Raw genomic sequence first — 114390 nt, forward strand, 5'->3', positions numbered from 1 at the left:
GCAGGCCGATGCTCCAGGGAATCTGCAAGGCTGCAAGCGGTGCTTCGAGGGCGCGGGCGGTGTCGGCCGCCAGGGCACGCATGGGCGTGATCCACAGCACCGTCAGCGGTTCAGCGGGTGGTTTACGTTTACCCACAACAGGCGGGCGAGTGATGGCAAAGCGATTGAGCGCCGCAAACCACAGCGCGTAGGTCTTGCCGGCGCCGGTGCTGGCATGCAGCAACCCCGACCGGCCGCCCTTGACCGCCGCCCACACCTCTTTCTGAAAAGCGAACGGCTTCCAGCCTTTGGCGGCAAACCACTGTTTGGCGAAGTCGATGGGTTTTGCCATGGGGCGGCGGAACTCTGGAAGGTCTATTTCACAGACCTTCCAGAGCGCGCAAAGGTTTACTTCAAATTGCCACTCAGGAACTGCTGCAAACGCTCGCTCTTCGGATTGCCCAGCACGTCCTCCGGCGCGCCTTGCTCTTCCACCAGGCCCATGTGCAGGAACAGCACCTGGCTCGACACCTTGCGCGCAAAGCTCATCTCGTGGGTCACCATGATCATGGTGCGACCTTCCTCGGCCAGGCCCTGGATCACCTTCAACACTTCGCCCACCAGCTCCGGGTCGAGGGCCGAGGTGGGCTCGTCGAACAGCATCACCTCCGGCTCCATCGCCAGGGCGCGGGCGATGGCGACGCGTTGCTGCTGGCCGCCGGACAGGAACGCCGGGTATTGATCGGCCACGCGTGCCGGCAGGCCGACCTTGTCGAGGTAGCGACGGGCACGGTCTTCGGCGTCCTTCTTGCTGCAACCCAGCACCCGGCGCGGAGCCATGGTGATGTTTTCCAGCACGCTCATGTGGCTCCACAGGTTGAAGTGCTGGAACACCATGGCCAGGCGCGTACGCAGGCGCTGCAATTCGGCGTCATCGGCCACGCGCATGCCGTGGCGGTCGCTGACCATGCGGATCGGCTGGCCGTCGAGGGTCATCGCGCCGTCGTTGGGGGTTTCCAGGAAGTTGATGCAGCGCAAAAAAGTGCTCTTGCCCGAGCCACTGGCGCCGATCAGGCTGATCACGTCACCGGTCCTGGCCTTGAGCGACACACCTTTGAGCACCTCATTGTCGCCATAGCTTTTATGCAGGCCTTCAACGGTCAATTTGTACATGGGGCGTGCATCCTCAAGGCGAAAGTAGGTAGCCGCTGCGGTAGGCCTCTAAGCCTGCGACATGGCCGATGACCATCCCGGCAGTGGCCATGCGGCGCAGCGAACGGGCGTAAAGCAGGCCGGCCTTCTGGCAGTGCACGGGCGTTACGCGGTCGGTAATGGGGTCGATGATTTCGGCGATCAGTTGCCCGGCTTCCAGGTATTCACCGGGCAGGGCGCTGAACACCAGCAGGCCGCCCACCGGCGTCGCCACTGGTTCAACGCCGGCCAGTGGCGTGGCGGGGTAGGGCAGGTCCGGCAGCGGTGCGACATCGCCAGCAATGGCACCGAAGTGAATCAGGTAATCGATGATCGCCTGGCAGTCGAGCGCCGCCAGGCCATGGTTGACGTCGCCTTGCCCGCGCAGCTCGACGGTCACCGAAAAGCTGCCCATGGGGATCGGGAAGCGCTCGCCGAAGCGTTGCTGTAACTGCCACCACACCAGGGTGAAGCACTCGTCGAAGGATTGCCCGCCGGAGTCGGTGGCGAGCAGATTCGCCTCCGAGCCGATATAGCGCGCCAAGGGTTCCACCTGCGGCCAGGCCTCGGGCGTGGTGTACAGGTGCGCCACGGCTTCGAAGTCGCAATGCAGGTCCAGCACCATATCGGCGTCGCAGGCCAGGCGTTGCAGTACCAGGCGCTGGGACTGCAGTTGGGTGTCGGCGCTTTGCTCTGCGAGGGCGGTGGACAGCGCGCTGCGGATCCGTTCGACGTTGTGCCGGGGATCATCCCCGAGTAACTCCTCGACCTGGTCACCCACCGCTTCACCGAGGTCGACAAACCGGCGATTGAAGTTCTGCCCGCTTTCCAGTTCGTAGCGGCCCAGCGGGATGTCCATCAACACCTGTTCCAGGCCGACCGGGTTGGCGATGGGCACCAGCACGATTTCACTGCGCAGGCGACCGGCGGCGGCCAATTTCGCCAACTGCACCTTGAGGTGCCAGGCCACCAGCATGCCCGGCAGTTCATCGGCATGCAGCGATGACTGGATGTAAATCTTGCCCTCGGCCTGCTCCGGGCCGAAGTGAAAACTGTGAATCTGCCGCGCCGTGCCGGGCACGGGCGCGATCAACTCATGAATCTGATGCCGCATGAACGCTCCTTAATGGCTCGGCCCGAGAAAGGCCAGCCAACGGCGCTCCGCCAGACGAAACAGACCGACCAGGGCAAAGGTCACGGTCAGGTAGATCAGCGCAGCGATACCGAATGATTGAAAGGTCATGAAGGTGGCCGAGTTGGCATCCCGCGCCACTTTGAGGATGTCTGGAATCGTTGCGGTGAAGGCCACCGTGGTCGAGTGCAGCATCAAAATCACTTCATTACTGTAGTAGGGCAGCGAGCGACGCAACGCCGACGGCATGATCACGTAGGCATAGAGCTTCCAGCCGCTGAGGCCGTAGGCTTTGGCCGCCTCGACTTCGCCATGGGCCATGCTGCGGATCGCCCCGGCGAAAATCTCCGTGGTGTAGGCGCAGGTGTTGAGGGCGAAGGCCAGGATGGTGCAGTTCATCGCGTCGCGAAAGAACGCATCCAGCAACGGTTGTTCGCGCACGGCGGCGAGGCTGTAGATGCCGGTGTAGCAGATCAGCAACTGGATATAGAGCGGCGTGCCCCGGAACAGGTAGGTATAGAACTGCACCGGCCAGCGAATCAGGCGCTTGCGCGACACGCGGGCAATGGACAGCGGGATTGACACCAGGAAGCCGATGACCAGGGCGGCGCTGAGCAACCACATCGTCATGGCCAGGCCGGTGATGTGCTGGCCGTCGCTATAAAGGAAAGGGCGCCAGTATTCCTGCAAGAGTTCGATCATCGCACGGCCTCCCGGGCGCCAGCGGAGTAGCGACGTTCAAGGCGGCGCAAGACGAAGTTGGACGCGCTGGTGATCAACAGGTAGATCAACGCGGCGAGGACCAGGAAGTAGAACAGTTGGTAGGTGCTCTTGCCGGCATCCTGGGCGGCCTTGACCAGGTCGGCCAGGCCGATGATCGACACCAGGGCCGTGGCCTTGAGCATCACCATCCAGTTATTGCCGATACCCGGCAGGGCAAAACGCATCATTTGCGGGAAGGTCACGTAGCGAAACCGCTGCCCGCGCTTGAGCCCATAGGCGGTAGCGGCTTCCAGCTGGCCACGGGGCACCGCGAGGATCGCGCCGCGAAAAGTCTCGGTGAAATACGCCCCGTAGATAAAGCCCAGGGTGATCACCCCGGCGCTGAACGGGTCGATCTCGATGTATTCCCATTCCATGAAGTCGGTCAGGCCGGTAAGCCAGGTTTGCAGGCTGTAGAAAATCAGCAGCATCAGCACCAGGTCGGGCACGCCGCGAATCAGGGTGGTGTAGAGCTGGGCGGGGATGCGCAGGAAGGGCAGGCTGGAAAGTTTGGCGCTGGCGCCGAGCAGGCCCAGCACCACGCTGACGGCCAGGGACAGCACCGACAACTTGATGGTCATCCAGGTGCCTTGCAGCAACAGCGGGCCGAAACCCTTCAGGCTGAGCGCGCTCAACCCGAGGGTTTGCAACAGTTCTTCGAACATAAATCAGGACCTATGGCGATAAAAAAGCGCCCCTCCCAGGGAAGGGCGCTCCAGGCATTATTTGCCGCTGTACAGGTTCAGATCGCCAAAGTGTTTCTTCTGGATGGTGGCGTAGGTGCCATCATCGTGTAACGCTTTGATACCTTTATCCAAAAGCGCCTTCAGTTCAGTGTTACCTTTTTTGATACCGATGGCGGTTTTCGACGGCAGCAAAGGGTCGTCGATGGCCGCGCTGACTTCGTAACCGGCACCGGCCGGCGACTTCAGGAAGCCCAGTTCGGCTTGCAGCATGTCCTGCACGGAGGCGTCGAGACGGCCGGAGGTCAGGTCGGCGTACACCTGGTCCTGGTTGGCGTAGGCCTTGGTGGTCACACCGGCTTTATCCAGCACGGCCTTGGCGTAGGCTTCCTGGATGGTGCCCTGCTCGTAGCCTACGGACTTGCCCTTGAGAGACTCAGGTGTCGAGTAGCCCGCGCCTTTCTTGAACACCAGCGAGGTCGGGCCAGAGAACAGTTCGCTGGAGAAGTCGATGGCCTTTTCACGCACCGGGGTCACGGTCATGGACGAAATCACGCCGTCGAACTTGTTGGCTTTCAGGCCTGGAATCATGCCGTCAAAATCGCTTTCGACCCACTTGCACTTCACTTTCAGCTCGGCGCAGATCGCATTGCCCAGGTCGATATCGAAGCCCACCAGGCTGCCGTCCGCTGCCTTGGATTCGAATGGCGCGTAGGACGGATCGACACCAAAACGCAGTTCCTTGTATTCCTTGGCCAAGGCGGAACCTGCGGCCATGCACAGAGCCAGTGCAGAAAGGGTCAGCAATGCTTTTTTCATTATGTAATCCCTGGAAACCAAGATAAGCGCTTGTGGCGCGTTTAGGACTGTTACTGAACGGTGTCAGACGGATCACAAGTAGCAATTTCTGCACCATAGTTCCGAATGAGCGTTTTAAAAGGTGGGACAAGGGAGATCTGAGTGTAGGAAATGCCCGAAAATGGGCGCAGAAAAATGAGCGCACCATTTCGAGTCATAAAGAAATTCAGATGTTGGAGGGGGCTTGCCCACTCCCACCTGTTGATCGGTGTCAGGTCAGCAGGTCTTGCAGGGTGGCAAGGCTGTCGGCCTCATCCACCGCCTTATCCTGCCGCCAGCGCAACATCCGCGGAAACCGCACCGCAATCCCGCTCTTGTGCCGCTTGGACAAGGCAATGCCCTCGAACCCCAGCTCAAACACCATACTGGGCGTGACACTGCTCACCGGGCCGAATTTCTCTACGGTGGTTTTGCGCACAATCGCGTCGACCTTGCGCATTTCTTCATCGGTCAGCCCGGAGTAGGCCTTGGCAAAGGGCACCAGCGTGCGTTCGCTGCCGGGCGGGCCGTCCCACACCGCGAAGGTGTAGTCGCTGTAGAGGCTGGCGCGCCGGCCGTGGCCGCGCTGGGCGTAGATCAACACCGCGTCGACGCTGAACGGGTCGACCTTCCACTTCCACCACACGCCCATGTCCTTGGTGCGGCCGACGCCGTACAGGCCATCGCGGGCCTTGAGCATCATGCCTTCCACGCCCAGGCTGCGCGAAGCTTCGCGTTGTTCGGCCAGCGCTTGCCAGGTGGTTGCGGTCAGCAACGGTGAGGCGAGCAATACCGGTTGGTTGCACTGGGTGACCACCTGCTCAAGCTGGGCGCGGCGTTCGGCCTGGGTATGGTTGCGCCAGTCGTCGCCCTGATGTTCCAGCAGGTCATAGGCCAGGACCGCCACCGGCGCATCCTCCAGCACTTTCTTGCTCAAAGTCTTGCGGCCGATCCGTTGTTGCAGCAGGGCGAAGGGTTGCACTGCGTCCTTCCACACCACGATCTCACCGTCGATCACCGTGCCGTCCGGTAACCCACTCACCAGGCTGTGAAGTTCGGGAAAACGTTCGGTGACCAGCTCTTCGCCACGGGACCAGACCCACAGGCGCCCGTCGCGCTTGACCAATTGTGCGCGGATGCCATCCCATTTCCATTCCACCTGCCAGTCGGTGGGGGCACCGAGCAGCGCGTCGAATTGCTCCACCGGTTGCGCCAAGCCATGAGCCAGGAAAAACGGATAAGGCTGGCCGCCCCGTTGTGCATGCTCGTCGGACGATTCGGCAGCGATCAGCTTGAGGTAGCCCTCAGCGGTCGGACGATTGGACAGGTCGGTGTAGCCCACCAACCGCTGCGCCACACGCTTGCTGTCGAGATCGGCCATGGCGGCGAGGGCACGGGTAACCAGCAACTTGGACACGCCGACGCGAAAGCTGCCGGTGATCAATTTGATGCACACCATCAAGCTGGGTTGATCCAGTTGCGCCCACAACGCCGGTAGGCGCTCAGCCAATTCCAGGGGAGGCAAGCCGCGCAATGGCAGGAGTTTTTCCTCCAGCCATACGGCCAGGCCGTCCTCCGAGGTGTAGGTAGATTCCGGCAGCAGCAGGGAAATGGTCTCCGCCAGGTCACCCACTGACTGGTAGCTTTCCTCGAACAGCCACGGCTCGATGCCGGACGCTTCTGTGGCCATGTCCCGCAGCAGGCGCGTCGGCACCAGTTGCCGTGGCCGTCCGCCGGACAGGAAATACACGGCCCAGGCGGCATCTTCTGGCGCGGCATCCCGGAAGTAGGCTTGCAACGCAGCCAGCTTGGCGTTGCTGGAAGTGGTGGCGTCGAGATTCGCGTACAGCTCGGCAAAGGCCTTCATGCGCCGGCCTCTTCTTCGTCATCGCCGTATTCGGTGGTGAAGCCCTGGGCATCCAGGCCTTTTTCCCGCAGATGGCGCACCAATACGCCGACAGAACCGTGGGTGACCATCACCCGCTCGGCGCCGGTCTGCTCGATGGCCCACAACAGGCCGGGCCAATCGGCGTGGTCCGAGAGCACAAAGCCCCGGTCTACCCCGCGCCGGCGGCGGGTGCCGCGCAGGCGCATCCAGCCACTGGCGAAGGCGTCGCTGTAGTCGCCGAAGCGCTTGATCCAACTGCTGCCGCCGGCGGAGGGCGGGGCGATGATCAAGGCTTGGTGCAGCAATGGGTCGGTCTTGTTGAAGTCGCCGGCGTAGAGGGTTTCAGGGATATGGATGCCGGCCTCGCGGTACACCCGGTTCAACGGTTCGACCGCGCCGTGGCTGAGGATGGGCCCGATGCTGGCGTCAATGCCATGCAGGATACGCTGGGCCTTGCCGAATGAATAACAGAACAACACGCTGGCCTTGCCGGCGGCGATGTTGGCCTGCCACCAGTCGTTGATCCCGGCGAAGATCTGCGCCTGGGGCTGCCAGCGGTAGATCGGCAGGCCGAAGGTGGATTCAGTGATAAAGGTGTGGCAGCGCACCGGCTCGAACGGCGCGCAAGTGCCGTCGGGCTCGACCTTGTAGTCGCCGGACGCGACCCAGACTTCGCCCTGGTATTCCAGGCGCACCTGAGCCGAGCCGAGCACATGCCCGGCCGGGTGGAAACTCAAGGTGACGCCGTGGTGCACCAGTGGCTCACCGTAGGCCAGGGTCTGCAGGTTGATGTCCTGGCCCAGCCTGGAGCGCAGGATGCCTTCGCCGGGGGCCGCCGCCAGATAGTGCTGGTTGCCGGTGCGGGCGTGGTCGCCATGGGCGTGGGTGATGACCGAGCGTTCCACCGGGCGCCAGGGGTCGATATAGAAATCTCCGGCGGGGCAGTAGAGGCCTTCGGGGCGGGCGATGACAAGGTCCATGGGGTGACCGGGGGAGGTGGGCTTGTTACTTATGAGGCGGGTGTGGGCTGGGAAGTTCTATCTGAATGCATGCAGTCCAAATGTGAGAGGGGGCAAGCCCCCTCTCACATTAGATCCAGGTTTTTCAGGAAAGCCGGGTTACTTGCCGGGTGTCAGGGTCAACCTGGCCTTCCCGTACACCTTCTCGAAGTTCTGCGGCTGCATCGGGAAGCTCAGGTATTGCGCCTTGAGCGACGGGTCGATGCCATTGGCATAGTTCGGGCTGGCCGGGTTGCCGGACTGGCCGATGCCACCCTGGCCCATCATCGGTTCCACCTGGCCGAAATCGACGATCAGGCGCAGCGCGGGCACCTGGGTGGTGGCGAAGTCCTGTCCCCAGTTGTAGGGCGCCGGGTTCAAGGTATTGTGATCGCCACCGGAGGCCAGTGGGCCACGAATCACCTGGCCATTGGCGTTTTTCCAGGTGGTGGTGTGCAGCTTGCCCCACTGCCAGGCCTTGTGGTCGGCGCCCAGCTGACTGTCGCCGGCGCTGATCGCGGCGGCCAGGCTGCGGGCGAGAATCGCCGGTTTGTCTTCTTTCTGCGGCGTACGCACGTCATCCCAGAACGGGCTGTCTTCGCGGCCCAGCAAATGATCGGCCTGGGCGGCATAGGACAGGCTGGCGTTGCTGACAAAGGCTTTCCAGCTGGCGCTGTTTTCCGGACCCAGCTCGTCGAGGAAGATCTGTTTGGTGCTTTCCTGCAGGAACAGTTCATAGAGCGCAGCGTCGGCGGAGGTCGACACCAGGCGACCGTCGAAGGCCATCAGGCGACCCAGCGCTTCACGCGCCTTGGCCTGTTCCGCCGCCGGCAGTGCGTCAATCGCCTGTTTCAGCGGCTGGGCCATGCCCGGCGCCTGGAACATGCTCTTGAGTTTGGCGGCGAAGGTGGTGGTCTGATCGTACTGCATGGCGATCAGGCTGCGGCTGTCATGCTTGCCGGCATTGGCCAGTTGCGCCAGGCGCTCGCTGCGCTCCGGGGCATCCCAGGAATTGGACAGTTGCATGCCATAGCCACGCGGCGCGGTGCGCTGGTTGGCGGTGCCGATCCAGCCTTGGGCCGGGTCCTGGTCATAGGGATGCAGCATGGCGTCGGCGTAGCCATCCCAGTCAAACCGCGTGTCCCAGCCCGGCGACGGCAGCAAACCTTCGCCTTCGCGGCGGTTGGGGAAACGGCCGGTGACTTGCCAGCCAATGCTGCCGGCGTCGGCGAAGATCATGTTCAACGCGATGGCACGGATTTCCCGGGTCGCGTCCGAGGCTTTGCCGATGGTTTGCGCGCGGGACAGGTCGAAGAACGCATCCAGGCTCTTGTCGTCCTTGAAGTCGGCGGTTTGCAGGGCCAGGCCCAGACCGGTTGTCAGCGCCTGGCTGCTGTTGAGCAGGGCGCCGTGACGGGTTTCGTACACCACTTCGCGGATCGAGCGCTGGCCTTTGACGAAGAAGGTTTCGTTACGCACGCCCGCCGGCAGCCATTTGCCGTTGTTCTCGTAATACAGCGCGCTGCCCTGGCGTCTGACTTTTTCAAGGAACAGGTCTTGGGTGTCGCCCTTGACCGTGCTCATGCTCCACGCGACTTTGCCGTTGAAGCCGGACAGCAGCGTCGGCAGGCCGGCAATCGAAGCGCCGGCGGCCTGGTATTTCGGTGCGCGGATCTGTACGTAGCTCCACGGCGACGGTGCCTGCGGCTGGGCGGCGAGGTCGCCCGCCAGCAGGCTTTTACCGCTGCGGCTGCGCTGTGGGCCGATCGCCCAGTTGCTTGAGGTGGTGACCGCCAGGGCGTTGAGGCTGCCCAGTTGCTGGCTGACCGCGTCCAGCCCGGCCAGGCCGGTGATCTGGCCCAGGTTCACGCCCTTGAGTTTTTCGGCCTCGGCCAGCGGGATCGCTTCATCCGGCGCGCTTGGGGTGAGCCAGGCGAGTTTGTCGACGCCGACTTTCTGCGCCAGCACCAGCGACGAAATCTCTTCCTGCAGGTTGGCCGACTCGCTGAAATTCAGCAGGCAGAACAGCAGCGCCGAATCTTCCGGCTTCCAGTACTCGGGCTTGTAGCCGGTCTGGGCCAGGTCCGGCGGCAGCTTGTCGCGGTAGCGGAACAGGTAGGCGTTGACGCCACGCGCATACACTTCAAAGAAGCGCTTGAGACGCGGGCTGGAGGCGTTGTACAGCTCGCCGGCGCTTTTTTTCAGGTTGACCGCGCGCATGAAGCGGTCGACATCCAGCACTTCAGGCCCGGACATTTCCGCCAGGCGGCCCTGGGCCAGCAGGCGCAGGGTGACCATCTGGGTGATGCGATCACTGGCATGCACGTAACCGAGGCTGAACAGCGCGTCATGGAAGGTGTTGCTTTCGATCAGCGGCATGCCCTGAGCATTGCGGCGTACCGATACATTCTGCGCGAGGCCTTTGATCGGCTGTACGCCGGCAACCGGCGGCAGGGTGTCCTGGGTGCTCTGGAGCTGGCAACCGGCCAGGCTTAACGCACTGGCCACTGCCGCGGCAACGCCGAACCGGGGAAGAAAATGTGAGAGGGCTGGCGAGGCCATGGCAAAGCTCCTGCGGGGGGTAGCGTCAGTAAAGGCGCTACGTTAGTGAGCGCGGCGAAACGACGCAAGCGGGAGCCATGCCTTATTTTCAGCAATTGCGTATCAAGACTTGGGCGGGTTGACTTTCTGCACCAGCTCATACGCCCGGACCGTCGCCGGCCGTTCCTTGATGCTGTTGAACCAGCGATGCAGGTGTGGGAAATCTTCCAGGCGCTGGCTTTGCCATTTGTGGGAAACAATCCAGGGGTAGATCGCCATGTCGGCAATGCTGTAGTCCTCGCCGGCCACGAACGCACGGTCCGCCAGGCGCCGGTCGAGCACCCCGTAGAGGCGTGCGGTTTCATCCACGTAGCGTTTGATCGCGTAGGGGATTTTCTCCGGGGCGAACTGGCTGAAGTGATGATTCTGCCCCGCCATCGGGCCCAAGCCGCCCATTTGCCAGAACAGCCATTGCAGCACTTCCTGGCGACCGCGCAGGTCTTTTGGAATGAACTGGCCGGTTTTTTCCGCGAGGTACAACAGGATCGCGCCGGACTCAAACAGGGAAATCGGTGCGCCGCCGTCGGTCGGGGTCTGGTCGACGATGGCCGGGATGCGGTTGTTGGGAGCGATCTTCAGGAAGTCAGGCTTGAACTGTTCACCCTGGCCGATGTTGATCGGGTGCACCTTGTAGGGCAGGCCGGCTTCTTCCAGGAACAACGATATTTTGTGGCCGTTGGGGGTGGTCCAGTAATACAGGTCGATCATGAAGCTCTCCAAAAGTGGTGATGCTTGAACGGATGCCTGTAGGTATAGGTAATGCTGGGTGTGCGAAAATTCAATGAAACATTTGCGCATACCCTTAGAAGCAAATCAAAAAGCGCCATCCACCAACACCTGCAGCGACTGCTCTGAACAGCGCTCGATGCGCGCCCGCACGCGATACACCTCGGCAAACAACAGCGGATTGAGCACCTCGTTTGCTGCGCCACTGGCGTACAAGCGACCTTGGCGCAGCACGGCAATATGGTCGGCAAAACGTGCGGCAAGGTTGATGTCGTGCAACACCACCACGGCGATCAGGTTGTGTTCGCGCACCAGCCCACGCACGCACTCCATGACTTTCAATTGGTAATTGAGGTCGAGGGCGCTGGTGGGTTCGTCCAGCAGCATCACTTGGGGGCGCCGTGCAATCAGTTGGGCGAGGCTGACCAGTTGGCGTTGACCGCCCGACAGCGTGTTTAACCACTGATCGGCCAAGTGCGTGATGCCAATGCGCTGCAATGCCTCGAAGGCTTCGCGCAGGCAAGCGTCGTTGGACAATGGAAGGCCGTCCACAGGGGTGACGCGCAACGCGGCAATCACGCTCTCCATTACGCTGAGGCTCAGGCCCGGTGGCAGGTTCTGCGGCATGTAGGTCACACGCCTGGCGCGCTCGGCCACGGACATGGCTGACAGGTCGAGGTCATCCAGTCGTACGACGCCGTGCATCTTTTCCAGCCCGGCCACGGCGCGCAGCAAGGTGGACTTGCCGGCGCCGTTGGGGCCGATCAGGGCGGTCAGGCTGCCGTGGGGCAAGGTCGGCAGGCTCAGGTCATGCACGATCTGCCGGCGGCCATAACTTACATTGGCGTTGTGCACGCTTAACCCTTCGCTCATAACTGCCTCCCGCGCTTGAACACCAGCATCACGAAAATCGGCACGCCCACCAACGCCGTGACGATGCCCACCGGCACGCTCATACCGGGCATGATCAGCTTGCTGGCAATCGACGACAGCGCCAGCAACAGCGCGCCGGTCAGGGCGCTGGCCGGCAGCAGGAAGCGCTGGTCTTCACCGACCAGGATCCGCGCGATATGCGGACCCACCAGGCCGATAAAGCCGATGGTGCCGACGAACGCCACGGCGGTAGCCGACAACAGGCTGATGCGCAGCAACGAGAAAAACCGCAGGCGCTTGACGTCCACGCCGAAGCTTTGCGCGCGGTCTTCGCCCATGCGCAGCAAGGTCAGGTGCGGTGCGGCGGCGAAGGAAAACGGCAACACCACCGCGACCACCAGGGCCAGGATACCGAGCTTGTCCCAGTTGGCCCGGGTCACGCTGCCCAGGGTCCAGAACACCAGTTGTTGCAGCACATCCTCGGTGGCCACCAGTTGCAACAAAGCCACCACCGCGTTGCAACTGAATACCAGGGCGATGCCGAACAGCACCAGGCTCTCTACGCCGGCGCCCCGCAGGCGCGACATGGCTTGCAGCAAAAACACCGAGGCGGCGGCGAAGATGAACGCCGAAATGGAAATCGCCGTATTGGCCGACACCCACAAGGTCGTCACCGGGAACACAATCACCAGGGATGCCCCCAGCGCCGCCGCCGACGACACGCCCAAGGTAAACGGGCTGGCCAGCGGGTTGTTCAAGATCGCCTGCATCTCCGCCCCGGCCAGCGACAACGCACAGCCCACCAGCACCGCCATCAACGCGTAGGGCAGGCGCACGTTCCAGATGATCACCTGGTCGGTGGCGCTGAGGTGGGACGGGTGCGCAATCCCGTCAAGCAAGGCCAGCAGGCCCATGCCGGACGGGCCGCTGGCCAGGTCCACCAGCAGGGCGCACACCAGCGCCATGCCCAGTAGCGCCAATAGCCAGGCACGCCGCGCCAGCAGGCGGCGATAGCCGTGGGTGGCTGAGGCGAGGTCGAGGGTTTGCGTGGTCATTTAGAGGTGTCGATCCAATAGGCACCCTGCAACGGCATCCCCAGGAATTGCTGGTTGATCTGTTCCATGGTCGCCTGCGGGTCCAGCTTGGCGAACAAGTGCGGATGCACCCACTTGGCCAGCGACTCAATCGCCAGCAGGTTGTACGGCGAGTTGTAGAAGTCATGCCACAGACCGTGGGCATTGCCTGCGCGGATGGCACGCAGGTTGGCGAACTCGGGGCGCGCCAATACGCGGTCAAAGGCTTCACGCGCCTCGTCATGGCTCACGCCGGCACCCAGGATCAGCCCCGGCTTGTGGTTACCGGTGGCGACATAAATATCCGGGTCCGCTTTCAAGGCGTATTCCACGCTGATATCCCCCAGTGCCCCCGGCACCACATCGGCGGCGATGTTGCGCCCGCCCACCAGCTTGATCACTTCCCCCATGCCACTCTTGCCCGTGGTGTGCCCCGGCGCTTGCCAGGCGCCGGCCAGCAGTTCGAGGAACACGCTCGGACGCGGGCCGGCCGGCAAGGTGGCGACCGCGTCGGTGATGACCTTGAGGTGCTGGTCATAGAAGTCCAGGAAGGCCTTGGCCTGGGCTTCGCGCCCCAGCGCCTGGCCCAGCGCGTTCATGCTGGTGTGGGTGCCTTGCACCGGGTTGATGCGAAAGTCGACGAACAGCACCGGGATGCCCGCCTTGGCCAGCACATCGGCGACCGGGCTGTGTTCGGTCGGGCCGTGGCCGGAAATGCTGAACACCGCCAGGTCGGGTTTGAGCGAGAGGATTTCCTCGGCGCTGACGCTTTGTTCCGACGCCTGGCCGATCAGCGGGATGTCTTTCACGCTGGGAAATTTCGCCACGTAGGCGTTATAGGTGTGCTGGTCCAGCAGCTTCAAATCGTTCTGCCAACCGACGATGCGCTGGAACGGCGCATCGCGGTCCAACAGGGCAAACGCCGAAATCAAGCGGCCTTCACCGAGGACCACGCGCTTGACGTTGTCCGCCACGTCGACCTTGCGCCCCAGCACATCGGTGACTTCATGGGCGGCAGCGGTTTCGGCATGGCCGAGGACCAGCGCGGCGAACAGCACGCACAGCTTGAGTACATTACGGGGTTTCAACATGGCAGGAACTCCAGGTGAAGGCGGCGCATCAGGCATTGCTACAGCGCCGCAAGGGGTTGTGAGGCAAGGCGGCCAGGCAGGTGTCGACTTCGCAGGCGTTGAGCAGTGCCGGGATCTCGACCAGCACGGTTCAGAACTCATAGTCGACGCTGGCAGTGAGGGTGCGCCCGGCGCCCGGAATGCCGTAGCGCTGGAAGCCATCGAGGGACGCGCCGACCTGGCTGTAATAGAACGTGTTGAACACGTTGTTGAGGTTGAGGTTGACCGTGGTGTCCTTGTTCACCTTGTATTGCGCGGCCAGGTTGCTCAGCCAGTAGCCGGGGGCTTTTTCGTGGTCGCGGGTGTAGATCGCGTAGACCCCGGACGGGCCGTTGGCGTAGCTGCTGTTGTTGTTCAACCCGCCGACGTATTTGTTGTCGGTGTAGCGGCGCCGGCCCACGTATTGCTCGCCGTAGCTGAGGCTCAGGGCGTCGGTGACGGCGTAGGTGGTCCACAGGTTGGCGGTCAGGTCCGGGACGTTCTTGGCTTCGGCGCCTTTGTTGATGCCTTTGGTCTGGGTGCTCTTGAGGGCCGAGAAACCGCTGTAGGCGGTCCAGCGCGGGGTGATATTGCCTTGCAAGCCCAACTCGATGCCGTCGACGCGCTTGGCGGGCAGGGCGCGTACCGGGGCGGATTCGCCGTCCTGGTATTCCCAGGCGTTGTCCAGTTCGGTGCGGAAGATCGCCGCCGTAACGTTGAGCATGTCATGGGCGATGTCCCACTTGGTGCCCAGTTCATAGGTCTTGGATTTGGCCGGGCTGTAACGACGGGTGCTGGCCGCGCCGTAGATCTGGTTGTTGGTGGACGCGCCCAGCGCCGAGGGCTGCGCCGCCTCGCTGTAGGACACATAGATGCTGCCGTTGGGCAACGGCTTGAACACGGCGCCAACCCGACCGCTGACGGCACCGTCGGTACTGCTGATCGTCGCCTGGCCGCGCTGGCGGGTTTCGGCGCGCCAGTTGTCGTAGCGCAACGAGCCGAGTACTTGCCACTGCTCGTTGAGGGTGAGGGTGTCGCCCAGGTAGAGACCGGCGTTGTCGATCACCGAGCGCGGGTCGCCTTCGCCTTTGGTCACGTAGGTGCTGGCGAAGCTGTGGCTGGGGTCGTGCATATCAAACAGCATGTTGCCTGCCGGCACTTCGGCGTTGCGTTTCAGGCCGCCGTAGGTCTCGTGATAGAACTCCAGGCCGCTGACCACCGCGTGCTGCAGGCTGCCGGTGGTGAGGTTGAAATTGAAGTCGGTCTGGTTGTCCAGGATGGTGTAGCGCTTGGACAAACCAAAGTCGCTGCCGCGCAGGATGCCGTAGGCGGTGTTGCTGTTGTTTACGTAGTCGGTGTAGGCATTCACCGTGCTGCCCGGCACTTGGCTGATCGGGCCTACGCCGGTGTAGCCCAAAGTCGCACAGCGGGTGCCGGTGCAGGTCTTCTGGCCGCTGGCGTTGGCGGCGAAGAAGCGCGCCGGCGAGAGCACGGCGAAGTTGTCGCTGCGTTCCCAGCGCGTCTGGTTGCGCAGGTTGGCGTCGTTCCAGGCGAAGTCATGCTCAAAGCGCGCCGTGAGCGAGGTGGTTTTGTTCTCTTGGGTGTAGAGGTGGGAGTCGCCGTACCAGTTGAAGCGTTTCACGCCCGGCATGCGGTCGCCGTTGGTGCCGCGCTGGATCGGCACACCGCCGTCCGGGGTGTTGGTGTCTTTCTGGTAGAAGGTGTCGATGAACAACCGCGTGTCGGTGCCCAGGCCGAAGCCGAACGAGGTGGCAATGCCCCAGCGGTCGTAGTCCACATCGTCGCGTTCGGCCACCTGGTTGTAGTGCTTCATCAGGTTGATGCGCACGGCGGTGGTGTCGTTCAGCTGTTTATTCAGGTCGGCAGTGAGGCGGCGGTAGCTGTCGGTGCCGATCCCGGCCGAGACTTTGTTGGCATCGCCCAGATGCGCTTCCTTGCTGACCAGGTTGACGCTGCCGCCCACGGCCGAGACCCCGGACTCGATGGAACCGGTGCCCTTGAACACTTCGGCCTGCTGCAAGTTGAAGGTGTCGGTGCGCGTGGACATGCCGGCATCGCGCACACCGTCGACGGTCAGGCTCTGCTCGGAAGAAAAACCGCGGATCGAAAACAGATCGCCCCAGCCCAGGTTGCCCTCGCCGGACATAAAGGTAATGCCCGGGACATTGCGCAACACTTCCTGCAAGGTCTGCGCGTTCTGCTCCTTGAGCACCTGTTGCGGCACGATGGTCACGCTTTGCGGTGTGTCCAGCAGCGGTTGGCTGATTTTGGCCGAGGTGACGCGGTCCACCTTGAAGGTGGAAGTGGCTTCGCCGTCGATCTTGATTTCCGGCAGGCTCAACACCGAATCGCTGGACGTGGCGGTTGGGGCGCCAGCCAGGGCCACCGGTGCGACGCTGCCGGCAGCCAGCAAACCGAACATCGGTGCCAGGGTGGTGTGCCGCGTGTGGCGGTGAGGCGTGGGCAATGATAGGGGCAATGACATGGTAGCGTCCGAGTCTAAATTACAATTACTCTCATTTAGGTTCGGTAGTCTAAAGAGCGATTCCTCCTGCCATACCCCAGGTTTGTATCGCTGATGCGTGATTAGGGTTTCCCACAACATTCCATTACATTTGCCTGCGCTGCCGGCTGAACTTTCGGCTATTTGCTGCGTTTCATCGTTTTTCGGATTGACTGCCCATGGCCAAGCAAGACCACCTGCTGATCGTTGACGACGACCCGCAAATCCGCCAACTGCTCTGCGACTACCTGAGCGACGCCGGCTTCCAGGTGTCCACCGCCGCCGACGGCAAGGAAATGCGCCGCCGCCTGGCGCTGAATGTGATCGACCTGATCGTGCTCGACCTGATGCTGCCCGGCGAAGACGGCCTGAGCCTTTGCCGCGAACTGCGGGTGAACTCCAACACGCCGGTGGTGATGCTCACCGCCAAGGGCTCGTTGATCGATCGTATCGTCGGCCTGGAAATCGGCGCCGACGATTACTTGCCCAAACCCTTCGACCCACGTGAGTTGCTGGTGCGGATAAAAGTGGTGCTGCGCCGGGTACAGAGCTTTCCTGACCGCGCCCGCCTGGATGAAGCGCCGAGCATTCGTTTCGCCGGCTGGCAACTCGACACGCGGGCGCGGCAATTACTGTCGCCGCAGGGCGTGGTGGTCAGCCTGGGCAACTCGGATTACCGCGTGTTGCGCCTGCTGTTGCAGCACCCCAACCGCCCGTTGAACCGCGACTTTCTGCTCAACCATGTGTTCGACAAGGACAGCACGCCGTTCGACCGCTCCATCGATGTGTGCGTCAGCCGCCTGCGCTCGCAATTGCCGGCAGGGTTGATCAAGACCGTGCGCAACGAGGGCTACATGCTCACCGCCGATGACGTGGTGTTGGAGTCGTGAGACTGCTGCCGCGTTCGCTGTTCGGCCGGCTGGTGCTGATCCTCGTCAGCGGCATGCTCGCCGCGCAGGCCCTGACCAGCAGCATCTGGTACGACCGACGCCATGGGCAGGTGCTGGAAATCCCGGCGCGGTTGATCGCCACGCGCCTGGCGGACGTGGTGCGCCTGGTGCACAGCGATCCGCAGCAAGCGGATGTGCTGATCAAGCTGCTCGACACGCCAAACTTCCGCCTGAGCCTCAGCGATCAAGCCAGCAACACCCCGAGCACCCTGCATGACAGTGACCGGCCCACCGAGCGATTGATCAAGAAGGTGCTGTCGGAAAAAACCGGTTACGCCCAGACCCTGATCCTGTTGCGCCTGTCGCTGGTCGATGGCGACGGGCAGACCGCCGGCCTGTCGACCTTGCTCGGTTCCCAACCGGTGGTGGGACAATTTTTGATCGACCTGCGCCTGCCCGACGGGCGCTGGTTGCAGGTGGATGCCAGTGAAGAGCAGGGCTGGACCAGTACCTCGCCGCTGGACCTGCTGTTCGATTACGTGATGCGCATCTACCTGTTGCGGGTGCTGGTGTTGGTGGTGATCGCGCTGGTCGCGGTACGCCTGGCGATTCGCCCGCTCAACACCCTGGCCAAGGCCGCCGAGGCATTGGGCCGGGATATCCAGCGCCCGCCGCTGTCGGTGGACGGTCCCACTGAGGTCCGCCGCGCCGCCCAGGCATTTAATGCGATGCAACAGCGGCTGATCGCCAACATCGCCGAACGCACGCGTTTCCTTGCGGCGATTTCCCACGATTTGCGTTCACCGATCACACGACTGCGCCTGCGCACCGAGATGCTTGAGGACAATCGCACCAAGGAGCGTTTTCGCAGCGATCTGGAAGAAATGGAGCACATGGTGTCCAGCACGCTGGATTTTGTCAGCAGCGGCGAAATCAACGAGACGCGGCAGAACATCGATATCAACGCCTTGCTGCAAAGCCTGCAGGCGGACTTGCAAGACGTTGGCGAGCAGGTGGTGATCGAAGGCCGGGCGAAGCAGCCATTGCCGGGGTATGCCCGCAGCCTTAAACGTTGCGTGCAGAATCTGCTGGAGAACGCTGTGCGTTATGGCCGTGATGTGGTGGTGCGGGTCGAGGACCAGGCGGACAGCTTGAAGATCGTCATCAGTGACCGTGGCCCCGGGATTCCCCAGGAACAGTTGGAGCGGGTAATGGAGCCGTTCTATCGCGTGGAAGGTTCACGCAATGCCGAGACCGGCGGGTATGGCCTGGGATTGAGCATTGCCCACAGCATCGCCAAGGCGCATGGCGGGCGTTTGGCGTTGCGCAACCGGGACGGCGGAGGGCTTGAGGTGGAACTGGTGTTTCAACGCAAATCCTGAATGTGGAACGCAACTGAATGTGGGAGGGGGCTTGCCCCCGATTGCTGGCTGTCAGGCACTGAATAGGAGACTGGTATACCGCTATCGGGGGCAAGCCCCCTCCCACATTTAAATCTTCAGCGTGGCTTTACGCCCCGTGGCACTTCTTGAATTTCTTCTCGCTGCCGCACGGGCAAGGATCGTTGCGGCCCACGTCCTTCAGGGCATTGCGCACCGGCTCCTGGTGAGCGTGGCCGCAGTTCGGGCCGTGGACATGGCCGTGGTCGTGATCATGGTGATCGTGATCATGGTTGCAGTCAGGACCATGGACATGGGGTTGCTGAGTCATCGATGTCGCTCCGGAATAAAATCGCCGGGGATTATCTCGCCATTGTGATTCACCTGCACGTCATAACCGATGAATAATCCGGTTTTCAGCTCGCCTTCGAGGCGATAGGGCACGGGGCGGTCGGGTTTTTTCAGCATCTGCACCACATCGCGGATCTGCGGCCAGAGGTTGGTGCGCACCGACACCTTGAAAAAGGCATGGCCGCGCGGCGGCACGGTAAGCCATTCGTTGGACTCGCCTTCGGCCAGCACAAAGTCATCCAGCGTCACTTTGTAGATCAGGCCGCGCACGGTCAGGTCGGCGTCGTCGCGATTGTCCACGCGAAAGTACAGCTTGAATTTCTGCTCCAGCAGCTTGGCTCGCACCACTTCGACCTTCACCAGGGAGATGTGGGGCGGCGGCGCGTCGTCCTCGAACCACGACGCGCAGCCGGTCAGGCCAAGGGTTAACGCCAGCATCAAGCTGTAGATTCGGAGCATGGCGTGAGTCCTGTGATGGCTAGAGATAGCTGGAACAACACTTCTTGAATTTTTGCCCGCTGCCGCACAGGCAGGCATCGTTACGTCCGGTCTTCACTTCCACGGTCGGGTCGATGAAGTACCAGCGCCCGTCATTCTGTACGAAAGAAGACTGCTCGCGGTGACTATGTTCGCCGGTGCTGTCATGCCAGCGCGCGGTGAAGGTCACGAACGCGTGTTCCGGCTGGCCGCCGAATACCTCGGAGCTTTCCACTTCAAGGCCGAGCCAGGTGCTCTGGGCGCTCCACGCGGCGATGGCGGCACGGTCCAGGCCGGGCTGTTGCGCGGGCAGCGTGGTGGCAACCAGATAGTCCACCAGGCCCAGTACGTAGGCGCTGTAGCGCGAGCGCATCAACGCGGTCGCGCAGGGCGCGGGGTGCCCGGCGTGATAATGGCCGCAGCAGGCATCCAGCAGGTTGCCACTGCCGCAGGGGCAAATGGATGTACTCATCGGGTTACCACCAATACTTTCCGAAGTTTTCCGGGTTGGCCCAGAAGCGGGCGTTGAGCCAGTCCGGTACCTGTTTATAGTCAAGCAGATCATAGGTAAACAGCGTCAGAACCTGTTCGTCACGCTGGAAACGCTCGCCGGCCTGCAGGGCCAGGGAGAAGAAGTCGGTGTCCTTCCAGTCGCAGGCCCCCAGGTCAACCAGCACCGCAATGCGGCTGGCGTTGAGGTTGCGGATACCGCCCAGCAGGGTCAGGCCTTGCGGTTTTGACAGGTGCTCCAGGCAATCCACCACCAGCGCCAGGTCAAAACGCTGCGCGGCCAGCTCCGCCGGCAGTGGGCCGGGTGGGGCAACAGCAACCTGGGTGCCGGGGTGTGCTGCTTGAAAAGCCTCCAGCGCCGGGAACTGGCTGGCGCCCAACAGCAACAGGCGTTTGGGCTGGTGCAGGTCGAGCAAGGCGGCCAGGGCCTGCTGGGGTGTACGGTCAGAAATACCGGCGGTCATCAGAGATCCTCACATCAGGACCGTAGAGACTAGCGCGGCTGAGCGTGCGGGCCTAGAGCGGGCGGTGGCTAAAAGTCCTACGAGGGCGACGATCCTCAATGAATACGGGGGCGCGGCGTAGTGGCGCAGATGAAAAGAGCCGTCTTTACTCCACTCATCGGCCCCCGCCGATCCCCTCAGGAGAAATCAGATGAGCATCATGCGGACAGCTCTACCCTTGGTTCTGCTAACCGGAGTATTGACAGGTTGCGCAGGTTTGCAAAAAACCGACTGGCCCACCTGCGCCGCCGTTGGCGGTGTGACCGGTGCGGCGATCGGTGCCACTGAAAGCTCGGCCTATGCAGGCTATGGCGCGTTGTTGATCGGCGGTATGGCCGGCGCTTATTGCTGGGTGCATGGCGACGGTGACGAAGATGGCGATGGCGTGCCGGACAGCCGCGACAAGTGCCCGGGCACGCCAAAAGGTGTGCAGGTGGATGCCAATGGTTGCCCGCCCGCACCGCCACCGGCCGTGGTTGAGGAAGTGGTCGTGGTCAAGGAGGAAACCATCGTGATCCGTGACGTGCACTTCCAGTTCGACTCGGCGAAGTTGACGGCGGCGGATACCGCCAAGCTCGACACCGTCGCCACCCGCCTGAAACAGGAAGCCCCAGGCGCCCAGTTGCGGGTCAGTGGCCACACCGACAGCGTCGGCAAAGAGGCCTACAATCAGAAACTCTCGGAAAAACGCGCGCATTCGGTGGTCGAGTACCTGATCAAGTCCGGCGTGCCGCGCAGCAGTTTTGTATCGGTGACCGGTGCAGGCGAGAGCCATCCGGTAGCCGACAACAAAACCGCTGAAGGCCGTGCCTTGAACCGTCGTACGGAAATCCAGATCAACCGCTGACGGCCCTTGCCCCTGTGGGATACACAGGGGCATTGCTGCCAATCCTCCCCCTTTATTAACTTTTTTGATCCTTCACTGGCAAAGCGCCTGCGGAAGTCGTTACTGTGCGTCCAAAGAAAAACTAGAAATATTTTTTGAAAAAATTCAGGGGAGCTCCATGATGCGTAAGGTTTTTCTGTTGGCCCTGTTGGTCAGCCCCGTTGCCCTGGCCCAGAGCGTCAGTGTTGAACCCAACTCGTTGATGCGCCTGCCCAACAGCACCAGCGTGTTGCAATTGGAGCGCCTGGAGGTGGCGGACTATGGCACCTTGCTGATTCCCGCCAACATCAGCCAGGTCTCCGTGGATGAGCTGCACCTGGGCCGCGACGCCCGTATCACCATTGTGCCCGGCAACACCGCTTTGCAATTGCAGGTGCGCCATGCGCAATTGGACCACGGTAGCCAGATCACCTCCCGCGGCGCTCCCGGCACCCACGAAAAACCGGCCAAGGCCGGGCGTGACCTGACCTTGCGTATCAACTCCCTGGCGGCAGAAGAACTCTCGGTGGACGCCCGTGGCGGTGCCGGCGCCCAGGGTTATGCCGGGCTGGATGGCGCCAACGGCGAAGACCCAGGGTGCACCTGGGGCTCGGCCGGTCGCGGTGCCAACGGGGATAACGGCGGTGATGGCTTGCCTGGCGCGTCGGGCGCGCAGGTGCGCGTCGAGTTGCCCCAGGACTTTCCGGCCGAGCATATAAAGGTCTGGGTCGATGGCGGTCCCGGTGGATTGGCTGGCACGGCGGGCAAGCCGGGCAAGGGCGGCCAGTCCAAAGGCTGCCTGGTGTACCGCGCCGATGGCGGCGAGAAAGGCCGTCCAGGCTTGGAAGGGCAGCCGGGGCCGGCTGGGCCTGCGGGGACTGTGACCATCCAGCGGCTTTGAATTGCCTGCTCTGACGCCATCGGGGCAAGCCCCCTCCCACAATTGGACTGCATTCCAACTGTGGGAGGGGGCTTGCCCCCGATAGCGGACTAAAGCCTGCCTCAGAACATCGGCCGAGCCGAAGCAATCGCCACCACCACCAACCCCACAATCAGGTTAATGCCCACCAATCGGCGAATCTGCCCCAGCACCGCCGCACCCGCCGGCCAATCCTCAGCCGCCACTGCCTTGCGCAACTCCGGGAACTTCAGCGCCTGGATGCGGATAAACAGCGCCGTCATCACCAGATACAAGCCCATCATCACCTGCACATAACGCGGTGCCGTCTCAAACCCGTTGAAGCGCAAGTGCAGCAGGCCAATGCCGCTGATCGGCAAAACCGCCACGGCGATCCACACCCATACGAAAAAACGTTGAAACACATTTGCCCATAATTTGAGCCGGGCAGGGCCTTCAAGTGCCGCCACAGCGGCGGGGCGCAGGATCATCCAGGCGAAAAACATACCGCCGACCCATACCAGGGCGGCCAATACATGCAGGGTGTAAGCGAGGCTAAACGCGGTCATTGTGGTACTCCGTTCTGCGCGGGATTCATTAGCGGGGTATGATAGCCGCCGATCCGAACCACTGAAAATTTATCCAGCGTTTTTTGCGCCCGACTATCCATGATCAGCACTGAACTCAAAACCACGATCCAGGGTGCCTATTCGCGTTTTCTCGAAGCCAAGAGCTTGAAACCGCGCTATGGCCAACGCCTGATGATCGCCGAAGTGGCCAAGGTCCTCGGGGATATCGACACCGACGACGAAGGCCGCCGCGAGGGTGAGCCCGCGGTCGTGGCCGTCGAGGCCGGCACCGGTACCGGCAAGACCGTGGCCTACAGCCTGGCCGCGATCCCGACCGCCAAGGCCGCCGGCAAGCGCCTGGTGATCGCCACCGCCACCGTCGCCCTGCAGGAGCAGATCGTCTACAAGGACCTGCCCGACCTGATGCGCAACAGTGGCCTGAGCTTCACCTTCGCCCTGGCCAAGGGCCGTGGCCGCTACATGTGCCTGTCCAAGCTCGATGTGCTGTTGCAGGAAGGTCACGCGCAAACCGCCACCGCCCAGCTGTTCGAAGAAGAAGGCTTCAAGATCGAAGTCGATGAGGCCAGCCAGAAGCTGTTTACCAGCATGATCGAGAAACTGGCCGGCAATAAATGGGACGGTGACCGCGACAGCTGGCCCACCGCCCTGGAGGATTCCGACTGGGCGCGCCTGACCACCGACCACAGCCAGTGCACCAACCGCCATTGCCCCAACTTCGGCCAGTGCGCCTTCTACAAGGCTCGCGAAGGCATGGGCAAGGTCGATGTGATCGTCACCAACCACGACATGGTGCTGGCCGACCTGGCCCTGGGCGGCGGTGCGGTGTTGCCGGACCCGCGCGACACCCTCTATGTGTTTGACGAAGGCCACCACCTGCCCGACAAGGCCATCGGCCATTTCGCCCATTACACGCGCCTGCGCTCCACCGCCGACTGGCTCGAAACCACCGCGAAGAACCTCACCAAACTGCTGGCCCAGCACCCGCTTCCGGGCGACCTGGGCAAGCTGATCGAACAGGTGCCGGAGCTGGCGCGCGAGATCAAGACCCAGCAGCAATTCATGTTCAGTGCCTGCGAGCAGGTGGCCGACTTCAAGCCCGGTGAAGATGTGGAGGGGCGTGAGCGTCCCCGCCATCGTTTTGTCGGTGGGCTGATCCCCGAGCACATGCGCGAAATGGGCATCGAGCTGAAGAAAGGCTTTTCACGCCTGACCGATCTGTTCACCCGTCTTACGGATTTGCTCAAGGAAGGCATGGACGGCGAGGTCAATATCGGCATCGCCAGCAACCAGGCCGAGGAATGGTACCCGCTGTTCGGCAGCCTGCTGTCCCGTTCCCAGGGCAACTGGGAGCTGTGGACCGCCTTCACCGTCGAAGACCCGGAAGACAACCCGCCTATGGCGCGCTGGCTGACCCTGTCGGAAAGCGGTGCGCTGTTCGATATCGAGGTCAACGCCAGCCCGATCCTGGCCGCCGAAATGCTGCGCCGCAACCTGTGGAACGTGGCCTATGGCTGCCTGGTGACCTCCGCCACGCTGACCGCGCTAGGCACCTTCGACCGCTTCCGCATGCGCGCCGGCCTGCCGAAAAAAGCCGTCACCGCCGTGGTGCCGAGCCCGTTCCATCACGCCGATGCGGGCGTGCTGCGGGTGCCGGACCTCAAGGCCGACCCACGGGACGCAGCGGCCCACACCGCCGCGATCATCCGCGACCTGCCGGAGCTGGTCGAAGGCTCGCGCGGAACGCTGGTGCTGTTCTCGTCACGCAAACAGATGCAGGACGTGTTCGACGGTCTCGACCGTGATTGGCGCAAGCAAGTGTTTATCCAGGGCAATCTGTCCAAGCAGGAGACCCTGAACAAACACAAGGCGCGTGTAGACGGCGGCGACTCCAGCGTGCTGTTCGGCCTGGCCAGCTTCGCCGAAGGGGTGGACTTGCCGGGTGCCTATTGCGAACACGTGGTGATTGCCAAGATCCCGTTCTCGGTGCCGGACGATCCGGTCGAGGCGGCTTTGGCCGAGTGGATCGAGGCGCGGGGCGGTAATCCGTTCATGGAGATCTCGGTGCCGGATGCTTCCTTGAAGCTGGTCCAGGCCTGCGGTCGCCTGCTGCGTACCGAAGAGGACCGGGGCACCATCACCTTGCTTGATCGGCGTCTGGTCACCCAACGCTATGGCAAGGCTATCCTGAATGCCTTGCCGCCTTTCAGGCGCGAAATTTCTTAAGCCACGGTGGGCGGTTTCGCCCACTTCGTGGTCTATCTCACTGTATTTCATCAGGCCATTCATCGGCCGTCTGGGAGAACCTTGTTCGTATGATTCGCACGCTGCCCGCTCTTTTTGCCTTGCTGCTCGCCGCGCCCTTGATGGCTGCCCCTGCGGGGCAACAGACTTTGTTCAACTTCGTCCGGCCTGCCGATGTGGTCAAGGTGGCGACCCAGGACGCCAGCCTGCCGCAATACAACGCCGAACAAACCCCCGAAGGCGAAGTGCTGCGCCGCATCACGTTCAACCCGGCCGCCGAACCGAGCCTGGTGCTGAGCCCGCAGGCCGGCATCTGGGACTGGTCCCGGTCGGGTGCCATGAGCCTGCGCATCCAGAGTGCGATGGACTGGGCGTTGACCCTCTACGTCAAGGTGCAGAGCGCGGATGGCAAGACCCTGGTCAGCCGCATCGACCTGCCCGCCGGCCCGGCTCAGACCTTGCTGGTTCCGCTGCACGCCAATTCGCCGCTGAGCCAGGGCATGAAGGCCGGCCCACCGATGCCGATCACCGTGGACGGCCAGCGTGTGTTGCTGGCCAGTAGCGCCGGCGAGATCGACCGCAGCCAGGTGGTTTCGGTGACGCTGTCGATGCTCAAACCCAACGCCGCCCAGAGCATCCTGCTGGAGCGCTTTGGCGTGCAGGACAGCGAGCCGGTGCTGAAGGCGGCCTACAGCGAGCTGGTGGATGCCTATGGTCAATCCACCCGTGCGCGGTGGCCGGAAAAAGTCAGCAGCGACGAACAACTCAAAGCCGCTGCCGCCAAGGAGCAACAGCAGCTCCAGGCTTGGCTGGCCACGCGGGATAAATCCGCGCTGGACCAATACGGTGGCTGGAACAAAGGCCCGGCATTCGACGCCAGCGGGTTTTTCCGTACCGAGAAGCGCGACGGGCGCTGGTACCTGGTGACACCGCAAGGGCATCCGTTCTACTCCCTGGGCGTCAACACCGTGGCCCCGGACAACAGCCAGACCTATGTGGCCGGCCGTGAATGGATGTTCGCCGCGCTGCCCAAGGGCGGCGAACCCTTCGACAAGTATTACGGCAGCGGCGACAACCGCACCGGCAATGGCGCGGGGGAAGGCCGTGGCTTCGGTGCCGGGCGTTGGTATGACTTTTACGGCGCCAACTTGCAGCGTACCTATGGCGGTGACGGCTTCGACCAGAAACGTTGGGTCACTCACACCCTCGATCGCTTGCAGGCCTGGGGTTTCAACACTGTCGGCAACTGGAGCGACGAGAGCCTGGCCACTGCCGGCCGGGTTCCCTACACCTTGCCGCTGTCGATCGTCGGCGATTACGCCAGCATCAGCACCGGCACCGACTGGTGGGGCGGCATGCCCGACCCGTTCGACCCGCGCTTCGCCATGGCCACCGAGCGCGCCGTGGCGATTGCCGCCCGTGACCACCGCGATGACCCGTGGTTGATCGGCTTTTTTGCCGACAACGAGTTGGCCTGGGCCGGCCCTGGCGATGATCCGAAATCCCGCTACGCCTTGGCGTACGGCACGTTGCGCATGACCACCGACGTACCGGCCAAGCGCGCGTTCCTCAAGCAACTGCGCGACAAGTACCGCAACGAAGAAGGTTTGTCGAAAGCCTGGGGTATCGAATTGAAGGGCTGGGAGCTGATGGAGGACCCGGGTTTCGAACCGCCGATGCCGAATCCCGAGCATCCGGAAGTCGAGGCGGACTTCAAATACTTCCAGAAGACCTTCGCCGATGCCTACTTCAAGACCATTTCCGACTCGTTGAAATGGCACGCGCCCCATCAACTGCTGCTGGGCGGCCGTTATGCGGTCAGCACGCCGGAAGCCGTGGCCTCCTGCGCGCAATACTGCGATGTGTTGAGTTTCAACATGTACACCCTCAAGCCTCAGGACGGCTACGACTTCGCCGCGTTGCGGGCGTTGGACAAGCCGGTGCTGATCACCGAATTCAACTTCGGCTCGGCCGACCGCGGGCCGTTCTGGGGCGGCGTGACGCAGTTGGCCAGGGAAGAAGATCGTGGCGCGGCGTATGGCAACTTCCTCAAGCAGGCCATGGCCGAGCCGTCGATTGTCGGCGTGCATTGGTTCCAGTACCTGGACCAGCCGGTGACCGGGCGTCTGCTGGACGGTGAAAACGGTCACTTTGGCCTGGTCGGTATCACCGACGTACCGTTCCAGGGTTTTGTGGAGAGTGTGCGCAAAAGCAACCTGGCGGCGGTCGACCAACTGGGCAAGGAAGCGCAAAAGGCCAAGGCGGCAGGCGCCACGCGTGAAAGCGAAGGTGGCAGGGCCGGGCATGAAGGCAAAGGCCCGGGGCAGGGCGCCGGGCATGCAGGCGGTCACTCCGGGAATGGACATTGATTGAACGCTGACGGGTTCACAAAACCCACCAGGGCTGGAACAATGTCGGCCACTTTTTTCGATGTTTTCCGAGGGCGCTCAGGTGCAGATCCAGGGTCATTACGAACTTCAGTTCGAAGCGGTACGTGAAGCGTTCGCCGCGTTGTTCGATGACCCGCAGGAGCGTGGTGCCGGGCTCTGCATCCAGATCGGCGGCGAAACGGTCGTCGACCTGTGGGCCGGCACCGCCGACAAGGACGGCGCCGAGGCCTGGCACAGCGACACCATCGTCAACCTGTTCTCCTGTACCAAGACCTTTACCGCCGTCACGGCCCTGCAATTGGTGGCCGAAGGCAAGTTGCAACTGGATGCGCCGGTCGCAAACGTCTGGCCGGAGTTTGCCGCGGCCGGGAAAGAAACCATCACCCTGCGCCAGTTGTTGTGCCATCAGGCCGGGTTGCCGGCGATCCGCGAGATGCTCCCCACCGAAGCCCTGTACGACTGGCAACTGATGGTCGACACCCTGGCGGCCGAAGCCCCGTGGTGGACGCCGGGTCAGGGCCATGGCTACGAGGCGATCACCTACGGCTGGCTCGTCGGTGAGCTACTGCGGCGTGCCGATGGGCGCGGGCCGGGAGAGTCCATCGTGGCGCGGGTCGCACGGCCATTGGGCTTGGACTTCCATGTGGGCCTGGCGGACGAAGAGTTTTATCGCGTGGCCCATATAGCGCGCAGCAAAGGCAATATGGGCGATGAAGCCGCGCAACGTTTACTGCAAGTAATGATGCGCGAACCGACGGCGATGACCACGCGTGCATTTGCCAATCCACCGTCTATTCTGACCAGCACTAATAAACCCGAATGGCGCCGTATGCAGCAGCCGGCGGCAAATGGTCACGGCAATGCGCGCAGCCTGGCGGGTTTTTATAGTGGACTGTTGGACGGTAGTTTGCTGGAGGCCGACATGCTCGAACAATTGACTCGCGAGCACAGCATCGGCCCGGATAAAACATTATTGACACAAACCCGTTTCGGCCTGGGCTGCATGTTGGATCAGCCGCAGTTGGCCAATGCCACCTTCGGCCTTGGCCCACGTGCATTCGGGCATCCGGGTGCTGGTGGTTCGGTGGGGTTTGCCGATCCTGAACATGATGTTGCGTTCGGTTTCGTGACTAATACACTCGGACCTTATGTACTTATGGACCCGCGGGCACAGAAGTTGGTCAGAATATTGGCCGGTTGTCTGTAAACCCCTTGCTGTTTCACATTTTTTTGTTACAAAGGCAACTATAAGAAGACGCTGTAGGAAAAGTTGTAACTTTATTCTTCTGCAAGCGTCTGTTTAACGGATCATCTAGGTCCCTGGTTTTTTCTCATTTTGTGGATATCTCATGTTATCGAACAAGTCCTTGGCTCTTGCGCTATGTCTCACTATTACCGGTTGCGCACAAACTCCACAAAATGATGCCGAGGGCGGGCATTGGTGGTCATTTGGATCCGATAAGGCCTCGACCAAGGACGCAGTGACCCAGGCCGACACGAAGCCGGAAGCTAAGCCAGACGCCAAGCCGGCTGCAGGCGCCAAGCCTGCCGCACCGGTAGCTGCCGCCGCCGCAGCGCCAGCTTCGGCTCCAGCTCCCGCCGCCAAGGCGGACACCGGTTCCAGCTGGTGGCCGTTTTCCTCCAAGAGCGCCGATGAGAAGGCGGCCGATGCGAAGGCCGACCTGAAAGCCGACCTGAAGGCCGCTGATCCAGCCCCAGCAGTCGCCAAGACCGACACCGAAACCCACTGGTGGTGGCCGTTCGAAAGCAAACCCAAGCCATTGGCCAAGGTCGACGTGACCAACGTGCCGATGCCCGACCCGAAAATCACCCAAGCCTGGCTGGACGACTATGAGCCGCGTCTGCGCGCGGCTATCAAGGACAGCAACCTGCAACTCGAGCGTCGCGACAACGTGCTCGTGGTGATTGCCCCGGTTGATGGTTCCTACAACCCGAAACGCCCGGCCATGCTGCTGCCGGTTACCCTCGGTCCGTTCACCCGGGTTGCCAAGGCCGTTGAAGCCGATCCGAAGACTGCCGTGCTGGTACTGGGTCACGTCGATGCCACCGGCACCGCCCCGGCCAGCCAGGCGCTGACCAAGGAGCGTGCACAGTCCATCGCCTCGATCTTCAGCCTCAGCGGTTTGAAGCAGGACCGCCTGATGCTGCGCGGCATGGGCGACCTGATGCCACGTGCCGCCAACGACAGCAGCCAGGGCCGCGCCTTGAACCGTCGCATGGAAATCATGTTCACCCAGCGCACTACCATGCTGGCGCTGCTGAGCAAGTATCAGTCGGGCAAAACCCCGCCTGTCGCCGAAATGGTGGCGGTGCAGGACGTTCCCGCCCCGGCTCCAGCCGCCAAGGCACCGGCCAAGAAGGCTTCGACCGTCAAGAAAGCGGCTGCCAAGCCAGCGGCCAAGAAAGCCCCGGCCAAGCCAGCGGCGAAAAAAGCGGCACCCGCCAAAGCCAAGGCTGCTGCACCGGCAAACGACCAGGCGAAAAACTGATCCGCTGAAACAGAAGGATAAAGCCGCATGACCCAGGCACTGGCCGATATGCGCCGTGACTACACACGGGATGGCTTGAGCGAGGCCCAGGCCCCGAGCGAGCCGTTTGCCTTGTTTCACCAGTGGTTTGCCGACGCGGTGAAAACCGAGCAGCCACCGGTGGAGGCCAATGCCATGACCTTGGCCACGGTCGACCAGGACGGTCGCCCGCACTGCCGCATCCTGTTGCTCAAGGGCCTGGATGCGCAGGGCTTTACCTTCTTCACCAATTATCAGAGCGCCAAGGGCCAACAGCTTGCGGCGCGGCCGTTTGCAGCCATGACGTTTTTCTGGCCGACCCTGGAGCGCCAAGTGCGCATTGAGGGTCGGGTGGTGAAGGTCACGCCTGAAGAGTCGGATGCTTATTATCAGGTTCGTCCCTTGGGCAGCCGCCTGGGAGCCTGGGCGTCTCCGCAAAGCCAGGTCATCCGTGACCGGGAAGAGCTGCAGGACCTGCTCAAGGCTACCGAGCAGCGTTTCAGCGATACCCAGCCTGACTGCCCGGAGCACTGGGGTGGTTATCGCCTGTTACCCGAGCGCATCGAGTTCTGGCAAGGCCGCGCCAGCCGCTTGCATGACCGTCTGAATTATCGCCTGCAAGGGGCCGACTGGACCCGCGAACGCCTGGCACCCTGAGCTGCACCTTTCGTCACTCCGCTTGAATGATGCCTGTCACCCCGACGTCTCTATTGAAGAGGCTTCGGGCGTGTACTGCTGCGCCGCGTTCTTCAGCCAGTGAGGCAAGTGGGACCGTTTGATCTTCAAGCGGCGAGCCTTCTCCAGCTGTTGCAGCATGAAGGTGCGCTTGTGCAGGTCATTACCCGCCAGCGACAGGGCCAGGTCACGGTCTATCCAACGCCGGATGCGCAGGTACAACCAGGCATGGAAATACAGTCCCGCAAGGGTTGTGACTACAATGATGAAGTAATCCATGAAAATCCCGGTTGAGAGAACAGCGCTACCGTTCGTCTGTTTTTCTGGTGTGGGCAGTCTGTACTAAGGCTGAATGAAAGCAATTTTCTGCGGTGCTTGCCGTGACAGGCGTCAAGCTGCAGCGTTTAATGACCACCTGTCCTTTGGAGTTGATGCTATGCGTAAGTCTGTTTTACTGGTTGCCTGCTTTACCACCCTATCGTTGCTGCTGGGTGGCTGCGCCTCGAGTCTGACCGGCGACTCGTACTCCCGTGACGAGGCGCGTCGTGTCCAGACCGTGCGCATGGGGACCATCGAATCCCTGCGTCCGGTGAAAATCGAAGGCACCAAGACCCCAATCGGCGGCGCTGCCGGCGCCGTTATCGGCGGTGTTGGCGGCAGTGCCATCGGCGGTGGCCGTGGCAGTATCGTGACTGCGGTGATCGGCGCTGTTGCTGGCGGCCTGCTGGGTTCGGCCACCGAAGAAGGCCTGACCCGTACCCAAGGTGTGGAAATCACCGTGCGCGAAGACGACGGCAGCATGCGTGCCTACGTGCAGGCCGTGCAGGAGAATGAAATCTTCCGCATCGGCGACCGCGTACGCATCATGACCGTTGACGGTACCAGCCGCGTTACTCGCTAACCGTCGGTTGTAGAAACACAAAACCCCAACCGGGTGACTGGTTGGGGTTTTTGGTTTTCGAGGCTGTCAAATTCAAACCTGAGGTACGGCCTTTTTACGACTCGCCATTGCCGTCACCGCATACCCGATACACGCCGCCAGTATCGACCCGGTCAAAATCCCCATCCGGTCTTCCCCGGCAAACTCACTGGCCCCCGGTACGAATGCCAGGGAGCCAACAAACAGGCTCATGGTAAAGCCGATACCGCACAGGATCGCCACGCCAAATACCTGGCCCCAGTTCGCGCCGGTGGGCAGGGCGGCCAGGCCGGTCTTGATGGCCAGCCAGGTAAGGCCGAACACACCGATGGTCTTGCCGATCAGCAGGCCCGCTGCGATGCCCATGGGCACATGGTGGGTGAAGCTTTCCAGGCTCACGCCGGTCAAGGACACGCCGGCGTTGGCAAAGGCGAACAGCGGCAGGATGCCGTAGGCCACCCAGGGGTGCAGGGCATGTTCCAGCGTGAGCAGCGGCGAGGGCTCGGCGTTTTTGGTGCGCATGGGGATGCAGAACGCCAATGTCACACCGGCCAGCGTTGCGTGCACACCACTCTTTAGGACGCACACCCACAGGATCAGCCCGACGATCAGGTACGGCCCGAGCTTGATCACGCCCAGGCGGTTCATCGCGATCAACGCAATCAGGCAGGCGCCCGCACCCGCCAGGGCGGCACCGGAGAGATCGGCAGAATAGAACACGGCGATCACGATGATCGCGCCGAGGTCGTCAATGATCGCCAGGGTCATCAGGAACAGTTTCAGCGACACCGGCACGCGTTTGCCCAGCAAGGCCAGTACGCCGAGGGCGAAGGCAATGTCGGTGGCCATGGGAATCGCCCAACCGGAAAGCGCGGTGGGGTAGTCCTTGTTGATCGCCCAGTAGATCAGCGCCGGCACCACCATGCCGCCGATGGCCGCGGCGCCAGGCAGCACCACTTGCGAGGGCTTGGACAGGTGGCCGTCGAGCAACTCGCGCTTGACCTCCAGGCCGATCAGCAGGAAGAACAGAGCCATCAGGCCATCATTGATCCACAGCAGGGCGGGCTTGGCGATTTTCAGCGCGCCGATCTGCGCCACCACCGGCACATCGAGAAACGCGCTGTACAGGTGCGACAACGGTGAATTGTTGATGATCAGCGCCAAGGCCGCAGCCGCGATCAACAACAGACCGCTGGCGGCTTCCAGCTGGAAGAAACGGGTGAAAGTGCTACGCAGAGGCAAGGGATGCTCTCCAATCCAGGTTCAATAGGTGGGTACCCTAACCCGTACCGTTAGTTGTTAAAACAAAAGTTATATTCTTATTTGTTATAAGAGGCTGGCTGGGGTGATGTTGCCGCCAAGCCTAGCAATTGTGTGTCTGATTGAGTCGGTACTGTATCTGTGTGGCGTGTAGGAAACCCCCTAAAATCAGGGCTGACACCTTCAGAGAAACTCTCCATGAGCGACCACCGTCCCTGGGCCCGCGAAGCCATTCGTATCATTGAAGCAGACTTCCAGCGTAGTGCCGATACGCACCTGATTCCCTTGCCGTTACCAGGATTGCCGGGTATCGAGTTGTACTTCAAGGACGAGTCCAGCCATCCCACCGGCAGCCTGAAGCATCGGCTGGCACGCTCGTTGTTCCTGTACGCATTGTGTAATGGCTGGCTCAAGCCTGGTGCGCCGGTGATCGAAGCATCCAGTGGCTCGACGGCGATTTCCGAAGCCTACTTTGCGCGTCTGCTGGGTTTGCCGTTTATTGCGGTAATGCCAGCCACCACGTCCCAGGAAAAAATCGCACAGATTGCCTTCTACGGCGGCAAGAGCCACCTGGTACAGGATCCCACGCAGATCTACGCCGAATCCGAACGCCTGGCGCGGGAAAGCGGTGGTCATTTCATGGACCAGTTCACCTACGCCGAACGTGCCACCGACTGGCGGGCGAACAACAACATTGCCGAGTCGATCTTCCAGCAGATGCGTTTCGAGCAGCATCCGGAGCCGAGCTGGTTGATCTCCAGCCCCGGCACCGGCGGCACCACCGCTACGCTCGGTCGTTATGTGCGTTATCGCCAGCATTGTACCCGCGTGTTGTGTGCCGATGCGCAGCGTTCGGTGTTCTTTGATTTCTACCAGAGTGGTGATGCCAGCTTGCGCCTGGACTGCGGTTCGCGGATTGAAGGCATTGGCCGACCACGGGTCGAGGCATCGTTTTTGCCCAAGGTCATCGATGCGATGGTCAAGGTGCCGGATGCCCTGTCGCTGGCGGCCATGCATTACCTGGCCGACCGGCTGGGGCGGCGGGTCGGAGGTTCCAGCGGGACGAATCTGATTGGCGCACTGGTCGCGGCGCAACAGATGAAAGCGGCAGGGGAGTCCGGCTCGATCGTGGCGATCTTGTGCGACGGGGGGGAGCGGTATGCCACAACCTATTACGACCAGGCCTGGCTGGCGGGGCAGGGCTATGCGTTGGACGGTTTGATTACTGCTGTTGCGGACAGTGTCGAGCGGGGCGAGCCATTGCCGGACAGCATCCTGCGGGCAAACATTTAACCTTGTAGGAGCCCGGCTTGCCGGCGATGGCGATCTTGAAGACGCTATCGCCGGCAGGGCAATGCGTCAGGCTTCCAGGCCCAACATATCCCGCGCCAACGCTTCGGCAATCCGAATCCCATCCACGCCCGCCGATAGAATCCCTCCGGCGTAACCAGCGCCTTCACCAGCCGGGAACAGCCCTTTCACGTTCAAGCTCTGCATCGATTCGTTACGGGTGATCCGCAACGGTGATGAGGTGCGCGTCTCGATACCCGTCAACACCGCGTCGTGCAGCGAGTAGCCCTTGATCTGCTTCTCGAACGCCGGCAACGCTTCACGGATCGCTTCGATGGCGAAGTCGGGCAAGGCCAGGGCCAAATCGCCAAGAGACACGCCAGGTTTGTAGGAGGGCTCCACGCTACCAATCGCGGTGGACGGCTTGCCAGCGATGAAATCACCTACCAGTTGTGCGGGAGCCTCGTAGTTGCTGCCACCGAGGACATAGGCGTGGGACTCCAGGCGTTCCTGCAACTCGATACCGGCCAGCGGGCCGCCTGGGTAGTCCACCTCTGGGGTGATGCCGACCACGATGCCGGAGTTGGCGTTGCGCTCGTTGCGCGAGTACTGGCTCATGCCGTTGGTGACCACGCGGTTCGGCTCGGAAGTCGCCGCCACCACGGTGCCGCCCGGGCACATGCAGAAGCTGTACACCGAGCGGCCGTTCTTGGCGTGGTGCACCAGCTTGTAGTCGGCGGCGCCGAGTTTCGGGTGCCCGGCGTATTTGCCCAGGCGCGCGGCGTCGATCAGCGACTGCGGATGTTCGATACGGAAACCCACCGAGAACGGCTTGGCTTCCATGTACACGCCACGGGAGTGGAGCATGCGGAAGGTGTCACGGGCGCTGTGGCCCAAGGCCAGGATCACATGTTTGGACAGGATCTGTTCGCCGCCATCGATGACCACCCCATTCAACTGGCCGTCTTCGATCAGCACATCGGTCACCCGCTGCTCGAAGCGCACTTCACCGCCCAGGGCGATGATCTGCTCGCGCATGTTTTCCACCACGCCGGTCAGGCGGAACGTGCCGATGTGCGGTTTACTGACGTAGAGGATTTCTTCCGGCGCACCGGCCTTGACGAACTCGTGCAGCACTTTGCGGCCGTGGAATTTCGGGTCCTTGATCTGGCTGTACAGCTTGCCGTCGGAAAAGGTCCCGGCGCCGCCTTCACCGAACTGCACGTTGGACTCGGGGTTGAGCACGCTTTTGCGCCACAGGCCCCAAGTGTCCTTGGTGCGCTGGCGCACTTCCTTGCCACGCTCGAGGATGATCGGCTTGAAGCCCATCTGCGCCAGCAGCAGCCCGGCGAAGATCCCGCACGGGCCAAAGCCGACGACGATCGGGCGTTCGGTCAGGCCTTGCGGTGCCTGGCCTACGACCTTATAGCTGACATCCGGCGCCGGGTTGACGTTGCGGTCATCGGCGAATTTGAGCAGCAGGGCGGCTTCACCCTTTACGTTCAGATCGATGGTGTAGATGAAGCACAGTTCCGACGACTTCTTGCGCGCATCGTAGCTGCGTTTGAACAGGGTGAAATCGAGCAGGTCATCACTGGCGATGCCCAGGCGCTGCACGATGGCAGGCCGCAGGTCTTCTTCGGGATGGTCGATGGGCAGCTTGAGTTCGGTGATTCGTAACATGACGGGATCCGGTAGGCGGCGGGCAGAGAGGCCGGCTGTTTTGCAAACCGGCGATTATAAGCCCCAATGACCGTTTCCCGTCATGTTAAAACAGCATGGCGTCGCGTCAGTCGTCGCGCGAGCCGCCGAACGATGCGCAACCGCGCTGGACCTGGCCATTGACGCGCAACTCGGCGGTCATGTGTTGCAAACTGCCGCTGACCGGGTCGACACAACGCTGCGGCGCCACCCACAATTCCACGTGCTGATTGTTGGCCTCGGTCATCAGGTTAAAGCGACCGTCACCGATTTGCTCTTCCACATAGGGCACCGCCAGTGGTGGCTGGCCTTCGCGTTCCAGCACCAGGCCCTTGGCGGTCACGTTCATCACCCAGGTCGGCTTGTGGCCGTTGGCGCGCAGGATCATGCGCTTGAAGTCCGGGTCGCCGCAGGCCGAGGTCGAGCGCTCGACGCGGTAGAGTTGTTGCAGGTCGACGCTGCCCTCGGTGCCGCTGGCAACCCCGGAGAACTTGCCGCGCAGGTCGGCAAACAACGCGCCTTGCTGGCCGGCCAGTGAGGCCGCTTCCTGCAGGATGCTGGTGCCGCCGGTGTCATTGACCACGTAATTGCGTTTGTCGTTGCACGGCTGGAACAGCAGTTTGCCGCCGACTGCGGTGAGTTCACCTTGCATGCGCGTCAGCCCGGCGAGCGACGGCTTGGCAGGATCACTCTCGAACATCTGGCAGGCAGCGAACAAGGGAAGCAGGGCAAACAGGAACAGGGTAGGGGCGGCACGCATTATCGGGTCTCCAGGCAAGTGCCGCCACGTTACTCAGGCCGGCGCCGCATCACAAGCCCGTGACAGGGTTTGAACCATCGGCCCGGAACGGATGGGAAAAATAGCACTGTCGATTGGACGTTTCCTACACTTGGATTTGGAGAGGTGTGAGAGCGTCGAGCTCTTTTGAGTGAGAGCCGCAATGAATATCAAATGGTGTATCTGCGTGCTCATGCTCTGGGCAAATGCAGCTTTTTCAGACGAGCCCGCCCAGCTTTCCTACTCGTCAGCCACTGATTTCACGCATATTTCGGTGATACTCAAGGGCGCCGGGAACCCTGCGCCGGGTTATGTTGAAGTGAATGTTTCACTGAGCCCAGAGGCGACAGCAAGGACAAAATCCATCACGTTGCTGGCCTACCTAAAGTACGTAACATTTTATGTAGACGGGTATCAGTTAAGTACCGTCAGGGTTCACAGCCAATCGGGCGGGGCGTTCAGATTTATAGCCCCGCGTGCGCTGGTGGTTGGGTGGATGTCTCAGTTATCACCTGAGACAGTTGCCGCTCAACCGACGATGTAAGTCTGCCCGGTCTGCAAACCCTCGACACTCTTCGCGTAGGCCAACGCCACGTCAGCACCTGCCGCGGGTTTGAAACCACGAAAATACGGTGCATAGCTGCCCATGGCTTCCACCAGCACTGTCGGGCTGACAGCATTTACGCGCAGGCCTCGTGGCAGCTCGATGGCGGCCGCTCTGACGAAGGCATCGATGGCGCCATTGACCAACGCAGCCGAGGCGCCGGTGCGGATCGGGTCGCGGTTGAGGATGCCGCTGGTGAAGGTGAACGAGGCACCATCGTTGGCGAACTCACGGCCGATCAGCAGCAGATTGACCTGGCCCATCAGCTTGTCACGCAAGCCCAGCTCGAAATCGCTCTCGCTCATTTCGCCCAATGCCACGAAGTTCACGCTGCCTGCTGCGCAGACCAGGGCGTCGAATTTGCCAGTCTGTTCGAACAGCTTGCGGATCGACGCGCTGTCGCTGATATCCACCTGGAAGTCACCGCTGCTGCGGCCGATGCTGATCACTTCGTGACGCTGAGCCAGTTCCGCCTTGACCGCCGAGCCGACGGTGCCGCTGGCGCCAATCAATAGGATTTTCATGGTGCTGTTCCTCCGGGAGTAAGTGAAGGCTCAGTCTAGAGTGGCTTTTTTGCTGGATAAACGCGCTAATAGGCAACCTTTGGTTTTCTTTTGGAAACAATCCATGAGCGAGATGGATGACTTGGCAGCCTTTGCCGTGCTGATCGAAGCCGGCAGTTTTACCGTCGCCGCCGAGCAACTGGGCTGTAGCAAAGGGCAATTGTCCAAGCGTATCAGCCAGCTGGAAGCGCGGTTCTCTGTGGTGTTGCTGCACCGCACCACGCGCAAGCTCAGCCTGACCGCAGCCGGTGCGGCCTTGTTGCCCCAGGCCCAGGCCCTGGTGGTGCAGGTGGATCGTGCCCGTCAGGCATTGGCCCGGCTCAAGGACGATCTTGCCGGACCAGTGCGCATGACGGTGCCAGTGTCCTTGGGGGAAACCTTTTTTGATGGGCTGCTGCTGGAGTTTTCCAAGCAATACCCGCAGGTGCAAATTGAGCTGGAGCTCAATAACAGCTATCGAGACCTGGCGCGAGATGGGTTCGACCTGGGGGTACGCTCAGGTTCCATTGAGAGCGAGCGCCTGGTGGTCAAGCCGTTGCTGGCCTGGCGTGAGATGACCTGTGCCAGCCCGGCCTATCTTGAGAAACACGGCGAACCTGAGACGCCGGCCGACCTGGGCAACCATGCTTGCCTGCTCAACAGCCACTACAGCGGCCGTGAAGAGTGGTTGTACCACCAGCAGCACGAATTACTGCGGGTACGCGTCAGCGGCACCTTTGCCTCCAACCACTACAACCTGCTGAAAAAGGCTGCGCTGGTGGGAGCGGGCATTGCACGGCTGCCGTCCTACGTGTTGCCGACGGAATTGGCGGATGGCCGATTGCGTTGGCTCCTGCGCGATTATCAGACGCGCAGCATGCCGATGTACCTGGCGCATCCCTATCAGGGTGGCTTGCCGCGTCGTACCCAGGTATTGGCCGACTACCTGGTGGATTGGTTCAAGCGCAGCGGCGAGGCGCTGGACCGGCTTTAGGCGTAGCGTCGGGCGATCAGGTGATCGATGGACAGGCGTCCTGGCCCTTTGGCCACCAGCAGCAACAGCAGCGCGATCCAGGTGCCATGGGTTGGGTAGGCGTCCGGGTAGACGAACAGCTGAATCACCAGGGTCATGCCGATCAGGGCCAAGGCCGAAAAGCGCGTGGCGAAGCCTACGAGGATCAGCAACGGGAAAAAATGCTCGGCAAATGCAGCCATATGCGCCGCCATTTCCGGCGACAACAACGGCACGTGGTACTCGCTGCGAAACAGCGGCAATGTCGAGGCTGCCAGTTTCGGTTCGCCGAATTGGAAGGTGCCGCTGATCAAATCAACGGCAAAGCCTTCAACTTTGGTTTGCCCGGATTTCCAGAACACGGCGGCAATGGAAAAGCGCGCGACAAAGGCGATCAGGCTGTAGGGGATTTGTTCGAAAAGCGCGATGAGCCTTTTGATCAGGCCTGAGGGGCGAGTGTTCATGGCGATACCTTTTGTTCCAGGTGCAAATGAGTGAGGGTGTTATGGCTGATCAGCAGCGTCAGGCATTGGTGCAGGTCGAATTCGGTGGATGCTTCAAGCGCATGCTCCACGGCTGTTCCCAATGCGTTGCCATGCGCCAGGCTGTTGATGAACGCCACTGAGCCAGGGTCTATGGCAAATACCTTGACCTCCAGCCCCTGGCGCAGCACCAGCGCCCCCTGGGGATGCCAGGGGTTCAGGGTGGCCAGGCCGCCCTCGGTCTGGTGTACGGCCCACACTGCCACCACCGCGTAGGGCGAATTGAGCGTGGCCAGCGACGGCTGCAGTTGCAGGCGCAGGGTGCCCAGGTCTGCTTGACCCTGCAGCGCCAGGAGCACGGCCTGCTGATCCAGCGCCTGGCAATCGGCGGCGTGATAGGCACGGACGCGCAAGCGCTCCAGCCGGGCGATGTCCGCCAGATAGGGCACGCTTTGCGCGGGTTCAAAGCCTTGGATGAACTCGGCGAGCGCGCCACCGTACTCGCTCATCACCGGGCTGGTAGGCGGGTGCGCCTGCACATACAGGCTGGCCATGGCACGGAAAAACGCCTCGCCCACCAATTGCAGTGTGACCGGGTAAGCTGCCGCCAATGCGTTGATCAACGAGCTGTGCACATTGTTGCGATACACCGCGAAACGGCTGGCCGGGTCGGCACCATTGATGCTGAACAGGCCATCGGGGCAGGCTTGTTCCGGTGCCAGCAAGGCTGCAGCGAAGTCGTCCTGAAGGCTCATGGGCTCACCTGCGCCAGATACCTTTCGGCCTGTTGAGCCTCGGCCAGCAGTACGCTGAATGCCGGCAGTTGGTTGTCACGTTCGATCAGGGTTGGCACCGGGCCGACTTGAGCCAGTACTTTTTCGTACAGCTGCCACACGGCGTTATCGATCGGCGCCCCGTGGTCGTCGATCAGCAAGCGATCACCAAGGCTGTCAGTGTCTTCAGCAAATCCAGCCAGGTGAATCTCACTGACAGCGTGCAACGGCAGGGCGTCGAGGTAGGACTGGGGGTCGCGTTGATGGTTGATGCAGGACACGTAGACGTTGTTCACGTCCAATAACAAGCCACAGCCGGTACGACGGATGATTTCGCTGATGAAGTCCGTCTCGTCGAGGGTGGAGCGTTGGAATTGCAGGTAGGTCGATGGGTTCTCCAGCAGCATCGGCCGCTTGAGGGTGCTCTGTACCTGGTCGATGTGTTCGCACACCCGTTGCAGGGTAGCGCTGTCGTAGGCCAGGGGCAGCAGGTCATTGAGGAACACCGGGCCGTGGCTCGACCAGGCCAGGTGTTCGGAAAAAGAGTGGGGTTGATAGCGTTCGATCAGCGTGCTCAATCGCGCCAGGTGCGCCCGATCCAGCCGGCCTTCGCCGCCGATGGACAGGCCCACGCCGTGCAATGACAGCGGGTACTGTTCGCGGATCAACCCCAGGTAATGATGAAACGGGCCGCCGGCCACCATGTAGTTTTCGGCGTGCACTTCAAAAAAACCGATATCGGGTGAGGTCTCGAGCACTTCAATGAAGTGCTCATGCTTGAGCCCCAGTCCTGCCCGGCCGGGAAGGCCGGGCGCCTGAGCCTGGGAGACGGCTGGCAGGGATGAAAGAGTCATCATCAGTACTCAGGTTTCGCGAGGGATCAGGATTTAGCGGTGAAGGCAGCTTCCTGGCCGAAACCGGTCGGCGAGGTGGAGCTTGGGGTTTTGAGGCAGGTGCCGGCAGGAACCAGTTTCCAGGCGTTGGCCTGGTCTTTGACTTTCGAGGTACCGGCGCAGGAAGTGCCGGCGCCCGCGGCGCAATCGTTCTTGCCTGCTTCAGCGACGCCGTAGCATTTCTGCATGTCGTCGGCAGCGTGGGCGGTGGTGGTCAGGGCGGACAGGCTCAGGGTGGAACCGAGGGCCAGGACAAGGGTAGCGGCGGACAGTTTGGTCGTCATGATGTATCTCCAGCAGTGGGTTGAGTTGGCGGGCTAGAGTGCCTGCTTGTACCACTAGAGACGGCAGGGTGGAATCCGTTACAAGTCGACCAAAAATAATTTCAGGCGACGCAAAAAAAGTAGGAGGGAACAAGCCCCTCCCACATTTCAGCGTCGGTTCGCTTAGCCGCCGAGGTACGCCTCACGTACTTTAGGATCCGTCAGCAACTGCTCGCCCGTCCCCTGCATCACCACCCGGCCGTTTTCCAGCACATAGGCGCGGTCAGCAATCTTCAAGGCCTGGTTGGCGTTCTGCTCCACCAGGAACACCGTCACACCGTCCTTGCGCAGTTGTTCGATGATGTCGAAGATCTGCTGGATGATGATCGGCGCCAGGCCCAGGGAAGGTTCGTCCAGCAGCAACAGCTTGGGCTTGCTCATCAGCGCCCGGCCGATGGCGAGCATTTGCTGCTCGCCGCCGGACATGGTGCCGCCGCGCTGGCTGAAGCGTTCCTTGAGCCGAGGGAACAGGTGCAGCACCTTGTCCATCTGCTCCTGGTAGTCGCCCTTGTCGGTGAAGAAGCCGCCCATGGCGAGGTTTTCTTCGACCGTCAGGCGCGAGAACACGCGGCGGCCTTCCGGCACTACCGCAATGCTTTTGCGCATGATGTGGGACGACTGCTGCCCCACCAGCTCTTCACCCATGTAGCGGATGCTGCCGCTATGGGCCTGGGGCGATCCGCACAAGGTCATCAGCAAGGTCGACTTGCCGGCGCCGTTGGCACCGATCAGCGTGACGATCTCACCTTGGCGTACTTCCACGTTGACGCTGTGCAGGGCCTGGATCTTGCCGTAGAAAGTGGAAACGTTTTCGAATTGCAGCATTTTACGCTTCCCCCAAATAGGCTTTGATCACTTCAGGATTGTCGCGGATCTGCTCCGGTGTCCCGTCGGCCAAAGGCGTGCCCTGGTTGATCACCACGATGTGGTCGGAAATGCTCATGACCAGCTTCATGTCGTGTTCGATCAACAATACCGTGGCGTTGTTCTCTTCACGCAACACGCTGATCAGCGCCTTGAGGTCTTCGGTTTCCTTGGGGTTCAGGCCGGCGGCCGGTTCGTCGAGCATCAGGATCCGCGGACGGGTCATCATGCAGCGGGCGATTTCCAGGCGACGTTGCTGACCGTAGGCCAGGGTGCCAGCAGGGCGGTTGGCAAACTCGGTGAGGTTGACCTTGTCCAGCCAGTACTCGGCGTATTCCATGGCCTCGCGCTCGCTCTTGCGGAACGCCGGGGTCTTGAACAGTCCCGCAAAGAAGTTGGTGTTCAGGTGACGGTGCTGGGCGATCAACAGGTTCTCGACCGCTGTCATGTCCTTGAACAAACGCACGTTCTGGAAGGTCCGCACCACGCCCTTGCGGGCGATCTCGTGACCGGCCAGGCCCTGGATCGGCTGACCGTCCAGCAGGATGCTGCCACCGCTCGGCTTGTAGAAGCCGGTGAGGCAGTTGAACACCGTGGTCTTGCCGGCCCCGTTGGGGCCGATGAGCGCGACTACTTGTTTCTCTTTCACGGTCAGGGCCACGCCGTTGACCGCCAGCAAGCCGCCGAAGCGCATGCTCAAGTTTTCAACTTTCAGGATCTCGCGGCTCATTTGCGCAGCTCCATGTGTGGGCGTTGCATCGGGAGCAAACCTTGAGGACGCCAGATCATCATCAGCACCATCATGGCACCGAACATCAACATGCGGTATTCGCTGAACTCACGCATCATTTCCGGTAGCAGGATCATCACGATCGCCGCGAGGATCACGCCCAGTTGCGAGCCCATGCCCCCCAGTACCACGATGGCGAGGATGATCGCCGACTCGATAAAGGTGAACGACTCCGGGGTCACCAGGCCTTGGCGCGCGGCGAAGAAGCTGCCAGCGAAACCGGCGAACGCAGCGCCCAGGGTAAAGGCGGAGAGCTTGATGATGGTCGGGTTCAGGCCCAAGGCGCGGCAGGCGATCTCATCTTCGCGCAGCGCTTCCCATGCACGGCCGATGGGCATGCGTAGCAGGCGGTTGATCACGAACAGGGCGGCCAGTGCCAGCAGCAGCGCCACCAGGTACAGGAACACCACTTTGCTCACCGGGTTGTAGTCGATCCCGAAGTACTCGTGGAACGTCTGCATCCCTTCAGCGGCGGAACGGTCGAACGACAGCCCGAAGAACGTTGGCTTGGGGATGCTGCTGATGCCGTTGGGGCCACCGGTGATATCGGTGAGGTTACGCAGGAACAGGCGGATGATTTCACCGAAGCCCAGGGTCACGATCGCCAGGTAGTCACCGCGCAGGCGCAGCACCGGAAAGCCCAGCAGGAAGCCGAACGTCGCCGCCGCCATGCCAGCCAGTGGCAGGCAGATCCAGAAGCTCCAGCCCAGGTAATGCGAGAGCAGCGCATAGGTGTAGGCACCCACGGCATAGAAGCCCACGTAACCCAGGTCGAGCAGGCCGGCCAGGCCCACCACGATGTTCAGGCCCAGGCCCAGCAACACGTAGATAAGGATCAGGGTGGCGATATCGACCGCACCGCGCGAGCCGAAGAACGGCCAGATCAACGCGGCGATGATCAGGGCAATGATGATGTAGCGTTGGGTGCGCGGCAGGGTCAGGAATTGGCTGACCTTGGGCGATACCAACGGACCACGGTTGCTCTTGAGCAAGGCATTGAACTGATCGCTGAACAACACGCGCAGGAACATCAGCACCGAACACAGGGCGATGACGGTCAGGGTGACGGGCCCTGTGCCATGCACTTCAAGGTTGATGCCGACAATGCTCAGCTTGAGGCCGAGTACCGGGAAGGCCACGGCCCATACCAGCAAGGCGCTGAAAAACGCCGATTTAAGATATCTGCTCATACTTTCTCAACCTCCGGACGGCCCAGGATGCCGGTCGGACGGAACAACAGCACCAGAACCAACAGGCCGAACGCCACGACGTCCTTGTATTGGTCACCGAAGATATCGGCACCAAAGGCTTCAGCCACACCCAGCACCAGGCCACCGAGCATCGCGCCCGGGATACTGCCGATGCCGCCCAATACCGCCGCGGTGAAAGCCTTGAGGCCTACCAGGAAACCGGCGTTGGGGTTGATCACGCCGTACTGCATGCTCAGCAGCACCGCCGCGACGGCGGCGAGGGCAGCACCGATCACGAAGGTCAGGGCAATGATGTTGTTGGTGTTGATGCCCAACAGGTTGGCCATCTTGATGTCTTCGGCGCAGGCCCGGCAGGCACGCCCCAGACGGGAGCGGGAGATGAACAGGGTCAGGCCCAGCATCGCCACCAGGGTGACGACGAAGACCAGGACCTGCATGTACGAAACCAGCACTTCTTGTGCGCCACCCGGGCCGAAGGAGAAGCTCCCCGGAATCAGGTTGGGAATGGACTTGTCCTTGGAGTCCTGGGACAGCAGTACAGTGTTCTGCAGGAAAATCGACATGCCGATGGCGGAAATCAGCGGGATCAAACGGTTGCTGCCACGCAAGGGACGGTAGGCAACGCGCTCGATACTGTAGCCATAGGCACTGGTCACGACGATCGATGCAAGGAACGCAGCGGTCATCAACAGCGGCAGGGAGTGGATACCCAGCATGGCCAGCCCGGCAAGGGCGATGAAGGCCACGTAGGAGCCAATCATGTACACCTCGCCATGGGCGAAGTTAATCATTCCAATGATGCCGTAAACCATTGTGTAGCCAATGGCTATCAAGGCATAGGTGCTGCCAACGGTCATGCCGTTAACCAGCGTTTGGAAAAAATGATAGATCTCAGGCATTACAGCGCTCCTAAAAACCCGATACGCATTTCACTGGTGGAGTCATGTTCCGGCCCCGTGCTGTGTTCTGTGAGCACATTTGCACAAAGCGTTTGCCAGCGAACCGCTGGTGACGGTTTTAAGATTTTCAGGTGAGCCAGCGCCCGGATCGCGGGTGTCAGGCCCATAAACCTCGTAAAACAAAGCCCACTGCTCTCACAGTGGGCTTGTTGGACCAGTAACGCCTGGCTTACTGAGGGGAAACTTCGGTTTTTGGTTTACCGAAGTGCCATTCGTAGACCACGAACTTGAAGTCCTTCAGGTCGCCCTTGGCGTCGAAGCTCAGGTCGCCGGTTGGGGTCTTGAAGGTGCCTGCGTGGATGGCCGCAGCCACTTTGGCGGTGTCTTCGGACTTCGCGGCAGCGATACCGCCGGCGATGACTTCAACAGCCGAGTAGGCCGGGAACACGAACGGACCGGTTGGGTCCTGCTTGTTCTTGGTGAACTCTTCAACGATGGCCTTGTTGGCCGGATCGGTGTCGAACGACTTTGGCAAGGTAACCAGCAGGCCTTCGGAAGCGTTCTGGGCGATTTGCGAGATGGAGTCGTTGCCGACACCTTCCGGGCCCATGAACTTGGCGTTCACGCCTTTTTCCTTGGCTTGGCGCAGGATCAGGCCCAGCTCAGGGTGGTAGCCGCCGTAGTAGACGAAGTCGACGTTGGCTTGCTTGAGCTTCTGAATGAGCGAACCGAAGTCTTTGTCGCCGGCGTTGATGCCTTCGAAGAGGGCAACTTTCACGCCTTTCTTCTCGAGGGTCTGTTTAACGGCGGTGGCGATGCCTTCACCGTACTGCTGTTTGTCGTGAATGACCGCAACGACTTTTGGCTTCACGTGGTCGGCGATGTAGTTACCGGCCGCAGGGCCTTGGGCGCTGTCCAGGCCGATGGTGCGGAAGACCAGTTTGTAACCACGGGAAGTGATTTCCGGGCTGGTGGCAGCCGGGGTGATCATGATCACGCCTTCGTCTTCATAGATGTCGGAGGCTGGCTGAGTGGAGCTGGAGCAGAGGTGGCCGACCACGAACTTGACGCCGTCGTTGACCACTTTGTTGGCCACGGCAACGGCTTGTTTAGGATCGCAAGCGTCGTCGTATTCCTTGGCTTCAAGCATTTTGCCGTCGACGCCGCCCTTGGCGTTGATGTCGGCGATGGCTTGCTTGGCACCCATGAATTGCATGTCGCCGTATTGCGTCACAGGACCGGTTTTCGGACCTGCGATACCGATCTTGATGGTGTCGGCTGCGAACGAATGGCCGGCAACCCCAGCCAGGACCATAGCGGCAAACAGTTTGGAAATCTGCTTAGTAGCCTTATTCATAGTGCTCCACTCTTACTGTTGTATTTTTTATAGTTCTAGCGGCCTTGTGAGCTGCAGAACCGGATCAGATATCTCGGATATCCCCCCGGCAGTGCCCTGGCAACTGTACCGGTACAGTGTAGAGCGCCGGTTGATCGCTTGAAAAGCTGGCTGCTGGGGGCAAAACCCGGGTATGTCGCTTAAATGAAAGAAAAAGACAGAATTGCGGCGGGGTGATGCCAGAGTTTCGGGCAATCCTTGGCTTTCCTGACCCTTTCAATCGATGACGCATTTGCAACTGGGTTTTTCTGCCTGACGCTCGACGTTATGATTGCGCCGATTTTTTATTCAGGTGAACTCCCATGACGCAAGAACCTAGCACCCTCTATGCCAAGCTGCTCGGTGAAACTGCCGAAATTTCCTGGAAGGAGCTTGAGCCGTTCTTTGCCAAGGGTGCCCTATTGTGGGTCGACGCTGGCCTGGATTTGATCGAAGCGGCCGAAGGCATGGCCGAGGATAACCGCGACAAAGTCGCTGCCTGGCTGGCCGCAGGTAGCCTTGGCGAAGTGTCTGCGACGCGGGCGCTGGACCTGGTGGAGCGCGATCCGAGCCTGTGGGCGGTGGTGGTTTCGCCGTGGATTCTGATCCAGGAAAGGGCGGCCCAATAAAAGCCCGCACGAAAAAGGTGCGTCTTTTTTGCCGCGGTAAGTGTGTAGCGGAGTAACCGCTGAGGCGGTGATGGCATCTTGCCGTAGAGAAAGGTCACAGCCGAGGGTGACGTGCGCGTCACGGGAACAGTTGGGCGGGTGGCTAAACGGCTGCAGAATTGTTTCGTGGTGTGGCAAGGCTATACATTTTTTTGCAATACAGGCCGTCATCGCAGGCAAGCCAGCTCCCACATTTGAAATGCATTCCAAGTGTGGGAGCTGGCTTGCCTGCGATGGGCGCGCCTCGGTCTAAGCCGTCTTGCCGGTATGGTTGTTCAAGGAGATAACTTTGGTCTTGCCAATCCGGTGGCGGTAGATCTCGCGCAGGTACTTGATCGCCTTCTTCACGCAATCCCGTGACAGGCGAATGTCATTGATCGACACGAACTTCTCTTTGTCGTTGATCAGCTCGCGGTACTTCTTCTCATACATCGGCTTGATCGCGTACCAGTTGGTATCGAGGATCTTCGCCGGGTTCTCGAACTCGTTGAGCAACTCGTCGATACGATCTTCGTCGAAGTCCTCGTGGATGATGAAGTCCAGGATCGAGTTATCCAGCGTGTCATCGAAGCGATAAGGGTTGCGCGCAAAACAGCGTTTGATAAAGGCCACGATCAACGTGAGGAAATCATCCGACAGGCACGGGCTCTTGGCGATCAGGGTGGTCAACGACAGGTTGGCCGAGGCGCCGATCACCAGGGCGTAGCGCTTGAGCGTGGTGTTGGGGAACAGGCTGTTGAGGTGGGTCTTGAGCCGATTCAGGTCCATGTAGGACAGCTTGTAGTCCTTGGGCAGCGACACAATCGAGACCACCGACGAGCAGTTCTTGAAGAAGTGCAGGTCATGCAGCGCGGCGGCGTCGTAGCCAGAGTTCTTGTACTGTTCCAGGGACGCCTTGTAGCGCTTGGATTCGATCGGCAACAGGCTGATGCCTTCGATGGCCTGGGTGACCTTGTTGAAATGCGGCAGGTCGATGGAACGGAAGAACAGATCGTCGATGTTCAGGCGCTGCGGCTCTTTCTCGAACACCTTGAACTTGTCGTTCGACGGCGCCGGGGTTTCCGGGACCACGGACTCGGCGTAGGCAATCGCCACCGGGCCGGCCAGGCTCATGAACAGGTCGTTGGCATCCAGGCGAATGGTTTCGCCGATGTCGATGCCGGCGCGCCGGAAGTAGTTCTGGTCGTAGTCGGTGGTCACGGCCTGGGCAGTGAGGATGTTGAAGATCTGCTGGGAAATATACTGGTTGGCGTGTTTTTCCATGGCATTGACGTCAATGTTCTGGATATTGCCGTCATCGCTTTCTTCGGCATAACGCATGATGTCATTGGAGATCAGCATCATCGCGTTCCACGGCCGGATCCGTCCCTTCACGCTGGCTTCGCTGCTGTCTTCATTGGCGAAGTTGTACGAGAAATCCCATTCTTCCGACAGGTATTTGCACAGCAGTCGCCCGGCGTTGATGTGCAGCGCCTCGGACATTTCGCTGCGGTGGTCGGAAATGTTCGGCAGCACGCAGATGCCGCTGGTGAAGATCGGCTCGAACACAAAGGCGTGACCGCTCTTGCTGTCGTGCTCATCGGCGGGCTTGGTGTCGAAGGTCTTGTTCATGTACGAGTGTTGCTGGGCCAGGCCGAATTCCGAGGCCATGCCTGAACCCGTGCCGCCGCCGGCGCTGAAGATCGAGAAGTACAGGCGCGACTGGTTGGCCTTGATACCGCAGGAGTCGATCAGGTACGAGTGGATCATCTTCCAGTCGGGGCTGGAAAAACGCTGGGTGTCTTTGTTCAGGATGATCTTGGCCAGGTACTGGCCGAGGATTGGCGCGTTACCGGCGCCACCAGCATGGACTTCCGACAGGTCCATGATTTTCATCTTGCTGTAGTCGCGCAGGAAACCGCTTTTCTCGCCCTTGCGCGAGAAGCGGATACGTCCGGCGATGTCCTTGTCCAGGTCGCCCAGCATCACCAGCGGCTCGACGAGGAATACCGGTTTGCTGGCCTTGCCGCTGCCCAGGCGCAGGTTGTTGCGGATCCACTGGGCCGGGCTGTAACCCTTGTCCTGTGACTTATCTTCGTTGCTGAATTCGTTCAGGTAGAACTTGCGCGCGTTGTACACCAGTTCCGCGACGTCCAGCGCGATGTTCGAACCGCAGCGGCCCAGGCCGATCAGGCACACCGAGGGGAATTCCTGTTCGTTGCGCGGGTCGCTGTCGCCTTCCAGGTGGGGCGGGCGCGGGAACACCATGTCGCGCAGGCCGTCGAGGTTGTCGAGGATGCGGTCGGTATTGGTTTCGGTGAAGTACAGGTATTGCTGGGTGGCCAGCGGGCGGGCGGTGCTCAATGACTTTGAACCTGGGGGTGTGTCCGCAGGAGCTGGGAGCAATACGTCGGATACCACGGTGGCAGAGTTATTTTTAGAAGTCATTGTGCGCCATGTGCCTGGGCGGATGGCTGAAACAGATCAAGGGGCCATCACGGAATGGGTGTTCGCGACTTTACAGTGCGTCCTTGTCCTGGACGATTGGATTTTACCCCTGTGATTTCAGGGGGAACACGGCCGGACTCTGATGAATCGGCCGTTCGTCGGGGTTCTTTAGGCAAATGATGGCGAAATGCCAAAAATTCGGCGTCAGCGAATTGGCCTGACGATGGACGTGGACCCACCGCGACCCGGGGCAGGTTCTTTCGGTGCACTGATGTCTTTGGCGGCCAGCGTACCGGTTGTGTGTAGCGGGTTACGCATGTTGATGCCTTGCATCACACCAACGATGTCACTGGCCGGCACCGCCGGGCTCAGCAGGTAACCCTGGACGAAATCGCAGCCATGCTTGAGCAGCACCTCGAACTGGGCCTGGGTTTCCACGCCTTCGGTCACGACCTCCAGGTGCAGGGTATGGGCCATGCCGATAACCGCCTGGACAATCTCGATATCGGCGGTGGACCTGGGAATATCCTGGATAAACGAGCGGTCGATCTTCAACGTGTTGAGTGGCAGGCGCTTGAGGTAGGCAAGGGAAGAGTAGCCGGTACCAAAATCGTCGATGGCCAGCGATACGCCCAGCGCGCGGATTTGCCGCAGTAACGCCAGGGTACTGCTGATGTTGCCCATCAGTGCATTTTCGGTGACTTCCAGTTCCAGGCGGTTCGCGCCGATGCCACTGAAGCGCAAGGCGTCTTCGATTTCGTCCGCCAGCTCGTCACGGGCCAGGTTCAGGGCCGAGCAGTTCACCGCCATGGTCAGATCGGTGTAGCCCCGGTCAGACAGCAGGCTCAGGTCATGACAGGCCTGGCGCAATACCCAGTGGTCCAGTTCGGCAATCAGCCCGTTGCTTTCTGCGATACCGATAAACCGGTCCGGCGCCAGCAACCCATGCTGGGGATGCTGCCAGCGCACCAAGGCTTCCAGGCGTGTGACCTTGCCGAGTTTCATGTCAAAGATCGGTTGATAGAACAACACCAGTTGGTTGCGGGTGCGCAGGGCGCTGCGCAGTTCTTCCTCCAGTTGCAGTTCGAGGAACGCGCGGGTCTTCAGGTTGGAACTGAAGAAATTCAGGTTGTTACGCCCGGCGTCCTTGGACTGGTACAGCGCCAGGTCGGCGGTTTTCAGCAGCTCTTCGCAGGTCAGGCCATCGTCGGGGAACAGGCTGATGCCAATACTGGTGGTCATCACCATGCGCCGGCCGGCCAGTTCGATGGGTTCTTTCATCTGCTGCATGATGCGTTGGGCCAGGTGCCGCGCTTCGTCGCGGTGGTGGATGCTGATCAGGATGCAGAATTCATCGCCGCCAAAGCGCGCCACCACATCCGCGTGGCTGCGTACCGAACCCTTGATATGCCCGGCCAGCACGGTGAGCAACTGGTCGCCGGCGTCATGCCCGAGGCTGTCATTGATGCGCTTGAAGTGGTCGATATCGAGGAAGATCACCGCCATCATGCCGTTGGACGCGGTTTTTTCGGCGAGCTTCTCCGCAAAGATCTGGTTGAAGCCGCGGCGATTGAGCAGGCTGGTGAGGGCGTCGTAATGCGCCACCTGTTGCAGCGATGCTCGGGCCTGGTCCAGTTCGCTGAGCAGGGCGTTGACCCGCCGCAGGTCGCGTTCCTTGTGCTGCAGTTTCTTGTCCGCCAGGGCGGCGCTGATGCTGCTGCCGATCACCAGCAGGGTGATGACGGCCACCGACAGGCCCAGTTGAATGGGGTTGTTATCCAGGGGTAACGAAAGGTCGGCCCCGGTGGGAACGATGAGTTGCATGGCCGCCATGCCGGTAAAGTGCATGCTCAGGATCCCGGCGCCGAGTACCAGGCTGGCAGCGTACTTGAGCAGTTGATGGAACACGCCGGCGCCGGTACGCAGGTAGCTCGACAGCAGCAGCGCAGCCAGGCTGGCACCGATGGCGATGCCCACCGAGGCCATGAACAGTCCGGACTCGAAATAGACCTGGGCCTGTGAGCGCATGGCAGACATGCCGACGTAGTGCATCAATGCGATGCCGATGCCCATCCACACCGACGCCAGCAGGTACTGGTGGAAACGCAGGTTGGAATGACTGAGGGTTTGCATGGCGAACAACGAGGCGACCAACGCAATCAACAGCGAAGCAAACGTTATCAATAATTCGTAGTGGATTGCGATGGGGGCCTGGAAGGCCAGCATGCTGATGAAATGGGTGGACCAGATCCCGCCTGCCAGGCAACCGGCGCCGAGCCAGCGCCAATGACGTCTGGCGGTAGCGTCCTCGACATGGCCGACACGTTCGGCCATGTCCAGCGTACCGAAGCCGGCCGCGCAAGCGACCAGATAGGCGAGCAGCACCAGAAAGGGGTTATGACTGCAATTGAGTAATAAGTGCCCGCTCTTTGGAAGCTCGGTAAAAAAATGCAGACCTAGCCATTCCATAGCATGTCCCGTCATAGAGTCACGTCACTGCCTGAGGCGATGACCTATGAGGTCGAGTATAGAAGCATAGGAGAATTCGCAAGGCGTAATGGCATTTTGCTTTTCTACGATTTTGGCATGCCGTCCATAGCGTTTGATGCTAAGCGCTGATCGGCAACGCCAGTTCCAAAGGCTGTTCCAGCGGTGCCAGGCCAAAGGCGGCACGGGCTGCATCACAATCGGCGTTGTGCACGCCCTCGTACCACGAGGACTCGAACTCACGGCACACGCTTGAGCGTTGTTCGTAGATCGTGCAACGGGTGCCTTGGCCCACTTCGCCCTCAAGGCTGCAGCAGCGCGCGGGTTTCTGGTCGGTGCCGATCATTGCAACGCGGGTCGGGTTGATCTGCACCACCAGGTCATCGGGCACCGTGCCCCCCGACGAGGCGCACTCACCCCAGAAGAAAGACACACGAAAGTGTGAACAGCAGGCACCGCAATTCAGACACGGACTGGCTTCGGACATGGGCGTCATCAATAAGAAAAGTAGGTTGGGGATGCTACGGAAGGCTCGCCATTCTATCCGTGCCATGGCCGTTGGGAAGGGGGGCGCGCACTTATATTTTTGTGGGGAAAGTCCCGTGTTGCCGGGCGAAATCATGCCCTATCAGCTTTACGAATCATTACAGACAACCGGGCCCTGCCTGACTATGTTGCAGGTACCGGGCAGGATGCATCGGGCATCGCAGCTCTCATAACAATAAAAGAGACGGACCCATGCAGAACTCGACCCAAGCGGCGAATGCCTGGCGCATTCTGTTCCTGCTGTTCCTCGCCAACCTGTTCAACTTCTTCGACCGCACCATCCCGGCGATCATCATCGAGCCAATCCGCATGGAATGGCACCTGAGCGACTTTCAGCTCGGGATTATCGGCACCGCCTTCACCATCGTCTACGCGATTGCCGGGCTACCGCTCGGGCGGCTGGCCGACACCGGCTCACGCAGCAAACTGATGGGCTGGGGCCTGTTCGCCTGGAGCGGGCTGACGGCGGTCAATGGCCTGGTCGGCAGTTTCTGGACGTTTCTGCTGGTGCGCATGGGCATTGGTATTGGTGAAGCCAGCTATGCGCCGGCCGCCAACTCGCTGATTGGCGATCTGTTCCCGGCACACCGCCGTGCGCGGGCCATGGGGATCTTCATGCTGGGCCTGCCGTTGGGGTTGCTGCTGGCATTCTTCACCATCGGCTGGATGGTCAAGGCGTTCGACAGCTGGCGCGCTCCGTTCTTTATCGCCGCTGTGCCGGGGCTGATCCTGGCGGTGTTCATGTTCTATATCAAGGAGCCCAAGCGCGGCGCGGCAGAAATCGTGCAGGTTTCCCAGGAGCGTGTCGACCGCCCGATCCGTCGCGTGCTGGCGGTGCCGACCTTCCTGTGGCTGGTGTTGGCGGGGTTGTGCTTCAACTTCGCCACCTACGCCTGCAATTCGTTCCTGGTGCCGATGTTGCAGCGTTACTTCCTGATGCCCTTGCAGGACGCCGCGGTCGCCACCGGCGTGATCGTCGGCCTGACCGGCCTGGTGGGCCTGACCCTGGGCGGCTGGGTTGCCGACAAGATCCATCAGCGGGTCGCCAATGGCCGTCTCTTGTTTGCGGCGTTCAGTCTGATCATCTCTACCGTGACCACCGCGTGGGCTTTGCACGCCGGGCGCATCGAGATTGGTGTGTTCGTGGCGCTGTTCAGCGTGGGCTGGTTGTTTGCCTACAACTTCTACACCTGCGTGTACACAGCGATCCAGGACGTGGTCGAGCCGCGCCTGCGGGCCACGGCGATGGCGCTGTTCTTCGCAGGCTTGTATTTGCTGGGCGGCGGGATGGGGCCGATCGTGGTGGGTGGCTTATCTGACTACTTTGCCCATTCGGCGATGTATGCAGCGGGGGCGCAGCAGATGACCGAGGCTTACAAGGCGGTGGGATTGCACGATGCCATGTACCTGATTCCGGTGGCGTTGTTCCTGACCATGCTGTTCCTGTTCCAGGCGTCGCGCAGTTTTGTGCGCGATTCCAAGCGGATGAAGGATGGGTTGGGGACGGTTGAGGTGCCGGCTGCTGCTGCAACGGCCTGATAGTGAGGTGACGCCATCGGGGGCAAGCCCCCTCCCACATTTGACGGTGCTGTCATGTCGATCACCGATCAGTTGTGGGAGGGGGCTTGCCCCCGATGGGGCCTCCAAGGCCAATGAAAAAGACCCGCATTGCGCGGGTCTTTTTCATTTAACAGGGCAGGGCGGTGATCAACCCGCCACCAACACCCGAATCGCTTCCAACCGCAGCGCCGCCTTGTCCAGCATGGCCAAACCTTGCTCGCGCTGATTGCGCAGGGCCACCAGCTCACTGTCACGCACGGTCGGGTTGACCGCTTGCAACGCCGTCAGGCGCGCCAGCTCTTCGTCGGTGTCCGCCGCCAGGCGGCGCTTGGCCTCGGCCACACGCTCGGCGTGGCGCGGGGTGATCTTCTCTTCACCGGCGTTGATCCGTGGCGTGAGTTGATCGCGCTGGGCCTGCACGAACTTGTTGGCGCTGGCGCGTGGCACGCTTTCCAACTGGTCGTTGAGGGTTTCGAACGACACGCGGCTGGACAGGTCGTTGCCGTTCGCATCCAACAGGCAGCGCAGGGCGGCCGGCGGCAGGTAACGGCCCAGTTGCAGGGAGCGCGGGGCAACCACTTCGCTGACGTAGAGCAGTTCCAGCAACACGGTGCCCGGCTTGAGCGCCTTGTTCTTGATCAGTGCCACGGCGGTGTTGCCCATGGAGCCGGACAGCACCAGGTCCATGCCGCCCTGCACCATCGGGTGTTCCCAGGTGATGAACTGCATATCTTCACGGGACAGCGCCTGGTTACGGTCGTAGGTGATGGTCACCCCTTCGTCGTCGCCCAGGGGGAAGCTGGCGTCGAGCATTTTTTCGCTGGGCTTGAGGATCAGTGCGTTTTCCGAATGGTCTTCGCTGTCGATACCGAACGCGTCGAACAGGGTTTCCATGTAGATCGGCAGGGCGAACTGGTCGTCTTGCTCGAGGATGTCTTCGACCAGGGCATCACCTTCACCTGCGCCGCCGGAATTGAGTTCCAGCAGGCGGTCGCGACCGGTGTGCAGCTCTTCTTCCAGGCGCTCGCGCTCGGCACGGGCCTCGTCGATCAGGGCTTGCCACTCGCCGTCGTCGGCGTTTTCCAGCAGCGGCAGCAGGCGCGGGCCGAACTGATGCTGCAAGGCGTTGCCGGTCGGGCAGGTGTTGAGGAACGCGTTCAGCGCTTCGTGGTACCACTGGAACAGGCGCTCTTGCGGGCTGGTTTCCAGGTACGGCACGTGCAGTTCGATCACGTGCTTCTGGCCGATCCGGTCCAGGCGGCCGATGCGCTGTTCCAGCAGGTCGGGGTGGGACGGCAGGTCGAACAGCACCAGGTGGTGGGAGAACTGGAAGTTGCGGCCTTCACTGCCGATTTCCGAGCAGATCAACACCTGGGCGCCAAACTCTTCATCGGCGAAGTAGGCGGCGGCGCGGTCACGCTCGAGGATGTTCATGCCCTCGTGGAACACCGTGGCCGGAATGCCGGAGCGTACGCGCAGGGCGTCTTCCAGGTCCATGGCAGTTTCGGCGTGGGCGCAGATCACCAGGACCTTGGTGCGCTTGAGCATTTTCAGCTGGTCGATCAGCCATTCGACCCGAGGGTCGAAGCGCCACCAGCGGTTTTCTTCTTCGACGTCCGGCTGCGCCTGGAAGCTGACTTCGGGGTACAGCTCGGCGTGTTCGCCCAGCGGCAGCTCCAGGTATTCGTCCGGGTTCGGCAGCGGGTAGGCGTGCAGCTTGCGCTCCGGGAAACCCTGCACGGCGGCGCGGGTGTTGCGGAACAGCACACGGCCGGTGCCGTGGCGGTCGAGCAGCTCACGCACCAGGCGGGCGCTGGCTTCGGTATCGCCATCGTTGACGGCGGTGAGCAGGGCTTCACCTTCGTCGCCGAGGAAACCCTGGATGGTCTTGTGTGCGGCAGGGGACAGGCGACCCTTGTCCAGCAGCTCCTGCACGGCTTCGGCCACCGGGCGATAGTTCTCGCTCTCGGCGCGGAAGGCGGCGAGGTCATGGAAGCGGTTCGGGTCGAGCAGGCGCAGGCGCGCGAAGTGGCTGTCCTGGCCCAATTGCTCCGGGGTGGCGGTGAGCAGCAGCACGCCGGGAATCACTTCGGCCAGTTGCTCGACCAGCGCGTACTCGGGGCTGGCCTTGTCTTCATGCCACACCAGGTGGTGGGCTTCGTCGACCACCAGCAGGTCCCAACCGGCGGCAAATAGCGCGTCCTGGGCCTTCTCGTCGTCGACCAGCCACTCCAGGGCGACCAACGCAAGCTGGGTGTCTTCGAACGGGTTGGTGGCATCGCTTTCGATAAAACGTTCTTCGTCGAACAGCGCCACCTGCAGGTTGAAACGGCGGCGCATTTCCACCAGCCATTGGTGCTGCAGGTTTTCCGGAACCAGGATCAACACGCGGTTGGCGCGGCCCGACAACAGTTGGCGATGGATCACCAGGCCGGCTTCGATGGTCTTGCCCAGGCCCACTTCGTCCGCCAGCAAGACCCGTGGCGCGATACGGTCGGCGACTTCACGGGCGATGTGCAGTTGGTGCGCGATAGGCTGCGCACGCACGCCACCCAGGCCCCACAACGAGGACTGCAACTGGCGGCTGGTGTGTTCCAGGGTGTGATAGCGCAGCGAGAACCAGGCCAGCGGGTCGATCTGCCCGGCGAACAGACGGTCGCTGGCCAGGCGGAACTGGATGAAGTTGGAGAGTTGGGTTTCCGGCAGGGTGACCTGCTCGTTCTGCCCATTGAGGCCGTGGTACACCAGCAGGCCGTCGACGTCGTCGACTTCCTGCACGGTCATTTTCCAGCCTTCGAAATGGGTGATGCTGTCGCCCGGCGAGAACCTCACGCGGGTGAGGGGCGCATTCCGTAGCGCATACTGACGAGTGTCGCCAGTGGCCGGATAGAGCACGGTCAACAAGCGCCCGTCCTGTGCCAGAACGGTGCCTAACCCCAGCTCTGCTTCGCTGTCACTAATCCAGCGTTGCCCCGGTTGATACTGCTGCGCCATGCTGCCTGACTCCCGCCGTGAAAAAGCCGACTATCTTAACGGAACAAGCCCCCACGCCCAAGGACTCTGACAAAAACTACTCCGTTTGCGTGGGGGGCCGGAAACCGAATCGACGGGTGGCGGGCACTTGGGAGTGTCGACTGGGTCACAGGTTGGCGAGCCTGTGCTCAAGTCACCCTGCAACCCGCCGACAGCCTGTTGATCAGGAGAATCATCACTATGCTTCCACCCATGCTGCCCGTCAGCGTTGTGCCGGTCACGTCACAACTCGATCCGGTGCGCCAGAAGCCGGACATCCCGCCCGTGGTGCCCGTCCAGCCGGGCTCCAACGAGAGCACCATCGACCTGAAAAAAGGCGATGCCGAGACGTCGACCTTTTTGCTGCGCGAAGAACAGCGCCGCCAGCAGGGACAGCAGAGACGCCGGCGTGAAGCCGATGAAGACCCGGAGCAGCACCTGGCCATTCCGGGCGATTTGTTGAATGCCGACAACACCGTGCCAGTGGCGCCGCTGATCGAAGATGCACCGCGCCAGGGCCTTTGGGTGGACGTCGAGGTTTAGTCGCGCAACTCGCGCAGAGCCGCTATCAGCAGCTCGATATCATGCTCGTTGTTGAGCGGGCTCACCGAGATCCGCGCCACGCTCTCCAGGCCACGCGCCTGCATATCCAGCGGGGTGTAGGCCACGCCGTTGGCGCCGATATTGATGCGTTTCAAGCCCAGGCGCCGCTTGAGTTCAAAGGCATCCCAGCCGGCGAGGTTGAAGGCGATCAAGCCGGATTGGCAAGTGCCCAGGTCATGCAGGGTAACGCCCGCAATCCCACGCAACGCTTCACGGATTTGCGCGCTGGTCTGCGAAACCCTCTCCCAGGCGCGCTCGATGCCCAGCCGATTCATCTCCTGCAGCGCATTGCCCAGCCCGGCCAGCAAGGCGAAGGATGCCTCGCTGGTTTCAAAGCGCCGTGCGTCATTGCGCAGGTCGAAACCCTGGGCGGTCCAGGGCGCCGAAAACACATCGCGTTGGGCCGGGTTCAGGCGCCCGAGGAAATCCGGCCGCACATACAACAGCGCCGTCCCGCGTGGACCGCGCAGATGCTTTCTTCCGGCGGACTTGAGCACATCGCACTGCAATGCTTGTACGTCCACCGGCACCTGGCCGACGGCCTGGCCGGCGTCGATGAAGTAGGGGATGGCGTGACGCCTGGCCAGGTCACCGATGGCCTGGGCGGGGTTGATCAGGCCGCCGTTGGCCGGGAGCCACGTAAGGTCGATCAGCTTCACCCTGGCATCGAGCATCGACTCCAACGCCACCGGGCAGACCGCGCCGCTTGCATCGCAGGGGATGACTTCCACGCGGGCACCCGCTTGCACCGCCAGTTCCATGCTGGCCAGGTTGCCGCCCCATTCGTGACGGCCTACCAGAATGCGGTCGCCGGGTTGCCAGGGTCCCAGGGCCTGGAACGCCAGGCTCCAGGCGGTCGAACCACTGCTGGCAAACGCGATGGATGAGGCGGGAGCGTTGAGCAGTTGTGCGGCGGCGCGGCGGGCTCTTTCCACCAGCACGGCGCCATGTTCGCCGGCTTCCATCGGGCCGTCGCGAGCCTCCCGTTGCAGTTGTTCGAAGATCGCGTCGAGGGTTGCCTGGCTGGGCAGCGAGGCGCCGGCATGGTTGAAGTGCACGATGCCGGACTGGCAGCCGGGCGTGTCATCCCGCAGGTGCTGGACTTCAAGCGGGCTCATGGGTGCAGCTCGAAAATCGCATCAACCTCCACGGCCACACCGGCCGGCAGGCTGGACACGCCGACGGCGGTGCGCACATGTCGGCCTTTTTCGCCAAGCGCATTGACCAGCAGGTTGGAGGCACCGTTGGCCACCACGCTCTGTTGCGTGAAGTCGCCGCTGCTGGCGATGAATACTCCCAGGCGCACGGTGCGCACCAGGCGCGACAGGTCATCGCCAAGGGCATTGCTCAACTGCCCCAGCAGGCCCAGCGCAGCGAGTTCCGCTGCTTGTGCACCTTCTGCATCGCTGAGGGACTCGCCCAACCGGCCCACATAGGCGGGTTTACCATCCACCAGTGGGATTTGCCCGGAGACGAACAGGTGATTCTGGCTGACCACGTGGTTGATGTAGTTGGCGATCGGCTGGCTGGGGGTTGGCAGCGTGAGGCCAAGGGCTTGCACGCGTTGGCGGAGGGAGTCGCTCATGATGAATCCTCTTGGGTCGGGAGGCTTCAGCATGTTGGCTGTATCAAGGCGCGACAAACGGATAGATCTCACGCGATGTATCGAAAAAACTCACGTATCGGTGCAGGCTTCCCTCAGCCATTGGCTGAAACACGCGGCGGCTTCGTTGGTGGTGCCTTGAGGTGCGATCAACCAGTAGCCGATGTCGCTGTGATAGGGCGGCCAATCGAAGGCTTCCACCAGGCTGCCGTCCTGCAGCCTGCGCTCGATCAGGCGATGACGGCCCATGGCGATGCCCTGGCCGGCCACGGCGGCTTCGACCACGATGTTGTAGTCGTGCAGCATTACGCGGGGGTGGTGACCGAGGTCGACCTGATAGTGCTCGGACCAGTCGGTCCATTCAAAGGGGCGGTGCGAAGTGGCCATCAGCAATGGGCTGTCTTGCGTTGCCTTGAACGTCGGGCTGCACACCGGCGAGATGATTTCCGGCATCAGTCGCGTGGCCTGCACGTCGGGCCAGTCGCCTTTGCCATAACGGATGGCCAGGTCGACCTCGGCACCTGCCACGTCTGCCAATTGAATGGCCGGCAACAATTCCACCTGGATATGTGGGTAGCGATTGAGGAAGCCTGCCAGGCGGGGCGCCAGCCACAGGGTCGCAAAGGAGGCCAGCAAGCCGATGCGCAGCACGGTGGCGCTGGGGGTGACCCGCTGGGCGCGTGTGGCGGCGGCGATGGCATCGAGGGCTGGGCGGATTTCGTCGTAGTACTGTTGGCCGTCGGTGGTCAGATCGATCGCACGGGTGCGTCGGATAAACAAGGGTTTGCCCAGGTGCTGCTCAAGCTTTTGCACCTGATGGCTCAGCGCGCTCTGGGTCACTGACAACTCGCTGGCGGCCTTGATAAAACTCAAGTGCCGCGCCACGGCTTCGAAGGCGCGCAGCGCCAGCAGCGGCGGAAGGTCCTTGTGCAGTGCCACCTGGGTGAATCTCCTGGTTCGGGAAAACAGCGATTTTGTGCGATGACCTGCCTTTTGTCGCCCGCTGATTTGCCGTTGAGCGGGGGAGGCCGCATTATTGGGCCATTCCCTCCACGACGTAAGCCAAGCCATGAGTGAAGACGACAAGCTGATCGACCTGAATGCCGAGCGCGCCAAGCGCGTTCACGACCTCAATGACAAACGCCTGAATGAAGTCCGCCAGGCATTTGAACAGGCAATGCCACTCGGCAAAGTTAAAAAGAAATCGAAGAACAAGCCAAAAAAGCGTTGAAAGTACCTGCATCCATTGATGCAGGTCAGTTATTGCCCTTCTTTACGCCCCGTCGCGGGCGACATTGATCCCCGTCAATTTTCCAATCCGCCTTCTCCATTAACTTAGCCCTATCGCAACAGGGCAAGCGCAGGAGGCCGGTCATGTTTATCGATAATGTGGTGTTCGCCGGAGTGCTGACGGTAAGCCTGATGGTGATGTTTTTTGTAGGGTTTGGAATTTTTATCTGGAAAGACGCGAACAAGCGGAAAAAACCATAGTTTTTCCAGGTTACATGAGCACGCAAGGCATTTTGGGCGACTTCGGTCGCCCTTTTTTTTGCGCCTGAATTAACGCAATAGTGATCATAAAAAAAGGTGCGACCCTCGCGGATCGCACCTTTTTTATCGCAGGCGGCTTATCAGCTGCCCAGCGCCTTGGAAGCCAACCAGAACAACCCGGCCGACAGGGCCACGGTTGCCGGCAGGGTCAGTACCCAGGCCATCAGGATGGTCCTCACGGTGCCGCCCTGCAGGCCGCTTTTGTTGGCGACCATGGTGCCGGCCACGCCCGACGACAGCACGTGGGTAGTCGACACCGGCAACGCGAAGATGTTGGCAAAGCCAATCATGGTCGCGGTGGTGATCTGTGCCGACATGCCCTGGGCATAGGTCATGCCTTGCTTGCCGATCTTCTCGCCGATGGTCAGTACCACACGCTTCCAGCCCACCATGGTGCCCAGGCCCAAGGCCAGTGCGACGGCAAGGATCACCCAGAACGGGGCGTATTCGGTAGTGGCGGTCAGGTCTTTGCGCAGTTTGTCGAGGTCGGATTTCTCACGGGCATCCAGGCCTGGCAGCTTGCCGACTTTCTTCGCGGTGTCGTCCAGGCAGAGCAGGTAGCGGCGCACTTCAATACGCTGGTCCGCCGTCAGCGCGTGATAGTCGGACACGCCTTTGAGTGTGTCGACCAGCGCGTTGATGGTCGGCTCGGTCTGCTGTGGATTGCACTGGAACTTGCCTGGCAGGTCGTTCTGCACGCTTTTGCCCAGGGCCAGGAACTCGCCGAGCGTGGCGTTGTTACGCTGGTAGAACTGGCTCAAATGCACGGTGGCGTCGCGGGTCCGTTCGATCTGGTAGGTGGTGCTGCCCAGGTCGAGCACGAACTGCGCCGGCACGATACCGATCAGCACCAGCATGATCAGGCCGATACCCTTCTGGCCGTCGTTGGAGCCGTGCACGAAACTCACGGCCATGGCGGAAATCACCAGCACCAGGCGGTTCCAGAACGGCGGGTGTTTCTTGTCATCGAGCTTGCGGCGCTGGTCCGGGGTCTTGTGCATCTTGGACAGCGGACGCCACCACTTCAGGCCGATCAGCACCAGGGCTGCAACCAGGAAGCCGGCCATCGGCGAGAACACCAGCGAAGCGCCGATATCCACGGCTTTCTGCCAGTTCACACCGTCAGCCAGGGGAATGTCGTTGATCAGGGCATTGGCCAGGCCGACCCCGAGGATCGAGCCGATCAAGGTGTGGGAGCTGGAGGCCGGGATACCGAAGTACCAGGTGCCCAGGTTCCAGGTGATCGCTGCCGCCAATAAAGAGAAGACCATCGCCAGGCCATGGCCGGTGTTCACATTGATCAGCAACTCCACCGGCAGCAAGTGCACGATGGCGTAGGCGACACCGACACCACCGAGCAATACGCCGAGGAAGTTGAACACCCCGGAGAAGAACACGGCCAGGTGCGGCGGCATGGCTTTGGTATAGATGACTGTGGCCACCGCGTTAGCGGTGTCATGAAAGCCATTGATGAACTCGAAGGCGAGGACAAAGGCCAGGGCGAGCAATAGGCTCACGAGAACCCAAGCATCCAGTCCGCTGAATAAATCGATCATGAAGGTTTTCTGACCCGGTCGTAAGGGGGCGCGATTATGCCAGAAAACCTCAGTAATCGATGCACTAGCTGCTCATCGGTATCAATCTTCCCTGAAAAAAATCCCGAAAAAGGCGCGCATCCCAGGGTTTTCGGGGCTTGGGCAAGTCTTTGATTTATATGGCAGAGGGCGCCAGAAGCGGGGGATTGTCACAAAAACGTCACGACTGAAACATTTGTATGAAATTTTACCGTTCTTGTTAGGGTGCAAGATTTCTGGGTGATGGCTAAGCGCCATCAACCTGGGCCAAAACCTTGAGGCTCGAACCGAATCGCCTAGGGCTCTTCGGTTTTGAGTTCCTGTTCAATCTTTTGGATTTCCTGTGCAAATGCCTGGTCAAGCAGGCTGGCGCGCTTGCGCCATGGTTTGCGTTCAGGTTCAGGCTGGGCGGCGTAGGTGGTGACTTCCCCGCCGTAAACGTCCTTGTAACGTTTCTCCTGGCGCTCAAGTTCCGCGCGCAGTTCATCTTTCGTCACATCGTTACCTAATTAAGTTGAGTGTCAATACGTTGCAGCGTTATGCCGGAATGCGCCCTCAGGGTGTTTCAAGTCGAACCGCCATAGCGTTCAAGTTTGAAACAGACATGGGTGAACACTGCTAGTGCCGTCATTCAAGGCAGATAGTTGCTATCGACGATGCACGGCCTGTGCATCATGTGCCCAGCTCCTTTGCCGATAATGAAACCGGGTGGACCAGTACACAGGGTGCATTATAGCGGCGCATTTGAATAACACTATCGGTATAAAGTTAAAAACCGTCAACTTTGTATGAGTGTTTTGTTACACGCGCCTATTGGTTATTGCACACATTCGGGTGTCATGAATCCATCCAAACTTCAAACGTTAATAAGAGGCCTCTGGTTTTTTTTCAATCCGCCGTGGGTGAAGGGGGAGGTTGCGAGCAAATTGCGATAATCGAATGGTCGTCCGATAATCGCACAATGTTGTCGGCCCTGCCTTGTACATCTCGGCTGACGCAGCTTGTAATAGTGGCCAATCCTCCCCTGCGGTTGACAATAAGACAAAGGATCCCGACATGAACGATCAATTGCGCAACTCTTTCGCGTCAGTGGCGCCGCCGATCGTTGCGTCCCCGGCCAAGCGTATCCAGGCGTTTACCGGTGATCCGGACTTCATGACCTCCCTGGCCCGTGGCCTGGCCGTGGTGCAGGCGTTCCAGGAGCGCAAGCGCCACCTCACCATCGCCCAGATCAGCCACCGCACCGAAATCCCCCGCGCCGCCGTGCGCCGTTGCCTGCACACCTTGATCAAGCTCGGCTACGCCACTACCGATGGGCGTACCTATTCGCTGTTGCCCAAAGTCCTGACCCTGGGCCATGCCTACCTGTCCTCCACACCACTGGCGGTGTCGGCCCAGCCTTATCTGGACCGCATGAGCGAGCAACTCCACGAAGCCTGCAACATGGCGACCCTCGAAGGCGACGACATTCTCTACATCGCCCGTTCGGCCACCACCCAGCGCCTGATTTCGGTGGACCTGTCGGTGGGCGGACGGCTGCCGGCCTACTGCACCTCCATGGGCCGCATCTTGCTCGCGGCGCTGGATGACGCCTCGCTGCAGGATTACCTCGACCACGCCGACCTGCAGACCAAGACCAGCCGCACCCTGACCACGCCCGCCGCGCTGTTCGACTGCCTGCAACAGGTGCGTCAGCAAGGCTGGTGCATTGTCGACCAGGAACTGGAGCAGGGCCTGCGCTCGATCGCGGTGCCGGTGTATGACGCCTCGGGCCAGGTGCTGGCTGCGCTGAACGTCAGCACCCACGCCGGCCGTGTCAGCCGCAGCGAGCTGGAACAGCGCTTCCTGCCGAGCATGCTCAGTGCCAGCCGCGAGTTGAGTGCGCAGCTGTTTGCCTAAGCTGTTCGGTGACCGCACAGATCCCGGTTGGGTCGATTGCGCTGTTTTCCCTGGCTTATTACTGTGCGACAGCGCTCCAGGGAGCGCTCAATAATAACGACGACCCAAGGTCGTCAGCCCGCCATCGGTGTGGAAATAAAAACAATGAATCAGCCCTCTGTCGGTACTTCCTTGGACGTGCAGTCCTTCATCAACACCCAGCCACTGTCCCGTTACCAGTGGCGCGTGGTGATCCTGTGTTTCCTGATTGTTTTCCTCGATGGCCTCGACACTGCCGCCATGGGCTTTATCGCGCCGGCGCTGTCCCAGGATTGGGGCATCGACCGCGCCAGCCTCGGTCCGGTGATGAGCGCCGCGTTGATCGGCATGGTCTTCGGCGCACTCGGCTCCGGCCCACTGGCGGATCGCTTCGGGCGCAAAGTGGTGCTGGTAGGCGCGGTGCTGGTGTTTGGTGCGTTCAGCCTGGCGTCGGCCTACAGCAGCAACGTCGATCAACTGCTGGTGCTGCGCTTCCTGACCGGGCTCGGCCTGGGCGCCGGCATGCCGAATGCCACCACGCTGCTGTCCGAATACACCCCTGAGCGCCACAAGTCGTTGCTGGTGACCAGCATGTTCTGTGGCTTCAACCTGGGCATGGCCGGTGGCGGGTTTATCTCGGCCAAGCTGATCCCGGCGTTCGGTTGGCACAGCCTGCTGCTGATCGGCGGCATCCTGCCGTTGATCCTGGCGCTGGTGTTGCTGGTATGGCTGCCGGAATCGGCGCGCTACCTGGTGGTGCGCAATCGGGGTACGGACAAGGTGCGCAAAACCTTGTCGCCCATTGAGCCGAACATCGTCGCCCAAGCCAGCAATTTCAGTGTGCCCGAGCAAAAAACCGTCAAGGCACGCAACGTGTTTGCGGTGATCTTCTCCGGCACCTACAGCGCCGGTACGTTGTTGCTGTGGCTCACCTACTTCATGGGCCTGGTGATCGTGTACCTGCTCACCAGTTGGCTGCCGACCCTGATGCGCGACAGCGGCGCGAGCATGGAGCAGGCCGCGTTTATCGGCGCGTTGTTCCAGTTCGGTGGTGTGTTGAGCGCGGTGGGCGTGGGCTGGGCGATGGACCGGTTCAATCCACACAAGGTCATCGGCACGTTCTACCTGCTGGCCGGGGTGTTTGCCTACGCGGTAGGGCAGAGCCTGGGCAATATCACCTTACTGGCGACCCTGGTGCTGATTGCCGGGATGTGTGTCAACGGTGCGCAATCGGCGATGCCGTCCCTGGCCGCACGTTTCTACCCCACTCAAGGCCGTGCCACGGGTGTGTCGTGGATGCTCGGCATCGGCCGTTTCGGCGCGATCCTCGGCGCGTGGATGGGCGCGACCTTGCTGGGCCTGGGCTGGAACTTCGAGCAAGTGCTCACCGCTCTGGTGATCCCCGCCGCATTGGCCACCACGGCCGTGGTGATCAAAGGCATGGTCAGCCATGCCGACGCCACCTGAGGCCTGTGGGAGGGGGCAAGCCCACTCCCACAGTTATCGAGTTTTGCCTAATGCTTAGCCAAGCAACAATCCGTTCGATAATCGAACGCTGAGTCGATTATCGGATTGTTTGGCCCATTTCCCCGGCTTAATCTTCAAGCACTTCGGCGCCACCTCAGCGCCTTTTTCGATCCACACCGGGAGCCCGAACCCCATGGCTGAAATCCTCGCGCTGCGTGACGCGGTGAAGCAATTTGTGAACGACGGCGACACCGTCGCCCTCGAAGGCTTTACCCATCTGATCCCTACGGCAGCGGGTCATGAAATCATTCGTCAGGGCAAGAAAGACCTGACGCTGGTGCGTATGACGCCTGACCTGATCTACGACCAGTTGATCGGCGCCGGCTGTGCCCGCAAGTTGATTTTCTCCTGGGGCGGCAACCCCGGCGTGGGTTCCCTGCATCGCTTGCGCGACGCGGTCGAGAAGCAATGGCCGCAACCGCTGGAAATCGAAGAACACAGCCACGCCGACCTGGCCAATGCCTACGTCGCCGGTGCGTCGGGCCTGCCATTTGCGGTGTTGCGTGCCTACGCCGGTTCCGACCTGCCCAAGGTCAACCCGCTGATCAAGACCGTGACCTGCCCATTCACCGGCGAAGTGCTGGCGGCGGTGCCGTCGGTGCGACCGGACGTCACCGTGATCCACGCGCAAAAAGCCGACCGCAAGGGCAATGTGCTGCTGTGGGGCATCCTCGGTGTGCAGAAGGAAGCGGCCCTGGCGGCCAAGCGCTGCATCGTCACCGTCGAAGAAATCGTCGATGACCTGAATGCACCGATGAACAGCTGCGTCTTGCCGACCTGGGCCCTGACGGCGGTGTGCCATGTACCTGGTGGCGCGCACCCGTCCTACGCTCATGGTTACAACGAGCGCGATAACCGCTTCTACCAGGCGTGGGACCCGATCGCCCGCGACCGCGGGACCTTTACCGCTTGGATCAACGAATACATCCACGGCACCGCCGATTTCACCGAATTCCAGGCCAAGCTGGCCACCGCGCAGGAGGCCAAGTAATGGCTTACTCGACCAATGAAATGATGACCGTTGCCGCCGCGCGCCGCCTCAAGAACGGCTCCGTGTGCTTCGTTGGCATCGGCTTGCCGTCCAAGGCGGCCAACCTGGCGCGACTGACGTCGTCGCCAGATGTGGTGCTGATCTACGAGTCCGGCCCGATTGGCGCCAAGCCATCGGTACTGCCACTGTCCATCGGTGATGGCGAACTGGCGGAAACCGCCGACACCGTGGTACCGACCGGCGAGATCTTCCGCTACTGGCTGCAGGGCGGGCGCATCGACGTGGGCTTCCTCGGTGCCGCCCAGGTCGACCGCTTCGGCAACATCAACACCACCGTGGTGGGTGACTACCACCAGCCCAAAGTGCGCCTGCCGGGTGCCGGTGGCGCGCCGGAGATCGCCGGTTCGGCCAAGAGCGTGCTGATCATCCTCAAGCAGTCGGCGCGTTCGTTTGTCGACCAGCTGGACTTCATCACCTCGGTCGGCCACGGCGAAGGCGGCGACTCGCGCAAGCGCCTGGGCCTGCCGGGCGCAGGGCCTGTAGGGATCATTACCGACCTGTGCATCATGGAGCCGGAAGCCGGTACAAATGAGTTCGTAGTCACCGCGCTGCATCCGGGCGTGACCAGCGAGCAAGTGGTGGCCGCCACCGGTTGGGCGATTCGGTTTGCCGAGCAGGTCGACACCACCGCCGAACCCACTGATGTAGAGCTGACCGCCCTGCGTGACCTTGAAGCACGCACCGCGGCCGCCCATGGCCAAGCACCGGGAGAAGCCTGATGCGCGATGTATTTATCTGTGACGCCATTCGTACCCCCATCGGCCGTTTTGGCGGTGGCCTGTCCACCGTGCGGGCTGATGACCTGGCGGCGCTGCCGATCAAGGCCTTGATCGAGCGCAACCCGTCGGTGGATTGGACGGCAGTCGATGAGGTCTTCCTCGGCTGCGCCAACCAGGCCGGTGAAGACAACCGCAACGTGGCGCGCATGGCGCTGTTGCTGGCGGGCTTGCCGGAAAGCATTCCGGGCGTGACCCTCAACCGTTTGTGCGCCTCGGGGATGGACGCGATTGGCACCGCTTTCCGTGCGATTGCCAGCGGCGAAATGGAGCTGGCGATTGCCGGCGGCGTCGAGTCGATGTCCCGCGCGCCGTTCGTGATGGGTAAGGCCGACGCGGCGTTCTCGCGCAACATGAAGCTGGAAGACACCACCATCGGCTGGCGTTTTATCAACCCGTTGATGAAAGAGCAGTACGGCGTGGATGCGATGCCACAGACCGCCGATAACGTCGCCGACGATTACAAGGTCTCCCGTGCCGACCAGGACGCCTTTGCCCTGCGCAGCCAGCAACGCACTGCCGCCGCGCAAGCCGCCGGTTTCTTCGCCGAAGAAATCGTGCCAGTGCGGGTCGCCCATAAAAAAGGCGAAACCGTGGTAGAGCAGGACGAGCATCCACGGGACACCACCCTGGAAGCCCTGGCCAAACTCAAGCCAGTCAATGGTCCGGACAAAACGGTTACCGCCGGCAATGCATCGGGTGTGAATGACGGTGCGGCGGCGCTGATCCTGGCTTCCGCCGAAGCGGTCAAGAAACATGGCCTGACCGCTCGCGCTCGCGTATTGGGCATGGCCAGCGCTGGTGTCGCGCCACGGGTGATGGGCATCGGCCCGGTGCCGGCCGTGCGCAAACTGGTCGAGCGCCTTGGCTTGGCCGTCACCGACTTTGACGTGATCGAACTCAACGAGGCCTTCGCCAGCCAAGGCCTGGCCGTCTTGCGTGAGCTGGGCATTGCCGACGACGCACCCCAGGTCAACCCGAACGGCGGCGCCATTGCCCTTGGCCATCCGCTGGGCATGAGCGGCGCGCGGCTGGTGCTGACGGCGCTGCATCAGCTTGAAAAAAACGGCGGCCGCAAAGGCCTGGCGACCATGTGCGTGGGCGTCGGCCAAGGCCTGGCCCTGGCGATTGAACGCATCTAACAAGAGAGGATTGCTCCATGAGTGACAAGCCCGGATACCGGCGCCCGCAAGCGGGCACTCAACCGGATTACCTGCACCCGGCCTACCAGTCGACGAACCTGCGTTCGCCGTCGCAGCCTTTGGTGTTCCTGCCCCATTCCTTGTCGGAAATCACCGGCCCGACCATCGGCGCCGAGCGGGTCAACCCGAAGGACAACGACCTCACCGCCCAGCATGAAGGCGAGCCCCAAGGCGAACGCATCATCATTCACGGCCGCGTGCTCGACGAAAACGGCCTGCCGGTGCCGGGCATCCTTGTAGAGATCTGGCAAGCCAACGCCGCCGGCCGCTACAACCACAAGCGCGACTTGCACGACGCGCCGCTGGACCCGAACTTCACCGGCACCGGCCGCACCGTCACCGACGCCGATGGCTGGTACCAGTTCCAGACCATCAAGCCCGGCGCGTACCCCTGGGGCAACCACCACAACGCGTGGCGCCCGGCGCATATCCACTTTTCGCTGTTCGGCCCGAGCGTGCTGACGCGACTGGTCACGCAGATGTACTTCCCCGGCGACCCGCTGCTGGAGTACGACCCGATCTACAACTGCGTACCGGACACTTCGGCCAAGGAACGCTTGATCGCCCGTTTCGACCTGGAAAAAACCATTCCTTCCTATGCCCTCGGCTACCGCTGGGACATCGTCCTGCGCGGCCGCGACGCCACGCCGATGGAGAAATGAGATGACACTCAATGCGACCACGTCCCACACCGTCGGGCCGTATTACCACATCGGCCTGACCTGGCTGAACCGCGAAGACCTCACCGTGGCTGCCACCCTTGGCGAGCGCGTGGCGATCAGCGGGCAGGTGGTGGATGGCAATGGTGATGTCGTCAACGACGCCATGCTCGAAGTCTGGCAGGCCAATGCCGCCGGCAAGTACGATCACCCGGAAGATGAGCAGGACAAGGCACTGGACCCGAACTTCGAAGGGTTCGGCCGGGTGCCGGTGGATGCCGAAGGGCGGTTCCGCTTTACCACCATCAAGCCGGGCGCCGTACCGGGACTGAAGGGCACCACCCAGGCGCCGCACCTGGTGGTGCTGGTGTTTGCCCGTGGGTTGGTGAAGCACTTGCTCACGCGGATTTATTTCGAGGGCGAGGCGCTGAATGGGGAGGACCCGTTGCTGGCGTGTGTGCCAGCAGAGCGTCGCAGTACCTTGATCGCCCGGCAGGATGCGGCGGGGGTGTATCAGTGGAATGTGATTCTGCAGGGGACGGAAAAGGAAACGGTGTTCTTCGATTATTGAGTGGTTTTTCAGGGCCTCATCGGGGGCAAGCCCCCTCCCACATTTGATAGGCGGTGCGGTCAACATGTGGGAGGGGGCTTGCCCCCGATGGGGCCGGTTCAGGCACCACCTACCCAAAAGTCTTCTTGCGGAACATGGTTGTTGCAAAGTATGTCTAGGCTATAACCGTTCCCACTGAGTGAAACCACATGACAACAACAACGAGTCACTACACCGGAGAAGAACGCAGCAAACGGATTTTTGCGATTGTCGGGGCATCCTCCGGCAACCTCGTCGAATGGTTCGACTTCTACGTCTACGCCTTCTGTGCCATTTACTTTGCCCCGGCGTTTTTCCCGTCGGATAACCCGACCGTCCAGTTGGTCAATACGGCGGGGGTATTCGCCGCCGGTTTCCTGATGCGCCCCATCGGCGGCTGGCTGTTTGGCCGAGTGGCTGACAAGCATGGCCGTAAGAACTCAATGATGATTTCGGTGCTGATGATGTGCGCCGGCTCCCTGGTCATCGCCTTTTTGCCGACCTACAACGATATCGGCGTCTGGGCGCCGATCCTGCTGCTGATTGCGCGACTGTTCCAAGGCTTGTCCGTGGGTGGCGAGTACGGCACTACCGCGACTTACATGAGTGAGGTGGCTCTCAAGGGCCAGCGCGGGTTCTTCGCGTCCTTCCAGTACGTGACCCTCATCGGCGGCCAGTTGCTGGCGGTGCTGGTGGTGGTGATCCTGCAACAGTTCCTTACCGAAGAAGAGTTGCGCGCCTGGGGCTGGCGGATTCCGTTCGTGATCGGCGCCATTGCGGCGGTGATCTCCCTGTTGCTGCGGCGCACGTTGAAAGAAACCACCAGCAAGGAAACCCGCGAAGACAAGGACGCCGGCAGCATTGCCGCACTGTTTCGCGATCACAAGGCCGCGTTCATCACGGTGCTGGGTTACACCGCCGGCGGCTCGCTGATTTTCTATACCTTCACCACCTACATGCAGAAGTACCTGGTAAACACGGTGGGCATGCACGCCAAGACGTCCAGCTACATCATGACCGGTGCGTTGTTCCTCTACATGTGCATGCAGCCGGTGTTCGGCATGTTGGCGGACAAGATCGGCCGGCGTAACTCGATGTTGTGGTTTGCGGGCCTCGGCACGCTGTTCACCGTGCCCATCCTGCTGACCCTGAAAACCGTCAGCAGCCCGTTCCTGGCCTTTGTGCTGATTACCCTGGCCCTGGCGATTGTCAGCTTCTACACCTCCATCAGTGGCCTGGTCAAAGCGGAGATGTTCCCGCCTCAGGTGCGTGCTTTGGGCGTGGGCCTGGCCTATGCGGTGGCCAATGCGATTTTCGGCGGCTCGGCGGAATTCGTCGCCCTGAGCCTGAAATCCGTCGGCATGGAGAACAGTTTCTATTGGTATGTGACGGCGATGATGGCCATCGCTTTCCTGTTCAGCCTGCGTCTGCCGAAACAGGCGGCGTACCTGCACCACGATCTATAAGGGACGCGTTATGACACTGCGCACGAGCAATCAATTGTTCGACGCTTACTTCACGGCGGACAGCATGGCCGAGGTGTTCTGCGACAGCGGACGCCTGCAGGGCATGCTGGATTTCGAAGCCGGATTGGCCCGGGCCCAGGCCCGGGTCGGGTTGATTCCCCAGGCCGCTGTCGCACCGATTGCCCAGGCCTGCCTGGCGTCGCTGTACGACGTGGATGCCCTCGGCGTGGCGATTGCCACGGCGGGGAATTCGGCGATTCCGTTGGTGAAGGCGCTGGGCAAGCTGATTGCCAGTGAAGACGCCGGGGCCGAACGTTATGTGCATTTGGGCGCGACCAGCCAGGACGTGATGGACACTGGCCTGGTGTTGCAACTGCGCCGGGCGCTGGCGTTGATCGAAAGCGACCTGGCGCGCCTGGGCGACATCCTGGCCGCCCAGGCCCAGCGTTACGCAGCCGTGCCCTTGGCCGGCCGCACCTGGTTGCAACATGCGACGCCGGTCACTCTGGGGATGAAGATCGCCGGTTGGCTGGGGGCGGTGACGCGCAGTCGGCAACGGTTGGCGCAGTTGAAGCCGCGCTTGCTGGTGCTTCAGTTCGGCGGTGCCTCCGGAACCCTGGCCGCACTGGGCGAACAGGCCATGCCGGTGGCTGAAGCTTTGGCAGACGAGCTGCAACTGAACCTGCCCGAACAACCCTGGCACACTCAGCGGGATCGGCTGGTAGAGTTCGCCGCCGTGCTTGGCCTGATCGCCGGCAGCCTGGGCAAACTGGGCCGCGATATCAGCCTGTTGATGCAGACCGAAGCGGCAGAGGTGTTCGAGCCGTCGGCACCGGGCAAGGGTGGCTCGTCCACCATGCCGCACAAGCGCAACCCGGTGGGCGCGGCCGTGTTGATCGGCGCCGCCACCCGCGTGCCGGGCCTGGTATCGACGATGTTCAGCGCCATGCCCCAGGAGCACGAACGCAGCCTGGGCCTGTGGCATGCCGAATGGGAAACCCTGCCCGAGATTTGCCGCCTGGTTTCCGGCGCGCTGCAACAGGCGCTGCTGGTGAGCGAAGGGTTGGAAGTCGACCCCGAGCGCATGGGCAAAAACCTCGACCTGACCCAAGGCCTGGTGCTGGCCGAAGCCGTCAGCAGCGTGCTCGCCCAACGCCTGGGCCGGGAAACGGCGCACCACCTGCTGGAACACTGCTGCAAGCGTGCCGTTACCGAGCAACGGCATTTGCGTGCGGTACTGGCGGATGAGCCGCAAGTCACCGCCGAGCTGTCGGCGGCCGAACTGGACCGCCTGCTCGACCCGGCCCACTACCTGGGCCAGGCCCGCACCTGGGTCACCCGCGCCGTAGCCGAACACTTTGCTTGAGGAGACCACCGTGGCATTTGTACAACTCGCCAAAGGCGACCTGCATTACCAACTGGACGGGCCAGTGGATGCGCCTGTGCTGGTGCTGTCCAACTCACTGGGCACCGACCTGCATATGTGGGACATCCAGATTGCGGCCTTCACCCAGCATTTTCGCGTGCTGCGTTTCGACACCCGTGGCCATGGCAAATCCCTGGTCACCCCGGGGCCGTACAGCATCGAACAGCTCGGCCGCGACGTGATCGCGCTGCTGGATGCGCTGGATATCCAACGCGCGCATTTCTGCGGTTTGTCCATGGGCGGCCTGATCGGCCAATGGCTGGGGATCAACGCGGGCGAGCGCCTGAACCGTCTGGTGGTATGCAACACCGCCGCCAGGATCGGCACGCCCGAGGTGTGGAACCCTCGCATCGAGATGGTGTTGCGTGACGGCGCAGCGGCGATGGTGGCGCTGCGCGATGCGTCCATCGCACGCTGGTTCACGGCTGATTTCGCAGCCGCCAACCCGCACCAGGCCAAGCAGATTACCGACATGCTCGCGGCGACCTCGCCTGAAGGTTACGCTGCCAATTGCGCGGCGGTGCGCGATGCGGATTTTCGTGAGCAACTGGCCTTGATCAAGGTGCCGACGTTAGTGATTGCCGGCACCGACGATGCGGTCACCCCACCGGCCGGCGGTCACTTTATCCAGAACCATGTGCGGGGCGCCGAGTACGCCGAGTTCTATGCGGCGCACCTGTCCAATGTGCAGGCTGGCGCTGCGTTCAGCAACTGCGTAATCGAATTCCTGCTGGCCCGCTGAGGAGCTGTTTGTGGACGAGAAACAACGTTACGCCGAAGGCCTGCAAGTGCGCCGCGAAGTGCTGGGCGATGCCCATGTCGACCGCAGCCTCAATGCCCTGACCGAGTTCAACAGCGAGTTCCAGGAAATGATCACCCGCCACGCCTGGGGTGATATCTGGACCCGCCCCGGCCTGCCACGGCACACCCGCAGCCTGATCACCATCGCGATGCTGATCGGCATGAACCGCAGTGAAGAACTCAAGCTGCACCTGCGCGCCGCCGCCAGCAATGGCGTGACCCGCGCCGAGATCAAGGAAGTGCTGATGCAGAGCGCGATCTACTGCGGGATTCCGGCGGCGAATGCCACTTTTCATCTGGCTGAGTCGGTGTGGGATGAGTTGGGGGTTGAGTCGCGGGAATAGGGGTCAGTGGGAATCGGCATCCCACACCCAATTCCACACGCCCGGCAGACGCACCGGTTCATTCACGTCCTTCACCGTGCGTGCCAGCGCCGCACGTTGCAGGGCGGCCGTGTCGGTGTAGAACGGTTCAGCGGCGGTCTTCATACCGGTGATCCGTGCGCTGTCCAACAGGATCTGCAAGTACTCCTGCATATGCCGCGCGGTGTAGCGGTTGATGTCGTGGAAGGTCACTACCACAGGGATCACGCCATCCACCGTCGGCAACTCGCCCAACGCAATGTGTTCGCGCACCACCGACAGTTGCCGATACAAATTGGCCCGGCGCCGTGGGCTGCCGTTGAAGCCCCAGATCTTGCCGTCATTGGCACTCAAATCCGTGAGCAGCACCTGCATGCCGTGACGCTGGTAGGCGGCGAAGGTGCGGCGGTCGTAATTCCAGAACGGCGGGCGGACCAGCACCGGCGGGTTGCCGGTGATCGACGCAATGTCAGCGGCACCCTGGGTGAGGGTACGTTCCAGTTCGGCGTCATTCAGCCAGCGATGGTTGGTATGAAACGCCGTGGCGGTGTGGAAGGCGAGGATGTGACCGGCCGCATACTCGCGCTGCATGGTCTTGCGACCCCGCGAACTGCCACCGGAGCGTGAGGCTTCGGTTTGCAGAAAGAACACCGCCTTGATCCCCGGCAGTACCGGGTTTTGCGCCAGGTCAGCCACCACTGAGCGGCTCGGGTTGTTATAGCCTGACGCACTGGGGCCGTCATCGAAGGTCAGCAGAAAACGGATCGGCGCCTGGCCTTGCAGGCGTTGCTCGGTCTGGGGTGTCAGGGCGACAGGTGCGCCAATACAGCCGCTGAGGCTCAGGGCCAGGGCAAGCACGGCGGATGCGATGGCGAAGGATTTCATGGTGGGCACGGGCTCGAATGGAGGGCCGCTGCTGGGTGGATCAGCAGCGGCAGGCGCGCACCATACAGGAAGATGGATGGTGTGAGGTTACCGCCTGACCAACGAGCACTGTTCAGGCTCAGCCGACGTATTGGGTCCGCAGCGGCTTGCCCATTTCTTCGTTCAAGGCGTTTTCAGTAAAGGGTTTGGGGTTGGGAGAAGACTCGGGCGTGGTAGGCAACCCCACCGCTTGACGTTCGCTGTTGGGCACATCCAGTGCTTCGCCCTTGAATGTCTCCACGGTCGAGCCCGTCAACGCGGTGCCGTTACCGGCGTTATAGGCGTGGACCATTTCGTGATAAAGGATTGTGATGGGCGAATACGTCACGCCGGCCAATACGTCCAGAGCGGAGCGGTTATAGGTGATTTCAGCCCGGTCAGCCCGCGACCCCGGCACACCGTCCACCATGAACCCCCACTTGGGATCGTCGCCGACCGCTGGCGGGCGTTCGTATTGCATCAAGGTTTTGAGTTCCTCGCTGCCATAGGTGTAGCTGCTTCCAGTGTCGAGCAGATCCTCCACCAACGTTACCGGTGCGCCGTTGCGCCGGGCTATCGCGTTCATTTCGGCAAGCATCTGTTTGCCCTGGGGGGAGCTGCGCAGCAAGGCCAGATCGTCTTCGACCCGTTGGATAAAGTCGACCGAGCCTTTTATGACAAACCCCTCAAGCGGTGCTTGGTCAGGCGTGACGGTGGTCAATACCGAGCTGTTGAGACGCTGGATCGTATCGCCGGATTGAGCGTAGATCAGGTCGCCGGGACGATTGGCAATGACTGTGTCGCGGCCACTGCCGGTATAGACAGTGCTGCGGTCGTGGGCGATCAAACGATCATCATCGGCGCCGCCATGCAACACCGTATGGCCGTTGCCAGCAGACAGGCGATCATTGCCATTGCCGCCGTCCAGGTAGCTCGTTTTGCTTTTTGGCCCTGCACCGGCGTAAAGGCGGTCGTTGCCATTGTTGCCATAGATCACGTTGTCGCCGCTGCCGCCAACGATCGTGTCGCCGCCGTCGCCACCTTCGGCGTAGCCAAGGCCGCTGCCGAGGTGAAGGACATCGTTGCCAGGACCGCCGAACAGGCGGGTGTAGCCACCGCCGGCCCGCACCCGATCGTCGCCGTCCCCGGCATCCACCGTGATCGGCTGGGTCACGTTGGCGTCAATGCGGATGTTGTCGTTACCGCCGTGGGTCTTGAGGTGAAAGGTCAGTGGCTCGCCGTTTTCATCGTGGCTGTCAAAGCGATACGACCGGTCATTGACCTTTACATCCAGCTTGCCTGGAAGGTGCTGGCTGATATGGATCTGGTCCGCTTTGTCACCGGTTTCAAGGATCAGGCTGTTGCTGATGCTGTAGGTCAGGTCATGCTCCCAGACTGATTGTCCGCAGGCCTTCAAATTGCCGTCATCCAGAAACGGATGCCGATGAGCTTGAACCGGATTGTCGGGCGTGAACGCCAGTCGGGGAGGTGGGTCGGGTGTGTAGTGGCTGTTGCTGAAGACCTTGGAGCATGCAATACGATTTGAAGCGTCCATGTGAGATCCCTGTGGGAGAGCCAGGCACTGGCCCTGTCTCATGAAGTCGACCGGACACTTCAAATCGTTCCCTGGATAAATGTAATGCGGCTTTACAGCAGGCTGATCGGGTAACTGACGATCAACCGGTTCTCGTCGAACTCGTTGTTGCTGTAGTCGCGGCGCATGCTGGAATTGCGCAGGCGCACATTGAGGTTTTTGGCCACGCCGCTTTGCACTGTATAGCCCACTTCGGTTTCGCGGCCCCATTCCTTGCCGTCAGTGATGGTGCCGGTGTGTACGTTGCTGCCGCTGATATAGCGGTTCATCAGGGTCAGGCCGGGCACGCCGAGGGCGGCGAAGTTGTAGTCGTGACGCACTTGCCAGGATTTCTCCTGGGCGTTGTCGTAGCTGCTGTTGTAGCTGTCGTTGGCCAGGGTGCCGCCGCTGGTACCGTTGACCCGCATCCAGGCGCTGTTGCCGGTGAGCTTTTGCAGGCCGACGTAGAAGGTGTTGCCGCCGTATCTGGCGGAGAACAGGCCGGACCAGGTCTTGTTGTCCAGCTCGCCGGCACGGGCGCTGCCATCGTCCTTGCCATAGAAGAAGCCGAGGTTGGCGCCCAGGGTCCAGTCGCCCAACGGCTGGCTGTGGGTCAGGTTGACGAACTGCTGGCTGTAGATGTCCTTGAGCTGGGCATTCCACAGGCCGATCTGGGTGCGTTTGTCGTTGAACAGGTATTCGCCGCCCTGGAAGTTGAAGCGGTCCGAGGTGAACGCGGCTTTGCCGAACATCGACAGGTCGCTCATGCTGCTGTCGTCACGCGGGCTGTTGGCGCGGAACTGGCCACCGTAGAGGGTCAGGCCGTCGATCTCCTTGGAGGTGATCTGCCCGCCGCGCAGGGTTTGCGGCAAGGAGCGGCCATCGTCCGAGCGCAGGATCGGCAGCACCGGCATCCATTCGCCAACTTTCACTTCCGTCTTGGAAATACGTGCCTTGAACGCCACGCCCAGACGCCCGAATTCATCCGCCGGGCGGCCGTCGTGGTCCAGCGGCAACAACTGGGTGCCGCCGGTGCCGCGCCCGCCATCGAGCTTCAACGAGTACATGCCCAGCACATCCATCCCGAAACCCACCGTGCCCTGGGTGAAGCCGGACTTGGCATCGAGGATGAAACTCTGCGTCCACTCCTGCGCGCCGCCCTGGGTCTTGGTCGGGTTGGTGTAATTGCGGTTGAAGAAGAAATTGCGCAGGTTGAGGTTGGCGCTGGCGTCTTCGAGAAAGCCGTGTTCCTCGGCGAGGACGGGCAGGGAAAGACTGGCGACAGCGGTTGCCAGCAAAAGCTGGCGCGGGTGGAAAGTGCTCATGGCGTAAGGACCTGTTGTTATTGGGTTTATGCAGGTGGCGGCCATGGTGCGCGGCGGCGCGGGGGCGATGAAAGTGGGGGAGAGCGGGTTGTGGGCGGTGATCGAACGCAAGTTGTCCGGTGCAGAAAAGCAAAAAGCCCACCAAAAGGTGGGCTTCGTTGACGCGGGTGTTATCAGAACAACTTCAGTGGCGGTGCTTCTTCTTTCAACGGCTCGTTCTTCGCGGTCTGCTCGCTCCAGCCACCGCCGAGGGCCTTGTACAGGTTGACCTCGCTGGTGAGCTGCGCCAGGCGGTCGGTGATCAGCGATTGCTGGGCACTGAACAGTTGGCGCTGGGCATCGAGGAACGTCAGGTTGCTGTCGACACCGATGCGGTAGCGACGCTCGGCCAGGCGGTAGTAATCCTGGTTGGCCGCGACGAAGCCGCGCTGGGCGTCCAGTTGCTGCTTGTAGGTCTCACGTGCGGCAAGGCCGTCGGAGACTTCCTGGAAGCCGGTCTGGATCGCCTTCTCGTAGTTGGCCACGTTGATCTCTTTCTGGATCTTCGAGTAGTCCAGGCTGGCGCGCAGGCTACCGGCGTTGAAGATCGGGATGTTGATCTGCGGGGCGAACGACCAGGTGCCCGAACCGCCTTTGAACAGGCCGCCCAGGTTAGGGCTCGCGGTACCGGCGCTGGCGGTCAGGCTGATGCTCGGGAAGAACGCGGCACGGGCCGCACCGATGTTGGCGTTGGCGGCCTTGAGGTTGTACTCGGCTTGCATGATGTCGGGACGACGTTGCAGCAGGTCCGATGGCAAGCCGGCCGGCACTTCGCTGAGCAGGTTATCCGACAGCGGCTTGCTGACGATATTCGCCGGCAGGCCGGTGCCCAGCAGCAGGGTCAGGCTGTTTTCGTCCTGGGCCACCTGGCGGGTATAACGCGCCAGGGCAACCCGGGCGTTTTCCACCGAGGTACGCGATTGGCTCAGGTCGAGGGCCGAGGCCACGCCGACTTCGTTGCTGCGCGAGGTGAGCTTGAAGCTTTGCTCGTACGCGTCCAGGGTGTCCTGGGTCAGCTTGAGCAGTTCCTTGTCGGCCTGCCAGGTCAGGTAGGCGTTGGCCACGCTGGCCACCAGGCTGATCTGGGTACTGCGCCGTGCTTCTTCGGTGGCGAAGTACTTTTGCAGGGCTTCTTCACTCAGGCTGCGTACGCGACCGAACAGGTCCAGCTCATACGAGCTGATCCCGAGACCGGCCGAGTATTGGCTGCTGATGGTCGATTCGCCGGTCTGCGACAAGCGGGCCGGGGTACGCGAACGGCTGCCGCTGCCCGTGGCCGACACGGCCGGGAACAGATCGGCGCGCTGGATCTGGTACTGCGCGGCATAGGCGTCGATGTTCAGGGCCGCGACACGCAGGTCACGGTTGTTCACCAGCGCGGTCTGGATCAGCTGTTGCAGGGCCGGATCATGGAAAAACTGCTTCCAGCCCTGCTCGACAGCGGCCTGGCTCGGCGCCTGGGCCGACGAATACGCCGGCCCCTGCGGGAACTGTGCGGCCACCGGCGCTTCGGGGCGCTGATAGTCAGGTATCAGCGAGCAGCCACTGAGCACGAATGCGGTGACGGCTAGGGAAAGTAGCGACTTGCTCATTGGCCAGCCTCTTTAGGGGTTTCAGTTGTGTCAGTCTTTTTACGTTCGCCAGCGGCGGATACGGTTGCGAAGAACAGGGGCACCCAGAAGATCGCCAGCACGGTGGCCGTGATCATACCGCCGATTACACCGGTACCGATCGCGTGTTGGCTGCCCGAACCTGCACCCGAGGAGATCGCCAGCGGCAATACGCCGAGGATGAACGCCATGGAAGTCATGATGATCGGGCGCAGACGCATCCGCGAGGCTTCGATGGCCGACTCGACGATGCCCTTGCCTTGTTCGTGAAGTTCTTTGGCGAACTCCACGATCAGGATGGCGTTTTTCGCCGCCAGGCCCACCGTTACCAACAGGCCCACCTGGAAGAACACGTCGTTGGACAACCCGCGCATGCTGGTGGCGATCAACGCACCTACCACACCCAGCGGCACGACCAGCACCACCGCAATCGGGATCGACCAGCTTTCGTACAGGGCCGCGAGGCACAGGAACACTACCAGCAGCGACAATGCATACAGCGCAGGCGCCTGGGAGCCGGACAGACGTTCTTCGTACGACAGGCCGGTCCATGCGTAGCCGATACCGGCCGGCAGTTCCTTGGCGATACGTTCGACTTCGGCCATGGCGTCACCGGTACTGTAGCCCGGGGCCGGGGTACCGAGGATTTCCATTGCCGCTACACCGTTGTAGCGCGAGAGCTTGGGCGAACCGTAGATCCATTTGCCCGAGGAAATGGCCGACATCGGCACCATCTTCCCGGAGTCGCTGCGCACGTACCATTTGTCCAGGTCTTCTGGGGACATGCGGCCAGCGGCTTCACCTTGCACGTACACCTTTTTCACCCGACCACGGTCGATGAAGTCGTTGACGTAGCTGCCACCCAGGGCGATCGCCAGGGTCTGGTTGATGCTCGACAGCGAAATACCCTGGGCACTGGCCTTCTCGTCGTCGACGGTGAGCTCGTACTGCGGCTCATCGTTCACGCCGTTGGGGCGCACACCCGCCAGGATCTTGCTTTGCGCGGCGGCCCCGAGGAACTGGTTGCGTGCATCCATCAGCTTCTGGTGGCCAACGCCGCCCTGGTCTTGCAGGAACACGTCGAAACCGGTGGCGTTACCCAATTCCAGTACCGAAGGCGGCACGATGGCGAACACCATGGCGTCCTTGAACGCTCCGAAGAAGTAACCCTGGGCACGCTTGGCCACTTCGAATACCGAGGTGGACGCATCCCGTTCATCCCACGGCTTGAGCATCACGAACGCCAGGCCCGAACTCTGGCCACGACCGGCGAAGTTGAAGCCGTTTACGGTGAATACCGACTTCACCGCCTTGCCTTCGCCCGGCTCGCCTTCCTTGTCGTTGAGCAGGAAGGCACGCATGTCGTCGATGACTTTCTGCGTACGTTCGGCCGAAGAACCGACCGGGGTCTGCACCTGGGCAAAGATCACGCCCTGGTCTTCTTCCGGCAGGAATGCGCTCGGGATGCGGGTGAACAGCCAGATCATGCCGGCGAAGATGATCAGGTACACGAAGAATGCTGGAAACTTGTGCTTGATCATGTTGCCCACGCCGCGCTCGTAGCTCAGTACGCCACGGTCGAAGGTGCGGTTGAACCAGCCGAAGAAACCCCGCTTGGGTTGGCCGTGCTTCTCAGGGTCGATCGGCTTGAGCATGGTGGCGCACAAGGCCGGGGTGAAGATCAGGGCAACCAGTACCGACAACGCCATGGCCGAAACGATGGTGATGGAGAACTGTTTGTAGATCACACCGGTGGAGCCACCGAAGAATGCCATTGGCAACAGTACCGCCGACAGCACCAGGGCAATACCGACCAGGGCACCCTGGATCTGGCCCATGGACTTGACCGTCGCCTCTTTGGGCGACAGGTGTTCCTCGGCCATTACCCGCTCGACGTTTTCCACCACGACGATGGCATCGTCCACCAGCAGGCCGATGGCCAGGATCATGCCGAACATGGTCAGGGTGTTGATGGTGAAACCGAACGCGGCCAGGATCCCGAAGGTACCCAGCAATACCACCGGTACGGTCATGGTGGTGATGATGGTGGCGCGGAAGTTCTGCAGGAACAGGAACATCACCAGGAACACCAGCACGATCGCTTCGACCAGGGTGTGGACTACACCGGAGATCGATTCGGTCACCACCGGCGTGGTGTCATACGGCACCACTGCCTTCATGCCTGGCGGGAAGAACGGTTCCAGGGACGCCACGGTGGCACGGATGGCCTTGGCGGTGTCCAGGGCGTTGGCGCCCGAGGCGAGCTTGATCGCCATACCCGAAGCCGGCTTGCCGTTGAACTGTGCGCTGATGCTGTAGTTCTGGCCACCCAGTTCGATCCGCGCGATGTCACGCAGGCGAACCTGGGAACCGTCGGTATTGACCTTCATCAGGATCTTGCCGAACTCTTCAGCGGTCTGCAGGCGGGTCTTGCCGATGATGGTTGCGTTCAGCTGGGTACCGGGCAGAGCAGGCAGGCCGCCCAATTGGCCGGTGGCCACCTGGACGTTCTGCGCCGCGATGGCGGTGCTGACGTCGACCGGGGTCAACTGGTAGTTGTTCAACTTGGCCGGGTCGAGCCAGATACGCATGGCGTACTGCGAACCGAACACCTGGAAGTCACCTACACCTGCCGTCCGCGAGATCGGGTCCTGGATGTTGGACACGATGTAGTTGGACAGGTCGTCCTTGGTCATGCTGCCGTCTTCCGACACCAGACCGATCACCATCAGGAAGTTCTTCACCGACTTGGTCACACGGATACCCTGCTGCTGCACTTCTTGCGGCAGTAGCGGGGTCGCCAGGTTCAGCTTGTTTTGCACCTGGACCTGGGCGATGTCCGGGTTGGTACCCTGGTTGAACGTCGCGGTGATGGTCATGCTGCCGTCGGAGTTACTGTCCGAGGCGACATAACGCAGGTTGTCGATACCGTTGAGCTGTTGCTCGATCACCTGCACAACGGTGTCCTGCACGGTTTGTGCGGACGCGCCTGGGTAGGTCACCTGGATGTCGATGGCGGTTGGCGCGATGGCCGGGTATTGGTTGATGGGCAACTTCAGGATCGACAATGCCCCGACCAGCATGATCACCAGGGCAATTACCCAGGCGAAAATGGGACGGTCGATAAAAAATTTCGACATGGGTTACTCCCCCTGGCCAGCAGCGGCGGCAGGAGCGGGAGCAGAACCGGCAGGCTTGGCGTTGTCGGCGTCCTTGACCTTGACTTCAATGCCCGGCTTGATGAATTGCAGGCCTTCGGTGATCACGCGGTCACCGGCGTCCAGGCCTTTTTCCACCAGCCAGTAGGCGCCGGCAGTGCGGTTGGCCACCAGTTGACGCTGCTCGACCTTGTTGTCCTTGTTCACCACCATGGCGGTCGGGATACCTTTGATATCACGGGTCACGCCTTGTTGCGGTGCCAGGATGGCCTTGCTGTTCACGCCGGCTTGCAACTGGGCGTGCACGAACATGCCCGGCAGCAGGGTGTGGTCAGGGTTGGGGAACACGGCGCGCAGGGTCACGGAGCCGGTGGTCTGGTCGACCGATACTTCGGAGAACTCCAGCTTGCCGTCCTGGCCATAGGCAGTGCCGTCTTCCAGGGTCAGCTTGACCTTGGCCGCGTTGGCGCCGGCTTTTTCCAGCTGGCCGCTTTCCAGGTCGCGGCGCAGTTTCAACATTTCGGCCGAAGACTGCGTGACGTCGACGTAGATCGGGTCCAGTTGCTGGATGACGGCCATGGCATCGGCCTGGCCGTTGCTGACCAGCGCGCCTTCGGTTACCGAAGAACGGCCGATACGCCCGGAGATCGGCGCGAACACTTTGGTGTAGCGCACGTTGATCTGGGCGGTTTGAACGTTTGCTTCCGCGGTCATGCGGTTGGCGACGGCGGTGTCGTATTCCTGACGGCTGACGGCCTGCTCATCGACCAACTGCTTGTAGCGGTCGGAGATGGACTTGGTCTGGGTCAGGCTGGCCTGTGCGCTTTTCAGGGTGGCGTCATACACCGACGGGTCGATCTGGTAGAGCTGTTGCCCTTCCTTCACGTCGCCACCTTCCTTGAACAGGCGCTTGAGAATGATGCCGTTGACCTGTGGGCGAACTTCCGCGATGCGGTAGGCGGTGGTGCGGCCTGGCAGCTCGGTCGTCAGGGTATAGGCTTGCGGTTGAATGGTGACCACGCCGACCTGAGGGGTTTGGGCGGGCGGAGCCGCTTCTTCCTTTTTACATCCGCTGAGCAGCGATGCCAGGGCGACGGCAGTGACCAGAGCGGTAACAGCTGGCTTAAGTTGCATGAAGATCCTCGGGTCAGGCGCGCAGGGTGCGCACAAGAAGTGTGGAAGGGTAAAAAACAAGCTGTGAGTAGATAAGTAGCTTGCTACGCAATATACTTACGTTCATGGTTGTTTGTAAACTCTTGACAGGCTTCGCGGAATGTTGACAAAGCAACGCCCAAAGCCTCGATTTTAGTACGTTCGGCGCCCATGACGGTGTCGTCCCACAATGATTCAGACGGTGGCCAACCACCACCCACCGTGTCCCGATTGAGGTTTTACTGCCATGGTTCGTCGCACCAAAGAGGAAGCTCAGGAAACGCGCAGCCAGATTCTCCAGGCCGCCGAGCAAGCCTTCTATGAACGTGGCGTTGCGCGGACCACGCTGGCGGATATCGCCGCACTGGCCGGTGTGACGCGGGGCGCTATCTACTGGCATTTCAGCAATAAATCCGATTTGCTCCAGGCGCTGCTCGACACGCTGCATGAGCCGCTGGACGAGTTGGCCAGGGCCAGTGAAAGCGAGGATGAACTCGACCCGCTGGGCTGTATGCGCAAGTTGTTGATTCATTTGTTCCATCAAGTGGCCCTGGACCCGAAAACCCGGCGCATCAACGAGATCTTGTTCCATAAGTGCGAATTCACCGATGAAATGTGCGACATGCGTCGCCAGCGCCAGACCCACAGCCAGGAATGCAACCTGCGCATCGGCCTGACATTGCGTAATGCGGTCCATCGCGGTCAACTTCCGGAAAACCTCGATACCACCCGTGGCGCGGTGTGCATCCACGCCTACATCAACGGGCTGATCGGCCAGTGGCTGCTGGTACCCGACAGCTTCCAACTGCATCAGGAAGCCGAACGCTGGGTGGACGCCGGGCTGGACATGCTGCGCTGGAGCCCGAGCCTGCGCAATTAAGACAAAATGCGTAATTGCATCAGGTTGTGTCAACAGTAAAGCCCAAGGACCGTCAATCGTCCTTCTGCCTGATGGGTGGGGTGACTTTATATACGGGCTGGCGGGCGGTTGATAGGTAGCCGCCTAAGTATTTTGTAGCGATTTTGTTGCAGGGCTGTGAAGGAATGTTTCCTCGTGGACGCTAGAAATCAAAAATGTGGGAGGGGGCTTGCCCCCGATAGCACAGTGTCAGTCACCCGATTCATTGGCTGACACGCCGCTATCGGGGGCAAGCCCCCTCCCACATTGGGTGGTCGTACTACTTCGGAATAACGATTACAGCGCCAGCGTCGGGTAGTCGATGTAGCCGACCGGGCCTTTGGCATAGAAGGTTTCCGGATGCGCTTCGTTCAGCGGTGCATCGGCTTTCAAGCGCGCCGGCAGGTCCGGGTTGGCAATGAATGGCACACCGAAGGCCACCGCATCCGCCTTGCCCGAGGCCAGCCAGGCGTTGGCGCTGTCCTTGGTGAAGCGCTCGTTGGCGATGTAGGTGCCGCCAAAGGCTTTCTTCAGTTGTGGGCCAAGGCTGTCCGCACCTTCTTTCTCACGGGAGCAGATAAACGCGATGCCACGCTTGCCCAGTTCGCTGGCAACGTAGGTAAAGGTTTCCGCCAGGTTGTCATCGCCCATGTCATGGGAGTCGGCGCGCGGTGCCAGGTGCACACCCACGCGGCCAGCGCCCCAGACGTCGATGGCGGCGTCGGTCACTTCCAGCAGCAGGCGTGCACGGTTTTCCAGGGAGCCGCCGTACTGATCGGTGCGCTTGTTGGTGCTGCTTTGCAGGAACTGGTCGAGCAGGTAGCCGTTGGCGCCGTGGATTTCCACGCCGTCGAAGCCGGCGGCCTTGGCGTTCTCGGCACCGGTGCGGTAGGCATCGACGATGTCGGCGATTTCCGCGGTTTCCAGGGCGCGTGGGGTCGGGTAGTCCGCCAGTGGACGCACCAGGCTGACGTGGCCTTTAGGCTGGATCGCGCTCGGGGCTACCGGGCTTTCGCCGTTCAGGTACGACTCATGGGAGATACGGCCCACGTGCCACAGTTGCAGGAAGATCTTGCCGCCCGCGCCGTGCACGGCCTTGGTCACGTTGGCCCAGCCGCGCACCTGGTCGTTGGACCAGATGCCTGGGGTGTCCGGGTAGCCCACGCCCATCGGCGTCACGGAAGTGGCTTCGCTGAGGATCAGCCCGGCGGAAGCGCGTTGCACGTAGTACTCGGCCATCAGCGCGTTGGGCACGCGACCTTCATCGGCACGGCAGCGGGTCAGCGGCGCCATGATGATGCGGTTCGACAGTTCCAGGTCGCCCAGTTTGATCGGATCGAAAATAGTCGTCATGGGATAACACCTTTCTCTATTAAGTAGTTGATCAGTGGGTAGCGAGGGCCAGGTCGGCATCGCCGCCCTGACGGAAAGTAATCAGCGTCACCAGCAGCGCGAGAATCGCCAGGGCCGCTGCGGCCAAGGGCACGCTGGTCAGGCCGAAACCGTGGGCAATCACACTGCCGCCCACCCAGGCACCCAGGGCGTTGCCGATGTTGAACGCGCCGATGTTCAGGGTGGACACCAGGTTCGGTGCGGCCTTGCCGAAGGTCACCACGTTGATCTGCAACGCAGGCACGGCGGCAAACGAGGCGGTGGCCCACAGGAACAGGGTGATTTCGGTGGGGATCACGGCGACGCTGGTCCAGGTCAGTGCCGTGGAGACCACCGCCATGCTGATGAACACGCCGATCAGAGTGGCCGCCAGGCGCTTGTCCGCCAGCTTGCCGCCGATGATGTTACCCACGGTGAGGCCCAGGCCGATCAGCAGCAGGGTCCAGGTCACGCCCTTGGGCGACACGCCGGTGACATCGCCGAGCAGCGGCGCGACGTAGGTGAATAGGGTGAACATGGACGCGGCAAACAGCGCGGTCATGCTCAGCGACAGCCAGATGCCGGCGCCCTTGAGGGCGGCGAGTTCGGCGCGCATGTCGAGTTTTTCTTCATCACGCCTGGCCGGCAGGAAGCGGATCAGGCCGATCAACGCCACCACCCCAATCACCGTCACCGCCCAGAAGGTCGAGCGCCAGCCGGCTGCCTGGCCCAGCGCGGTGCCCAGCGGCACGCCGAGCACATTGGCCAGGGTCAGGCCGGTGAACATCAAGGCCACGGCCGAAGCACGCTTGTTGGCCGGCACCAGGTTGGCCGCCACCACTGAACCAATCCCGAAGAATGCACCGTGGCACAGCGCGGTGACCACACGGGCGAACATCAGCACGTTGTAGTCACTGGCCAGGGCGCAGAGCAGGTTGCCGATAATGAAGATGCCCATCAACGCTACCAGCGCCGCCTTGCGTGGCAGTTTGGCGGTGGCCAGTGCCATGAAGGGCGCGCCGATGGCCACGCCCAGGGCGTAACCGGTCACCAGCCAGCCGGCGCCGGGAATCGACACACCCAGGTCCGTCGCCACATCGGGCAACAAGCCCATGATGACGAACTCGGTGGTGCCGATGGCGAAGGCGCTGAGGGCCAGTATGAGGAGCGAGAGGGGCATTGGCGTTTCCTTGTTACAACGCGGCGCTGTCGTGCGCGCTGAGTTCGGTGGTGAGCGCCGCGAGGAAGGCCTGGATGGTGTCCTCGTTGCGTTTGAAAAAGTGCCACTGGCCGGCCTTCTGGCTGCTGATCAACCCGGCGCGTTGCAGGGTGGCCAGGTGGGCCGATACCGTCGACTGGGACAAGCCGCAGCGCTGGTCGATCTGCCCGGCGCAGATGCCGTATTCGTGGTTGTGCAGTTGCTCGGGGAATTGCACTTTCGGGTCTTTCAGCCAGGTGAGGATGTCTCGTCGTACTGGGTGCGCCAGGGCTTTTATTATTTCGTCGAGGTCGATGGACATGGCAGGTGCTCGGTGTCTTGCAGCGTTATATCGCGATGAGGCGAACTTTATATCGGTCTATCCCGATGGACCAATATGATTTTGGTCTGAGCCTAGGCTCATTCGGTATATCGGGTTATAACGATACGTTGACGGCAGTGGTAGACTGCGCGCCATGAATTATCTCGCACATCTGCACCTGGGCGGCCAACTTCCTGCGCAACTGCTGGGCAGCCTCTATGGCGATTTCGTCAAAGGTCGCCTGCAGGGCCAGTTCAGCCCGCAAATCGAATCGGCGATCCAGCTGCATCGTTCCATCGACCGCTTCACCGACAGCCACCCTCTGGTGGGGGAGGCGTTGTCACGCTTCAGCCTGACCCGCAGGCGTTATGCCGGGATCGTCCTCGATGTGTTTTTCGACCACTGCCTGGCGCGGGATTGGGCGCTGTATGCCGACCAGCCACTGGAACACTTCACCTCGCAGGTGTACCGCGTGCTTGCCGCCGAACCGCAATTGCCGGGGCGACTGGCGCAGATTGCGCCGTATATGGCGGCGGATGATTGGCTGGGTTCGTATCGAGAGTTTGCAGTGATGGAGCAGGTGTTGCGGGGGATTTCGCGGCGGCTGACACAACCCGAGGAACTGGGGCATGCCATGCACGAGTTGCGAGAGTTGTACGAGCCGCTGAGTGAAGATTTCCGACGGTTCTACCCCGAGCTGCAAGCATTCGCACAGATCCAACTGACAAGGTAAAGCTGAATGTGGGAGGGGGCTTGCCCCGATAGCAATGGTTCAGTCAAAGCATGCAGTGACTGACACACCCCAATCGGGGGCAAGCCCCCTCCCACATTTGAACGGTGTTCACTTGAGTTCAGGCAGCGAATGCTGGTCGAGCATCCACATGTTCCGCTTCCGGCACCGGCCCGAACAACGCCTTCTGCACCGCCTGCTGCGCCTGATACGCCAGCGCCGCACGCTCCTGCCCGGCACAGGCAATCGGCGTGAGCACATGGATTTCCACATCGCCCTGGTCATTGGCAAACAAGCGCATCAAGTGCGAGAGCAAATCATCGTCGCCAATAAAGGGTGCCAGCGGGTCCACTTGCCCATCACGCAGGTAACGGATCGCCACGGGTTGCAGCGACACATCCGCATCGATCGCACTGGCCAGCAGGCGCCCGTGGAACGTACGCAGGCTGCGCCCGTCGGTGGTGGTGCCTTCCGGGAACATCAACAGCGGGTGCTGTTGTTCCAGGTGGCGGGTCATCTGCTTGCGGATCAACTGGCTGTCGCCCGAACCCCGGCGGATAAACAAGCTGCCAGCCTTGGCCGCCAACCAGCCAGCCACCGGCCAGGTGCGCACTTCGGCCTTGGACAGGAATGACATCGGCGCCACGGCACCGAGCAGCGGAATATCGGTCCAGGACACGTGATTGCTCACCCACAGCATCGGCTGCGTTGGCAATTCGCCGTGCACCGTCACGCGAAAGGGCAGGGCGTTGGTCAGGCGCGCCATGAAAAAACGCGACCAACGCTGGCGCCGCACCATCGAATTGGCGATCCCCAAACGCTCGAACACCCCAAACACACTGGCCATGCTCAAGCCCAGCGCCACCACCACCAGCACGCGGGCAATGCGCCCGTAAACCCGCAGGCGGCTCATCACATTGCAGCCTTGAAGTGGCGCGCGTAACGCGGGCACAGTTCATCGCGCTTGAGCAGGATGAACACATCGGCCACCTGGAAATCCTCATCCCAGCACGGCTCGCCGCAGATCTTTGCACCCAGGCGCATGTAGGCCTTGAGCAACGGCGGCATCTCCGCGATCACGTTGGAGGGCAAGTCCAGCGCCGGCAGCGGCTTTTTCGGTTCGGCGCGCAGGTGTTCGTTGCACAGGTAGCGCTCGCGCAGGCGCTGCATGATCGCGTGGGCCTGGATGCCGCCGTCGTGCATCGGAATGCTCGCGCAGCCCATCAGGTAGCTGTAGCCGCCCTGGTTAAGCACCTCAGCCAACTCGCCCCACAACACCGCGATGGTGCCGCCGTTGCGGTAAGCCGGGTCGACGCAGGTGCGGCCGATCTCCAGGATCGGGCCTTGCAGGTGCAGCAGGCCATGCAGGCTGAATTCTTCTTCGCTGTAGAACCGGCCCAGGGTGCTGGCCGCCTGATGGTCCAGCAAACGGGTGGTGGCCACCAGTCGACCGCTGTTCAAGTCCCGCACACCGATGTGGCTGCAGTGAACATCATAGTCATCCATGTCCAGGCCCAGTTCCGCGCCTTTCAGCTTGGCGTTGAACTCGCCGCTGAACACGTTGAACCGCAGGGCCTGGGCTTCCTGCAACGCCTGCGCGCCAACCAGGCGTTCGGCTTGCAGACGGCGTTCATTGCCGGTGTCGCTGATGCGGGCGATCTGAGTCATGGCGAGTCTCCGAGTGCCGGCCACGATTTCGGCCGGTCGACTTTGTTGTCCAAACTCAGGCTATGTAGGCTCGGTGTCATCTCCATGAAGTTATGGTGACGCTTGGATGACAGCGCCTTGCAAGCCGCAGGGCAGAAGACTGCGGGAACCCAAGGAAGGGTATTGGCCACCCAGTTGCCGGGTTTGAAGGCAGTTGGGCCTTCATGCTGTCAGGAGCTTCAGAAAGGCTCCGCTTTTCAGAGCGCTGACCTATGCCAAATCCCGTTGCTATGCAGTTTTTCCCGCGTCCTGAGACGACACCATCGGCCTTCCCGCCGACTTTCTTTTCAGTCCCTGCGCCTCTGGAAGGGGGTACCGGTATACGGGGTGAAGATGGTCGTACCTATGGGGAAAAGATGAGTCAAAAGCCCAATGTTTCGGGAGAGAAACTATTTGACTACAAACCTGCGGCGTCCACCGGTGGAGGGAAAGTCGGAAATATCTGGGGCGATTTCAGTCAGTGGAACAAAGCAAATTGCTCGACTGTTGCGGCGATCAAGGCGGTGATGATGCAATTTGGCAAGCGTCCTACGGACGTATTCAAATCGGTGCGTGAAACGGCTGACGGCTACCATGTCACGCTCAGAAACGGGGAATCGACGTTCTTGACGAAGGACGAATTGAAACAGGCCGCAGCTGTTGCGCAGCTTAAAGGCGAAGATCCGATGACGGTGCTGTATGCCAATTTCATGTTCGCGGTCAGCGCCAAACGGTATCAGGAATCTGGCCCGGCGAGCTTCACCGAGGCGATGCACGTGCTGAATAGCGGCGGCCGCCTTGAATATGCATTCAGGCGGCTAGGTGTTTGGGACGAGGTGGAGGGTGTGCCGCCTGAGCAGTTGGCCCAGGGCCGGATGGGCGTCTATGAATCAAACGGCCACGCCGCTTTGGTGTTTAAGGGGCGAGAGGAACGTTGGGGCAAGCGGGGAGGGCCTTCACCAACAAAGGCTATTGAAGTGGCGTATGCCTTCAAGAACAGAGCGGTGTCTTCAAACGGTCATTGGCGTTGGCTAGCCTCCCGGGTTTGATCGTTCCTTGAGTCTGCGTCCATGGTCAGAGGCCTGTTGTGTGTTGCCCTGCTGTTTGTCACTGTTGCCGCTCATGCCGAAACCTGGCCTGACAAGGACTGGACCAAGGCCACGCCGCTCGAAGGCCCCGCTGTCGATGCCCTCGATGCCTACGCGTTCCCGCCGCGTGACGATGCCACCCGCAAAGGCATCCGCACCGATGCGCTGCTGGTGATCCGCGATGGTGTGATCCTCTATGAGCGCTACGCCGCGCCCACCACCGCCAGTACCCCGCACCTGACCTGGTCGGTCAGCAAAAGCCTGATGGCCACGGTGCTCGGCGTGGCCTACGGCGAGAACCGCTTCAAACTCTCCGATCCCGCGGCGCGCTTTTACCCGCCGATGAAACAACACCCCAAGGTGACCATGGCCGACCTGCTGCACTGGGCCTCGGGCCTGGACTGGCAGGAAGACTACGAATACGCCCCGCTCAAATCCTCAGTGGTGGCGATGCTCTACACCCGTGGTCGCGGTGACATGGCCGACTTTGCCGCTGACACCGACGCGACGGCTGAGCCGGGCCAGGTGTTCCGTTATTCGAGCGGCGACACCAATATCCTGTCCGCCGCCCTCAAAGGCATGCTCGGTCACAAGGCCTATATGAGTTACCCGTGGGATGCGCTGTTCAAGCCGCTGGGTATTCACAACGCCACCTGGGAAACCGACGCCGACGAAACCTTCGTCGCCTCGTCCTACGCCTACCTCACCGCCCGCGACCTGGCACGGGTCGGCCTGCTGATGGCGCGAGACGGGCGTTGGGGCGATCAACAACTGCTGCCCAAAGACTGGGTCGCCTTCAATCGCCAGCCCTTCGACAAATACAAGTCCGGTCAGGACGAAGCCGTCCCCGGTGGTCATTGGTGGCTCAATAAAGGCGCATCAAGACCCTGGCCCGACGCCCCCGCCGACACCTTCGCCGCCCTCGGCCACTGGGGCCAGGCGTTATACGTGATGCCCGATAAACATTTAGTGATCGTGCGCTACGGCGATGACCGCGACGGCAGCTATCACCATAACGAACTGCTCAAGCGCGTGCTGGCGGCGGTGCAACCATGATTCGTCGTCGGCCGTTTACCTGCCTGTTGCTGTTGCTGTTGCTCGCGTTGCTGGGGTGGGGCTGGCACGAACGCGTCAACCTGCAAGCCTTCCCCGACATCATCGCGGCGTATACGGCCAAGGAATACTGTTCGTGCCGGTATGTGCAGAACAATCCGGCGGCGTATTGCCGGGGGTATGTGAAGCAGTACGTGCCGACCAGTGCGTTCAGCGATAACCCGGAGCGCAGTGAGGTAGCGGCGAGCGGGTTGGGGCGCACGCACACGGCGAGGTGGCTGGGCGACCGCCAGGGGTGTCGCCTGGAGCCCTGAGGTTCCACAGAGTGGAACCACCTTTGATTGTCCTCCTGCGGACTTCGCGGTTATCTGGCGATGTGCAGCAAACAAGAACGGGAACACCCGCCTGTGAGGAGAATCACCATGCGCCCACACCAGCACATCCTGGATTGGCTCAGCGACGTTGCCGGCGACTTGCGCGCCGTGCGCCACGACATTCACGCCCATCCTGAACTCGGTTTCGAAGAGAACCGCACCTCGGCCCTCGTGGCGCAGTCCCTGAGGGAATGGGGCTATGAGGTGCACACCGGCATCGGCAAGACCGGCGTGGTGGGCGTGCTGCGCAATGGCAGCAGCTCGCGCACCCTGGGCATTCGCGCTGACATGGATGCGTTGCCCATCATCGAAACTACCGGCGCGGCCTACACCAGCCAGCACGCCGGTTGCATGCACGCCTGCGGGCATGACGGCCACACCACCATGCTGCTTGGCGCCGCGCGTTACCTGGCGGCGACGCGGCAATTCGACGGCACGTTGAACCTGATTTTCCAGCCTGCCGAAGAGGGCCAGGGTGGTGCCGAAGCCATGTTGGCCGATGGTTTGCTGGAGCGCTTCCCCTGCGATGGATTGTTTGGCATGCACAACATGCCGGGGCTGCCGGCGGGGCATCTGGGGTTGCGCGTCGGGCCGATGATGGCGTCGCAGGACTTGCTCACGGTGACCCTCGAAGGCGTTGGCGGCCATGGCTCCATGCCACATCTGACGGTGGACCCGTTGGTAGCGGCGGCGAGCATGGTCATGGCGTTGCAGACGGTGGTGGCGCGCAATATCGACACTCAGGAAGCGGCCGTGGTCACGGTGGGCGCGCTGCAAGCGGGCCAGGCAGCCAATGTGATTCCCCAAGAGGCGCTGTTGCGTCTGAGCCTGCGCGCGCTCAACCCCAAGGTGCGCGAACAGATGCTGGAGCGCGTGCTCGCCATCATCCACACCCAGGCCGCCAGCTTTGGCTGCACGGCGCAGATCGAACACCGCCCGGCCTATCCGGTGCTGGTCAATCACGCCGAAGAAACCGAGTTCGCTCGCCAGGTCGGCGTCGCCTTGCTCGGCGCCGATGCGGTGGACGGCAACACCCGCACGCTGATGGGCAGCGAAGACTTCGCCTGGATGCTGCAACGCTGCCCCGGCAGCTATCTGTTCATCGGCAATGGCGTGTCGCGGCCGATGGTGCATAACCCCGCCTATGACTTCAACGACGACATCCTGCTGACGGGGGCCGCCTATTGGGGCGCGCTGGCCGAGAGCTGGCTCAAGCCTGCCTGACGACCTTCTTTTTCTGCCGCTGGACCCTTTCCCTCGATCGGTTGAATGGAGTGTTCCTCATGCAGACTGCAAAACCAGGTGTGTCCCGCACCCGCCAAGTGGTGGCGGCCGTAATCGGTAATGCGCTGGAATGGTATGACTTCATTGTCTACGGCTTTCTGGCGAGCATCATTGCCCGGCAGTTTTTTCCTTCGGATGACGAGTACGCATCGCTGTTGATGGCCTTGGCTACTTTTGGCGTGGGCTTTTTCATGCGCCCGGTGGGGGGCATCCTGCTGGGGATCTATTCCGACCGCAAAGGCCGCAAGGCCGCGATGCAGTTGATTATCCGGCTGATGACCGTGTCCATCGCATTGATCGCGTTCGCGCCCAACTACGCCGCCATGGGCATGGGCGCGCCGTTGTTGATCGTGGTGGCGCGCATGCTTCAAGGGTTTGCCACCGGCGGTGAATACGCGAGCGCAACAGCGTTTCTGGTGGAAAGCGCTCCGGCCCATCGCAAGGGCTTATATGGCTCCTGGCAATTGGTGGGGCAATGCCTGGCCGTGTTCGGCGGCGCAGCGATGGTGGCGGCGGTCACGCATTTCTTTTCGCCGCAAACCCTCGACCTGTGGGGGTGGCGCTTGCCCTTCGTGTTCGGTTTGCTGATTGGCCCGGTGGGCCTGTGGATTCGTCGGCACATGGAAGATCCAGAGGAGTTCATCGAGGCACGCAAACAGGCGAGCGGCCCGGCGCCGAGCCTGGTGCAGGTGGTGCGCGAGCACAGACGCAGCATCCTCGTCTCCATGGGCCTGGCCTGTGGTGCGACGGTGTCGTTCTATGTGGTGCTGGTGAACATGCCGACCTTCGCCCACAAAAGCCTTGGTCTGCCACTGGACCAGGTATTGATGGTGCAGATGTTTGCGGTGGCGCTGATGACCGTGGTGATTCCACTGTCCGGGCTGCTCTCGGATCGCCTGGGGCGGCGGCCGGTGTTGATGGCATTCACCCTCGCATTCTTCGTCATGGTTTATCCGCTGTACGTGTGGGTCGCCGCCGCACCGTCCATCGAGCGGCTGCTGGCGATGCAGGTGCTGCTGTGCACCGCCATCGGTGGTTTTTTCGGGCCGGCACCGACGGCATTGGCCGAGCAGTTTCCCATCGAAGTTCGCTCGACCGGTGTATCGGTCGCCTATAACGTGGCGGTCATGGTGTTCGGCGGTTTCGCACCGTTGATCGTCACGTGGCTGACCAAAGTGCTGGGCACGCCCGTCGCGCCCTCCTTCTATGTCTTGTTCGCTTGCGTGCTGACACTGCTGGGCACTTACTGCATGCATGAGGCACCGCGGGCCAAGCGACCGCTGCCGTTTTCCAAAGAGGTGAAGCCTTGAGTATTGTTGATTGGGATGCCACCGAACTGTCGCGGGCAATCCACGCGCGACAAGTGTCGTGCGTAGAGGTGATGCAGGCCTATCTGGCGCAGATTCAGCGCTTCAATCCGAGGGTGAATGCGCTGGTGTCGCTGCGCGATGCCGATGACGTGTTGGCCGAGGCGCGGGAACGTGATCGCGAGTTGGACCAGGGCCAGTCACGTGGCTGGATGCACGGCATGCCCCAGGCGATCAAGGATCTGGCGGCTACCAAAGGCTTGCGTACGACGCTGGGTTCGCCCTTGTTCGCCGAGCACGTGCCCACTGAAGACGCCATCAGCGTGGCTCGGGTGCGGGCCAGTGGCGCGATCCTCGTCGGCAAGAGCAACGTGCCGGAGTTCGGCCTGGGTTCGCAGACCTACAACACGCTGTTCGGCACCACTCTCAATGCCTACGACCCCAGCCTGGTAGCCGGCGGTAGCAGCGGCGGGGCGGCCGTGGCCCTGGCGCTGCGCATGCTGCCGGTGGCCGATGGCAGCGACATGATGGGCTCGCTGCGCAACCCGGCGGCGTTCAACAATGTGTTTGGCTTGCGTCCGTCACAAGGCCGCGTACCTCACGGGCCTATGCCTGAAGTGTTCGTGCAGCAGTTGGGCACCGAAGGCCCGATGGGCCGCAGCGTGACGGATGTAGCGCGGTTGCTGGGTATCCAGGCGGGTTATGACCCTCGGGTGCCATTGTCGTCCAAGGACGATCCGACGGTGTTCGGCCAACCTTTGCAGCGTGATTTCAAGGGCGCACGCCTGGGTTGGCTGGGGGATTACAACGGCTACCTGCCGATGGACGACGGTGTGCTGAGCCTGTGCGAATCAGCCCTCGATGATTTCATCGCGTTGGGGTGCACAGTGGAAAGCTGTCAGCCGGACTTTTCCATGGCGCGGCTGTGGCGCAGTTGGTTGGTGCATCGCCACTGGCTGGTGCACGGCAACCTCGGCGCGGCCTACGCCAACCCTCAGAAACGTGCGCTGCTCAAGCCCGAAGCGCAATGGGAAGTCGAGGGCGGCCTGAATCTGACGGCCCAGCAGGTGTACCAGGCGTCGGTCGATCGCAGCGCGTGGTATCGCGCCCTCGCCAAACTGTTCGAGCACTACGATTTCCTGCTGTTACCGACTGCCCAAGTGTTCCCTTTCGAGGCACAACAACCCTGGCCGCGCCACGTTGGCGGGCGTGAGATGGACACCTATCACCGCTGGATGGAAGTGGTAATCGGCCCGACCCTCGCAGGGCTGCCGAGCATGAGCATCCCGGTGGGCTTCAACCCCCAGGGCCTGCCCATGGGCCTGCAGATCATCGGCCCGGCCCAGGCGGATCGGGCGGTGTTGCAATTGGCCTATGCTCATGAACAGCTGACGCAATGGGGGCAGCGTCGACCGCCGACGTGCCTTGAACCGACGGGTTGAGCCACGACCGGGCCTGTATCTTGCTGTGAACAATGATCATCCATCGGCAACAGGGAGATCGAACATGGAGACAGGCACCGTACGCTCGGTCGAGCGCGCACTGGCAATCGTCGAGTTGCTGGGCGAGCACCAGGCCCTGGGGCTGGAGGAGTTGCATTACCTCACACGTCTGCCCAAGGCCACAGTGTCGCGCATGTTGCTGACGTTGCAGGAGCAGGGTTGGGTCTATCGCGGCTTGAGCGATCGTCGTTACCGCCTGCGTGCCCAACGTTTGTTCGGCGACACCCAGCAACGCTTCAAGCGCCAGGTGGTGGAAAGCGCAGCGCCTTGGCTGCTGGAGCTCAGTGAGCGCACCGGGTTGGTGGTGGATTTGTCCTGTTTTGATGGCGAGCGCCTGGAGGTCATGGAAAGCGCGATTCCCAGTGTGTTGCGCAAGCTCTACCCGAACAATTGCCAGATCGTCGGCCAGCACGCCAGCCTGTTTCATTCAGCGATGGGCAAGGCCTGCCTGACCCAATTGCCGGCCGAAGAGGTTCAACGTTTGGCGGGCCGCGACCAGGTGGCGGCGGACGAGCAGTACCAGGCCTGCGAACAAACCCAGCATCAGGGCTTCGGCCAGCGCACCGAGGGGTATTGGGAGTATCCGGTGCGCCTGCCGTTTCTGATTCGCGCCGTGGCCTTGCCAGTGCGCGCCAATGGTCGCTTGGTTGGGAGCATGGCGCTGCATTGGCCGATGCATCAGGCGCCGGTTGAGCGGGTGTTGAACCTGCACCTGGCCAGCCTGGAAGAGACGGTGCGCGAAGTGCAGCGCGCATTGGCGTAACCCTCGCGATCCGGTTAAGGTTCGTCCAGGTTTTTCGCCCCACGAGTCTGCAATGTTCAACGCTTCTGTGATCAAACCCCTGGCTTTCGCCCTGTTGGCCGCCGCTGCCGTGCCTGCCCATGCCGACTGGTACCTGGATAACGAGTCCTCGCGGCTGTCGTTCGTCACCACCAAGAACACCGAAATCGCCGAAGTGCATCGCTTCCTGGTGTTGCATGGCAAGGTCGACAGCAAGGGCGCGGCGCAGCTTGAGGTGGAGCTGGAGTCCGTCAACAGCGGCATCCCGCTGCGCGACGAGCGCATGCGCAATCAGCTGTTCGAGATCAAGACGTTCCCCGAGGCGCTGATCAACGCGCAAATCAACCTGCAACCCATCAACGACCTGGCCCCCGGCGCGCAGCTTGAATTGCGCCTGCCGTTATCCGTGACGCTGCACGGCAAGACCCAGACCTACAGCGCCGAGCTGCTGGCCACGCGCCTGGATGACCGGCGTTTCCAGGTGGTCACCCTGGAGCCGCTGGTGGTGCATGCCGAGGACTTCGACCTGGCGCCGGGTGTGGCCGCACTGCGCAAGGCGGCGGGGCTCAAGTCGATCAGTCTGTCGGTGCCGGTGGGTGCGGTGCTGATCTTTACGGCGCGCTGACGTGAGTGGCGCGGTGTTCCCGTGGCGCAGCGCCAACCGTTTCGAGTTGTTGATCGACGGGCCGAGTTTTTTCCCGCAGATGCTGGTGGGTATCGCCCGCGCCGAGCGGCAAGTCGAGCTGGAGTTGTACCTGGTGGAAGCCGGCGCCTGCGCCGAAGCCATGGTGCAGGCGCTGGTGCTGGCCGCCGAACGCGGTGTGCAGGTGCGCTGCCTGTTCGATGATTACGGCAGCCTGGCGTTTACCCTCGGGCTGCGCAGGCGCTTGACCGATGCCGGTGTGGAACTGCGCTTCTACAATCGCCTGCGCTGGCGCCGCTGGATGCGCAACCTGTACCGCGACCATCGCAAACTGCTGTTGATCGACCAGGACATCGCCTTTGTCGGCGGCACCGGCGTGACCGATGAATTCTGGACGCCGGGCAACGACAGTGCCGACTGGCACGAAGTGATGGTGCAAATCAGCGGCCCCCTGGTGCTCGACTGGCAAGCCCTGTTCGACCGCCAATGGCACGCCAACAACGCGCGCCGCGCCTGGAAACCCGCCACCCATTTCGGCTTGCCACGCTTGCCCAGGATGCCCGCCACCGGACCGGGTCTGGGGCGTGTGGCCTATGCCGATGCCCGCCAACACCGGGACATTTTGCAATCGTTGATCCGTGCCTTGAACAGCAGCAAGACGCGTATCTGGTTGGCGACTCCGTACTTCCTGCCGACCTGGGGCGTGCGTCGTGCTCTGCGCCGGGCGGCGGGGCGGGGTGTGGAAGTGCGTTTGCTGCTCACCGGCCCGCGTACCGATCACCCGTCCGTGCGCTATGCCGGGCATCGTTACTACCCACGTTTACTGCGTTCGGGCGTGCAGATTTTTGAGTATCAGCCGTGTTTCCTGCACCTGAAGATGGTGCTGGTGGATGACTGGGTCAGTGTGGGCTCGTGCAACTTCGACCACTGGAACCTGCGCTTCAACCTGGATGCCAACCTGGAGGCGTTGGACCCTGAATTGACGCGGGCGGTGGCGGGCAGTTTCGAGCGGGATTTTGCCCAGAGCCAGGCGGTGAGCCTGGAGGCGTGGAAGTCGCGGCCGTTGTGGCGGCGGGTGAAGCAGCGGGTGTGGGGGTGGATTGATCGGTTGGTGGTGAACCTTCTGGATAGACGCGGCTAGCCAGTTCACTGGGAGGCAAATGTGGGAGGGGGCTCGCCCCCGATTGCAGGGTGTCAGTCACTGAAAATATTGACTGAACCACCGCTATCGGGGGCAAGCCCCCTCCCACATGTTTACAGCAGTTCGAAGGTTTGCTGTTGTACGTCCTGGGAATCCAACCCGATCTGCACATTGAACTCGCCTGGCTCGGCCGCGTACTTGAGCTGGGTGTTGTAGAACTTCAAGTCTTCCTCGGTGATGGTGAAGTGCAAGGTGCGCTCTTCGCCCGCCTTGAGCATGACCTTCTGGAAGTTCTTCAGCTCCTTGATCGGGCGGATCATCGAACCGGCCACGTCCTGGATATACAGCTGCACCACGGTTTCGCCATCGACCTTGCCGGTGTTCTTCACCGTCACGCTGGCGTCGAGCTTGCCGGTCTTGTTCAGGGTGGTGGACGACAGCGCCATGTCCGACAGGCCGAATGTGGTGTAGCTCAAGCCATACCCAAACGGGAACAGCGGCCCGGTGGTGTCATCGAAGTACTGCGAAGTGTAGTTGCCCGGTTTGCCTGGGGTGAATGGTCGGCCGATGGTCAGGTGGTTGTAGTAGGTCGGAATCTGCCCCACCGAACGCGGGAAGGTGATCGGCAGCTTGCCCGACGGGTTGTAGTCGCCGAACAGCACGTCGGCGATGGCGTTGCCGCCTTCGGTGCCGGCGAACCAGGTTTCCAGGATGGCGTCGGCCTGTTGGTTCTCTTCCAGAATCGACAGCGGGCGACCGTTCATCAGCACCAGGACCAGCGGCTTGCCGGTGGCTTTGAGGGCTTTGATCAGGTCGCGCTGGCTTTGCGGGATGTTCAGGTCGGTGCGGCTGGAGGATTCGTGGGACATGCCACGGGACTCGCCCACGGCGGCCACCACCACATCGGCATCCTTGGCAGCCTTGACCGCTTCGTCAATCATCACTTGGGCTGGTCGGGTGTCATCGACCACTTCCGGCGCATCGAAGTTGAGGAAGTTCAGGTAGTCGACCACTGCCTTGTCGTTGGTGATGTTGGCGCCACGGGCATAGATGATCTTGCCTTTTTCGCCGATCACCGCGTTCATGCCGTCGAGCAGGGTCACCGATTGCTCGGGTTTGCCGGCGGCGGCCCAGCTGCCCATCATGTCGATCGGCGCCTTGGCCAACGGACCGACCAGGGCGATGGTCGCGGATTTTTTCAGCGGCAGGGTGTTGTCCCGGTTTTTCAGCAACACCAGGCTACGGCGCGCGATGTCGCGGGCCTCGCTGCGGTGCAGGCGGCTTTCGGCGTAGGTGTCGGCCGGGTCATCCTCGGCCTTGCCGATGCGCAGGTACGGGTCCTTGAACAGGCCCATGTCGTACTTGGCGCCGAGCACTTCGCGCACGGCGTTGTCGATGTCACTTTGTTCGATCTCGCCGGACTTGAGCAGGCCGGGCAGTTCCTTGCCGTACAGCGTGTCGTTCATGCTCATGTCGATGCCGGCCTTGATCGCCAGTTTCGCGGCTTCACGCCCATCCTTGGCCACGCCGTGCTTGATCAGTTCGAAGATCGCGCCATGGTCGCTCACGGCCAGGCCCTTGAAGCCCCAGTCCTTGCGCAGCAGGTCGTTCATCAGCCAGGTATTGGCGGTGGCGGGCACGCCGTTGATCGAGTTCAGCGCCACCATTACGCCGCCGGAACCGGCCTTGATCGCCGCGTGGTACGGCGGCAGGTAGTCCTGGTACATCTTGACCGGGCTCATGTCGACCACGTTGTAGTCGCGGCCGCCTTCCACTGCGCCATACAGGGCGAAGTGTTTGACGCTGGCCATGATGCTGTCGGCATTCGCGGGGCTGACGCCCTGAAAGGCCTTGACCATCACTTCGGCAATGCGCGAGACCAGGTAGGTGTCTTCACCGAAACCTTCGGAGGTACGCCCCCAGCGCGGGTCGCGGGAGATGTCGACCATCGGCGCGAAGGTGATGTCGAGGCTGTCGGCGGCGGCTTCCTGGGCGGCGATGCGCCCGGAGCGGCCGATGGCGTCCATGTCCCAGCTGGAGGCCAGGGCCAGGCTGATCGGGAAGATGGTGCGGTGGCCGTGGATCACGTCGTAGGCGAAAAACATCGGGATCTTCAAGCGGCTGCGCATGGCCGCGTCCTGCATCGGACGGTTTTCCGGGCGAGTGATGGAGTTGAACGTGCCACCGATGCGGCCGGCGGCGATTTCCTTGCGGATCAGCTCGCGGGGCATTTCGGGGCCGATGCTGATCAGGCGCAATTGGCCGATCTTTTCATCGAGGGTCATCTGCTTGAGCAGGTCGCTGACGAAGGCGTCCTTGTCCTTGAGCGCAGCAGGCTTTGTTTCTGCCCAGGCGGGGTGGGTGGCCAGCGTGGCAACAAGGCCGAGCAAACACAGCTTCTTCATGAATATCCTTTTTCGGCTCACTGCACAGCGAAAATGCGCTGTTCTGCCAAAATGTGGTGAACGTAATGTTGTTGTTCGAGTGTTATACCGACAAATGCCGCACACTTCGGAACTCTTATTAGCGGTGGGCATCTTTTTAGCTGATTGATTCGATGCAATCCAGTCGTGGCAGCGGATTATGCCTTACCGGTGCCCAATTCCATCAAGGTTCGCCAGGAGAAACACCATGCAAGCAGCACAAGGTTACCGCTGGGGCTTGAAAGCCGCGGTTTTGCTATTGATCGGTACGGTGCTCAGCGGTTGCGGCATCAACAACATCCCGACCCTGGACGAACAGGCCAAGGCCGCCTGGGGCCAGGTGCAGAACCAGTACCAACGCCGCGCCGACCTGATCCCCAACCTGGTGGAAGTGGTCAAGGGCTATGCCGCCCATGAGCAGGACACCCTCACCGCCGTGATCGAAGCGCGGGCCAAGGCCACCTCGATCCAGGTGGATGCCAGCACCCTCGACAACCCGGAAAAACTCAAGCAGTTCCAGCAAGCCCAGGACGGCTTGAGCGGCGCGCTCAGTCGTTTGATGGTGGTGTCCGAGCGCTACCCGGACCTTAAGGCCAACCAGAACTTCCTGGCCCTGCAATCCCAGCTTGAAGGCACCGAAAACCGTATCGCCGTGGCCCGTCGCGATTTCATCCAGGCGGTGCAGGCCTACAACACCGAGATCCGCACCTTCCCTGGCCGCCTGTGGCACAGCGTGATGTACAGCGACTTGCCGGTCCGCGCCACGTTTGAAGCCACCAGTGCCGATGCCGATAAAGCGCCGCAAGTGAAGTTCAAATAAGGCTGCGCTGAGGTGTCGATGCGTTTATTACGGATAGGCCTGGCGCTGTGGCTTCTGGCCTGCGTGGGCGTGGCCCAGGCGGCGCTGACTCTCCCGGCGCTGACCGGGCGGGTGGTGGACAACGCCCAGATGATCGACCCGGCCACGCGTGCGCAACTGACCCAGCAATTGCAGGCGCTGGAGCAGACGTCCGGCGACCAGATCGTGGTGGTCACCGTGCCCGACCTGCAGGGCGTGCCGATTGAGGACTTCGGTTATCAACTGGGCCGCCAGTGGGGCATCGGCCAAAAGGGCAAGGACAACGGCGCGCTGTTGATCGTCGCCCGCGATGAGCGCAAATTGCGCATCGAAGTCGGCTACGGCCTGGAAGGTGTGCTCACCGATGCGCAGTCGTGGGTGATCATCAACCAGGTGATTGCACCCAAGTTCAAGGCCGGTAACTTCAGCCAGGGCATCAGCGACGGTGTGGCGGCGATGGTGCAGGTGGTGAGCGGCGAACCGCTGGCCGTGCCGGCCCATGTGGCGGACGCCAACTTTGCCAAGGATAATCCCGGGTTTTCCATCGGTCTGTTTATCCTGCTGATCGGCGTGTTGTGGCTGTGCAATCGCCTGGGCCTGCCGGTGGGCGCGATCCTGCTGGCGATTCTCAGCAGCAGCGGACGCGGCGGTGGTGGCGGGGGCGGCGGCGGTGGTTTCCGCGGCGGCGGTGGCGGCTTTGGCGGTGGCGGGGCTTCAGGCGGCTGGTGATGATAATAATGAGAGAGCAAGCACAACCATGGCATTACTGACTGAACACGAGCAGCGCCAAGTCGCTGAGGCGATCGCCCGCGTGGAAAAGACCACCGACGCGGAGCTGGTGACCGTGCTGGCCGCCCGCGCCGATGACTACGCCTACATCCCGCTGCTGTGGGCCAGCCTGATCGCGTTGGTGGTGCCGGGAGTGGTGCATTACCTGTCGGGCTACCTGACCATGTACACCTTGCTGCTGGCGCAATGGGCGACCTTCATCGTGCTGTGCCTGGTGTTCCGCCTGCCCAAGGTGACGACACGGTTGATCCCGCGTTCGGTGCGCCACTGGCGCGCCTCCAACCTGGCGCGACGCCAGTTCCTCGAGCAGAACCTGCATCACACCCTGGGCAGCACCGGTGTGCTGATTTTTGTCAGTGAGGCCGAGCGGTACGTGGAGATCCTGGTGGATGACGGCATTTCCAGTCGCCTGGATGACAGCAACTGGGATGGGATCGTCAAGGCATTTACCCAGCAGGTGAAGCAAGGGCAGACGCTGGCGGGGTTTGTGGCGTGCATCGAGGCCTGTGGCGAGTTGTTGAAGGTACATGTGCCGGTGACGCAAACCCGCAATGAACTGCCCAATCGCCTGGTCGTACTCGAATAAAACTCAGTGTTGGGCAAAAAATGTGGGAGGGGCGGTGCGACGGTTCGACTTGCCCCCGATAGCGGTGTGTCAGTCACCCGATTCATTGGCTGATCTACTGCTATCGGGGGCAAGTCGAACCGTCGCACCGCCCCTCCCACATTGGGTTCTGTGGTGTTCCATCCAATGACCACTGATCAAATAACCCCGTGCCCTGAATCGCTATACCCCCTAAAATGCCCGGCATTCCCTGCCCGAGGCGTTTTTGTTCATGTCTGTCACTGCTCAACCGGATCATCATGCCCAGTTCATCGAACTGCTGAGCGCAAGCCTCGCGCAGAATGCCTTTATCAAGCTGGTGCTGGCCAAGTACGTCGGCGATGAAGCCGAGTTGCAACGGCTGATCATCAAGCCGGTAACGGTCAAGGAGCAGCCGTGCCTGTCCTTCGTCTACCGCTATAAGACCCGCGATATCACCAAGAACTTCCCGGTGGCCGAGGGTGTGGCAGCGATTGCCGAGTTGCTGCCGGCCCCGTTCAAGAACGCGCACCTGCTGTCGCTGACCGACGAAGCCCAGCTGGAATACAGCAAGAAGAACAAAAGCTCGCTGTTCAGAAGCAAGCCGCAGCAACTGCGCGAAGCGCCATCGGCTGAGCATAACCGCGAGAAAAACCGCTTCCTTGACCTGAGCCGGCCGTTCCTCGCCGACCTGGGGGTGACTGACGCCAGGCAGGCGCTGATCCCGTCGATGTCGCGCAAATGGAAGCAGATCAACAAGTTCATCGAAGTGTTCAGCCATGCGCTGACCTCGTCACCGCTGAAGCTGGACCAGCCGGTGCGCGTTGCCGACTTCGGCTCGGGCAAGGGCTACCTGACGTTCGCCATCCACGACTACCTGCGCAACACCCTCAAGGCCGAGGGCGAAGTGACCGGCGTTGAATTGCGCGAAGACATGGTGACCCTGTGCAACATCGCCGCCGCCCGCCTGGAGCACCCTGGGCTGGTGTTCAAGTGTGGCGACGTGCGCAGCGTGGCCCCCAGCGAACTGGAGGTGATGATCGCCCTGCATGCCTGCGACATTGCCACCGACTATGCGATCCACACCGGCATCCGTTCCGGCGCGTCGATCATCATGTGCTCGCCGTGCTGCCACAAACAGATCCGCCTGCAGATCCAGAGCCCGGTGCTGCTCAAGCCGATGCTGCAATACGGCCTGCACCTGGGCCAGCAGGCCGAAATGGTCACCGACAGTTTGCGGGCGTTGTTCCTCGAAGCCTGCGGTTATGAGACCAAGGTGTTCGAGTTCATCTCGTTGGAGCACACCAACAAGAACAAGATGATCCTGGCCGTAAAACGCTCAGAGCCACTGGACAACGCGCAGTTGCTGGAGAAGATCCAGCAACTCAAGGCGTTCTACCACATCACCGAACACTGCCTGGAAACCCTGCTGCGCGCGGATGGTTACCTGGCCTGATCGGCCAATGCTACGGGCGCAGGTCGCACCGCCGTCTTGCGCCCCAGCATCACCGTCACGATCACCCCACACGCAAACAGCCAGGTTATCGGCTCGATGTGTTCACCAAAAAACAGCGCCGAAAACGCGATGGTGAAGAAGATCTGCAACAGCTGGATCTGGCTGACCCGCGCAATCCCGCCCATGGCCAACCCGGCGTACCAGGCAAAGAACCCCAGGAACTGTGAGAACAGCGACACATAGCCAAACGCCCACCACGCGCGCATCGAAATCGCGCCTTGATGCTGCGCCGCCAGGTACCACACCGGGCCGATCAGCACCGGCGTCGACAGCACCAGCGCCCAGCAGATCACCTGCCAGCCGCCCATTTCCTTGGCCAATCGACCGCCTTCGGCATACCCCAGGCCGCCCACCGCAATCGCACCGAGCATCAGCAAATCACCGGCCTGGATGCTACCGGCGCCGGTAATCAGCGCGTAACTCAACACCAATCCACTGCCCAGCGCTGCGCAGGCCCAGAAAGCTTTCGATGGCCGCTCATGGGACAGCCACGCCGCATACAGCGCCACGCACAGCGGTTGCAGGCCGTTGACCAATGCGCCGTGGGACGCCGGCAAGGTCTGCATGGCCCAGGCTGACAGCACCGGGAAACCGAGGATCACCCCCGCGATCACCAGGCACAGCCCGCGCACCTGGCGCCAGGTCGGCCAGCGTTCGCGGCGCCACAGCAACAGCGCCGCCGCCGGGATCGCCGCAAACAACGCTCGGCCCAGGCCGTTGAGCAACGGGTGGATTTCCTGCACCACGATGCGGGTGAAGGGCAGGGTCAGGCTGAAGATGATGACGCCCAGCAGGCCGAGGGCCATGCCGGTATTTTCGCGCGAACTCATGGGGCAACCAAAACGAGAGGGCTTCAAGGGAAGCCCATCTAGCCACATCCCCCGCCGGTTGCGGGCCTACAGCTGAGTGCGGATTTATCCGTACAGTTTTTCAGAAGAAGCGGGTGATGCTGACCTTGGCATCACGGCCCTTGGTGTAGGCGCGGTCGCCGCTCAGTGCCGGGCGGAAGTTGTTGTTGAACAGGTTGTCCACGGTGAAGTTCACCTCGGTGCCTTTCAGATAAGCCTGTTGGGGTTTCCATTTGGCGAACAGGCCCTGGGTGTTGTAGCGCTTGTTGCCGTACTGGTCGTAGAACAGATCACCCACGCTACTGCCAGGGCCGCCGGAGTATTTATCACTGGGCAAACGTGTGGTTGCCCCGACGAACTGGCCCGTCCAGCCGACCTGGGCATCCCACGCCGGAATATTGGTGCCCACCACCAGCACCCATTTGGTCGGCGGAATATCGCGCGCGGCCACGTTCGGGCCCCACGGGTTGGTGTACGCACCTTGGTGGTCACCCTTGGCATAAGCGAACGATACCGAGCCGAACAGGTAGGTGGAGTTGTAGAACGATTCGAGCTCGAAGCCCTTGATGGTCAGCCCGCCGATGTTGCGGTAGTTGGACATGGCCCCCGGCGGGCAGGCGGTGGAGATGGTCCCGCCATTGATGGCCTGGTTCTGGCAGCCGACACCTGTGGCCTTGAAAATCTCGTCTTCGACTTTGTTGTGGAAGAAGGTGGTGCGCAGCTGCAGGTTGTCGTCATGGGCGATCAGGTTGTCGAAGCTGCTGACGCTGCCCACGCTGATCGAGGTGATGCGTTCCGGGTCGAGGTCGACGCTGGTGGCGGTGCGGTTGCCCAGGCCTTGAACTTCGTACTGCTCGTCGATCACCGGCGCACGCCAGGTCTTGCTCCAGTTGGCGAATAGCCCCAGGTTCGGGTTGACGGTCCAGAACACCGCCAGGCGCGGCGACCAGCCAGTGTAGGTGCGGTCGCTGTAATCGTGGCCGACGGACGGGTCGGGATTGCTGTAGTACGGCGCATCGTTGGCTTCGCCACGGTTGCGGACATGGTCGTAGCGCATCGATGGCGTGATGGTGACGTCGCCCAGCGTGACGGCATCCTGTACGAAGAAACTGTTGGTATCGACCTTGCCATGGGGCATGAAGCCTGGCTGGAAATGCCCATAGTTATAGCGTGGGGTGTTGTACGTGGTACCCGGCATCCACATCTCGGTTTCGCGGATGTGCTTGCGGATTTGGCCGCCGACCGTGACGGCATGCTGCAAGGGACCTGTATCAAACAGGCTGACGTTGCGTATGTCGAGGTTCTTGTCGGTGTAGGCGGTGTCCATCTTGCGCCCGCCGGTGGCCAGTTGGAAAAACGCCGTGGCGTCGCGTTCGTCGGTCTGGTCGGTGTTGGACTGGGAGTACTTGACGGTCAGGTCCACCAGCGGGTTGTCCAGCGGGGTGTATTCATATTTGCCGGACCAGGTGGTGTCGACGGTGTCGCGGTGGGCCAGAAAACGCTTGAGTGCCGCTTCGTAGCCATAGCGGTCAATATTGGCCTGGGTGGGCGGCGTGGGATAGCTGGCGGCAGAAAACGGTGTCCAACGGTCGCTGTGTGAACGCGAGTAGGACAAGCCAACGGCGTGCTCTTCGGTGAAGTGGGCGTTGACCTTGAACAGCTTGCCGTCGACGTTCTGGGCGGAGTTCGGCAGGCGCTGGGGGTTGATCGGGTATTGGTTGTTCTCGTTGGGTAATTTGGCGGCCACCTTCATGTCGTCGCCGTCGCGTTGGGTCAGGTAAGCCAGGGCATCAAAGCGTCCGTCGTCGGTGCGACCATACACGGCGCTGCTGTAGACCTGCTCGTGGTCGTTGCTGGAGTAACCGTATTTGAGCATCGCACCGCTGTTGCGGCCGTCCTTGAGCAGGTCGGGGGCGTCCTTGGTGGTCATGTTGACCGTGCCGCCGAAACCGCCGTTGCCAGTGAATGGCGAGTTGGGGCCTTTCTCCACCTCAATGCTTTTGATCAGCTCGGGCTCGATGAATACGGTGCCTTGTTGATAGCGCTCAAAGCCGCTCTTGGTGGCGCCATCGACGGTCAGCGGCACGTCTTCGGCATCGCCAAAACCACGGATGTTGATGGTCTGGCCGCCAGGCTTCAGCGAACCGCCCTGGCTCACGCCGGGCAGGGTCTGCAGCAGGCTGGGGATGTTGTTGGACTGGTAGCGGTCGATGTCTTCCTGGCTCAGGGTCGAGCGGCCGACGGTGCTGGAGTCGACCTCGGTACCAGTGCCTATCACGCTCAAGGCGTCCAGTTGGATTGCGCCGCTGTTGGTGGTCTTGCCCTCATCGGGGCGCACGACATAAGTGCTGCCAACCTTGATCAGGGTGAACTCGCCGTTTTTCAGCAGGGTGCGAATCGCCACTTCCGGCGTAAAGTCGCCGTTGAGCGCGGGCGCCTGCACGTTCTTGAGCAGCTCTTCGTCGAACAGCAACTGGATCTGAGCCTGCTGCGCCACCTGGCTCAGGGATGTGGCCAGCGCCTGGGCTGGCAGCGTGAATGCCTCGGCCTGGGCACTGAGGCTCAATACCAGGCAGCTGGCGATGAGGGTCGGTCGAAGAAACAGGTGCGAAGCGTGGCAAGGCGCGCGAAACATGAAATCCCCCGGTATGGCCAACTGGCCGAAAAGGTGTGCGTATCGAACTCAGACCGGAGGAAGACGGTGCAGCTGAAAAAATCCACACCTGCGAATGCAAAATATTCTCAAATAAGAATTCAGTGGGGTTATTTGCTCGGTTCGATCCCCACGATGCCGTCGGTCGACATCACCGTTTTCACCGGCAGCAAGGCGGGCAGGGCGTTGAGCAGGGCGTCGGGATCATTCACATCCAGATTGCCCGAGACTTTCAGATGCGCCACGGTGTTACTGACCTGCAGTGGCGCCTGGGGGCGATACAGGCTCAACTCATCGACCAGGCTGGCCAGCTCGCGGTTGCGAAACGCCAGATGACCACTGCGCCAGTCGGCGACCTCTTCGGGGGCGAGGGTCTGCTGCTGCAATGTGCCCTTGGCGTAGCTGAAGATCGCACGTTGCCGGGCGCCGAGCAGGGTGATGGGGCTTTTCGCGTCCGGCTCGAAGGCGACCTGGCCATGGGCGACGCTGACCACCAGTTGCTGCTGGCTGCGGCGCACATCGAAGCCGGTACCGACCACGCGCACATTGGCCTCGCCGGCTTGCACGAACAGCGGCCGTTCCTTGTCGGCGGCCACTTCGATGTACAGCTGGCCCTTGTCCAGGTGCAGGATGCGCTGGTGTGCGGTGAAATCCACGCGTACGCGGGTGTTGGCATTCACATACAAGGTGCTGCCATCGGGCAGGTTGAGGGTGCGCATGCCTTTGGCATGGGCCGCGACCTGGGTGTGATACAGCTCGCGGGGGGCGCCGATAGGGGTAGCCAACACCGCGCACAGCAACGCGGCTGCCACGGCCAGGGCAGGGCGCCACACCGACGGTTTGCGCTTGGGCAGCGCCATGGGTTTGTTCAGTTGCTGCAATTGGGCCAGGTCTGCCCATAGTTGCTCGAATTCGGCATAGGCGCGGGCATGGGCGGGCTCGGCCTGCCAGGCGGCAAAGGCTTTTCGCTCGGCACGCCCCACGCCATTGCGGTTGCGCGCAAACCAGCTGGCGGCTTGGGCATCGATGGCGTCGCTGTCTTCGATGTCCTGCACGTCAGTGTCGCTCAGGCGGTTCATTCTGGCTGCTCCGTGCCGGGTTCGTGTTGAAGGCGTCGCTTGCAATGCAGCAGGGCAAAAGCGATGTGCTTTTCCACCATGCTGGTCGAAATGCCCATGCGCTCGGCGATCTGCGCCTGGCTCAGGCCTTCGAAGCGGTGCAGCATAAGGGCTTCTCGCCTGCGGGGCGAGAGTTCGGCGAGGACTTCTTTCAACTGTTCCAGGCGTTGCAAGCGTTGCGCGGCGGCCATGGGGTCGTTTTGCTCGTCGGTGACAGGCTCCGCATCCATTTCGGCCTGATCAGAGTGGACGGTGTGCCGTACCTTCTGTTTGCGCCAGTGATCACGCAGCAGGTTGCGCGCCATCTGGAACAGAAACGCCCGTGGCTGCTCGACCTTGGCCCGGTCGCGGTAGTCCAGCCACTGTGTGAAGACATCCTGGGTCATGTCCGCCGCGTCGCTGGCGTTGTCGGTGCGTTTGCGCAGGAAATACAGGATGTCTGTATAAAACCCGCGAAAGGCATCGGCCGACAACGGGTCGGGCTTGGGACGAGACATGGATATCCTTCTTGACGAAGCACGACGTGGAAAAGTCGTGAATGATATCGAGAACTATTGTCATTTGTCATTCGGATAAATGACAGTCGCTGAGTCCATGGCTGGTAATCAGCCGGGTATGACCTTTAATCCTACAAGCAGGTGAACAAAATCCCACTTGATAAGGAGAGAGTCATGGCTGGATGGTATGAGTTGAGCAAAAGCAGCAACGGGCAGTTCCGTTTCGAGTTGAAGGCGGCGAACGCAGAAACCATTTTGACCAGCGAGCTTTACGTCACCCGCAACGCAGCCGAAAACGGTATTGCTTCCGTGCAGACCAACAGCCCGCATGACGAGCGCTATGAGAAAAAAGTGGCCAGCAATGGCCAGCCGTTTTTTAACCTCAAGGCTGCCAATCACCAAGTGATTGGTACCAGCGAGCAGTATTCCTCGACAGCGGCACGGGACAATGGCATTGCAAGCGTAAAGGCCAATGGCCCGACGACCACGATCAAAGACAAGACTTGAAAGTGTCGCAAAAACCAAAATGCCCCGGCTCGCAAGAACCGGGGCGTTTTTTCAGGCGACGTCCAGCAGCGCCTTCAATTGATTGCGTGCTGTTTCACCCAATGGGAACACCGGCAACCGTGGATCACCCGCTTCCAGCCCGGTCAACCGCAGCCCGGCCTTGATTGTCGCCGGTAACCCGCCCTTGAGGATGAACTCCAGCAATGGCAACTGGCGGTAAAACAGCGCCTGGGCCTGGTTCAGATCATTGCTCAATACCGCGTCGTACAAGTCCAGGTTGAGCTGTGGGATCAGGTTCGGCGCCGCCGTACACCAACCCTTGGCGCCCGCCACGAAGGCCTCCAGCGCCAGCGGGTTGCAGCCGTTGTAGAACGGCACGTCGCTGTGGCGATGCAACTGGTGCATGCGCTGGATATCCCCGGTGCTCTCCTTGACCATGGTCACGTTGGCCACTTGCTTGATGATGCGCAGGATCAAGTCCACCGACATGTCCGTGCCACTGGTGGCCGGGTTGTTGTAGAGCATGATCGGCACGCCGATGCTGTCGCCGATCGCGGCGTAGTGGGCGAGGATTTCCGCTTCGCTGAGCTTCCAGTAAGACGCCGGCAGCACCATCACCGCATCGGCGCCATTGGCCTCGGCGTAGCGCGCGCGGCGCACGGCCTTGGCGGTGGTCAGGTCGGACACGCTGACGATGGTCGGTACGCGCCGGGCAATCTTGGCCAGGCTGTAGGCGCTGACTTCATCCCACTCGGCATCGCTCAAGTAGGCGCCTTCGCCGGTGCTGCCCAACGGCGCGATGGCGTGTACGCCGCTGGCGATCAGGCGGTCGATGGAACGGCCCAGGGCGTCGAGGTCGATGCGTTGGCCGTCGGCGCTGAACGGGGTGATGGTGTAGCCGATGATGCCGTGGATGGTTGGGCTGGACATGGAAAGTCTCCGGTCGAAAAAGGGCAGGTCAGTTCAGGCAATCGGCGTGTTGGCGCAGGTTCTGCCGGGCGTAGTAGTTGAACGCGGCGCCATGGCGCTTGGGCCGGGAAATCCAGGCATGGGCCTCGCGCCCCAGCGCCGGCAGGATCGGCTTGATGGTGCCGGCCGCCATCGCCAGCAACTGCAACTTGGCCGCGCGCTCGATCAACTGCGCGATCACACAGGCTTCCTCGATGCTCGCCCCGGTGGACAACTGGCCGTGGTGCGAGAGCAGGATCGCGCGTTTGTCACCCAAAGCCGTGGTGATGATTTCGCCTTCTTCGTTGCCCACCGGCACACCCGGCCAGGTCTCCAGGAACGCGCAGTCTTCGTACAGCGGGCAGAGGTCCATATGGGACACCTGCAACGGGACTTCCAGCATCGACAGCGCGGCGATGTGCGTGGGGTGCGTGTGGATGATGCAATTCACATCCGGCCGCCCACGGTACACCCAGCTGTGAAAACGGTTGGCCGGGTTGGGAATGCCGTGGCCTTCCAGCACCTCAAGATCCTCGTTCACCAGCAACAGGTTGCTGGCGGTGATCTCGTCAAACCCCAGGCCCAGTTGCTGGGTGTAATAGGTGCCCTGTTCCGGCCCGCGCGCGGTGATCTGCCCGGCCAGGCCGGAGTCGTGGCCGTTCTCGAACAGGATGCGACACGTGAGCGCCAGCTTTTGCCGGTCGGTCCACGTATTATCCGCCAGGGTGTTTTGCATCTGGGTCAGCGCTTGCTTGACCAGTTGGTCTTTCGGGAGTGCTAATGTCTTGGCCATGTCGGTGTCCTTTGGAGGGTTCAATGGACGTCGGATTTGCTGTCTCCCGCTGCTCGCAAGGTCGTTGGGTGAAGGCAAATGACACTAAAGATGCTATATGACACTTTGTGTCATTGGCAAGCACAGCTCATCGCTTACTGCATGGATTAACCGCAGCGCATGTCTATCCGTTTGAAATTATTGAGAAAAAAACTTGGCGTCACCCTGGAGGCCCTGGCCGAAAAGTCCGGGATGACCAAGAGTTACCTGTCCAAGGTCGAGCGCGGGCTCAACACGCCATCGATTGCCGCCGCGCTGAAACTGGCCAAGGCATTGAACGTGAAGGTCGAGGAACTGTTCAGCGAAGACAGCGTCAGCCTGGACAGCTACAGCCTGGTGCGCAGCCATGAGCGGCCCGACACCTCGCCCGGTTATGCGGTGCTGGCCCATCAGGTCAGTGAACGCAGCCTGCTGCCGTTCATCATCTACCCGCCGGCGGAGTTCACCGACAAGACCTTCAAGGAGCATCTGGGCGAAGAGTTTCTGTTCGTGCATGAAGGCCAGGTAGAGGTGGACTTCATGAATGAACGGGTGATCCTGGAGCGGGGCGATGCATTGCACTTCAATGCGCAGAAGCCCCATCGGTTGCGTTCGGTGGGGCCGGTGCAGGCGCAGCTATTGGTGGTGGTGCACAGCGGCGAAGAGTGATCAGCGTTCGACAGGAACTGACAGCGCCGGATTACCCAATGGATGGGTACGCGCCGCAAAGAACTTCAGCGCCACTCCAGCCCCATCGAACAATTGCGAATACCGCCGCTTCTGCTGACGAATAAACCCATCGCTGCGCCCCGACACCGAGATCGCCAGGGTTGTCACATCGGCCTGGCGAATCGCATCCACCAAGTGCTGATCCTGCGCCCCCAGCTCGTGGCCAAAGATGCACAGCGCGCCCCGGTGGTTCAGCAGTTGCTCATAACAGAACGACAGGTAATCCGAACTGCGGATGGTCTTGAGCTTCTCTTGCACCTTGCCCTCGTTGACGAACAGCGGCACATCGTCCAGGGTCTTGATGGTGTTGTTGATCGCAAAACTGCTGAGCAAGGTGCTATCGGTGGTCGGCAGTTTGCGCGCGGTGCCGTCGAGGTTGCGCACCAGGTGCAGGCCGCCGTGCAGGTACAAAATACGCGTGGCGTCGGTACGGGTGTTGCGCAGGTCGAAGCTGGCGTCGGCGCTGCGGAACAGATCGTCGATGCCCGGCGTGTGCAGCGTCGCCCAGTAGTTGAGCAAGTCGTAGTTGCTGGTGAACACCGTCGCGTAGTGCTGCAACTCCGTGTTGAGGGTCGCCAGCGTCGACGGTTGCACCAGGCGCCAGGGGATATGCACGGCGTGGATGGTATTGATCAACGCTTCCTTGATCGCGTAATAGCGGTTGCGCGGTGCCGCCGAACTGACGGCCAGGGCCTTGTTGACCCGGCTGGTGGTCTTCAACGCGCCCAGGGCCTGCTCGAAGCTGCGGGTTTGCAGGGCATCGAACACGCTGAGTTCGGATTGGCCGAGGGGTTTT

The 114390-nt window shown here is 61.6% G+C and carries 107 protein-coding genes (2 of these 107 only partly in view); 46 read left to right on the top strand and 61 right to left on the bottom strand.

Features of this window, described 5'->3' with window-relative positions; genetic code table 11:
* The 14 genes from BFN10_RS05565 to BFN10_RS05630 all read right to left on the bottom strand — a co-directional run.
* Positions 1–331: the 5' portion of a ligase-associated DNA damage response DEXH box helicase gene (locus BFN10_RS05565; protein ID WP_071488819.1), read on the bottom strand. Its footprint begins 2150 nt before the window's first position; only the first 331 of its 2481 coding nucleotides appear in the window; its start codon is at positions 329–331; its stop codon lies beyond the left edge, outside the window.
* 56 nt (positions 332–387) lie between these two features.
* Positions 388–1152 (bottom strand): ABC transporter ATP-binding protein, encoded by a 765-nt coding sequence (locus tag BFN10_RS05570; RefSeq protein WP_071488820.1) that lies wholly within the window; start codon positions 1150–1152, stop codon positions 388–390.
* 13 nt (positions 1153–1165) lie between these two features.
* Positions 1166–2284: a succinylglutamate desuccinylase/aspartoacylase family protein gene (locus BFN10_RS05575; protein WP_071488821.1), complete on the bottom strand. Its 1119-nt coding sequence runs from the start codon at positions 2282–2284 to the stop codon at positions 1166–1168.
* Between the two features lie 9 nt (positions 2285–2293).
* On the bottom strand, positions 2294–3004 hold the full coding sequence (locus BFN10_RS05580) for an ABC transporter permease (RefSeq protein WP_071488822.1): 711 nt from the start codon (positions 3002–3004) through the stop codon (positions 2294–2296).
* Positions 3001–3729, bottom strand: a complete 729-nt coding sequence (locus BFN10_RS05585; RefSeq protein ID WP_071488823.1) for an ABC transporter permease — start codon at positions 3727–3729, stop codon at positions 3001–3003. The genes BFN10_RS05580 and BFN10_RS05585 overlap by 4 nt, the downstream gene beginning before the upstream one ends.
* A gap of 57 nt (positions 3730–3786) precedes the next feature.
* A complete protein-coding gene (locus tag BFN10_RS05590) occupies positions 3787–4566 on the bottom strand; it encodes a transporter substrate-binding domain-containing protein (protein WP_021492416.1) in 780 nt (259 codons plus the stop codon).
* Positions 4567–4816: 250 nt separating this feature from the next.
* Complete coding sequence (locus tag BFN10_RS05595; protein WP_071488824.1) at positions 4817–6451, bottom strand: ATP-dependent DNA ligase; 1635 nt, start codon at positions 6449–6451, stop codon at positions 4817–4819.
* Complete coding sequence (locus BFN10_RS05600) at positions 6448–7452, bottom strand: ligase-associated DNA damage response exonuclease (protein WP_071488825.1); 1005 nt, start codon at positions 7450–7452, stop codon at positions 6448–6450. Before BFN10_RS05600 ends, BFN10_RS05595 begins: the two co-directional genes overlap by 4 nt.
* Before the next feature lie 138 nt (positions 7453–7590).
* On the bottom strand, positions 7591–10032 hold the full coding sequence (locus tag BFN10_RS05605; RefSeq protein WP_071488826.1) for a penicillin acylase family protein: 2442 nt from the start codon (positions 10030–10032) through the stop codon (positions 7591–7593).
* A 102-nt stretch (positions 10033–10134) separates the two neighbouring features.
* Positions 10135–10779, bottom strand: coding sequence for a glutathione binding-like protein (locus BFN10_RS05610; protein ID WP_071488827.1), 645 nt, complete (start codon positions 10777–10779; stop codon positions 10135–10137).
* A 105-nt stretch (positions 10780–10884) separates the two neighbouring features.
* Positions 10885–11670, bottom strand: coding sequence for an ABC transporter ATP-binding protein (locus tag BFN10_RS05615; protein ID WP_071488828.1), 786 nt, complete (start codon positions 11668–11670; stop codon positions 10885–10887).
* The gene (locus BFN10_RS05620; RefSeq protein ID WP_071488829.1) at positions 11667–12725 is read right to left on the bottom strand and encodes a FecCD family ABC transporter permease; all 1059 of its coding nucleotides are present in this window, start codon (positions 12723–12725) and stop codon (positions 11667–11669) included. The genes BFN10_RS05615 and BFN10_RS05620 overlap by 4 nt, the downstream gene beginning before the upstream one ends.
* Positions 12722–13834 carry an ABC transporter substrate-binding protein gene (locus tag BFN10_RS05625; RefSeq protein ID WP_071488830.1) on the bottom strand — a complete coding sequence of 371 codons (1113 nt, stop codon included), beginning with the start codon at positions 13832–13834 and terminating at the stop codon, positions 12722–12724. Before BFN10_RS05625 ends, BFN10_RS05620 begins: the two co-directional genes overlap by 4 nt.
* Before the next feature lie 130 nt (positions 13835–13964).
* Positions 13965–16358, bottom strand: a complete 2394-nt coding sequence (locus BFN10_RS05630; protein WP_071488831.1) for a TonB-dependent receptor — start codon at positions 16356–16358, stop codon at positions 13965–13967.
* Positions 16359–16555: 197 nt separating this feature from the next.
* Here BFN10_RS05630 and BFN10_RS05635 point away from each other — a divergent pair, with 197 nt between their 5' ends.
* Both BFN10_RS05635 and BFN10_RS05640 read left to right on the top strand, forming a co-directional pair.
* Positions 16556–17266 carry a response regulator gene (locus BFN10_RS05635; protein ID WP_058425253.1) on the top strand — a complete coding sequence of 237 codons (711 nt, stop codon included), beginning with the start codon at positions 16556–16558 and terminating at the stop codon, positions 17264–17266.
* Complete coding sequence (locus tag BFN10_RS05640) at positions 17263–18648, top strand: ATP-binding protein (RefSeq protein ID WP_071488832.1); 1386 nt, start codon at positions 17263–17265, stop codon at positions 18646–18648. The genes BFN10_RS05635 and BFN10_RS05640 overlap by 4 nt, the downstream gene beginning before the upstream one ends.
* Before the next feature lie 127 nt (positions 18649–18775).
* On the opposite strand, the gene BFN10_RS05645 is transcribed toward BFN10_RS05640, so the two are convergent.
* From BFN10_RS05645 to BFN10_RS05660, 4 genes are read right to left on the bottom strand one after another with little or no spacing between them, the layout of a single operon-like run.
* A complete protein-coding gene (locus BFN10_RS05645) occupies positions 18776–18976 on the bottom strand; it encodes an SEC-C metal-binding domain-containing protein (RefSeq protein ID WP_003189235.1) in 201 nt (66 codons plus the stop codon).
* Positions 18973–19455: an LEA/WHy family protein gene (locus BFN10_RS05650; protein ID WP_071488833.1), complete on the bottom strand. Its 483-nt coding sequence runs from the start codon at positions 19453–19455 to the stop codon at positions 18973–18975. The genes BFN10_RS05645 and BFN10_RS05650 overlap by 4 nt, the downstream gene beginning before the upstream one ends.
* A 19-nt stretch (positions 19456–19474) precedes the next feature.
* Positions 19475–19945, bottom strand: coding sequence for a YchJ family protein (locus BFN10_RS05655; protein ID WP_058425250.1), 471 nt, complete (start codon positions 19943–19945; stop codon positions 19475–19477).
* A gap of 4 nt (positions 19946–19949) precedes the next feature.
* Positions 19950–20447 (bottom strand): DUF6231 family protein, encoded by a 498-nt coding sequence (locus BFN10_RS05660; RefSeq protein WP_071488834.1) that lies wholly within the window; start codon positions 20445–20447, stop codon positions 19950–19952.
* A gap of 190 nt (positions 20448–20637) precedes the next feature.
* On the opposite strand from BFN10_RS05660, the gene BFN10_RS05665 reads away from it, so the two are divergent.
* On the top strand, positions 20638–21333 hold the full coding sequence (locus BFN10_RS05665; RefSeq protein WP_071488835.1) for a PA1041 family peptidoglycan-binding anchor lipoprotein: 696 nt from the start codon (positions 20638–20640) through the stop codon (positions 21331–21333).
* A gap of 160 nt (positions 21334–21493) precedes the next feature.
* Positions 21494–22252: a collagen-like triple helix repeat-containing protein gene (locus BFN10_RS05670; protein WP_071489101.1), complete on the top strand. Its 759-nt coding sequence runs from the start codon at positions 21494–21496 to the stop codon at positions 22250–22252.
* Between the two features lie 101 nt (positions 22253–22353).
* Here BFN10_RS05670 and BFN10_RS05675 read toward each other — a convergent pair whose 3' ends face one another.
* Positions 22354–22818: a CopD family protein gene (locus BFN10_RS05675; RefSeq protein ID WP_071488836.1), complete on the bottom strand. Its 465-nt coding sequence runs from the start codon at positions 22816–22818 to the stop codon at positions 22354–22356.
* 99 nt (positions 22819–22917) lie between these two features.
* Here BFN10_RS05675 and dinG point away from each other — a divergent pair, with 99 nt between their 5' ends.
* The 5 genes from dinG (at position 22918) to pdxH (ending at position 30655) form a co-directional block, all read left to right on the top strand.
* A complete protein-coding gene (dinG, locus tag BFN10_RS05680) occupies positions 22918–25062 on the top strand; it encodes an ATP-dependent DNA helicase DinG (RefSeq protein ID WP_071488837.1) in 2145 nt (714 codons plus the stop codon).
* Between the two features lie 89 nt (positions 25063–25151).
* Entirely contained in the window at positions 25152–27449 is a 2298-nt protein-coding gene (locus tag BFN10_RS05685) for a beta-galactosidase (protein WP_071488838.1), read from the top strand.
* Between the two features lie 82 nt (positions 27450–27531).
* Complete coding sequence (locus BFN10_RS05690; RefSeq protein WP_071489102.1) at positions 27532–28677, top strand: serine hydrolase domain-containing protein; 1146 nt, start codon at positions 27532–27534, stop codon at positions 28675–28677.
* A gap of 142 nt (positions 28678–28819) precedes the next feature.
* Positions 28820–29980, top strand: a complete 1161-nt coding sequence (locus tag BFN10_RS05695; protein WP_083351547.1) for an OmpA family protein — start codon at positions 28820–28822, stop codon at positions 29978–29980.
* Positions 29981–30007: 27 nt separating this feature from the next.
* On the top strand, positions 30008–30655 hold the full coding sequence (gene pdxH, locus BFN10_RS05700) for a pyridoxamine 5'-phosphate oxidase (protein ID WP_071488840.1): 648 nt from the start codon (positions 30008–30010) through the stop codon (positions 30653–30655).
* A 36-nt stretch (positions 30656–30691) separates the two neighbouring features.
* On the opposite strand, the gene BFN10_RS05705 is transcribed toward pdxH, so the two are convergent.
* Positions 30692–30952, bottom strand: coding sequence for a hypothetical protein (locus tag BFN10_RS05705; protein ID WP_071488841.1), 261 nt, complete (start codon positions 30950–30952; stop codon positions 30692–30694).
* 157 nt (positions 30953–31109) lie between these two features.
* Here BFN10_RS05705 and BFN10_RS05710 point away from each other — a divergent pair, with 157 nt between their 5' ends.
* Positions 31110–31574 carry an outer membrane lipoprotein gene (locus tag BFN10_RS05710; protein WP_003189251.1) on the top strand — a complete coding sequence of 155 codons (465 nt, stop codon included), beginning with the start codon at positions 31110–31112 and terminating at the stop codon, positions 31572–31574.
* 72 nt (positions 31575–31646) lie between these two features.
* On the opposite strand, the gene nhaA is transcribed toward BFN10_RS05710, so the two are convergent.
* Positions 31647–32834, bottom strand: coding sequence for a Na+/H+ antiporter NhaA (nhaA, locus tag BFN10_RS05715; RefSeq protein ID WP_071488842.1), 1188 nt, complete (start codon positions 32832–32834; stop codon positions 31647–31649).
* A 216-nt stretch (positions 32835–33050) separates the two neighbouring features.
* Here nhaA and BFN10_RS05720 point away from each other — a divergent pair, with 216 nt between their 5' ends.
* Positions 33051–34145: a PLP-dependent cysteine synthase family protein gene (locus tag BFN10_RS05720; RefSeq protein WP_071488843.1), complete on the top strand. Its 1095-nt coding sequence runs from the start codon at positions 33051–33053 to the stop codon at positions 34143–34145.
* A gap of 66 nt (positions 34146–34211) precedes the next feature.
* Here BFN10_RS05720 and BFN10_RS05725 read toward each other — a convergent pair whose 3' ends face one another.
* Together BFN10_RS05725 and BFN10_RS05730 are read right to left on the bottom strand one after the other, a co-directional pair.
* On the bottom strand, positions 34212–35825 hold the full coding sequence (locus tag BFN10_RS05725; protein ID WP_071488844.1) for an NAD(P)/FAD-dependent oxidoreductase: 1614 nt from the start codon (positions 35823–35825) through the stop codon (positions 34212–34214).
* 106 nt (positions 35826–35931) lie between these two features.
* Positions 35932–36603 carry a COG3650 family protein gene (locus BFN10_RS05730; RefSeq protein ID WP_071488845.1) on the bottom strand — a complete coding sequence of 224 codons (672 nt, stop codon included), beginning with the start codon at positions 36601–36603 and terminating at the stop codon, positions 35932–35934.
* Between the two features lie 181 nt (positions 36604–36784).
* Here BFN10_RS05730 and BFN10_RS05735 point away from each other — a divergent pair, with 181 nt between their 5' ends.
* A complete protein-coding gene (locus tag BFN10_RS05735) occupies positions 36785–37165 on the top strand; it encodes a hypothetical protein (protein WP_130898097.1) in 381 nt (126 codons plus the stop codon).
* On the opposite strand, the gene BFN10_RS05740 is transcribed toward BFN10_RS05735, so the two are convergent.
* Positions 37150–37749 (bottom strand): short chain dehydrogenase, encoded by a 600-nt coding sequence (locus tag BFN10_RS05740; protein ID WP_071488846.1) that lies wholly within the window; start codon positions 37747–37749, stop codon positions 37150–37152. The genes BFN10_RS05735 and BFN10_RS05740 overlap by 16 nt on opposite strands.
* A gap of 103 nt (positions 37750–37852) precedes the next feature.
* Between BFN10_RS05740 and BFN10_RS05745 the strand changes: the two genes are divergently transcribed.
* The gene (locus BFN10_RS05745) at positions 37853–38761 is read left to right on the top strand and encodes a LysR family transcriptional regulator (RefSeq protein ID WP_071488847.1); all 909 of its coding nucleotides are present in this window, start codon (positions 37853–37855) and stop codon (positions 38759–38761) included.
* Here BFN10_RS05745 and BFN10_RS05750 read toward each other — a convergent pair.
* From BFN10_RS05750 to BFN10_RS05790, 9 genes are all read right to left on the bottom strand, one after another.
* Positions 38758–39243, bottom strand: a complete 486-nt coding sequence (locus tag BFN10_RS05750; protein WP_071488848.1) for a DoxX family protein — start codon at positions 39241–39243, stop codon at positions 38758–38760. The genes BFN10_RS05745 and BFN10_RS05750 overlap by 4 nt on opposite strands.
* Positions 39240–40016 carry an HvfC/BufC N-terminal domain-containing protein gene (locus tag BFN10_RS05755; RefSeq protein WP_071488849.1) on the bottom strand — a complete coding sequence of 259 codons (777 nt, stop codon included), beginning with the start codon at positions 40014–40016 and terminating at the stop codon, positions 39240–39242. The genes BFN10_RS05750 and BFN10_RS05755 overlap by 4 nt, the downstream gene beginning before the upstream one ends.
* Complete coding sequence (gene bufB, locus BFN10_RS05760; RefSeq protein ID WP_071488850.1) at positions 40013–40891, bottom strand: MNIO family bufferin maturase; 879 nt, start codon at positions 40889–40891, stop codon at positions 40013–40015. Before bufB ends, BFN10_RS05755 begins: the two co-directional genes overlap by 4 nt.
* Before the next feature lie 23 nt (positions 40892–40914).
* A complete protein-coding gene (locus BFN10_RS05765; protein ID WP_071488851.1) occupies positions 40915–41211 on the bottom strand; it encodes a BufA1 family periplasmic bufferin-type metallophore in 297 nt (98 codons plus the stop codon).
* A gap of 162 nt (positions 41212–41373) precedes the next feature.
* Entirely contained in the window at positions 41374–42075 is a 702-nt protein-coding gene (locus BFN10_RS05770; RefSeq protein WP_017844798.1) for an ABC transporter ATP-binding protein, read from the bottom strand.
* A gap of 1 nt (position 42076) precedes the next feature.
* On the bottom strand, positions 42077–42844 hold the full coding sequence (gene livG / locus BFN10_RS05775) for a high-affinity branched-chain amino acid ABC transporter ATP-binding protein LivG (RefSeq protein WP_016975067.1): 768 nt from the start codon (positions 42842–42844) through the stop codon (positions 42077–42079).
* Positions 42841–44094 carry a high-affinity branched-chain amino acid ABC transporter permease LivM gene (locus BFN10_RS05780; protein WP_058425230.1) on the bottom strand — a complete coding sequence of 418 codons (1254 nt, stop codon included), beginning with the start codon at positions 44092–44094 and terminating at the stop codon, positions 42841–42843. Before BFN10_RS05780 ends, livG begins: the two co-directional genes overlap by 4 nt.
* A complete protein-coding gene (gene livH, locus BFN10_RS05785; RefSeq protein ID WP_071488852.1) occupies positions 44091–45014 on the bottom strand; it encodes a high-affinity branched-chain amino acid ABC transporter permease LivH in 924 nt (307 codons plus the stop codon). The genes BFN10_RS05780 and livH overlap by 4 nt, the downstream gene beginning before the upstream one ends.
* A gap of 229 nt (positions 45015–45243) precedes the next feature.
* Positions 45244–46371, bottom strand: a complete 1128-nt coding sequence (locus BFN10_RS05790; protein ID WP_058425228.1) for a branched-chain amino acid ABC transporter substrate-binding protein — start codon at positions 46369–46371, stop codon at positions 45244–45246.
* A 341-nt stretch (positions 46372–46712) separates the two neighbouring features.
* Here BFN10_RS05790 and BFN10_RS05795 point away from each other — a divergent pair, with 341 nt between their 5' ends.
* Positions 46713–47018 (top strand): DUF2288 domain-containing protein, encoded by a 306-nt coding sequence (locus BFN10_RS05795; RefSeq protein WP_016970387.1) that lies wholly within the window; start codon positions 46713–46715, stop codon positions 47016–47018.
* 288 nt (positions 47019–47306) lie between these two features.
* Here the strand turns inward: BFN10_RS05795 and BFN10_RS05800 are convergent, their stop codons facing one another.
* The 3 genes from BFN10_RS05800 to BFN10_RS05810 all read right to left on the bottom strand — a co-directional run bounded on the left by BFN10_RS05800 (position 47307) and on the right by BFN10_RS05810 (position 52458).
* On the bottom strand, positions 47307–49484 hold the full coding sequence (locus tag BFN10_RS05800; RefSeq protein ID WP_071488853.1) for a hypothetical protein: 2178 nt from the start codon (positions 49482–49484) through the stop codon (positions 47307–47309).
* Positions 49485–49688: 204 nt separating this feature from the next.
* A complete protein-coding gene (locus BFN10_RS05805; RefSeq protein ID WP_071488854.1) occupies positions 49689–51953 on the bottom strand; it encodes a putative bifunctional diguanylate cyclase/phosphodiesterase in 2265 nt (754 codons plus the stop codon).
* Between the two features lie 139 nt (positions 51954–52092).
* A complete protein-coding gene (locus tag BFN10_RS05810; RefSeq protein WP_071488855.1) occupies positions 52093–52458 on the bottom strand; it encodes a YkgJ family cysteine cluster protein in 366 nt (121 codons plus the stop codon).
* A gap of 251 nt (positions 52459–52709) precedes the next feature.
* Between BFN10_RS05810 and BFN10_RS05820 the strand changes: the two genes are divergently transcribed.
* A complete protein-coding gene (locus BFN10_RS05820) occupies positions 52710–54056 on the top strand; it encodes a spinster family MFS transporter (protein WP_071488857.1) in 1347 nt (448 codons plus the stop codon).
* Positions 54057–54224: 168 nt separating this feature from the next.
* Here the strand turns inward: BFN10_RS05820 and rapA are convergent, their stop codons facing one another.
* The gene (gene rapA / locus BFN10_RS05825; protein WP_071488858.1) at positions 54225–57071 is read right to left on the bottom strand and encodes an RNA polymerase-associated protein RapA; all 2847 of its coding nucleotides are present in this window, start codon (positions 57069–57071) and stop codon (positions 54225–54227) included.
* Positions 57072–57290: 219 nt separating this feature from the next.
* Between rapA and BFN10_RS05830 the strand changes: the two genes are divergently transcribed.
* Positions 57291–57632, top strand: a complete 342-nt coding sequence (locus BFN10_RS05830) for an aspartate-semialdehyde dehydrogenase (protein ID WP_071488859.1) — start codon at positions 57291–57293, stop codon at positions 57630–57632.
* Here the strand turns inward: BFN10_RS05830 and BFN10_RS05835 are convergent.
* From BFN10_RS05835 to BFN10_RS05845, 3 genes are all read right to left on the bottom strand, one after another.
* On the bottom strand, positions 57629–58810 hold the full coding sequence (locus BFN10_RS05835) for an aminotransferase class V-fold PLP-dependent enzyme (protein WP_071488860.1): 1182 nt from the start codon (positions 58808–58810) through the stop codon (positions 57629–57631). The two genes, BFN10_RS05830 and BFN10_RS05835, sit on opposite strands and share 4 nt — an antisense overlap.
* Positions 58807–59277, bottom strand: coding sequence for a RidA family protein (locus BFN10_RS05840; RefSeq protein ID WP_071488861.1), 471 nt, complete (start codon positions 59275–59277; stop codon positions 58807–58809). The genes BFN10_RS05835 and BFN10_RS05840 overlap by 4 nt, the downstream gene beginning before the upstream one ends.
* A 90-nt stretch (positions 59278–59367) precedes the next feature.
* Entirely contained in the window at positions 59368–60234 is an 867-nt protein-coding gene (locus tag BFN10_RS05845; RefSeq protein ID WP_071488862.1) for a LysR substrate-binding domain-containing protein, read from the bottom strand.
* A gap of 130 nt (positions 60235–60364) precedes the next feature.
* On the opposite strand from BFN10_RS05845, the gene BFN10_RS29405 reads away from it, so the two are divergent.
* Together BFN10_RS29405 and ccoM are read left to right on the top strand one after the other, a co-directional pair.
* Positions 60365–60526: a hypothetical protein gene (locus tag BFN10_RS29405; protein ID WP_092241264.1), complete on the top strand. Its 162-nt coding sequence runs from the start codon at positions 60365–60367 to the stop codon at positions 60524–60526.
* 143 nt (positions 60527–60669) lie between these two features.
* On the top strand, positions 60670–60786 hold the full coding sequence (gene ccoM / locus BFN10_RS29870; protein WP_010212341.1) for a cytochrome c oxidase subunit CcoM: 117 nt from the start codon (positions 60670–60672) through the stop codon (positions 60784–60786).
* A gap of 140 nt (positions 60787–60926) precedes the next feature.
* Here ccoM and BFN10_RS05850 read toward each other — a convergent pair whose 3' ends face one another.
* A complete protein-coding gene (locus BFN10_RS05850) occupies positions 60927–62402 on the bottom strand; it encodes an inorganic phosphate transporter (RefSeq protein WP_071488863.1) in 1476 nt (491 codons plus the stop codon).
* Positions 62403–62716: 314 nt separating this feature from the next.
* Entirely contained in the window at positions 62717–62917 is a 201-nt protein-coding gene (locus tag BFN10_RS05855) for a hypothetical protein (protein WP_071488864.1), read from the bottom strand.
* A gap of 559 nt (positions 62918–63476) precedes the next feature.
* On the opposite strand from BFN10_RS05855, the gene pcaR reads away from it, so the two are divergent.
* The 11 genes from pcaR to pcaC all read left to right on the top strand — a co-directional run bounded on the left by pcaR (position 63477) and on the right by pcaC (position 74178).
* Positions 63477–64319 (top strand): pca regulon transcriptional regulator PcaR, encoded by an 843-nt coding sequence (gene pcaR / locus BFN10_RS05860; RefSeq protein ID WP_071488865.1) that lies wholly within the window; start codon positions 63477–63479, stop codon positions 64317–64319.
* A gap of 144 nt (positions 64320–64463) precedes the next feature.
* Positions 64464–65804: a 4-hydroxybenzoate transporter PcaK gene (gene pcaK / locus BFN10_RS05865; RefSeq protein ID WP_071488866.1), complete on the top strand. Its 1341-nt coding sequence runs from the start codon at positions 64464–64466 to the stop codon at positions 65802–65804.
* A 193-nt stretch (positions 65805–65997) separates the two neighbouring features.
* The gene (locus tag BFN10_RS05870) at positions 65998–66855 is read left to right on the top strand and encodes a CoA transferase subunit A (protein WP_010212331.1); all 858 of its coding nucleotides are present in this window, start codon (positions 65998–66000) and stop codon (positions 66853–66855) included.
* On the top strand, positions 66855–67634 hold the full coding sequence (locus BFN10_RS05875; protein ID WP_071488867.1) for a CoA-transferase subunit beta: 780 nt from the start codon (positions 66855–66857) through the stop codon (positions 67632–67634). Before BFN10_RS05870 ends, BFN10_RS05875 begins: the two co-directional genes overlap by 1 nt.
* Entirely contained in the window at positions 67631–68833 is a 1203-nt protein-coding gene (gene pcaF / locus BFN10_RS05880) for a 3-oxoadipyl-CoA thiolase (protein WP_173668616.1), read from the top strand. Before BFN10_RS05875 ends, pcaF begins: the two co-directional genes overlap by 4 nt.
* Positions 68834–68850: 17 nt before the next feature.
* Entirely contained in the window at positions 68851–69555 is a 705-nt protein-coding gene (gene pcaH, locus BFN10_RS05885) for a protocatechuate 3,4-dioxygenase subunit beta (RefSeq protein ID WP_071488869.1), read from the top strand.
* A 1-nt stretch (position 69556) separates the two neighbouring features.
* Positions 69557–70123, top strand: coding sequence for a protocatechuate 3,4-dioxygenase subunit alpha (gene pcaG / locus BFN10_RS05890; RefSeq protein WP_071488870.1), 567 nt, complete (start codon positions 69557–69559; stop codon positions 70121–70123).
* A gap of 188 nt (positions 70124–70311) precedes the next feature.
* Complete coding sequence (locus BFN10_RS05895; RefSeq protein ID WP_071488871.1) at positions 70312–71607, top strand: MFS family transporter; 1296 nt, start codon at positions 70312–70314, stop codon at positions 71605–71607.
* Between the two features lie 10 nt (positions 71608–71617).
* Positions 71618–72973: a 3-carboxy-cis,cis-muconate cycloisomerase gene (locus BFN10_RS05900; protein WP_071488872.1), complete on the top strand. Its 1356-nt coding sequence runs from the start codon at positions 71618–71620 to the stop codon at positions 72971–72973.
* Positions 72974–72983: 10 nt separating this feature from the next.
* Complete coding sequence (gene pcaD, locus BFN10_RS05905) at positions 72984–73775, top strand: 3-oxoadipate enol-lactonase (protein ID WP_071488873.1); 792 nt, start codon at positions 72984–72986, stop codon at positions 73773–73775.
* 10 nt (positions 73776–73785) lie between these two features.
* Positions 73786–74178, top strand: coding sequence for a 4-carboxymuconolactone decarboxylase (gene pcaC / locus BFN10_RS05910; protein WP_028619276.1), 393 nt, complete (start codon positions 73786–73788; stop codon positions 74176–74178).
* 3 nt (positions 74179–74181) lie between these two features.
* On the opposite strand, the gene BFN10_RS05915 is transcribed toward pcaC, so the two are convergent.
* The 6 genes from BFN10_RS05915 to BFN10_RS05940 form a co-directional block, all read right to left on the bottom strand.
* Positions 74182–75081, bottom strand: coding sequence for a polysaccharide deacetylase family protein (locus BFN10_RS05915; RefSeq protein WP_071488874.1), 900 nt, complete (start codon positions 75079–75081; stop codon positions 74182–74184).
* Between the two features lie 118 nt (positions 75082–75199).
* Complete coding sequence (locus BFN10_RS05920; protein WP_083351548.1) at positions 75200–76654, bottom strand: M91 family zinc metallopeptidase; 1455 nt, start codon at positions 76652–76654, stop codon at positions 75200–75202.
* Between the two features lie 92 nt (positions 76655–76746).
* Positions 76747–77997 carry an OprD family porin gene (locus BFN10_RS05925; protein WP_071488875.1) on the bottom strand — a complete coding sequence of 417 codons (1251 nt, stop codon included), beginning with the start codon at positions 77995–77997 and terminating at the stop codon, positions 76747–76749.
* Between the two features lie 173 nt (positions 77998–78170).
* Positions 78171–79628 (bottom strand): AdeC/AdeK/OprM family multidrug efflux complex outer membrane factor, encoded by a 1458-nt coding sequence (gene adeC / locus BFN10_RS05930; protein WP_071488876.1) that lies wholly within the window; start codon positions 79626–79628, stop codon positions 78171–78173.
* Positions 79625–82786 (bottom strand): efflux RND transporter permease subunit, encoded by a 3162-nt coding sequence (locus BFN10_RS05935; RefSeq protein WP_071488877.1) that lies wholly within the window; start codon positions 82784–82786, stop codon positions 79625–79627. Before BFN10_RS05935 ends, adeC begins: the two co-directional genes overlap by 4 nt.
* Before the next feature lie 3 nt (positions 82787–82789).
* On the bottom strand, positions 82790–83938 hold the full coding sequence (locus tag BFN10_RS05940; protein ID WP_058425202.1) for an efflux RND transporter periplasmic adaptor subunit: 1149 nt from the start codon (positions 83936–83938) through the stop codon (positions 82790–82792).
* 265 nt (positions 83939–84203) lie between these two features.
* Here BFN10_RS05940 and BFN10_RS05945 point away from each other — a divergent pair, with 265 nt between their 5' ends.
* Positions 84204–84836 carry a TetR family transcriptional regulator gene (locus BFN10_RS05945; RefSeq protein WP_071488878.1) on the top strand — a complete coding sequence of 211 codons (633 nt, stop codon included), beginning with the start codon at positions 84204–84206 and terminating at the stop codon, positions 84834–84836.
* 315 nt (positions 84837–85151) lie between these two features.
* Here BFN10_RS05945 and BFN10_RS05950 read toward each other — a convergent pair whose 3' ends face one another.
* The 3 genes from BFN10_RS05950 to BFN10_RS05960 are packed head-to-tail and all read right to left on the bottom strand — an operon-like array spanning position 85152 to position 87745.
* Positions 85152–86207, bottom strand: a complete 1056-nt coding sequence (locus tag BFN10_RS05950) for an alkene reductase (protein WP_071488879.1) — start codon at positions 86205–86207, stop codon at positions 85152–85154.
* Positions 86208–86238: 31 nt separating this feature from the next.
* On the bottom strand, positions 86239–87405 hold the full coding sequence (locus tag BFN10_RS05955) for an MFS transporter (RefSeq protein WP_071488880.1): 1167 nt from the start codon (positions 87403–87405) through the stop codon (positions 86239–86241).
* Positions 87406–87418: 13 nt separating this feature from the next.
* Positions 87419–87745 carry an ArsR/SmtB family transcription factor gene (locus BFN10_RS05960; RefSeq protein ID WP_016975101.1) on the bottom strand — a complete coding sequence of 109 codons (327 nt, stop codon included), beginning with the start codon at positions 87743–87745 and terminating at the stop codon, positions 87419–87421.
* A gap of 154 nt (positions 87746–87899) precedes the next feature.
* Here BFN10_RS05960 and BFN10_RS05965 point away from each other — a divergent pair, with 154 nt between their 5' ends.
* Positions 87900–88478, top strand: a complete 579-nt coding sequence (locus BFN10_RS05965) for an acyl carrier protein phosphodiesterase (protein ID WP_071488881.1) — start codon at positions 87900–87902, stop codon at positions 88476–88478.
* 118 nt (positions 88479–88596) lie between these two features.
* Here BFN10_RS05965 and BFN10_RS05970 read toward each other — a convergent pair whose 3' ends face one another.
* Complete coding sequence (locus BFN10_RS05970) at positions 88597–89388, bottom strand: lysophospholipid acyltransferase family protein (RefSeq protein ID WP_071488882.1); 792 nt, start codon at positions 89386–89388, stop codon at positions 88597–88599.
* Positions 89388–90143 (bottom strand): L-ornithine N(alpha)-acyltransferase, encoded by a 756-nt coding sequence (gene olsB / locus BFN10_RS05975; protein ID WP_003172415.1) that lies wholly within the window; start codon positions 90141–90143, stop codon positions 89388–89390. The genes BFN10_RS05970 and olsB overlap by 1 nt, the downstream gene beginning before the upstream one ends.
* A gap of 395 nt (positions 90144–90538) precedes the next feature.
* Between olsB and BFN10_RS05980 the strand changes: the two genes are divergently transcribed.
* The 9 genes from BFN10_RS05980 to BFN10_RS06020 all read left to right on the top strand — a co-directional run bounded on the left by BFN10_RS05980 (position 90539) and on the right by BFN10_RS06020 (position 99334).
* Positions 90539–91210, top strand: a complete 672-nt coding sequence (locus tag BFN10_RS05980; RefSeq protein ID WP_071488883.1) for a hypothetical protein — start codon at positions 90539–90541, stop codon at positions 91208–91210.
* Between the two features lie 21 nt (positions 91211–91231).
* Positions 91232–92305, top strand: coding sequence for a serine hydrolase domain-containing protein (locus BFN10_RS05985; RefSeq protein WP_071488884.1), 1074 nt, complete (start codon positions 91232–91234; stop codon positions 92303–92305).
* Complete coding sequence (locus BFN10_RS05990) at positions 92302–92616, top strand: amidase (RefSeq protein WP_071488885.1); 315 nt, start codon at positions 92302–92304, stop codon at positions 92614–92616. Before BFN10_RS05985 ends, BFN10_RS05990 begins: the two co-directional genes overlap by 4 nt.
* A 108-nt stretch (positions 92617–92724) precedes the next feature.
* Positions 92725–93900 carry a M20 aminoacylase family protein gene (locus tag BFN10_RS05995; protein ID WP_071488886.1) on the top strand — a complete coding sequence of 392 codons (1176 nt, stop codon included), beginning with the start codon at positions 92725–92727 and terminating at the stop codon, positions 93898–93900.
* Between the two features lie 59 nt (positions 93901–93959).
* Positions 93960–95270 (top strand): citrate-proton symporter, encoded by a 1311-nt coding sequence (locus BFN10_RS06000; protein ID WP_071488887.1) that lies wholly within the window; start codon positions 93960–93962, stop codon positions 95268–95270.
* Positions 95267–96709, top strand: coding sequence for an amidase (locus BFN10_RS06005; protein ID WP_071488888.1), 1443 nt, complete (start codon positions 95267–95269; stop codon positions 96707–96709). Before BFN10_RS06000 ends, BFN10_RS06005 begins: the two co-directional genes overlap by 4 nt.
* 64 nt (positions 96710–96773) lie before the next feature.
* A complete protein-coding gene (locus BFN10_RS06010; protein ID WP_033902706.1) occupies positions 96774–97532 on the top strand; it encodes an IclR family transcriptional regulator in 759 nt (252 codons plus the stop codon).
* A gap of 52 nt (positions 97533–97584) precedes the next feature.
* On the top strand, positions 97585–98175 hold the full coding sequence (locus BFN10_RS06015) for a YceI family protein (RefSeq protein ID WP_071488889.1): 591 nt from the start codon (positions 97585–97587) through the stop codon (positions 98173–98175).
* A 1-nt stretch (position 98176) separates the two neighbouring features.
* Entirely contained in the window at positions 98177–99334 is a 1158-nt protein-coding gene (locus BFN10_RS06020) for a phospholipase D-like domain-containing protein (RefSeq protein WP_071488890.1), read from the top strand.
* Between the two features lie 113 nt (positions 99335–99447).
* On the opposite strand, the gene bglX is transcribed toward BFN10_RS06020, so the two are convergent.
* Entirely contained in the window at positions 99448–101739 is a 2292-nt protein-coding gene (bglX, locus tag BFN10_RS06025; protein WP_071488891.1) for a beta-glucosidase BglX, read from the bottom strand.
* Positions 101740–101965: 226 nt separating this feature from the next.
* On the opposite strand from bglX, the gene BFN10_RS06030 reads away from it, so the two are divergent.
* The 4 genes from BFN10_RS06030 (at position 101966) to BFN10_RS06045 (ending at position 105423) form a co-directional block, all read left to right on the top strand.
* Complete coding sequence (locus BFN10_RS06030; protein WP_058425190.1) at positions 101966–102577, top strand: LemA family protein; 612 nt, start codon at positions 101966–101968, stop codon at positions 102575–102577.
* Between the two features lie 18 nt (positions 102578–102595).
* Entirely contained in the window at positions 102596–103324 is a 729-nt protein-coding gene (locus tag BFN10_RS29875) for a TPM domain-containing protein (RefSeq protein ID WP_071488892.1), read from the top strand.
* Positions 103325–103352: 28 nt separating this feature from the next.
* The gene (locus BFN10_RS06040) at positions 103353–103970 is read left to right on the top strand and encodes a TPM domain-containing protein (protein ID WP_071488893.1); all 618 of its coding nucleotides are present in this window, start codon (positions 103353–103355) and stop codon (positions 103968–103970) included.
* 250 nt (positions 103971–104220) lie between these two features.
* A complete protein-coding gene (locus BFN10_RS06045) occupies positions 104221–105423 on the top strand; it encodes a class I SAM-dependent methyltransferase (protein WP_071488894.1) in 1203 nt (400 codons plus the stop codon).
* On the opposite strand, the gene BFN10_RS06050 is transcribed toward BFN10_RS06045, so the two are convergent.
* The 4 genes from BFN10_RS06050 to BFN10_RS06065 all read right to left on the bottom strand — a co-directional run bounded on the left by BFN10_RS06050 (position 105411) and on the right by BFN10_RS06065 (position 110599).
* Complete coding sequence (locus BFN10_RS06050) at positions 105411–106313, bottom strand: DMT family transporter (protein WP_071488895.1); 903 nt, start codon at positions 106311–106313, stop codon at positions 105411–105413. The genes BFN10_RS06045 and BFN10_RS06050 overlap by 13 nt on opposite strands.
* Positions 106314–106413: 100 nt before the next feature.
* Entirely contained in the window at positions 106414–108966 is a 2553-nt protein-coding gene (locus BFN10_RS06055) for a TonB-dependent receptor (RefSeq protein WP_071488896.1), read from the bottom strand.
* A gap of 128 nt (positions 108967–109094) precedes the next feature.
* A complete protein-coding gene (locus BFN10_RS06060; RefSeq protein ID WP_071488897.1) occupies positions 109095–110063 on the bottom strand; it encodes a FecR family protein in 969 nt (322 codons plus the stop codon).
* Positions 110060–110599 carry an RNA polymerase sigma factor gene (locus BFN10_RS06065; protein ID WP_071488898.1) on the bottom strand — a complete coding sequence of 180 codons (540 nt, stop codon included), beginning with the start codon at positions 110597–110599 and terminating at the stop codon, positions 110060–110062. Before BFN10_RS06065 ends, BFN10_RS06060 begins: the two co-directional genes overlap by 4 nt.
* 174 nt (positions 110600–110773) lie before the next feature.
* Here BFN10_RS06065 and BFN10_RS06070 point away from each other — a divergent pair, with 174 nt between their 5' ends.
* Positions 110774–111106: a YegP family protein gene (locus BFN10_RS06070; protein WP_071488899.1), complete on the top strand. Its 333-nt coding sequence runs from the start codon at positions 110774–110776 to the stop codon at positions 111104–111106.
* Between the two features lie 51 nt (positions 111107–111157).
* On the opposite strand, the gene BFN10_RS06075 is transcribed toward BFN10_RS06070, so the two are convergent.
* Entirely contained in the window at positions 111158–112036 is an 879-nt protein-coding gene (locus BFN10_RS06075) for a dihydrodipicolinate synthase family protein (protein WP_071488900.1), read from the bottom strand.
* A gap of 28 nt (positions 112037–112064) precedes the next feature.
* Positions 112065–112847 (bottom strand): aldolase, encoded by a 783-nt coding sequence (locus BFN10_RS06080; RefSeq protein ID WP_071488901.1) that lies wholly within the window; start codon positions 112845–112847, stop codon positions 112065–112067.
* Between the two features lie 159 nt (positions 112848–113006).
* Here BFN10_RS06080 and BFN10_RS06085 point away from each other — a divergent pair, with 159 nt between their 5' ends.
* Positions 113007–113534, top strand: a complete 528-nt coding sequence (locus BFN10_RS06085) for a helix-turn-helix domain-containing protein (RefSeq protein WP_071488902.1) — start codon at positions 113007–113009, stop codon at positions 113532–113534.
* Here BFN10_RS06085 and BFN10_RS06090 read toward each other — a convergent pair whose 3' ends face one another.
* Positions 113535–114390, bottom strand: the 3' portion of a protein-coding gene (locus BFN10_RS06090) for a DUF4917 family protein (RefSeq protein WP_071488903.1). The gene runs 161 nt beyond the window's last position; only the last 856 of its 1017 coding nucleotides appear in the window; the start codon falls outside the window, past its right edge — the gene reads right to left on this strand; its stop codon occupies positions 113535–113537.

Origin of the sequence: Pseudomonas extremorientalis, assembly GCF_001870465.1 — a bacterium.
In the GTDB taxonomy this organism is placed as follows: domain Bacteria; phylum Pseudomonadota; class Gammaproteobacteria; order Pseudomonadales; family Pseudomonadaceae; genus Aquipseudomonas; species Aquipseudomonas extremorientalis.

Bases quoted from the DNA above. Each gene is read 5' to 3' on its own strand.
- olsB (WP_003172415.1), bottom strand. From the start codon at position 90,143: ATGACTCAGATCGCCCGCATCAGCGACACCGGCAATGAACGCCGTCTG.
- BFN10_RS05990 (WP_071488885.1), top strand. From the start codon at position 92,302: ATGATTCGTCGTCGGCCGTTTACCTGCCTGTTGCTGTTGCTGTTGCTC.
- rapA (WP_071488858.1), bottom strand. From the start codon at position 57,071: ATGGCGCAGCAGTATCAACCGGGGCAACGCTGGATTAGTGACAGCGAA.
- BFN10_RS05965 (WP_071488881.1), top strand. From the start codon at position 87,900: ATGAATTATCTCGCACATCTGCACCTGGGCGGCCAACTTCCTGCGCAA.
- BFN10_RS05955 (WP_071488880.1), bottom strand. From the start codon at position 87,405: ATGCCCCTCTCGCTCCTCATACTGGCCCTCAGCGCCTTCGCCATCGGC.
- BFN10_RS06040 (WP_071488893.1), top strand. From the start codon at position 103,353: ATGGCATTACTGACTGAACACGAGCAGCGCCAAGTCGCTGAGGCGATC.
- BFN10_RS05600 (WP_071488825.1), bottom strand. From the start codon at position 7,452: ATGGACCTTGTCATCGCCCGCCCCGAAGGCCTCTACTGCCCCGCCGGA.
- pcaH (WP_071488869.1), top strand. From the start codon at position 68,851: ATGAGTGACAAGCCCGGATACCGGCGCCCGCAAGCGGGCACTCAACCG.
- BFN10_RS05805 (WP_071488854.1), bottom strand. From the start codon at position 51,953: ATGGAATGGCTAGGTCTGCATTTTTTTACCGAGCTTCCAAAGAGCGGG.
- BFN10_RS05940 (WP_058425202.1), bottom strand. From the start codon at position 83,938: ATGCAACTTAAGCCAGCTGTTACCGCTCTGGTCACTGCCGTCGCCCTG.
- BFN10_RS05570 (WP_071488820.1), bottom strand. From the start codon at position 1,152: ATGTACAAATTGACCGTTGAAGGCCTGCATAAAAGCTATGGCGACAAT.
- adeC (WP_071488876.1), bottom strand. From the start codon at position 79,628: ATGAGCAAGTCGCTACTTTCCCTAGCCGTCACCGCATTCGTGCTCAGT.
- BFN10_RS05950 (WP_071488879.1), bottom strand. From the start codon at position 86,207: ATGACGACTATTTTCGATCCGATCAAACTGGGCGACCTGGAACTGTCG.
- BFN10_RS05960 (WP_016975101.1), bottom strand. From the start codon at position 87,745: ATGTCCATCGACCTCGACGAAATAATAAAAGCCCTGGCGCACCCAGTA.
- BFN10_RS05655 (WP_058425250.1), bottom strand. From the start codon at position 19,945: ATGAGTACATCCATTTGCCCCTGCGGCAGTGGCAACCTGCTGGATGCC.
- BFN10_RS05790 (WP_058425228.1), bottom strand. From the start codon at position 46,371: ATGAATAAGGCTACTAAGCAGATTTCCAAACTGTTTGCCGCTATGGTC.
- BFN10_RS05725 (WP_071488844.1), bottom strand. From the start codon at position 35,825: ATGTTACGAATCACCGAACTCAAGCTGCCCATCGACCATCCCGAAGAA.
- BFN10_RS05810 (WP_071488855.1), bottom strand. From the start codon at position 52,458: ATGTCCGAAGCCAGTCCGTGTCTGAATTGCGGTGCCTGCTGTTCACAC.
- BFN10_RS05970 (WP_071488882.1), bottom strand. From the start codon at position 89,388: ATGAGCCGCCTGCGGGTTTACGGGCGCATTGCCCGCGTGCTGGTGGTG.
- bglX (WP_071488891.1), bottom strand. From the start codon at position 101,739: ATGAAGAAGCTGTGTTTGCTCGGCCTTGTTGCCACGCTGGCCACCCAC.
- BFN10_RS05695 (WP_083351547.1), top strand. From the start codon at position 28,820: ATGTTATCGAACAAGTCCTTGGCTCTTGCGCTATGTCTCACTATTACC.
- BFN10_RS05735 (WP_130898097.1), top strand. From the start codon at position 36,785: ATGAATATCAAATGGTGTATCTGCGTGCTCATGCTCTGGGCAAATGCA.
- pcaG (WP_071488870.1), top strand. From the start codon at position 69,557: ATGACACTCAATGCGACCACGTCCCACACCGTCGGGCCGTATTACCAC.
- BFN10_RS29405 (WP_092241264.1), top strand. From the start codon at position 60,365: ATGAGTGAAGACGACAAGCTGATCGACCTGAATGCCGAGCGCGCCAAG.
- BFN10_RS06075 (WP_071488900.1), bottom strand. From the start codon at position 112,036: ATGTCCAGCCCAACCATCCACGGCATCATCGGCTACACCATCACCCCG.
- BFN10_RS05745 (WP_071488847.1), top strand. From the start codon at position 37,853: ATGAGCGAGATGGATGACTTGGCAGCCTTTGCCGTGCTGATCGAAGCC.
- BFN10_RS05780 (WP_058425230.1), bottom strand. From the start codon at position 44,094: ATGAGCAGATATCTTAAATCGGCGTTTTTCAGCGCCTTGCTGGTATGG.
- BFN10_RS05850 (WP_071488863.1), bottom strand. From the start codon at position 62,402: ATGATCGATTTATTCAGCGGACTGGATGCTTGGGTTCTCGTGAGCCTA.
- BFN10_RS05895 (WP_071488871.1), top strand. From the start codon at position 70,312: ATGACAACAACAACGAGTCACTACACCGGAGAAGAACGCAGCAAACGG.
- BFN10_RS06050 (WP_071488895.1), bottom strand. From the start codon at position 106,313: ATGAGTTCGCGCGAAAATACCGGCATGGCCCTCGGCCTGCTGGGCGTC.
- BFN10_RS05795 (WP_016970387.1), top strand. From the start codon at position 46,713: ATGACGCAAGAACCTAGCACCCTCTATGCCAAGCTGCTCGGTGAAACT.
- BFN10_RS06000 (WP_071488887.1), top strand. From the start codon at position 93,960: ATGCAGACTGCAAAACCAGGTGTGTCCCGCACCCGCCAAGTGGTGGCG.
- BFN10_RS05575 (WP_071488821.1), bottom strand. From the start codon at position 2,284: ATGCGGCATCAGATTCATGAGTTGATCGCGCCCGTGCCCGGCACGGCG.
- BFN10_RS05685 (WP_071488838.1), top strand. From the start codon at position 25,152: ATGATTCGCACGCTGCCCGCTCTTTTTGCCTTGCTGCTCGCCGCGCCC.
- BFN10_RS05820 (WP_071488857.1), top strand. From the start codon at position 52,710: ATGCAGAACTCGACCCAAGCGGCGAATGCCTGGCGCATTCTGTTCCTG.
- BFN10_RS05580 (WP_071488822.1), bottom strand. From the start codon at position 3,004: ATGATCGAACTCTTGCAGGAATACTGGCGCCCTTTCCTTTATAGCGAC.
- BFN10_RS06030 (WP_058425190.1), top strand. From the start codon at position 101,966: ATGCAAGCAGCACAAGGTTACCGCTGGGGCTTGAAAGCCGCGGTTTTG.
- BFN10_RS05710 (WP_003189251.1), top strand. From the start codon at position 31,110: ATGCGTAAGTCTGTTTTACTGGTTGCCTGCTTTACCACCCTATCGTTG.
- BFN10_RS05650 (WP_071488833.1), bottom strand. From the start codon at position 19,455: ATGCTCCGAATCTACAGCTTGATGCTGGCGTTAACCCTTGGCCTGACC.
- BFN10_RS05870 (WP_010212331.1), top strand. From the start codon at position 65,998: ATGGCTGAAATCCTCGCGCTGCGTGACGCGGTGAAGCAATTTGTGAAC.
- ccoM (WP_010212341.1), top strand. From the start codon at position 60,670: ATGTTTATCGATAATGTGGTGTTCGCCGGAGTGCTGACGGTAAGCCTG.
- BFN10_RS05740 (WP_071488846.1), bottom strand. From the start codon at position 37,749: ATGAAAATCCTATTGATTGGCGCCAGCGGCACCGTCGGCTCGGCGGTC.
- BFN10_RS05935 (WP_071488877.1), bottom strand. From the start codon at position 82,786: ATGTCGAAATTTTTTATCGACCGTCCCATTTTCGCCTGGGTAATTGCC.
- livG (WP_016975067.1), bottom strand. From the start codon at position 42,844: ATGAGCCGCGAGATCCTGAAAGTTGAAAACTTGAGCATGCGCTTCGGC.
- BFN10_RS05755 (WP_071488849.1), bottom strand. From the start codon at position 40,016: ATGAGCCTTCAGGACGACTTCGCTGCAGCCTTGCTGGCACCGGAACAA.
- BFN10_RS05875 (WP_071488867.1), top strand. From the start codon at position 66,855: ATGGCTTACTCGACCAATGAAATGATGACCGTTGCCGCCGCGCGCCGC.
- BFN10_RS05605 (WP_071488826.1), bottom strand. From the start codon at position 10,032: ATGGCCTCGCCAGCCCTCTCACATTTTCTTCCCCGGTTCGGCGTTGCC.
- BFN10_RS05675 (WP_071488836.1), bottom strand. From the start codon at position 22,818: ATGACCGCGTTTAGCCTCGCTTACACCCTGCATGTATTGGCCGCCCTG.
- BFN10_RS05800 (WP_071488853.1), bottom strand. From the start codon at position 49,484: ATGACTTCTAAAAATAACTCTGCCACCGTGGTATCCGACGTATTGCTC.
- pcaR (WP_071488865.1), top strand. From the start codon at position 63,477: ATGAACGATCAATTGCGCAACTCTTTCGCGTCAGTGGCGCCGCCGATC.
- BFN10_RS05620 (WP_071488829.1), bottom strand. From the start codon at position 12,725: ATGACCACGCAAACCCTCGACCTCGCCTCAGCCACCCACGGCTATCGC.
- BFN10_RS05770 (WP_017844798.1), bottom strand. From the start codon at position 42,075: ATGCTGCAATTCGAAAACGTTTCCACTTTCTACGGCAAGATCCAGGCC.
- BFN10_RS05915 (WP_071488874.1), bottom strand. From the start codon at position 75,081: ATGAAATCCTTCGCCATCGCATCCGCCGTGCTTGCCCTGGCCCTGAGC.
- BFN10_RS05615 (WP_071488828.1), bottom strand. From the start codon at position 11,670: ATGAGCGAAGGGTTAAGCGTGCACAACGCCAATGTAAGTTATGGCCGC.
- BFN10_RS05765 (WP_071488851.1), bottom strand. From the start codon at position 41,211: ATGACGACCAAACTGTCCGCCGCTACCCTTGTCCTGGCCCTCGGTTCC.
- BFN10_RS05720 (WP_071488843.1), top strand. From the start codon at position 33,051: ATGAGCGACCACCGTCCCTGGGCCCGCGAAGCCATTCGTATCATTGAA.
- dinG (WP_071488837.1), top strand. From the start codon at position 22,918: ATGATCAGCACTGAACTCAAAACCACGATCCAGGGTGCCTATTCGCGT.
- BFN10_RS05730 (WP_071488845.1), bottom strand. From the start codon at position 36,603: ATGCGTGCCGCCCCTACCCTGTTCCTGTTTGCCCTGCTTCCCTTGTTC.
- BFN10_RS06065 (WP_071488898.1), bottom strand. From the start codon at position 110,599: ATGTCTCGTCCCAAGCCCGACCCGTTGTCGGCCGATGCCTTTCGCGGG.
- BFN10_RS06070 (WP_071488899.1), top strand. From the start codon at position 110,774: ATGGCTGGATGGTATGAGTTGAGCAAAAGCAGCAACGGGCAGTTCCGT.
- BFN10_RS05610 (WP_071488827.1), bottom strand. From the start codon at position 10,779: ATGATCGACCTGTATTACTGGACCACCCCCAACGGCCACAAAATATCG.
- BFN10_RS05670 (WP_071489101.1), top strand. From the start codon at position 21,494: ATGCGTAAGGTTTTTCTGTTGGCCCTGTTGGTCAGCCCCGTTGCCCTG.
- BFN10_RS05980 (WP_071488883.1), top strand. From the start codon at position 90,539: ATGAGTCAAAAGCCCAATGTTTCGGGAGAGAAACTATTTGACTACAAA.
- BFN10_RS06060 (WP_071488897.1), bottom strand. From the start codon at position 110,063: ATGAACCGCCTGAGCGACACTGACGTGCAGGACATCGAAGACAGCGAC.
- BFN10_RS05645 (WP_003189235.1), bottom strand. From the start codon at position 18,976: ATGACTCAGCAACCCCATGTCCATGGTCCTGACTGCAACCATGATCAC.
- BFN10_RS05625 (WP_071488830.1), bottom strand. From the start codon at position 13,834: ATGTTGAAACCCCGTAATGTACTCAAGCTGTGCGTGCTGTTCGCCGCG.
- BFN10_RS05840 (WP_071488861.1), bottom strand. From the start codon at position 59,277: ATGAGCGACTCCCTCCGCCAACGCGTGCAAGCCCTTGGCCTCACGCTG.
- pcaK (WP_071488866.1), top strand. From the start codon at position 64,464: ATGAATCAGCCCTCTGTCGGTACTTCCTTGGACGTGCAGTCCTTCATC.
- BFN10_RS05830 (WP_071488859.1), top strand. From the start codon at position 57,291: ATGCTTCCACCCATGCTGCCCGTCAGCGTTGTGCCGGTCACGTCACAA.
- BFN10_RS05595 (WP_071488824.1), bottom strand. From the start codon at position 6,451: ATGAAGGCCTTTGCCGAGCTGTACGCGAATCTCGACGCCACCACTTCC.
- BFN10_RS05705 (WP_071488841.1), bottom strand. From the start codon at position 30,952: ATGGATTACTTCATCATTGTAGTCACAACCCTTGCGGGACTGTATTTC.
- BFN10_RS05635 (WP_058425253.1), top strand. From the start codon at position 16,556: ATGGCCAAGCAAGACCACCTGCTGATCGTTGACGACGACCCGCAAATC.
- BFN10_RS05985 (WP_071488884.1), top strand. From the start codon at position 91,232: ATGGTCAGAGGCCTGTTGTGTGTTGCCCTGCTGTTTGTCACTGTTGCC.
- BFN10_RS05665 (WP_071488835.1), top strand. From the start codon at position 20,638: ATGAGCATCATGCGGACAGCTCTACCCTTGGTTCTGCTAACCGGAGTA.
- BFN10_RS06085 (WP_071488902.1), top strand. From the start codon at position 113,007: ATGTCTATCCGTTTGAAATTATTGAGAAAAAAACTTGGCGTCACCCTG.
- pdxH (WP_071488840.1), top strand. From the start codon at position 30,008: ATGACCCAGGCACTGGCCGATATGCGCCGTGACTACACACGGGATGGC.
- BFN10_RS05920 (WP_083351548.1), bottom strand. From the start codon at position 76,654: ATGGACGCTTCAAATCGTATTGCATGCTCCAAGGTCTTCAGCAACAGC.
- BFN10_RS05630 (WP_071488831.1), bottom strand. From the start codon at position 16,358: ATGTCATTGCCCCTATCATTGCCCACGCCTCACCGCCACACGCGGCAC.
- BFN10_RS05660 (WP_071488834.1), bottom strand. From the start codon at position 20,447: ATGACCGCCGGTATTTCTGACCGTACACCCCAGCAGGCCCTGGCCGCC.
- BFN10_RS05995 (WP_071488886.1), top strand. From the start codon at position 92,725: ATGCGCCCACACCAGCACATCCTGGATTGGCTCAGCGACGTTGCCGGC.
- bufB (WP_071488850.1), bottom strand. From the start codon at position 40,891: ATGATGACTCTTTCATCCCTGCCAGCCGTCTCCCAGGCTCAGGCGCCC.
- BFN10_RS05945 (WP_071488878.1), top strand. From the start codon at position 84,204: ATGGTTCGTCGCACCAAAGAGGAAGCTCAGGAAACGCGCAGCCAGATT.
- BFN10_RS06045 (WP_071488894.1), top strand. From the start codon at position 104,221: ATGTCTGTCACTGCTCAACCGGATCATCATGCCCAGTTCATCGAACTG.
- BFN10_RS06055 (WP_071488896.1), bottom strand. From the start codon at position 108,966: ATGTTTCGCGCGCCTTGCCACGCTTCGCACCTGTTTCTTCGACCGACC.
- BFN10_RS06010 (WP_033902706.1), top strand. From the start codon at position 96,774: ATGGAGACAGGCACCGTACGCTCGGTCGAGCGCGCACTGGCAATCGTC.
- BFN10_RS05585 (WP_071488823.1), bottom strand. From the start codon at position 3,729: ATGTTCGAAGAACTGTTGCAAACCCTCGGGTTGAGCGCGCTCAGCCTG.
- BFN10_RS05835 (WP_071488860.1), bottom strand. From the start codon at position 58,810: ATGAGCCCGCTTGAAGTCCAGCACCTGCGGGATGACACGCCCGGCTGC.
- BFN10_RS05590 (WP_021492416.1), bottom strand. From the start codon at position 4,566: ATGAAAAAAGCATTGCTGACCCTTTCTGCACTGGCTCTGTGCATGGCC.
- livH (WP_071488852.1), bottom strand. From the start codon at position 45,014: ATGCCTGAGATCTATCATTTTTTCCAAACGCTGGTTAACGGCATGACC.
- BFN10_RS05750 (WP_071488848.1), bottom strand. From the start codon at position 39,243: ATGAACACTCGCCCCTCAGGCCTGATCAAAAGGCTCATCGCGCTTTTC.
- BFN10_RS05900 (WP_071488872.1), top strand. From the start codon at position 71,618: ATGACACTGCGCACGAGCAATCAATTGTTCGACGCTTACTTCACGGCG.
- BFN10_RS06080 (WP_071488901.1), bottom strand. From the start codon at position 112,847: ATGGCCAAGACATTAGCACTCCCGAAAGACCAACTGGTCAAGCAAGCG.
- BFN10_RS29875 (WP_071488892.1), top strand. From the start codon at position 102,596: ATGCGTTTATTACGGATAGGCCTGGCGCTGTGGCTTCTGGCCTGCGTG.
- BFN10_RS06015 (WP_071488889.1), top strand. From the start codon at position 97,585: ATGTTCAACGCTTCTGTGATCAAACCCCTGGCTTTCGCCCTGTTGGCC.
- BFN10_RS05925 (WP_071488875.1), bottom strand. From the start codon at position 77,997: ATGAGCACTTTCCACCCGCGCCAGCTTTTGCTGGCAACCGCTGTCGCC.